Origin of the sequence: Mycobacterium sp. KBS0706 (genome assembly GCF_005938675.2) — a bacterium.
GTDB lineage: Bacteria > Pseudomonadota > Alphaproteobacteria > DSM-16000 > Inquilinaceae > Inquilinus.
In genome coordinates, this window is sequence record NZ_VCCH02000015.1 from 1 (window position 1) to 113251 (window position 113251).

The window sequence follows — 113251 nt, forward strand, 5'->3', positions numbered from 1 at the left end:
GCTGCGCTATGCCGTCGAGGGGCTGCGGCGGGGTGGCTATGACAGCTCGATGAAGTGGGTGTAAGGGGGGCGCCGGAGAGGGCGGCAGAGCACGGGTGTACGCGGCTTTAGCTGGACGGCGCGGCCGGTTTGTCCCCATTGCCGTCATTGGGAGTGTATCCAGAGCGCTCCGAACCGGTCATGCCGAATGCCGCGCGGGCTACCGAATCCGGACGCTAGGGGAGCGGCCGATTCGTCCTCGAAGCGGAATCTGGTGCCACTTGGAATTACCTCCGAACGTACCTGTTCCCCTGCCTGCTTGGCGTTTGCAACAAATGCACCTAATGCGAGATGGCCGCGAGAGCCGCTTCGGCCTTTGAGATATGCGGCCAAAGCTGTGGAACTGCACGACAAAGCGCCTTCAGGTGGTAACGAAGTCGCGTAGCTCCCTCCCGGCCGATCTCGCCATTGGCGATTTCGAAGAACCACTCGCCGACCGCTTTGCACCACTCCTCCAAATCCGATCTAGAAGCACAGGCGGTAAGGGCAATTCGCATCTGATTCTCCGCGGCAGAGTCGATGACGCCGCGGCGGCGGAGAACTCGCGACAAGATGCGCACTTCGTCGGCAAGCCCGCTATGCCGCGCCGAGGCGGCAATGATCGCGAGCCCCATTATGAGCGAAAAGCCGATGTCGGAATTCGGTTCCAACTCAAGTCGGTATTTTACCTTCCGAAGTAGGCCGGCGATGAGATCAACGGTCTCCGTGTCGAACCGAAACGCCAAGGAGAAGTTCACGACACTCGCGAAGACACGCGCCTCAAGGGGCTTCTCGTCTTTCGGCTTGCGAAGCTCTTCCAGAAGGTCTTCCGGGAAAGGCAGCGAAGCGTCAATGCCGCCCTCGACAGGGCTCGGCGCGCAAGCCAATGGATGAGAAGTCCGGCTCGGGAGATCGTTCTCGCCGTCTCCCAGCAAAAGAGTCTTGAGGGGGCCTTCCGGCAGAGTGTCTTTGTTTTCGTTGCCGGCAATTCGGGCTCGCATCAAGAGCTCGATCTGGAATTGCATCGCGCTTATCAGATCGGGAATACTGCGTGGCTCTTGCCTTAAATCGGCGAGCGCTTGAATGTAGAAGGGTTCGGCTCGCAAGCTTGCCCAACTGGAAGAGCCGCCGCCAGTTCCTCCGAGGGCAACGAGCTCTCGTTCGATCATAGACGCCTGCGCGCTCGCAGCGAGACGGCGCCAGAACGGGGGCTCGGAAGCGAAGAGGCGAGTGCGCGACAACTCTCCGTCCGCGAACACAAAGAGATTGGCGGTGAGGGCTAGTCGTCCGCTTTCGTCATCGGGATCCTCGTCTCGTATCCGCTCTAGCATCCGAACCAATATGGGCTCGAGGGCAGGAAAGCTTTTCAAGGACCGGATGCCGATCTCGATGCCGGCAATTTGCGAAAAGAGATCGCCTTGCTCCAATAGCCAGGCGAAGAAAGCTTCGACATCTGCAGCGGGGCGTTCCGAGATATCGATCAGCGCGCTGAGTCTCGGATTGGCGCAAAGCAAGAGGCACTGAGCGAGGCCTCGCGCGAAATCCCATTTTAACAGCCGGACGATCTGCCCTTTTGCATTGCCAGCCGCATAGGCGTCGACATTGGTCGCCTCACCGCGTTCTCCGATAAGGCCTCTGTAGTAGCTCGCCTTTCCGGGCACGATCACCGAAACTTGGCCGTCCGGCACGATGAGCTCGCCCCGCATTCGAGCCGCAACGGATTGCGGCGTTAGTTTGAGCTCGTCGGTTAGCGCATGCATCTCGTCTTCGCTGAGTGGGCCCTTTTCGATCTTCTCCCTCCAGTTCTCGATCGCGCTGGTGGGAAGATTGGCGGCCGCGACATCGCCTTCGAAGTAGGCCAATCGTACGCCGCGATCCTCGGCGAGCATCCAAAACGGAGGCAGGCGGTGACGCGCTTCGCCGAGCGTTAGGAAGAGCTCAGGTTTAGCGCCCGGTTCGATTGATACTTCGACAGGGTCTCCCTCGACAGGCTTCACAAGCACCGAGGATTCCGGCCCTTTGAAGAGGGTCCGGATTGCTGGGAACAACTGGGAGCCGCGGAATGCAATCCCAAGTCCATTGAGGGTGAGCACCGAATCGACCGTTAAACCGTACCTCGAGCGGAAACTCTCGGATTGAGAGATATCTCGCCGAATGGACTTCGGGAACAACCTAAGCAGCTTCAGGGCAACAGGACCGCGGAGGTCAGGCTTGCTCGTCATCGTCTCCTCCTTCGGAGGTGCGGGCGACCTGTTGCTCTACAATCTCGCTGATGGACGTGAGAAGCCCGGCGTACGATTCCGGCTGCTCTTCTTCGAAGCCCTCCAGCACGGCGCTCTCGAGCCAATCCCAGTACCGCGCTCGGACCCCATCGTCCGTCGTCGGGAGGATCAAAAGCATGAGGACTTGCCTGCGGTATCGCTCGATCGCGCCGAGCCCAGTCGTGACAGACCTATGTGCCCAGCCGCGCGCATCGAAAAATTCAAGAAGCCAACTAGATCTGGCGCGCGCCTTCTCGTCCGGAACGGATTCCTGCCACTGGCTGCGCAAAGCCGCCGTTGCCTCTTGCGTCAGAGTATCGAGCCAGACGCCTTCGCTAGGCAACTGAAGACCGTCGGTCATTCTCGCCAGAACGATGCTTTCACGGATGGCTCTGAGTTCGGCCGTCTCCTGAACTAGGCCGTCGACAACGGGGGCGGCATCCAAGAGCGCGGCGAGTTCGCCCGGACGTAGCGGAACGAAAAGCATGCCTGCCTGCCGAATGACTGTCAGGCCTTCTGTCAGTTCTTCGGAGGTGAGGTCCCCGCTTCCGGTCATCGTTGCGAGCAGATCGATTGACGTCGCGATGGGGTAGGTCTCGTGCGTCTCGAACCGATTCACAAATCGATCGTCGACGATCAGAGCGTCGATCTCAGAGCGCCCAGCAAGGAGTAGGCGGCTGGGATGCAGATCGAAATCCTCATCATCGTCCTCTGCCGGCAGCAATCGACCAAGGCCCACCTTTCCGGATGCGATCCCGTCGCGCAGGGCGACTTGCAATTCCTCGACCAAACGCCGGGCGTCATCTGCCGAGGCATCGTAGCTGACGAGCTCATTCGCACGATCGACTTCGGACGAGGTTACAAAGACCTTAAACCCAGCCATTGGCAGGCGCGACAGCAGGCTCAGATGCTGAAGGAAGGATAGCGCAACATCGTCCAGGTAGAGCGTGGCACCCGGTTGCACGACCGGATTGTGAGGCCAAGCCTGCTCGTGAAGGCGCAAGTATGTGTTGGCGTTCGCACTCTCGACGTCGGAGAGATGCCCGCTGAGTTTGAGCGCCGCGAGCACATCGCCCACGCCGGCAAAAAACGTCTCGTACCCTGAAATATCCGCAGTCTCTTCGAGAAGAGAACCGAGTTTGGGAAGAGGCGCGGGCCGGACCACGAGCTTCTGCGACTTGTCTTGTTCGTCGAGCATCTGGGCAGCAACGAGATATTCCGCGATGTCATCTCCAACTCGTAACTCCAGCTCTTGCGGTGGAATCGTGCGTTCGAATCGGTGCACTTGATTTGCATCGATGAGCTGCTTTACCTCTCGCGCTCTTCGCAGCTGGCTCGGCTGATGGAACGCCAGTTTATCGCGCTCTTCGAAGAGCCAGTTGAGCGTCGTATGAGCGATTGTGACACTGCCCGCCCAGGCCAGGAACTCTCGAAGCCTGCCCGTTAGGCTGAGCGTAAGGAGACTTGTTAGATCGATCGCAACGCGTTTGCCCACATTCGACCGCACAGGCTTCGTGCCGCCGAAAGCGAAGATCGGAGACCGCCTCCGAGGATCCGTTTGGCGTAAGTTGCTCAGAGCGGGGCGCAAGAACACATCGAGGAGCGTGCGGCGGGCGACCTTTGCAGCAGCAAAGAGAGGAGCCTCTCCGAGAACGACGAGGTCCCAAGTCCGATCCATCCGCTCATCCCAATCGGGCTGCAGGTCCAATAGCTCCCGAATATCCATCCGCCGAACCGGACCGTCTTCGCCCGACGCAGCGATAGCTCCCTCCAGCCAGCCGTGAATTTCTGCTACGTTTTCCCAGCCTGCCGAGCACGCCGTGGAATAGGACGCTGAAAGGATGTCGGCATTACCGTTCGCTTTGCTCGCAGCTTCGCGAACCAACTCTTGCGATCGAGCCGCGGCCCCGATCCGTTGGGCCAGCACACCGGCGCGCAGCAGTTCCGTGGCGTCTCGCCTCTCGCGATTCTGCCATTCGGTTTCGACAAAGGTGTTGAGCGAGCTCCAATCGCCGGATGCAACCGCGATGTTCATCGCAAGGTGACGGTCGTTTTGAATGTCCCGTCCGGCGCGAAGCTTATCTAAGCCGGACTTAGCTTCGCCAAGTCTGCCAAGGCGGTAGTTGGCCCACGCCACCGTCGCGCCAATTTTCAGAGATGCGGCGACGATCTCTGGATACGTATCCGCAAACGCAACGATCGTATCGTCGGCATTTGTCTCATAGAGAGCGAAGGTATAGGTTTCGGCGCTGGGAAGGTCTTTGATCTGCTCGAAGAGAATACCCGCAAATGCGGCAAGCTTCGTAAAGTCCCGAGTATGTTCTAGCTCGCGTACGAGGTTGAGAAGGGCGGGGACTGTTGGGTTCGCTCGATACTCCGTCTCCCGAAGTGCGGCGACGTCGGCGCCGGTTGCCCCCTCGACAAGATTGCGCAATGTCGTGAGAGCGCTTGGCTGAATATCTTTGCCTTCCAGCAGGGCGAGCTTCGATTGAGCCTCTTCCGTGCGTCCCGCTTTGACGAGGGATTCGATCTCAATCGAGGTCAAGAAGTCCGACCGATAATATTCTAAGAGCTGATCACGATGCCGATCGATATAGGTGGCAACGTCAGGCGCTTTTCGGCGCAGCGCCACCTCAAATCGAGCAACTGCCGCGTCGAGCGACTTTCCGCCCGTGAGAGCTGTTGCCCGCTCGATATCCTCTTCAACGGCTTGCAGGTTCAGGTCGAGACCGAAGGCAAAAGCGAGCGGTATTCGACGAAGTCTAACCTTCTCGTCGGCCATGCTCCCTTGTAGATCCTCAAGAGCCTTTTCGACGAACGATGGGTCGCGCAGTTGCAACCACAGCGCTCTATCGGCCGCAATCGATGCGGTCTGCTTGGCACCGAGAGGTCCGAACGCGGCCGCAGCCCTTTTGTAGTAGCCGATCGCTTTCGCACGATCCGCCATCGCCTGAGTATCTTCGGCCAATGGGAAATCGGCCGGATAGGGAGGCAGTGGCGGCTGGAGCGCATCTCGAAGATCAGGATGGACTGTCCGCTCGAGATACGCGGTCGCGGAAAGAACCAGGAGCGCGGGGGTCGTCGCGAAGTCCGCCTCTCCAAGCGCATCGACGACCATAATCGCGGACTCAACGTCGCCCGCAGTGAGATGCATACCGAGAATTCGGAACTTGCCGTCAGGATGAAATCTGTCGAGCGACAGACCGGCTCTTTCCAGCCATTGAAGGCCTTCTACCGGCGAAAGTTTGTGGGCGGCTACGATGAGCGAGGCCGCAAGAGACGCCGGCGTGTTGAGAGGCTCCAGAGCGGCGAGCGCCTTCGCCCTTTCGCCGTTCTGAGAGAAGGCTTCGACGAACGCGCCCGCAATCGCCGTCTCTTCGCTGGGGCCGAACGCTTGGGCTTTCGATAAAGCATGTCGCGCCTTTTCGTGATCGACTGTCGCGAGAATTCGCGCGCACCAGGCAAAGATCGATTGGCGGACGCTTGACGAGCCGGCAGTAAGCTCGCCGGTATCGACGGCCGTTAGAAGCGAATTGCACGCAGCCGTTGCATCGAACCCTGCCGCGAACCGTGCTTGCCGCAGTTCGCGAAGGCGGCTCTCCGCAAAATTGGTGACAACCGAGTTTTCTGCCGGAGTTCCGGAAATCGCGCGGACGATCTCGCGCTGGCCAGCCAAAATTGTTTGCGTGGTTGCACTTATGTCCGCCTGCGTTTCCAGAAGGCCTTTCGCAGGGGACTTCATAAGAAGCCCATCTGCGGCAAGGGACGCTCGAAGGCTTTCACCATCGAGGCGGCCTCTCACCTTCATCGCATTTTGGCAGTCGCGCTCGATCGCCTTGAACGCGGCAGGAGCCTCGTCTGGAAGCTCAAGCAGGCCCTTGAGTCCAACTTCTGCAAGCTCGCGCTGCGGACCACTGAAATCGTATTCGATCACATGAATGAATTTAAGGACTGCCTCGAGATCAAGATCGGCCGGTGCGCCGTGTGCATCGAAAGCCGAACGCATCAACGTCTTGAAGGATGCCAGGAGTTTCTGCTTTGCGTCCGTGAGCGTTGCGGTCGATTGCATCCTCACCGCATCGAGTGCTTTTACGAGGTCCACCTTTATTGGGCCGGACGTTTCGTATCCGACCGCAAGAAGCATCGCGTCCTTGCCGCCGACGAGAGGGCGATCCCACCCTCTGTCGCCTTCGCCGTCTTTGGTTAGCAGCCATAGACGTGCGAACTCATCGCAAGTTTTCCCCAATTCGCTCGTCAGAACGAATCGGCCCGTAAGTGAGTTTTTCGATTGGATGAACACCCATCCGCCTGCATCGGTTTCGATTACGACATCGTCGACTGGCACTTCGGTTTCGAAACGGATCGCGTTCGGTTTGGCAGCACCTAATCCGAGCCGCTTATCCAACGCGCCAGCGGTCAAAAGCCGGACCGCAATCGATGCGGCGACCGAGGCTTGCATAGTGATGCCGCCGGCGGGTGCATTCCCACCGCCCTTCGCCAGCAAACTCGCGCTGTTGGTTACCTTTTTGGCCATCGTCTACTCGTTTAGAGCCCGAGTTGCCGCGAAGGCTCGGGTCTAGCCCTGCAACATAGGACTGAATCGCCGAATGCGAGGAGACCCTGCGACCACAGCATAGAAAAAAGCCGCCCGCTGGAGGCGGGCGGCCGAGGCACATGAAAATTCCCACCGGCCGCGAGGGGAGCATGCGGCCGGTGGCAGAAGCGGCAGGATCGCGGCCTAGTTCGCCTGGCGGCGGAGGAAGGCCGGGATGTCGAGCGCGTCCTCGTCGCTGCGCGGCAGCGGGGCACGGCCGGCATCGATCGCCAGGCGCTGCTGCGCCACCGGACGCGGCGCCTCGGGCGCCCGCGGCGGCTCGGCGGCGGCGCGCGGCGCCGGCTCCTGACGCAGCGTCGGCGCCTGATGCGCTTCGGGCAGCGGCTGCTCCTCTTCCCGCAGCAGGCCGGTCACCCGCCGGAACAGGCCCAGCTTCTTGCGCCCCTCGGCCGGCGCGGCGGCAGCCGCCTCGACCGGGCGCTGGGCCGCCGGCTGCGGTGCGGCCATCGGGGCCGGACGCGCCGCCATGACGCCGGGACGCGCGCCCGCCGACATTCCCGGGGCCCGGGCCGCGGCCTGCTGCACCGCCGGCTCCTGAACTTCGTCCACCGCCGGCTCGGCCTGATCCTCGGCCGCGTAGTCCGGCTCGGGCTCCACCTCGGCCGGGGCCTGCGCCGCCGGGGCCTGCTCGACCGGGGCCGGAGCGACCGGCTTCGGCGCCGGCTGGGCCATGGCGAAGCGCTGCGGCGTCACCGCCGCCGGACGGGCCGGCATCATCGGCTGCGGCGCCGGGGTCGCTGCCGGCTGCTGCGGCTTGGCGCGGTCGGCGCCGCCCGGCAGCGTGGTGGTGCTGTAGGTCTGCGGCCGCTGCGCCTGGTTGATCGCCATGTCGATGCCGGTGGCGACGACCGACACCCGGACCTTGCCCTCCATGCTCTCGTCGAAGGTCGAGCCGAAGATGATGTTGGCGTCGGGGTCGACCTCGTCGCGGATGCGGTTGGTCGCCTCGTCGACCTCGTACAGGGTCATGTCGAGGCCGCCCGTGATGTTGATCAGGACGCCCTTGGCCCCCTTCATCGAGATGTCGTCGAGCAGCGGGTTCGAGATCGCGGCCTCGGCGGCGCTGATCGAGCGGCGCTCGCCCTCGGCCTCGCCGGTGCCCATCATCGCCTTGCCCATCTCCGCCATCACGGTGCGGATGTCGGCGAAGTCGAGATTGATCAGGCCCGGCTGGACCATCAGGTCGGTGACGCCGCGCACGCCCGAATGCAGCACCTCGTCCGCCATCCGGAAGGCGTCCGCGAAGGTCGTCTTCTCATTGGCGATGCGGAACAGGTTCTGGTTCGGGATGATGATCAGGGTGTCGACATACTGCTGCAGCTCCTGCAGCCCCTGCTCGGCCATGCGCATGCGGTGCGCGCCCTCGAAGTGGAAGGGCTTGGTCACCACGCCGACGGTCAGGATGCCCTGCTCGCGCGCCGCCCGGGCGATCACCGGTGCCGCGCCGGTGCCGGTGCCGCCGCCCATGCCGGCGGTGATGAACACCATGTGGGCGCCGTCGAGATGGGCGACGATGTGCTCCATCGCCTCCTCGGCCGAGGCCCGGCCGATATCGGGCCGCGACCCGGCGCCGAGGCCCTGGGTCAGCCCGGCGCCGAGCTGGATCCGCTTCTGCGCCGCCGAGCCGGCCAGCGCCTGCGCGTCGGTGTTGGCCACCACGAATTCGACCCCGGCCAGGTTGGCCCGGATCATGTTGTTGACGGCGTTGCCGCCGGCGCCGCCGACGCCAACCACGGTGATCCGCGGCTGGAGGCTGATGTCGCCCTGCGGAATGCTGAGATTGATCATGTCGATGCTCCCCTACTGTCCCCTATTCACCCTGCCGCTTTCCATCCGTCCGGTCCGTGCTCCCGGCATCGCCCCGGATGGTCGGGCGTGCCGGGTTGATTGGCCTTCGATCAGAGGTTGTCACGGAACCACCCTCCGATCCGGCTGAGGAAGCCGCCGCCCGCGGCGCCGCTCTCCTCCAGCCCCGGGCCCGAGCCGACCAGGTCGGCGGGCCCCGAAGTGGCGTAGGCCAGGAGGCCCGTCGCCGTCGAAAAGCTGGGGCCCGCCGTCGCCTCGGCCAGGCCGTCGAGGCCCAGCGGGCGGCCCATGCGGACCTGCTTGTCCAGCACCAGCTGCGCCAGCTCGCGCGCGCCCTGCAGCTGCGAGCCGCCGCCGGTCAGCACCACGCGGCGGCCGAAGGCCTTGTCGAAGCCGCTGGCCTCGAGCCGCGAGCGCACCATCTCGAAGATCTCCTCCATCCGGGGCTGGATGATCCCGGTCAGCAGGCTCTTCGGCACATGGGTCGGCTGGCTGTCCTCCTCCTCGCCGACCTGCGGCACGTCGATGACCTCGCGGTCGTCGGCCACCGAGGGCAGGGCCGAGCCGTACAGCGTCTTCATCCGCTCGGCATGCACGACCGGCGTGGTCAGGCCGCGGGCGATGTCGTTGGTGACATGGGCGCCGCCGACCGGCAGGCAGTCGGCGAAGACCAGCCGACCCTCGATGAACACCGCCAGAGAGGTGGTGCCGCCGCCCATGTCGATCACGGTGCAGCCCAGCTCGCGCTCGTCCGGCACCAGGCAGGCCAGGCCCGAGGCGTAGGGCGAGAGGATGACGGCCTCGACCTCGAGATGGGCCCGGTTGACGCAGGCGGTCAGGTTGCGCACCGCGCCGGTGTTGGCGGTGATCAGGTGCAGGTCGATGCTCAGGGATTCGCCGACCATGCCGCGCGGGTCGCGCACGCCGCGCACCTCGTCGAGGCCATAGCTGATCGGCACCGCGTGGATCACCTCGGCATCGGTGGCGATGCTGCCGTTGAAGGCGCGGGCGGCGCGGCGCAGGTCGTTGTCGGTGACCTCGCGGCCGCCGACCGGCACCTGCAACGACAGGCTCTGCGATGCCGGATGGCCGCCGGAGAGGTTGACGATCACCTCGTTGACGGTCTCGCCGGCCATCTGCTCGGCCGCCTGCACCGCGAGCGCGATGGTCTTCTCCGCAGCGTCGAGCTCGACGATGGCGCCGGCGCGGACGCCGCGGCTGGCCTGGTGGCCGATGCCGATCACCTGGGCCTTGCCCTCATCGGCGACGCGCGCGATGAAGCACACGACCTTGGTCGTGCCGAGATCGACCGCGGCGACGATCGAGCCCCTGGCACGGGTGCGGGGGCGGCGCATCGCGTTAAATCCCATGAGAGCCATCCGCGCCGCCCATCAGGTCTTGTCCTTGGTCGGGGCGCGCTGCGCCGCCGCCGCGGGAGTCAACTGGATCACCATCCGGTCGCCCATGCGCAGGTCGACCGACACGATGTCGCGGTCCAGCACCGAATCCTTGCGCTGCGCCTCGTCCAGCCGGGCCAGCGCCGGGGCGATGTCGCCGTCCGGCAGCTTCACGGTGACGTGGTTGTCGAGCACCAGGTCCCAGCGCCGGCCACCGACCCGCATGGCCGAGCGGATCCGGCGGGCGATGTCCGGCGTCTTCGACAGGGCGTCGACCAGCACCGCCGCGGTCGCGGCCGCATCGCCGCCGACCACCATCGGCAGGTCCGGATAGTCGGCCACCGACGGCACGGGCAGGACATGGCCCTCGCGGTCGATCAGGCTGAAGTTCTGGTTGTTCTGCCACAGCGCCAGCGGCACCCGCTCCTCGATCCGGACGAAGACGGTGTCGGGCAGCCGGCGCTCGACGCTGGCCGAGCGGATCCAGGGGATGTCCAGCAGCTTGGCCTGGGCCGCGTCGGGGTCGAGGTCGAAGATCGGGTCGCCGCGGCCGACGCCGAGCGCCGCCATGATGACGCCGCCATCGACCGACCGCCGGCCCTCGACCAGCACCTCCTGCACCGAGAAGCCGGCCGCCACGGTCAGGCCCATCACCGCGCCATGGATGCCGCGCCCGGCCGCGGTCAGCGTGCCGCTGGTCCACAGCGCGGCCAAGAGGCCGAACACGGCGATGCCGCCCAGCGCCATGCCGCCCAGGCGCAGCGCCGCCGCCTGGCGCCGGGCCATCGGCTTGCGGCGCACCGAGGTGCCGCCGCTGCCGCGCCGGCGCGCGGAGTCGGGCTCGGCGCTCAGCTGCCGCATGCGGCGTCCTCCAGCAGCCATTCGCACAGATCGGCGAAGTCGACGCCGATGTGCTTCGCCTGCTCCGGCACCAGCGAGATCGGGGTGAAGCCCGGCTGGGTGTTGATCTCGAGGAAGTAGAGCCCCTCGGTGCCCGGCCGGGTGTCGTCCCAGCGGAAATCGGTGCGGCTGATGCCGCGGCAGCCCAGCGTGCGGTGCGCCAGCAGCGCCAGGCGCATGGCCTCGGCGGCGACGTCGTCCGGCACCTGCGCCGGCAGGGTGTGGACGGCGTGGCCCTCGGTGTATTTCGCGTCGTAGTCGAAGAAGGCGTGGGTGTGCGCGATCTCGGTCACGGTCAGGGCGCGATCGCCCATCACGCCGACGGTCAGCTCGCGGCCCGGGACATATTCCTCGACCAGCGCGTCGCCATAGCCCCAGCCGGCCAGGTCGATCGGCGGCGCGTTGTCATTGGCGCGGACGATGCGGACGCCGACGCTGGAGCCTTCGGCCGCCGGCTTGACCACATAGGGCGGCTCCATCAGGTGGCGCTCGGCCACCTGCTGCGGCGGCGCCACCACGCCGCGGGCGGTGCGGATGCCGACCGCGCCGACGACCTGCTTGGTTGCCGGCTTGGACATGGCGATCGCCGAGGGCCGCACGCCGGAATGGGTGTAGGGCAGGCCCAGCATGTCGAGCACGCCCTGGATGGTGCCGTCCTCGCCGCCCTTGCCGTGCAGCGCGTTGAACACCACGTCCGGCGCCGGCCGCAGGGCGCGCAGCAGCGCCTCGAGGTCGCGGCCGACATCGATCAGCTCGACCCGGTGGCCGCGCCCGCGCAGCGCCACGGCGACAGCCCTGCCGGAGACGAGGCTGACCTCGCGCTCCGCCGACCAGCCGCCATAGAGGACTGCAACGGACTTCGTCATCGAGCGCCCCCCGCCGTGCGCTTGGCGCGCAGCGCGTCGAGCTCGGTGGGCAGGGCGTTGGCCCAGGCGGTGATGTTGCCGGCGCCGAGGCAGACCACGAAGTCGCCCGGCTGGGCCAGGTCGTAGGCGAGCTGGGGCAGCGCCTCGGGCCCCGGCAGCGGGATCACCCGGCGATGGCCGCTGTCGCGCAGCCCCTCGACCAGGGCCGAGCGGGTGGCGCCCTCGACCGGCGCCTCGCCGGCGGCATAGACATCCGCGACAACGACGATGTCGGCGTCGTTGAAGCAGGTGCAGAATTCCTGGAACAGGCTGGCCAGCCGGCTGTAGCGGTGCGGCTGCACCACGGCGATCACCTTGTGCTTCTGGGCCGCGGCCCGGGCCGCCTTGAGCACTGCCGCAATCTCCACCGGATGATGGCCGTAATCGTCGATCACCGTCACACCGCCCGACTCGCCGGTCTTGGTGAACCGGCGCTTCACACCGCTGAAGCGCGCAAGCGATTCGATGATCTGCCCGTCGTCCATTCCCATCTCATGGGCCACGGCGATAGCGGCCAATGCATTCTGGATATTGTGTTGGCCCAACATTGGCAACACAATATCGCGTATTAGACGGCTTTTTCCGGACTGCCGATCCTGGAGCACGGCGGTGAAGCGGGAGCCGCGCGTTTCGATCGAAAAATCGATCGCGCGGATGTCGGCCTGCGGGCTGAATCCGTAGGTCACGATGCGCCGGTCGGTCACCCGCGAGATCAGCGCCTGGACCTCCGGATGGTCGATGCAGAGGACGGCGAAGCCGTAGAACGGCGTGTTGGTGACGAACTGCTCGAACGCCGCCTTCACCGAGTCGAAATCGCCGTAGAAGTCGAGATGCTCGGGGTCGATGTTGGTGACCACGACGATGGTCGCCGGCAGCCGGGTGAAGGTGCCGTCGCTCTCATCGGCCTCGACCACCATCCAGTCGCCCTGGCCGAGCCGGGCATTGGTGCCGTAGGCGTTGATGATGCCGCCATTGATCACGGTCGGGTCCATGCCGGCGCCGTCGATCATCGCCGCCACCAGGCTGGTGGTGGTGGTCTTGCCGTGGGTGCCGCCGATCGCGATCGACCATTTCAGCCGCATCAGCTCGGCCAGCATCTCGGCCCGGCGCACCACCGGGATCAGGGCGGCGCGGGCGGCCTTGACCTCGGGGTTGTCGCTCTTCACCGCCGAGGAGATGACGACCACCGCGGCGTCGCCGAGATGGGCCGCGGCATGGCCGATCTTGACGTCGATGCCGGCCTTGCGCAGGCGCAGGACATTGGCACTCTCTGCCACGTCGGTGCCCTGCACCGAATAGCCGAGATTGTGCAGGATCTCGGCGATCCCGCTCATGCCGATGCCGCCGATCCCCACGAAGTGGATCATCCCAATGTCGAGCGGCATCTGCCTCATCGGCGGTACTCCTAACTTAGGCTCCAGTTGCGACCGACGCGCGAAGGCCCGCCTCCCGCCCGGCGAGGGCAAGGACGAGGTCGGCGAGTCGGTCGGCGGCATCCGGATGGGCTGCGGCGCGCGCGGCGCCGGCGGCCTCCACCAGAACGGAGGGGCGGGTGTACAGGTGTTCGAGACGCGATGCCAGCACTTCCGGGGTGAGGTCCGACTGCGGCATCAGCCACCCCCCGCCCGAGGCCGCGATGGCCCTGGCGTTGGCGGTCTGGTGGTCGTCCATGGCGAAGGGATAGGGCACTAAGATGGCGGGGCGACCGATGACGCCAAGCTCCGCCGCGGTCGAGGCGCCGGACCGGCAGATCACCAGCTGGGCCGCGGCCAGACGCTCCGGCACGTCGTCGAAGAAGGTCGCCAGCGTGGCGTCGGCGCCGATCGCGGCGTAGCGGCCGCGGCAGGACTCGATGTCCTCGGGCCGGCACTGCTGCACGATCGAGAGGCGAGCCCGCAACCCCTCCGGCAGCAGTGCCACCGCGGCCGGGATCAGCTCGCTGAACACCCGCGCGCCCTGGCTGCCGCCGAGCACCAGCAGGGTCAGCCTCCCCTCTTCCGTCGGTGCCGGATAGGGCGCGCCGGATTTGGCCGCGATCGCCGGGCGGACCGGGTTGCCGGTGACCTCGACTCGCCGGTTTTCCTGGCCTGCGGCCGCCTGCAGCGGGAAGCCGGCGGCGATGGCGGCGGCGCGGCCGGCCAGCCAGCGGTTGACCCGGCCCAGCAGCGCGTTCTGCTCGTGCAGCAGCACCGGGATGCCGGCGCGCGACGCGGCCAGCACGGTCGGCGCCGAGGGGTAACCGCCGAAGCCGACCACGGCCGCGGGCCGGTGCCGGCGCAGCACGCCGCTGGCGTCGAGATAGCCGAGGCCGAGCAGGGTCGCGGTCTTCAGCTTGCCGACCAACCCGGGCGCCACGGTGGCGGAGCGGACCGCGTCGACCGGCACCTCGGGCAGCCGGTCGCCGAAGGCGCGGCCGCGCGGGTCGGTCGCCAGCCGCACGGCATGGCCGCGGGCGATCAGCGTCCGCGCCAGCGCCTCCGCCGGAAAGACGTGGCCGCCGGTGCCGCCGGCGGCGAGCAGGATGGGGCGAGCATCACTCACCGCATCCCCCCGCCTCCGGCATGCCGCCGGGTCAGGGCCAGCACCATGCCCATGCCGTAGCCGAGCGCGATCAGGGACGAGCCGCCATAGCTGACGAAGGGCAGGGTCATGCCCTTGGTCGGGATCAGGTGCAGGGTCGAGGCCATGTTGACCGCCGCCTGCAGCCCGAACTGGGTGACCAGCCCGACCACCGCCAGCATGATGAACAGGTTGGTCTCGTTCATCACCCGCGACAGGCCGCGGACGACGATGAAGGCGAACAGCGCCACCAGCAGCAGACAGAAGAACAGGCCGAACTCCTCGCCGCCGACGGCAAAGATGAAGTCGGCATGGGCGTCCGGCAGGTACAGCTTGACCGAGCCCTCGCCCGGGCCGGTGCCGAACAGCCCGCCATTGGTGAAGGCCTCGATCGCCCGGTCGACCTGGTAGTTGTCGCCGGTCGACGGGTCGAGGAAGCGGTCGATGCGGCTGCGCACATGCTCGAACAGGAAGTAGGAGCCGACCAGGCCGCCGGTGCCCAGGCCGATCAGCCCGATCACCAGGAACATCGGCAGGCCGGCGATGAAGAACTGGATGAACCAGACCGCGGTGACCACCACGGTCATGCCAAGGTCCGGCTGCGACAGCAGCAGGAAGGCGATCAGGGCGTAGAGCACGGTCGAGGCGATGTAGCCGGGGAAGCCCGGCCGGGTCTTCTGCTGCGCGAACAGCCAGGCGGCGGCCACGGCGAAGGCCGGCTTGACGAATTCCGAGGGCTGCAGCGACAGGCCGGGCAGCTGGATCCAGCGGGTCGCGCCCTTGATCTCGACCCCGACGAACAGCGTGGCGAAGACCCCGAGCATCGACAGCAGCAGCACGATCGCCGAAGTGCGCCGGATCGCCCTCGGGCTCATCAGCGAGACCATGAAGGTCAGCACGATGGCCGGCAGCAGCATCATCAGGTGGCGTTCGATGAAGTAGAACTCGCCGAGATTGATGCGCTGGGCCACGGCCGGGCTGGCGGCCAGGATCAGGATCGAGCCGATGCCCATGATGATGCCGAGCAGCAGCAGCATCCAGCGGTCGACCGTCCACCACCAGCGGCCGATGACCGAGCTGTCGGCGCGATCCAGGGTCACCATCTACAGCTCCCCCCTCTCCACCCGGACCTGCAGGCCCTTGACCGACGCGGCGAACGCCTCGCCCCGCGCCTCGAAATTGGCGAACTGGTCGAAGGAGGCGCAGGCCGGCGACAGCAGCACCACGGCATCGGTGGCGCCGTCGGATTTGGCGGCGCGATAGGCGGCCTCGATCGCAGCATCGAGGTCGGTCGAGCGCTGATACGGCACCTTGCCCTCGAGATGGGCGGCGAATTTCGGCGTGCCCTCGCCGATCAGGAAGGCCTGGGCGACGCGCGGCAGATAGGGGTCGACCGCCTCCAGCCCGCCTTCCTTGGGACGGCCGCCGGCGATCCAGTAGATGGTGTCGTAGGAGCCGAGCGCCTTGGCCGCCGCGTCGGGGTTGGTGCCCTTGCTGTCGTTGACGAAGCGGATGCCGGCGATGGTGCCGACCAGCTGCTGGCGATGGGCCAGGCCGGGGAAGGTGCGGATCGCCGCGGCCAGCACGTCCTCAGCCACGCCGGCGGCGCGTGCGGCGGCCCAGACGCAGGCGGCGTTCTGGCCGTTATGGGCGCCCGGCAGCGCCGGCGCCTGGCGCAGGTCGAGCACGGCGCGGGCCTCGCCCTCGGTCGCGTCGTGCAGCACGAAGTCGCGGACGAAGACGCCGCCTTCGACCGCGCGCTCGGCCGAGATCGGGATCGCCCGGATCTCCGGCCGCGCTTTGGTCTTGTCGAACACAGCGCGGGAATAGTCGTCGTCGACGCCGATCACCGCGGTGCCGCCCGGGCGGATGCCGTCGAGCAGACGCTGCTTGGCGGCGACGTAGCCGGCCATGTCGGGATAGCGGTCGAGATGGTCGGGGGTGATGTTGATGAAGACGCCGATCGACCACGGCACCTCGGTGATGGTCTCGAGCTGGTAGGACGAGACCTCGAGCAGGTACCAGCCGCCGGGCCCGACCGGGCGGAGGCCGAGCGCGGCGGGGCCGAGATTGCCGCCGGCCTCGGAATCGAGACCCGCCGCCTCGAACACATGCTGCAGCAGCGCCGTGGTGGTCGACTTGCCGTTGGTGCCGGTGACGCCGAGGAAGCCGGCGTCGGGCAGCGCCTCGGCCAGCAGGTCGATGTCGCCGACCAGGCGGCTGCCGGCCTCCAGCGCCCGGGCCACCGCCGGATGCGGCCGCGGATGGGTGCGCGGAATGCCGGGGCTGAGCATCACCAGGTCGATTCCGGCCATGCCCTCGGCGCCGAAGTCGCGCACCGGCACGCCCTCGCGCTCGGCGAAGGAGCGGCCGGCGACCTTGTCGTCCCAGGCCACGACCTCGGCGCCCGCCGCCTTCAGCGCCCGGATCGCGGCGGTGCCCGACTTGCCGAGGCCGAGGACGGCGACGCTGCGGCCCTTGAGATGCGAGAGGTCGATCATCCGATCACCTCAGCTTCAGGCTGGAGAGGCCGATCAGGGCCAGGATCACGGCGATGATCCAGAAGCGGATCACGATGGTCGGCTCGGCCCAGCCCTTCTTCTCGTAATGGTGGTGCAGCGGCGCCATGCGGAACACCCGCTTGCCGGTCATCTTGAAGCTGGTGACCTGGACGATCACCGACACCGCCTCGAGCACGAACAGGCCGCCGATGATGGCCAGCACCAGCTCGTGCTTGGTGATCATGGCGATGGTGCCGAGCGCCCCGCCCATCGACAGCGACCCGGTGTCGCCCATGAACACCATGGCCGGGGGCGCGTTGAACCAGAGGAAGCCGAGCGCGCCGCCGATCAGGGCGCCGCAGAACACCGCCAGCTCGCCGGCGCCGGGGGCGTGGTGGATCTGCAGGTAGCCGGCGAAGACCGCGTTGCCGGCGAGATAGGCGATCAGGCCGAAGCAGGTGGCGGCGATGATCACCGGCATGGTGGCGAGGCCGTCGAGCCCGTCGGTCAGGTTGACCGCGTTGGAGGCGCCGACCATGACCAGCATGGCGAAGGGGAAGAACAGGACGCCGAGCTCGACCATGACATCCTTGAGGAACGGGATCGCGACCGCGGTCTCGCGCACCTCCGGCGTCACCTGCAGGTACCAGAACACGGCGACCAGGGCGATCGCCCCCTGCACCACCAGCTTCAGCTTGCCGGAGAGCCCCTTGGGGTTGCGCTTGGTCAGCTTCAGATAGTCGTCGCCGAAGCCGACCAGGCCGAAGCCGACCGTGACCAGCAGGACGATCCAGACGAAGGCGTTGCGCAGGTCGGCCCAGAGCAGGGTCGAGACCACGATCGCGATCAGGATCATCAGCCCGCCCATGGTCGGCGTGCCGCGCTTCTTGAAATGGCCCTCCGGCCCGTCCTCGCGGATCGGCTGCCCCGCCCCCTGCCGCGACTTCAACCACCGGATCATCGCCGGGCCGATCAGGAAGGCGATGACGAGCGCCGTCATCACCGCGGCCCCGGTCCGGAACGTCAGGTACCGGAACAGGTTGAAGACGAGCGCCTGGTCGGCGAGCGGGGCGAAGAGGGCCGGAAGCACCGGGACCGTTCCTTTCAGGGGCCGTTGGTCAGAGGCCGTTGGCGACGCGCTTGGGCGAGGCCTGGGGGGCCCGGTTCTCGCGCGCCACGTGCAGATTTTCCAGCGCCTCGACCAGCACCGCCATGCGGCTGCCGAGCGAGCCCTTGACCATGACGCAGTCGCCCGGGCGCACCGCCTCGGCCAGGATCGGCGCCAGGGCGGCGCTGTCGGCCGCATGGGCGCCGCGCCGGCCTTCCGGCAGCGCGTCGTGCAGTTGCTTCATGTCCGGGCCGCAGGTGAAGACGAGGTCGATGTCGTTGGCCAGCACATGCTGCTTCAGGCCCGCATGCAGGGCCGGCGCGTCGGGCCCGAGCTCGAGCATGTCACCGAGCACGGCGATGCGGCGCCCGTCCGGGCCGCTGTCGACCCCGCCCAGCACAGCCAGGCTGGCGGCGACCGAGACCGGGCTGGCGTTGTAGCTCTCGTCGATCAGAACCAGCTTGCCGGCCTGGCCGCCGCGCTGCAGCTCGATGGTGATGCGGGCGCCGCGGCCGCGCAGCGGCGTGATCCGGCCCATGGCGCGGGCCGCCCCGGCGATGTTGGCGCCCATCGCCTTGGCCGCCAGCAGCACCGACAGGCTGTTCAGCACCCAATGCTTGCCCGGGGCCGACAGGGTGTAGCGCAGCGGCTCGCCCAGGATCACGGCGTTGACCGCGCTGGCGGCGGTGTGCAGCGAGCAGTCGACCAGCCGGGCATCGGCCTCGGCATGCTCGCCGAAGCTCCAGATCCGGCCGACGCCCTGGGTCCGGGCGTGGGCGACCAGGCGCGGGAAGAACGGGTTGTCGCGGTTCAGGATCGCCGTGCTCTCAGGCCCCATGCCGCGGAAGATCTCGGCCTTGGCGTCGGCGATGCCTTCGACCGAGTCGAAATGGGCGGCGTGGACCGCCTCGACATTGGTGATGATGGCGACGTCCGGCTCGACCAGGCGGGACAGCGGCGCGATCTCGCCGGCATGGTTCATGCCGAGCTCGAACACGCCGTAGGACACCTGCTCCGGCATCCGCGACAGGCTGAGCGGCGCGCCCCACTGGTTGTTCAGGTTGCCCTGCGAGGCATAGGCCGGCGCCGTGGCCGACAGGGCCAGCTTCAGCGCCTCCTTGGTGCTGGTCTTGCCGACCGAGCCGGTGACCCCGACGACCCGCGCCTCGCTGCGCATGCGGGCGAAGCGCGCCAGGTCGGTCAGCCCGTCCAGGGTGTCCTCGACCACCAAGAGCGGCGCGTCATGCGGCACGCCCTGCGGCACCCGGTCGACCATGACCGCCGCGGCGCCCTTGGCCAGGGCGTCCTTGACGTAGTCGTGGCCGTCGAAGTTCGGCCCGCGCAGCGCCACGAACAGGTCGCCCGCCACGACCGAGCGGCTGTCGATCGAGACGCCGGACGCCGACCACTCGCCGACCTGCATCCCATTGGTTGCGGCGGCCGCCTCCGCAGCCGGCCAGAGCGCAGGGTTGGTCATGGCGTTCGTCTCCATCGCGGGTCGCTCTTCACTTCGGTCACGGCTGCGCGCGCCTGCTCCGCATCGTCGAACGGGCGTACGTCATCGCCGACAATCTGGCCGGTCTCATGGCCCTTTCCGGCCACGACCAGGACATCACCGGGGCCGAGCCCCTGAACCGCGGCGCGGATGGCCTCGGCCCGGTCGCCGATCTCGGCGGCGCCAGGGCAGCCGGCCAGCACCTGGCGGCGGATCTCGGCCGGGTTCTCGCTGCGCGGGTTGTCGTCGGTGACGATCACGCGGTCGGCCAGGCGCGCCGCGATCTCGCCCATCAGCGGGCGCTTGGCGCGGTCGCGGTCGCCGCCGCAGCCGAACACCACGACCAGCGCGCCGCTGGTGTGCGGGCGCAGGGCGTTCAGCACCGTCTCCAGCGCCCCCGGCTTGTGCGAATAGTCGACATAGACCGGCGCCCCGTTCGGGTGGCTGGCCACCAGCTCGACCCGGCCGGGGATGCCCTTCAGCTGCTCCAGCAGCCCGGCGGCGGTGTCGAGGTCGGCGCCGTCGGCCACCACCAACGCCAGCGCGGTCAGCACGTTGTAGGCCTGGAAGCCGCCGACCAGCGGCAGCTCGGCCCGGTAGGCCTTGCCGCCGGCGGTGAAGCGCAGGTCGATGCCGTGCGGCAGCGGCTCGGCCAGGTCCAGCCGGAACTCCTGGCCGGCGCGGCCGAGGGTCAGCACTTTGCGGCCGGCGGCGCGGGTGCGCGCGACCAGCCCTGCGGCCTCCGGCACGTCGGCGTTGATCACGGCGGTGCCGCCGGGCGGCAGCACCTGGTCGAACAGCCGCGTCTTGGCCGCCAGATACTCCGCCATGGTGGCGTGGTAGTCGAGATGGTCCTGGGTGAAGTTGGTGAAAGCGGCCAGCGTCACCCGCACCCCGTCCAGCCGGAACTGGTCGAGGCCATGCGACGAGGCCTCCAGCGCCAGCCTGGTCACCCCGGCCGCGGCCAGATCGGCCAGCTCGGCATGCAGCGCCACCGGGTCCGGCGTGGTCAGCGAGCCGTAGCGCTCGCGCCCCGGCGCCATCACCCCGAGCGTGCCCAGGCTGGCCGCCTGATGGCCCAGCAGGGTCCAGAGCTGGCGGGCGAAGTTGACGGTCGAGGTCTTGCCGCTGGTGCCGGTGACGGCAGCGATGGTGGCCGGCTGCCGACCGTAGAACTCGGCCGCCAGCAGCGCCAGGCGCCGACGCGGATTCGGATCGATGATCAGGGCGGCGGCGGCACCGGGCGGCAGCGTCGTACCTTCCGGCGCCAGGATCGCGGCGGCGCCGGCGGCCAGCGCATCGGCAATGAAGGCGCGGCCGTCGGCACGCGCGCCCGGCAGGGCCGCGAACAGGAAGCCGGGCCGGACCGCGCGCGAATCCGCGGTCAGCCCCTTCAGGCCGGCAGGCAGAGCGGAGGCGCCGGCGCTCATCCCTCTTCCTCCTCCACGGCCGACGCGACCTGCGGGGCGGCGCGGCCGGCGGGATCCACCGCCAGCTCCCGCAGGATCGCCGGGTCGTTCGGATCCTTCGGCTCGATCCCCATCATCGGTCCCATGCGGGCGATGATCCGGCCGCCCAGCGGCGCCGCGTTCCAGCCCGCGGTGTTGTAGCCGTAAGTGCCTTCGATCGCCTGGGCGTCCTCCAGCATGGTCATGACGATGTATTTCGGATCATAGGCCGGGAAGATGCCGACGAAATCGGTCACGCCGGCCTTGCGGTTGTAGCCGCCGCGCACCGCCTTGTTGGCCGAGCCGGTCTTGGCGCCGACGAAATAGCCGGGCACCTCCGCCTTGGTGGCGGTGCCGCTGACGACCACGACGCGCATCAGCGCCCGCATGATCCGCGACAGCTCGGGCGACATCACCCGGGTTTCCGGCACCGGCCGGGACGGGTCGTGCTTGAACAGCGTCGGCGGGTGGAGGGTGCCGCCATTGACCACGGCGGCGACGGCGCTGACGAGCTGGACCGGTGTGATCGCCATGCCATGGCCATAGGCGATGGTCATGCCGCTGACCTGGGTCCAAGGCTGCGGCACCATCGGCGACCCGACCTCCGGCAGCTCGAGCGGCGAGGGCTTGGTCAAGCCGAGCCGGGCCAGGAACTCCTTCTGCCGCTGCAGCCCCGCCGCCTCGAACATGTGCACCGAGCCGGTGTTCATCGACTGGCGGAAGATCTCATAGACGCTCCAGCGCCCGGATTGCGGCTCGGCCCGGAAGTTGCGGATGGTGAAACGCCCGACCCGGATCGGGCTCTGCTCATAGGTCGTCTGCAGGGTCGAGGTGCCGCTTTCCAGCGCCAGCGCGGTATTAAAGATCTTGAAGGTGGAGCCCATCTCGTACACGCCGAGCGTGTTCCGGTTGAACAGGGCATCCTCGGAGGCGGCGGTCGGCTCATAGGGGTTGAAGTCCGGCAGCGAGACCATGGACAGGATCTCGCCGGTCTTGACGTCCATGATGATGACGTTGCCGGCCGTCGCCTTGAACTTGGCGATCGTGGCCTGCAGCTCGTTCCGCACCATCTCCTGCAGCCGCAGATCGATCGACAGCGCCACCGACTCGCCGTTCTGCAGGCGCTGGTCGAGGCTCTTCTCCAGCCCGGCGATGCCCTGCGCGTCGATGTTGGTGAAGCCGACGACATGCGACGTCAGCCCGCCGGCCGGATAGTAGCGGCGCTCCTCGGCCTGGAAGGCCAGGCCGGGGATGCCGAGGCGGTTGATCTCGTATTGCTGCGCCGGGGTCAGGCCGCGCTTCAGCCAGACGAAGCGGCGGTCCGACGACAGGTCGGCCAGCACCTTGGCCTGATCCAGGTCGGGCAACGCCTTGCTGAGCCGCAGCGAGGCTTCGATCGGGTCGATCACCAGCTTCGGGTCGGCATAGAGCGACATCGAGGGCAGCGTGGTGGCCAGGATCAACCCGTTGCGGTCGCGCAGATCGGCCCGGTCGGTGGCGGGGCCGACCATGGCGACCGCCGCGCCCTCCCCGGTGTCGCCGAAGGCCATCAGCCGGACCAGGCCCGTGCCGATGCCGGCAAAGGCCAGGCCGAAGACCAGCGCGGTGACGACGACGCGCTGCCGGCCGGTCTCGATCGCCGCGGCCAGGGTGCGGCCCGGGTGGGCGGCATCGGCCCGGACGGACCGCGAGCCGGGATGTGCGAGGGGGAGGTCGGAGGCGATGGCCATCGCTCAGTCCTCGTTGCCGCCGGAGAGGTTGGCGACCACCGCATTGGCCGGCGGCGACAACATCTGCAGGATCGCCGGGTCCTTCGGGTCCGCCGGCTCGACCCCCAGCATCGGGCCCATCCGGGCGATGATCCGGCCGCCCAGCGGCGCCGAGTTCCAGCCGGCGCTGGCGAAGCCGTAGGTGCCCTTGATCGGCTGCGGGTCGTCCAGCATGGTCATGACGATGTATTTCGGATCGTAGATCGGAAACACGCCGACGAAATCGGTCACCCGGGCCCGCCGGTTGTAGCCGCCGCGCGCCGCCTTGTCGGCGGTGCCGGTCTTGCCGCCGACGAAATAGCCCGGCACCTCGGCCTTGGTCGCCGTGCCGCCGGTGACCACGGCGCGCATCAGCATCCGCATCGTCCGCGACAGCTCGGCCGAGATCACGCGCTTGCCCGGCACCGGCTGCGACGGGTCGCGCTTGAACAGCGTCGGCGGATGCAGGATGCCGCCATTGACGATGGCGCTGACCGCGGTGACCAGCGACAGCGGCGACACCGCCATGCCGTGGCCGTAGGCGATGGTCATGCCGCTGATCTTGCTCCAGGGATGCGGCACCATCGGGGCGCCGACCTCGGGCAGGTCGATCGGCGCCGGCTTGGTCAGGCCGAACCGGGTCAGGAACTCCTTCTGCCGGTCGACGCCTGCCGCCTCCTCCATATGCACCGAGCCGGTGTTGAGCGACAGGCGGAAGATCTCGTAGACGCTGAGCATCCCCGACTGGGGATCGCCGCGGAAATTGTGGATGGTGAAGCGCCCGACATGGACCGGGCTCTCGTCATAGAGACTGGTGAGGGTGGAGGTGCCGCTCTCCAGCGCCATTGCCGTGTTGAAGATCTTGAACGTCGAACCGGGCTCGTACACGCCGAGCGTGTTCCGGTTGAACATCGCCTCCTCGGCCGGGCCGCCCGGCTCGTAGGGGTTGAAGTCCGGCAGCGAGACCATCGCCAGGACCTCGCCGGTGTTCACGTTCATGATCAGGGCGTTGCCGCCCTGGGCGTGGAACTGCTCGACCGTCGCCTGCAGCTCGTCGCGCACCATCTCCTGCAGCCGCAGGTCGAGCGACAGCGCCATCGACTCGCCGCCCTGCAGCCGGTCGTCGAGGCTCTTCTCCAACCCGGCGATGCCCTGCGCGTCGATGTTGGTGAAGCCGACGACATGCGAGGCCAGGTTGCCGGCCGGGTAGTAACGGCGCTCCTCGTTCTGGAAGGCCAGGCCGGGGATGCCGAGGCGGTTGACCTCGTATTGCTGGGTCGGGGTCAGGCCGCGCTTCAGCCAGACGAAGCGGCGCTCGGACGACAGGTCGGCCAGCAGCTTGGCCTGGTCGAGATCGGGCAGCACCTTGGCCAGGCGCAGCGAGGCCTCGATCGGGTCGATCACCATCTTCGGGTCGGCGTAGAGCGACATCGAAGGCAGCGTGGTGGCCAGGATCAGCCCGTTGCGGTCGCGCAGGTCGGCCCGGTCGGCGGCCGGCGCGGCAGCGGGCAGGGCATGGGTGGCCATGGCGCTGTCGGCATCGCCGCCGAAGGCCATCAGGTCGATCAGCTTGAGGCCGATGGCGCCGAAGGTGACGCTGAACACGAGGGCGCTGATGACGATGCGCTGGCGGCCCGTCTCGATGGCCGCGGAAAGCCGTTGAGCCGGCCGAAGGGCCGGCTCCGTCTGCCGCGGTGAGGTCGGGGTTCCATCCAGCGCGTCAGCCGTCATCGAATTCCCCGTGGCGCCTCGAGGCCGGAGAGCAGGACGCCGATCGGATCATCCGATGCGGCGGCCCGGGTCGGGGCCAGGGCCTGGGCCACGGCCTCCAGCGGCGCCGTGGGCCGGCGCGGCGCCACCACCGGCCGGATCGGGACGTCGGCCGCGGCGACCCGGGTGGTGGCGGGTGCCGCGGCCGGGGCCACCACCGGCGCCGGCCGAACTTCGATGGCGGCGACCTGCACCGGGGCGGCGGGCGCGGCCGGCTGAGCCGGAGCGGCGGAAGGCTGAGCCGGGACGGCGGCAGGCTGCGGCGAAACGGCTTGGGTCTGGACGGGCATCGGCGCGGCCGCGGCAAGGAGGATACCGCCCTCGCCGGGTCGGTGGGCCGGCAGGGGCACGGGCCCGAAGCTGGGCAGCGCATCGACCTGGGCGACCAGCGGCGCGGTCGGCGCCATCGGCTCGCCGTCGAGCGACGGCAGCGGCATCGGGATATCCGCCGCGCTGGCGACCATCTGCGTCGGCGCGATCGGGCGCAGCTTCGTAAACTGGTCCGTCAGCGCCTGCAAGCGCGACGGCTGGTTCAGGAAGGCCCATTCGGCGTGCATCACCCGGATCGAATCCTGTTCCCGCAGGATCGACCGGTTGAGGCCGCGCAGATCGCCTTCCAGCGCCTGCACCTCGTAGCTGGTCTTGAACAGGAACGCGCTCGACGCCCCGATGAGGCCGAGCCAGATCATCGTGCCGACGCGGATCATGCTGCCACCCTCCCCCTCTCCCCGCCCCCATGACCAACCGGCGGCCAGGCCGGAGCCTCGCTCCGGATCGCCGCCCGCAGCCGCGCCGACCGGGCGCGCGGGTTGCTGCGGGTCTCCGTCTCGCTTGCCGTGACCGACCGCTTGGCCGCCAGGCGGAAGCTCGGCGCCCGGGTCTCGCCGCCGGGCGCCGCGACATGGCGCGACACGCCGCCGCCGGCGCCGCTGCGCTCCGCCAGGAAGCGCTTGACGCGGCGGTCCTCCAGGCTGTGGAAAGTGACCACGGCGAGCCGTCCCCCGGGCCGAAGCAGGCGTTCGGCCCCGCTCAAGCCGTGGTCGAGTTCCGTCAGTTCCTCATTCACCCACAGGCGCAGCGCCTGGAAGGTGCGCGTCGCCGGATCGATGCCGTCCTTCGACCGCGGCACCACCCGGCGCACGATCTCGGCGAGTTGCAGCGTGCGCTCGATCCGCGCCTCCTTGCGCGCCGCGACGATGGCGCGGGCGACGCGGCGCGACAGGCGCTCCTCGCCGAAATCGTAGATCACGTTGGCGAGGTCGTCCTCGGCCATGGCGTTGACGACGTCGGCGGCGCTCTGCCCATCCCGCCCCATGCGCATGTCGAGCGGGCCGTCGGCGCGGAAGGAGAAGCCGCGCGCCGGGTCGTCGAGCTGCGGCGAGGACACGCCGAGGTCCAGCACCACCCCGTCCGCCTGCTCGCCGACCAGCGCGTCCATGGCGCCGAAGCGGCCCTCGACGATGCGGAACCGGCCCGGCTGCTCGGCCTCGAGGCGGCGCCCCTCCGCCACCGCCTCGGGGTCGCGGTCGATGCCGACCACCCGGCAGTCGGCCGCCGCCAGCAGGCCGCGGGCATAGCCGCCGCGGCCGAAGGTGCCGTCGACGATCAGGTCGCCGTCGCGCGGCGCCACCGCCGCCACGATCTCATTCAGCAGGACCGGGATGTGGGCGCCGCTCATGCAGCACCTCCATTGGCCCCGGCGCGGGCCAGGGTCATCTCGCGCGACGCGGCCAGCCGGGCCTGCTGATGCGCCTTCAGCGCCTCCGGCTCCCAGATCTGGAAGCGGCTGCCCATGCCCATGAAGGCGACGCTCTCGGTGATGCCCGCCAGATCCAGCATGTGCCGCGGCAGGATGATCCGCCCCTCCGGATCCATCTGCAGCTGCTGCGTCTCGGAGAATTCGCGGATTTCCAGGGCCTCGCGCTCCGGCGAGTACAGGTCCATCGCATCGAGCCGGCGCTGCACCTCGTCCATGTAGGCCTCGGTGACCCCGTCCAGCGCCTGGCGGTCCGGGGAGGGCTTCAGGTTCACGATCGGAGCGCCCAGCGCCTCCAAGGTCGCGCGGAAGGGAGCGGGCACGCTGACCCGCCCCTTCTTGTCGACCTTGTTGACGTAGGTGCCCGTGAACCGAGCCATCCATCCCCCCAGCGGTGCGCCCGCTGCCTCATCACCCCCGTCGTCCACACCCCGGAAGTGGACGATCGACCCCATCCGATGGGAGTTCATGGGATATCATGGGCAACGGTGGAATGCAATGGGATGGACTGGCCAAATCATGGGAAAACAATGGATTTTCTACGATCCGTGGCTTTTTGGCCGCTTTGCTGGGACTCTTCGACTGTCGCCGGAACAAAATCCAAGTTGGGCCGCTTCTTTCGACTCTGAACTTGGTGCTGTTTTTCTTTTGTTCTCATCCCGAGACATGACAAGACGACCCGGGAACGCGGCCCGGCCGCTCGACGGCGATGCTGGGAAAAGGCGGCAGATGGCCTGTAAGCCGGGTTCTGTCCCCGGCCCCGTATCCTTGCGGACGGCGGGTCGGGGGATGGCCATTCCTCTGGGACGACGGTCGCCCGTCGCCTCGCGCGACCAACCCGGGCGGCAGGCGGAAACGCCTGTCGGCCCATGGTTTCCCATGAGCCGCCCCGCCCCTATTCGGTCTTGCTCCCGGTGGGGTTTACCGTGCCGCGACCGTTGCCGGCCGCGCGGTGCGCTCTTACCGCACCCTTTCACCCTTACCCGGCCGGAGCCGGGCGGTTTGCTTTCTGTGGCACTGTCCCTGGGGTCGCCCCCGCCGGGCGTTACCCGGCACCGTGTTTCCGTGGAGCCCGGACTTTCCTCCCCGCCGGGCCGAAGCCCGGCAGAGCGGCCATCCGGCCATCTGCCGGCGTTGGTATAGGCAGCCGGCGGCCGGACCGCAAGGCGGCCCATGCCGTCCCATGACAGATTGGTGACGCCGACCGGCCTTACGCGTTGCCTCTCCCGCCACGCGAGACCTTTTCAGAATCGATCACTCGAACCGACGCGTGGTTTCCACTCTCCCCCTCCCCTCGCGGGAGGGGGCTAGGGGGAGGGGGTGTCGATGACGAGAGCCACCGTGGAATCGGTCAAGTTTTCTGCGGAGTCGGTGGTGTCGCTCAACGTCAATTCCATCGGCGCCAAAAACCCCTCTCCCTACCCCCTCCCGCAAGGGGAGGGGGAGGATAAAAGGATAGATCGGCCCAGGCGGCGGCATTTTGAAAAGGTCTCGCCACGCGGGAGAGGCAATACGAACCGACCGGCGGAGCGTGTCTATTCCGCCGTCTTGGTCAGCGTCGACAGGCTCTCCCGCTGCCGGCCCTCGGCGTCGAAATTCGCAGGGGCCAGCCAACGCTCGAAGGCGGCGCGCAGCCGCGGCCATTCGCCGTCGATGATCGAGAACCAGGCGGTGTCGCGGTTGCGGCCCTTGTAGACCAGGGCCTGGCGGAACAGGCCCTCGTACTGGAAGCCGAGGCGGGCGGCCGCGGCACGCGACGGCGCGTTCCGGCTGTCGCATTTCCACTCGTAGCGGCGATAGCCGAGCTCGTCGAACACGCGGGCCATCATCAGGAACATCGCCTCGGTCGCCATCGGCGTGCGCTGCAGCAGCGGCGAGAAGTGGATGTGCCCGACCTCGATCACCCCGTTCGCCGGGTCGATGCGGAGATAGGAGGCGACGCCGACCGCCCGGCCGGTGGCGCGGTCGATCACCGTGTGGAACTGCGGGTCGCTGCCGGCCGCCATCTTCTCCAGCCAGGCGCTGAAGCCCGCGAAATCGGCGAAGGGGCCGATGCCGAGATAGGTCCAGTTGCGGCCGTCCGTGTCGCGGCCCATCGCCTCGAACAGATCCTCGGCGTGGCGGGCGGGGTCGAGCGGCTCGAGCCGGCAAATTCGGCCCTCCATCGGCGTGCGCGGCGGCAGCGGCCGCTTCTCCCAGCCGGGAACGGGGGCGCCGATCGGCTGGCCGAGGGCATTGGTCAGTTCGGTGGTCATGTCGCCTCACTCTTACTCGCCGGCCTCGGCCGGGGCCACGCCGCCACCGACATTGGTCCGCAGGATGTCGTCGAAGCGCCGGCCGGACGCATAAGGATCGGTGCCGGCGCCCGGGGCGATGCCTTCCGGCAGCAGCGGGCAGGGCTGCAGCGCGCCGATGGTCTCGGAAATCGGGATCACCCCGGCCCAGATGCCGGCGGCCAGGTCGTCCTCGTCGTCATGCGGCGGGCCGCTGCGGATCTTGACGCTAGCCTCCTCGATCTCCATCGCGATCAGCGTGGTGGCCCGCACCTCCTTCACCGTCGGCCGCCGCATCTCCGCCACCCGGCCGGGGAACAGCCGCTCGACATAGGCGTCGAGGGCGGTGAGCTTGTGCGCCTCGTCCTCGACCTTGGTGGCGGTGCCGAACACCATCACCGCGCGGTAGTTCATCGAGCAGTTGAAGCCGGAGCGGGCCAGCACCAGCCCGTCGATATGCGTGGCGGTCAGGCAGACCGGCAGGCCGGCCCCCTGCCCCTGCAGCATCCGGCTGACCGAGGAGCCGTGCCAGTACAGCCGGTCGCCGTCGCGCCAATAGGCGGTCGGGGTGCAATAGGGCTGGCCGTCGAGGACATAGGCGATGTGGCAGACCACGCTGGCGTCGAGCACGGCATGGACCGTGGCGCGGTCATAGGCGCCGCGCTTGGCCAAGCGCTTCAGCCGGGCGCGGGCGGAGGGGACGATCTGGTTCATGGCGGTCCTCGGAACGGCATTGGCCTTCTCGATGACGCTTTCACACGCGACTGGAAAGGTCCAATTCCGAATGACCGGCCCGACCAATCGCGGCGCGGAGGGTTGCCGATGCGGCGACGTCCCGCCAGCATGCGCCCCCAGCCCCGCGACCGCGAGCCACGCCCATGATCGACCACGTCACCCTCAATGTCAGCGATCTCCGCAAGAGCCGGCTGTTCTACGAGAGTAGCTTCGCGCCGCTGGGATACGGCCTGGCCTTCGGGAAAGACGACGTCTTCTGGGCCTTCGACATCGGCGACGGGCTGTTCGAGATCCAGCAATCGGACGCCCCGTCGCCGCTGACCCCGGCGCATGTGGCGTTGCGGGTGACGTCGCGTGAGGAGGTCGATGCGTTCCACCGCGCGGCCCTGGCGGCGGGCGGGCGCGACAACGGCGCCCCCGGTCCCCGGCCCGACTATTCCGAGACCTATTACGCCGCCTTCGTGCTGGACCCCGACGGCCACAACATCGAGGCCATGATCAATCCGAAGCCCTAGCGGAACCCGCGCAGCACCGCGCCGAGGGTGCGGGCGGCAGCGTCGAGGGCCTGGGGCGGGAAGCCGGTGAAGCCGAGGATCAGCGCCCGGCGCGGGGGTGCCGCGATGTGCATCGGCGACAGCGGGCGGACCACCAGGCCGCGCCGGCGTGCTGCCTCGGCCACCGCGACATCGTCCAGACCCGGGCGCAGGTCGGCGACGAGATACATGCCGCGGTCGATCGGGGCGACGGCCAGGTCGTCGCCCGCCTCCGCCGCCAGCGCCGCGGTCAGCCGCTCGCGCCGCTCGGCATATTCCTGGCGCATGCGGCGGATGTGGCGGGTGAAGTGGCCCTCATTGATGAAATCGACCAGCACGTCGTCGAGGATGGTCGACGGGAAGCGGTCGGCGGCGTTGCGGATCACGGCGAAGCGGTCGACCAGCTCCGGCGGCAGCACCACGTAGCCGACGCGCAGCCCCGGGAACAGCACCTTGCTGAGGGTGCCGATGTAGATCACCCGGCCGTGCCGGTCCAGGCCCTGCAGGGCCGAGAGCGGCCGGCCGGAGAAGCGGAACTCGCTGTCGTAATCGTCCTCGATCACCCAGCGCCCGTCGCGCGCCCAGTCGAGCAGCGCCAGCCGCCGCGGCAGGCTCATCGCCACGCCCAGCGGATAGTGATGCGTCGGGGTGCAGTAGAGCAGCCGCGCCTCGGGCTCCAGCGCCAGGCCGGCGGCGACGTCCAGCCCCTGCCCGTCGACCGGCACCGGGACGATCCTGAGTTGATGCTGGCGCAGGCCGGCCAGCGCCGCCGGGTAGCACGGATCCTCGATCCAGGCCGGGTCGCCGGCCTGCGCCACGGCGCGCAGCACCAGGTCCAGCCCCTGCTGGCTGCCGGAGACGATGGCGATGTGGTCGGCGTCGCAGGCGACGGAGCGCGACACGCGGAGATATTCGGCCAGGGCCTCGCGCAGCGGCCGGTGGCCCATCGGGTCGCCGTAGCCGCGCTGGCGCACGCCGATGCCGCGCAGATGGCGCTGCACCAGCCGGCCCCAGGCGCGCTCGGTGGCCGGGTGCATGCCGCAGAAGCCGGCGGCGAAGGGCACGGTCTCGCCGCGCCAGGCGGGGGCCGCGGCGGCCCGGCCGGGGCTCTCGGCCGGCGCGGTAAGCGCCGCCTCCTCGGCTTCGATCCCGGCGGCGACATAGGTGCCGGCGCCGACCCGCCCAGCGACCACGCCCTCGGCCTGCAGCTGGTCGTAGGCGGCGACCACGGTGGTGCGCGACACATTGAGCCGGTCGGCCAGGATCCGGGTCGCCGGCAGCCTTGTGCCGGCCGGCACCACCCGGCGGGCGATCAGGTCACGCAGCGCCAGGTGCAGCTGCTGGAACAGCGGCCGGCGGTCCTCCGGGTCGAGCCCGAGATCGATCAGGTCGATCCAGGAGACCGGGCGGTCGCGCACCGCCCGGCTGGAAGGGCGCGCGGTCATGACATGACGACAGTCATGCGGATCGGTTCGCGAGTCGCCTGTACTTGTCTTCCAACCGGTCGAACACGTCGGCAGCGGGCTTGACCCGACCCGCCTCGGCATCGGCCAGGCCCCGCGCCAATGACGCATCGAGGGCCGACAGGCGGGCCTCCCTCCCCTGAAGCGGCGGGACGCCGTCGCGCGGCAAATCGGCCCTGATCATCGGCAATCCCTCCGGGCGGCCTGTGATGCGGGTTCATCATAAAACATAGACTCGTCATGGCGAGCCCCGAAGGGGCGTGGCCATCCAGGGGCCGCTCGCACCGCCCCCTGGATGGCCACGTCGCTCCGCTCCTCGCCATGACGAGGAAGGGGTTGGAGAGCGGGCCAGGAGGCTCCCGATCTCAGCCCTGGCGCAGCCGCGCCACCAGGTCCGGCAGGGAGGCGATCTGGAAGCCCTTCTCCGCGGCATCGGCGACCAGCGCGCCGGCGTCGCCGCGGCCGGCCAGAACCTCGCCCGCGGCCCAGAGCAGGGTCGAGCGGGTGCCGCTGCGGCAATGCATCACCACCGGCTTCGGCGCCGAGGCCAGGGCCCGCTGCATCGCCTCGACATCGCCCGGCGCGATCGAGGAGGAGGTGACCGGGATGTGGATATAGGCCAAGCCCAGCCGCTCGGCCTCGGCCCGCGCCTGCTCGGCCGGCAGCTGGCCCGGCTCCTCGCCGTCCGGGCGGTTGTTGATCAGGGTCTTGGCGCCCGAGGCCGCGATCTCCGCGATCGCCGCGCGGTCAACCTGCGCCGCCGCATAGAGGCCGGGCGCGATCTGGGTCAGCTTGGCCATGGTTTCCCTCTCACGTGACCTGCGCCTGGGTTTCGACCGCCTTGGGCCGGCGCAGGATGATGATGCCGACGCCGATCAGCGTGGCGATGCCGCCGACCACCAGCGTCCAGCTGGCCGGCTCTCCCAGGAACAGCACGCCCGACAGCACGCCGAACACCGGCACCAGCAAGGTATAGGGCATGGTCTGGTTGACGGAATAGGTGCGCAGCAGCCGGTACCAGATGGCATAGGAGAAGATCACCACGATCACCGCCTGGAAGGCGACCGCGATCCAGGCCCAGGCGCTGGCCCGGGTGACCGCCTGCCACTGGCCGTCCTCGATCAGCAGCGAAGCGCAGAGCAGCATCGGCGCGGCGAACAGCGACATCCAGCCATTGATGGTGGACGGATCGAGATCGGTCATCCGCTTCATCTGGATGTTGGCGCCAGCCCAGACGATCGCCGCCAGCACGATCAGCCCGATCGCCCACAGGGCCGAGCTGTGCCGCGGCTCGCCGGCCAGGATGGCGACGCCGCCGATCGCCACCGCCATGCCGAGCGCCCGGCGCCAGCCGATCTTGTCGCCGAAGAACAGCATGGCCATGGCCGCCGAGGCCGGCACCTGGACCTGGATGACGATCGCCGCCACCGCGGCATCGACATGCGCCAGGCCGGTGAACATCAGCGAGAAATGGGTCAGCCCCAGCATCACCGCCAGGACCAGCACGTCGCGCCAGCGCCCGCGCGGCATGCGCACGAAGGGCACCAGCAGCAGCGCCACCAGGCCGAAGCGCAGCGCCATGAACAGGAGCGGCGGCAGCTCCGCGAGGCCGTATTTGGCGATCACGAAGTTGTAGCCCCAGATCAGCATCACGCCGAGGGTCAGCAGCAGGTCGACCGGCCGCATCATCAGGCGCCGAGCTCCTCCGCCAGGGACGCGAGCTCGAGCCAGCGCTCCTCCGCCGCCTCCCGCTCCGCCTCCGCCGCCGCCAGCCGGGCGGATTTCTTGGCGAAGCCGTCGGGGTCGCGGGCATAGAGGCCGGGGTCGTGCAGCGCGTCGCCGAGTTGGGCGATCTCGGCGGTCAGCGCCTCGATCCGGCCGGGCAGCAGGTCGAGCTCGCGCTGGTCCTTGAAGCTGAGCTTGGTGCGCGGCTTCGACGCCACGGGCCTGGCCGCCGTGGCGGAGCGTGCCACCGGGGCCGCGGCCTGGGCTGCCGGCCGCTGGCGCAGATAGTCGGTGTAGCCGCCGACATACTCCGTCACCCGGCCCTGGCCCTCGACCGCGATCACCGAGGTCACCAGCCGGTCGAGGAAGTCGCGGTCGTGGCTGACCAGGATCAGCGTGCCCTGGAAGTCGGCCAGCACCTCCTCCAGCAGGTCCAGCGTCTCCAGGTCGAGGTCGTTGGTCGGCTCGTCCAGGATCAAGAGGTTGCTGGGCCGGGCGAACAGCTTGGCCAGCAGCAGCCGGCCGCGCTCGCCGCCCGACAGGCTCTTCACCGGGCTGAACATCCGCGAGGAATCGAACAGGAAATCGGACAGGTAGGAGGCGATGTGCCGCTTCTGGTCGCCGACCTGGACATGGTCGCCGCCATGCGGCAGCAGCACGTCGCGCAGCGTGGTCTCGGGGTCGAGCACGGCTCGGGTCTGGTCGTAATAGGCGGGCTCCACCCCCGGCCCCAGCCGCACCGTGCCGGAATCGGGCGGCTCGGCCCCGGTCAGCACCTTGACCAGGCTCGACTTGCCGGCGCCGTTCGGGCCGATCACGCCGATCCGGTCGCCGCGCAGCACCCGGGTGGAGAAGTCGCGGACGATGACGGTGTCGCCGAAGGCCTTGGACACGCCCTCGGCCTCGATCGCCCGGACGGCGCCGCGCCCGGCCTCGGCGATGCCGAGCGCCGCCACGCCCTGGCGGGCGATCTGCGACCGCCGCTCGGCCCGCATGGCGTAGAGGTTGCGCAGGCGGCCCTGGTTGCGCTTGCGCCGGGCGCTGATGCCCTGGCGCGACCAGGTGGTCTCGGTGGCGATCCGCTTGTCCAGCCGCGCCCGCTCCGCCTCCTCCTGCGCCAGGATGGTCTCGGCCCATTCCTCGAACTGGGCGAAGGGCTTGTCCATCTGCCGCAGCACGCCGCGGTCGATCCACCAGGCGCGCTGCACCAGGGCGTTGAGGAAGGCGCGGTCGTGGCTGATCAGCAGCAGCGCGCCGCGCCAGGCCTTGAGCTCGCCCTCCAGCCATTCGATGGTGGGCAGGTCGAGATGGTTGGTCGGCTCGTCCAGCAGCAGCACGTCGGGCTCGCCGACCACGGCGCGGGCGATGGCGGCGCGCCGCCCCTCGCCGCCCGACAGCGTCCCGGTCGGCCGGTCGCCGTCCAGCTTCACCGCGGCCAGCACCGCGTCGACCCGCCAATGGTCATGGGCGCGGTCGGCCGGCAGGTCGGAGGCGACATAGTCGGCCACGGTGGCGTGGCCGGACAGGTCCGGCTCCTGCGCCAGATAGGCGATGCGGACGCCCGGCTGGACGAAGCGCTCGCCGCCGTCGAGGTCGATCGCCCCGGCCAGCGCCTTCAGGATGGTCGACTTGCCGCTGCCGTTGCGGCCGACCAGGCAGGCCTTGTCGCCGGCCGAGAGCGCCAGGTCGACGCCGGTCCAGAGGGGCGTGCCGCCGAAGGTGACGGCGGCATTGCGAAGGCCGAGCAGGAGGGTCATGTGCCAAGGATCCGAGAGAGGCCGCCCTTGTCGCAACTCCGGCCCGACTTGGCTACCCCCGGCTTGGTCATGCCTGCCCGACCGGGCTGACCACCCGGCGGCCCGTGGGCGTGCGCTCGACCGTCAACGCCACGCCGTAGAGCCGGGTCAGCCGGTCCGGCGTCAGCACCGCGTCGACCGGCCCGGTCTCGAACCCGCTGCCCAGCACCGCCACCCGGTCGGCAACGGCGAAGGCGTGCTCCGGCTCATGGGTCGAGACCAGCACCGCCAGCCCGTCGGCGGCCAAAGCGCGGATCCGGTCCAGCACCCGCAGGCGGTTGCCGAGGTCGAGGCTGGCCGTCGGCTCGTCCATCACCACCACGCCGGCCTGCTGGGCCAGGGCGCGGGCGATCAGCGCCAGCTGCCGCTGGCCGCCGGAGATCCGGGTCGAATCCCGTTCTGCCAATGCTGCGATGCCGAGCGTGTCGAGCGCCCGCAGGGCGATGTCGAGATCGGCCCGGCCGGGTGTGGCGAAGGCGCCGAGCGCCGCGGTCCGCCCCATCACCACGAGGTCGAGCACACTGTAGGCGAAATCGCCGGGATAGGCCTGCGGCACATAGGCGACGCGGCGGGCGACAGCCGTCGGCCGCAGCCGGGACAGGGCTTCGCCGCCGACCCGGACGGTGCCGGCCAGCGGCGGGATCAGCCCGAGCAGGGTCTTGAACAGCGTGGTCTTGCCGACGCCGTTGGGCCCGAGCAGGCAGGTGACGGTGCCGGCCTCGAGCGCCAGGTCGATGCCGGCGGCGACGGTCGTCGCGCCATAGCCGATGGTGAGGTCTTCGGCAGCCAGGGCGCTCATGGCCGAGGCGCCCGAGGGCCAAGCGTAGAGGATCCAGATTGCCTCTCCCGCTTGCGGGAGAGGTCGGGCTCGCGCAGCGAGACCGGGTGAGGGCCACTCGCCCCCGACACCAGAGCCAGCGTTGCAGGACCAGGCGGAACATACGCTCGCTCGCGGCGAAACTCTGCGCTCGGTGAGACCGAGCCCCCCTCACCCGGACATCCTCCGGATGTCCGACCTCTCCCGCAAGCGGGAGAGGCAATCTGTTCGCCTACCCGTTGTCGGTGTCGCCGATCGATCCATGCATGCCGTTGCGTAAACGGGAGAGGCCACGCGCGATGAGCCGGTCCTCTTCTCATGGCAGCCGCCTCCGCCGGCCATGGGCCAGGAGCCAGACGAAGATCGGGCCGCCGATCGCGGCGGTCAGGACGCCGAGCGGGATCTCGATCTCGGCGGCGGAGCGGGCCAGCGTGTCGATCGCCAGCATGAAGGCGGCGCCCAGCAGGATCGCCGCCGGCAGCAGCCGGTCGAAGCGCGGCCCGACCAGGAGACGCGCCATATGCGGCACCATCAGCCCGACCCAGCCGATGACGCCGGAGATGGCCACGACAGCGGCGGTGACCAGCGTGGCGGCCACGATCACCAGCAGGCGCAGCCGCGGCACGTCGACGCCCAGCGCCCGTGCCTCGTCGTCGCCCAGCGACAGCACGCCGATGCGCCAGCGCAGCAGCAACAGGGGCACGAGGCCGACCAGCACCGCCGGCAGCACCGCCGCCACGTCCTCGACCTTCGCCCCGGCCAGGCTGCCGAGCAGCCAGAAGGTGATCGCCGGCAGCTGGTCATAGGGGTCGGCCAGCACCTTGACCAGGGAGATGGCGGCCCCGGCCAGAGCGCCGACCACGATCCCGGCCAGGACCAGCACCAGCACGTCGCCGCCGCCCCTGAGCGTGCGGGCCAGGGCGCCGACGGCCGCCACGGTCAGGAGGCCGCCGCCGAAGCCGAGCAGCTGGATCGCCGCCACCGGCAGGCCGAGCAGGATGCCGAGCACGGCGCCGAAACCGGCGCCGGTGGAGACCCCGAGGATGTCCGGCGACACCAGCGGGTTGCGGAACAGGCTCTGATAGGCGGCGCCGGCGACGGAAAGCGCGGCGCCGACCAGCATCGCCGCCAGCACCCGCGGCAGGCGGATGCGGAACAGCACCGTCTCCACCGTCGGGTCGATCGCGCCGCCGAAGACGCGGCGCCAGAGCGCGGCCAGCACCTCTTGCGGCGGGATGCGGTAGGGACCGATGCCGGCGGCGACCAGCGCCGTCGCGATCAGAAGAAACGTCAGGACGAGGAGGACCGTGGCTGTCCGCACCGCGCCGGTCTCAGCCCCCGGCGCCGTCGAGCAGGCGGGCCAGGTCGGCGTCGGTCAGGTCGACCTGGTAGAACAGGTGGTAGAAGCCGCGCACCTGGTCACGCAGATCGCCCGGCGCCTGCTCCGGATACAGCGTGTGCAGCAGCCAGGTCAGGCCGATCAGCCGGTTGACCGAGGGTGGGAAGTCGACGAAGCCGAAGGGCAGGCCCGGCGACAGGAAGACACGGCCGGCCTTGACCGCCGGCACCGGCTGCCAGTCCGGGCTGGCGGCGGCGCCCTGGGCGAAGCGCCGGTCGAGTGCGATGATGGTGTCGGGCGCCCAGGCGATCACCTGCTCGCGCGAGGCGGTGACGAGGCCGCCCTTGTCGCGCAGGCCTTCGACCACGTTGACGGCGCCGACCCGTTCGAGGATCTCGGTGGTGATCGACCCGCGCGAACCGCTTTCCAGCCCTTCCGGCCCGCGAGCGAGATAGGCCTTCGGACGCTGGTCGGCCGGCACCTTGGCCAGCACGGCATCGACCTGGGCGAAGATCGCCTCCGCCGCCTGGGCCAGCGTCTCGCCCCGCTCCGGCACGCCGAGGATGCCGGCCAGCAGGCGCAGCGCCGCCGGGGTGTTGGGGAAGCTGCCGTCGATCAGCAGGTACGGGATGCCGGTCTGCTGCTGCACCCGGTCGGCCAGCGATCTGTAGGTGTCGCTGATGGTGCCGAAATCGACGATCAAATCGGGCTTGGCCGCCAGCAGCTGCTCCAGGTTGACGGTGTCGCCCTTGCCGGTCAGGCGTCCGGTCTCCGGCAGGTCGCGCACCGCCGGCAGCAGGAACGGCTTGTCCTCCGGCCGCGGCGCCCGCACCCAGCCGGTCATGGTCTGCGGCGCCAGTATGTAGACGAGGATCGAGGCCGGCGGGCCGGCAGCGAAGACCCGGCCGACATGGTCCGGGATGTCGACCTGGCGGCCGGCGGAATCGGTGACGGTACGGGCCCAGGCCGGTGCGACCACCAGGGCCAGGGCGGCGGTCAGGGCAGCCAGGACGAAGCGGCGGTGAAACAAGGTCACGGGTCCCCCACGTCGGAATCGCCGGGCGTCGGCGGAGCGACCGGCGTGAAGGCGCAACGGTCCGGCTTGATGTCGATCAGCGGCGTGCCGTCGAGGCAATCGAGCCCGCGCACCAGCAGGGCCGACCCCTCGATGCCCAGCAGCGCGACCATCGACGTGCCGATCGGGTTGGGCCGCACCGGCGAGCGCAGCGAGAAGGTGCCGCGGCTGGTGCCGTCGCTCTTCGGGCTCTGCAGCACCAGGTCGCGGCGCGACCGGTGCAGCCAGTACAGGATCTCAAGCCGCTCGAATTCGGCGACGCCGGCCAGCGCCTGGTCCCAGGGCGCGAACACCTCGATCCGGCAGGTCGGGCCGTCAAGGCGGCCCTGGCGCGGGCAGTCCAGGCGCGAGGTCCAGGGGGTATGGATGCGGCCGATGAAAACCAGGCCGGCATCGGCCGCCTCGGGCCATTCGACGGCGCGTTCGGCCGCCCGGATCTCGTCCTCGCGCACCATGCGGATCCCCTGCTCTCCGTGCCGCCTCGCTATATAGGACGATATATTCCGGTCGGCGAGAGGCTTGATGGCGTGAGCCCGGCGCTCGATGACGAGGATCTCGCCGCAACCCTGCATGCGGGCCGGCCCGCTATCCGGGGCCGCGCAGCACGTCGATGAAGGCACGCAGCGCCGGCGGCATCTGGCGGCGGCCGGGGTGGTACAGGTAGAAGCCCGGGAAGCGCGGCGACCAGTCGCCCAGCACCCGCCGCAGCCGCCCGGCCGCGATGTCGGCTTGCGCCTGCCGGTCGAGCAGATAGGCGATGCCGACGCCGCCCAGCGCCGCCTGCAGCATCAGCGCGGCGTCGTTGACCACCAGCGGCCCGTCGACCGCCAGTGCGACCTCCTGCCCGCCCTTCTCGAACTCCCAGCGGTAGAGGTCGCCGCCGCCGGGCCAGCGGAAGCGGAGGCAGCGGTGGCGGTGCAGGTCGGCTGGGGTCTGCGGCACGCCATGCTCGGCGAAGTACTCGGGCGTGGCCACCGCCGCCAGCTCCAGCACCCCGGTCAGCGGCACCGCCACCATGTCGCGCTCCAGCGTCTCGCCCAGGCGGATGCCGGCGTCGAAGCGGCCGGCGACGATGTCGGTGATGGTGTCGTCGACCACCACCTCCAGCTCGACACCGGGATGGGCGTTCTGGAACCGGCCCAGCATCGGGCCGACCAGATGTGTGGCGGCGAAGCGCGGCACGTTGATGCGCAGCCGGCCGGCCGGCGCGTCGCGGAAGCGGTTCACCTCCTGCACCGCCTGGTCGAACTCGGCGAAGAGCGGCCGCAACCGGTCCAGCAACCGCTCGCCCGCCTCGGTCGGGGTGACGCTGCGGGTGGTGCGGTTCAGCAGGCGCACGCCGAGCCGCTCCTCCAGCCCGCGCAGGGTCTGGCTGAGCGCCGAGGGCGAGACGCCGAGCCGCCTGGCGGCGCGGGAGAAGCTCGCCGCCTCGGCCACCGCGGCGAAGGCCCGCAGCTCGGCATAGTCGCTGCCGCGCATTCTGCACCGTTTCCTTCAAGACCATTGAAGATTATGGGCCATTCCCTTCAAGGAAGCGAGGCTGCACCCTCGGCCAGGACACTGAGAGGCCGCCATGAAGATCCTGATCGTCCATGCCCATCCCGAGCCGCGCAGCTTCAACGGTGCGCTGACCGATACCGCCCGGCGCTGCCTGGCCGAGGCGGGGCATGAGCTGGTGGTCTCGGACCTGTACACCATGGGCTGGGACCCGCGCTCCGGCCGCGGCAACTTCGCCGGCGCGCTGGACCAGGACATCTTCAGGCAGCAGCAGGAGGAGGCGCATGCCAGCGCCACCGGCGGCTTCGCCCCGGAGGTGCTGGCCGAGCTGGACAAGCTGTTCTGGTGCGACGCGCTGGTGTTCCAGTTCCCGCTGTGGTGGTTCGGGCTGCCGGCGATGCTGAAGGGCTGGGTCGACCGGGTCTTCGCCATGGGCGCGGTCTATGGCGGCGGGGTCTGGTACGACCGCGGCCGCTTCGCCGGACGCCGGGCGATGCTGTCGCTGACCGTCGGCGGCCCGCCCAGCATGTACGGGCCGGACGGGCTGAACGGCGACATCCACCAGCTGCTGTACCCGATCCAGCACGGCATGCTGCGCTTCACCGGCTTCGACGTGCTGCCGCCCTGCATCGCCTGGCAGCCGGCCCGGATCGGCGAGGAGGGCCGGCGGGCCACTCTGGAACAGTACCGGCAGAGGCTGCTGACGCTGGCGACCACCGAGCCGCTGCGCTTCCCGAGCCTCGACGACTATGACTCCGAGACCTTTGCCCTGAAGACGGGAGCGGCGACGTGAGGATCATCGTCATCGGCGCCACCGGCACGATCGGCACGGCGGTAGCGACGGCGCTGGAGAAGCGGCACGAGGTGGTGCGGGCATCGCGCAACGGGTCGCCTTCGGTCGATATCGAGGACACGGCCTCGATCGCGGCGCTGCTGGCGGCGACGGGGCCGGTCGACGCCGTCGTGTGCTGCGCCGCCAGCGCCCGGATGGCGCCGCTCGACGCCCCGGACGAGGCCTTCCTGCAGGGGCTGCAGGGCAAGCTGCTGGGCCAGGTGGCGCTGCTGCGGCTGGCCCTGCCGCATCTGCGCGACGACGGCTCGGTCACCCTGACCGCCGGGACCTTCGACCCGCCGATGGCCGGAGCCGCCTTCGGCGCCCTGGTCAATGCCGGCCTCGAGGCCTTCGTCCGTGCCGCGGCGCTGGAGCTGCCGCGCGGCCTGCGGGTCAACGCCGTCAGCCCCGGCTGGGTGCGCGAAACGCTGGCGGCGATGGGCCGGGACGGCGGCACGCCGGCGGCCGATGTCGCCCGCCCCTATGTCGCGGCGGTGGAGGGATCGGCACAGGGCCAGGTGATCAGGCCCTGACGTTGCTGCCAGGATCTGGCAGCATGGCCTCATGTCGCGATCCGAACGCCTGCTGACGCTGATCCAGGTGCTGCGCCGCCACCGCCGGCCGGTCAGCGGGCGGGTGCTGGCAGCCGAGACCGGGATCAGCATCCGCACGCTGTACCGCGACATCGCCACGCTGCAGGCGCAGGGCGCCGACATCGAGGGCGAGCCCGGGCTGGGCTATGTGCTGCGGCCCGGCTTCATGCTGCCGCCGCTGATGTTCTCGGAGGACGAGATCGAGGCGCTGGTGCTGGGCTCGCGCTGGGTCGCCCAGCGCGCCGACGACCGGCTGGGCGACGCCGCCCGCAACGCCTTGGCCAAGATCGCGGCGGTGCTGCCGGAGGATCTGCGCCAGGGCCTCGACGCCAACGCCTTGCTGGTCGGGCCCGGCCAGGCGATCGCCGGCGGCAGCATCGACCTCGCCACCGTGCGCCAGGCGATCCGGGGCGAGCGCAAGCTGGCCATCGCCTATCGCGGGCCGGAGGGGGCGGAGACCCGGCGGGTGATCTGGCCCTTCGCGCTGGGCTTCTTCGACCAGGTCCGCATGGTGGTGGCCTGGTGCGAACTGCGCCAGGGGTTCCGCCATTTCCGCACCGACCGGATCCTGGAGCTGGCGGCGATCGAGGCGCGCTATCCGAAGCGGCGCCAGGCCCTGCTGAAGGAATGGCGCGAGATGCAGGGCATCTCTTCCCGCGACTGATACTGCCGGAAACTGACAGCATGGGGGCGCATCCTGGGCCCGTCATCACCCAGGAGAACCCCGATGCCGATCCCGAGCTACACCCTGCTCTATGTCGACAACCCGCCGGCCAGCGCCGCCTTCTATGCCGGGCTGCTGGGCCGCGAGCCGGTCGAATCCGCGCCCACCTTCGCCCTGTTCGTGCTCGATGGCGGGGCCAAGCTCGGCCTGTGGTCGCGGCACACGGTCGAGCCGGCGGCGACGGCGGCAGGCGGCGGGGCCGAGATCGGCTTCAGCGTCGCCGACGCCGCGACGGTCGAGACCATCCATGCCGATTGGCGCGGCCGCGGCCTGCCGATCCTGCAGCCGCCGACCGCGATGGATTTCGGCCACAGCTTCGTCGCCCTCGACCCCGACGGCCACCGGCTGCGGGTGTTCGCGCTGACGGCGTAACGGAACGGGCCTGCGCAACGGCACGGTCCGCCCCCTCACCCTCCCGGCCCAAGCGGGCCGGGCCCTCCCTCTCCCCAAGGAGAGGGAATAGGAGCTGCGGCCCCTTCACCTCTCCTTGGGAGAGGTCGAAATCGCGCCAGCGATTTCGGGTGAGGGGGCGGCCCCGGCCCATCCACTCGATCACCCTATCGCTGGGCCTCGACAAATCGGCCCGCGGCTGGTCGAGTAGCGGATCGCACCCGGCCGGCGGCCCGCCGGGGCGACGGGACCCGGGGCCGTGGATTCATCGCCCGTGATCGACCTGTCCCAGACCTCCGCCGCCGCCCTCGGCCGCCTCTACCTCGCCGGCGCGACCGACCCGGTCACCGCGGCCGAGTTCTTCCTCGACCGCATCCGCGCCTGCCCGGACAAGGCAGTGTTCCTGCTGCTGACCGAGGAGCGGGCGCGGCGCGAGGCCGAGGCCAGCCGCAAGCGCTACCGCGCCGGCCGGCCGCTGGGGCCGCTGGACGGCGTGCCGGTCGCCTGGAAGGACCTGGTCGACCTGGAAGGCACCGTCACCACCGCCGGGGCCGAGGTGCTGCGCCACGCCCCGCCGGCCGCTGCCGACGCGCCGATCGCGCGCCGCCTCGCCGCTGCCGGCATGGTCAGCCTGGGCAAGGTCAATCTCAGCGAATTCGCCTATTCCGGCCTCGGGCTGAACCCGCATTACGGCACGCCGCTGAACCCCTACGATGCGGCGACTCCGCGGGCGCCCGGCGGGTCCTCCTCCGGCTCGGCCGTCGCGGTGGCGCGCGGCCTCGCCCCCTGCGCCATCGGCAGCGATACCGGCGGGTCGGTGCGCATCCCGGCCGCCTTCAACGGGCTGGTCGGCCTGAAGACCACCGAGGGCCGGATCGACAAGAGCGGCGTGTTCCCGCTGTCGCAGACCCTGGACACGATCGGCCCGCTGGCCCGGACGGTGGAGGACTGCATCCTGCTGGATGCCGCCCTGCGCGGCGCCGTCGCCACCGATATCATCCGGGCCGAGCTGTCCGGGCTGCGGCTGGTGGTGCCGGAGAACATCGTCTTCGACCATGCCGAGGACGGGGTGGTCGCCAATTTCGAGCGGGCGCTGGCCGCGCTGGTTGCCGGCGGGGCCAAGGTCGAGCGGCGGCGCATCGCCATCTTCGACGAGGCGCTGGCGGTGGGCGCCGCCCATGGCTCGCTGACGGCGGCGGAGGCCTATGCCTTCCACCGCGAGCTGATGGAGGGGCCGGACGCGGCGCGGGTCGACCCGCGCATCACCTCGCGCATCGGCGGCGGCAAGCGGATGACCGCCCTCGACCTGTTGGCGATCCAGGCCATGCGCCGGCGGTTGAGCCCGGCGCTGGCGGCCGAGCTGGACGGCGCCCTGCTGGCCTTCCCCACCGTGCCGCATGCGGCGCCGGAGATCGCGCCGCTGGAGGCCGATGTCGAGCTGTACCACCAGACCAATCTGCGCAGCCTGCGCAACACCATGATCGGCAACATCCTGACCACCTGCGGCCTGGCCCTGCCGACCGGGCTGGACGGGCGCGGCCTGCCGACCAGCCTGCTGCTCTCCGCCCCCGCCGGCGACGACTCCCGGCTGCTCGCGATCGGCCTGGCCGCCGAAGCGGCCGGCATCGACGGGCGCAGCTGATCGAAAGGCCTGGCCGATCTCCCGGCCGGGCCTTCCTCCCCTCCCCCGTCCCCCCGGACGGAGCCGTCAATCCAGCAGGTCGGGCTCGGCCGCGACGATCCAGTCCCACAGCGGCTTGAAGCTGAGCGCCCCGCCGGTCGGGCCGCCGACCCGGTCATAGGTGAACTTCGCCGTGCTGTGGTCGAGCACGATCGGTGTGCCCGCGGCCTCGGCCAGCAGCTGGGCGTGGGCGGCGTTGTCCATCGAGATGTACCACCAGGCCGCAGCCTCGACCGACGGGCCGGCGGTGAGGAAGCCGTGATTCTGCAGGATCACCGCCTTGCGGTCGCCGAGCGCCTGGACGATGCGCTGGCCCTCTTCCGCCTCCAGCACCACGCCGTGGAACTCGCCGTAGAGCCCGTGGTCGCCGTGGAAGCTGCAGGAATCCTGGGTGATCGGGTCGAGCAGCCGACCCAGCGTCGACCAGGCCTTGCCGTAGGTCGAATGGGTATGGGCGGCGGCGACCACGTCCGGCCGCGCCTTGTGGATCGCGGCATGGATGACGAAGGCGGCCTCGTTGATCGGCTGGCTGCCCTCCACGATCTCGCCATGCTCGTTGACCAGCTGCAGGTCGGAGACGCGGATCTGGCCGAAATGCCTGCCCAGCGGGTTGACCCAGAAATGGTCGGTCAGCTCCGGGTCCCGCGCGGTGATGTGGCCGGCCAGGCCCTGGTCGAAGCCGCGGCGGGCGAAGATGCGGAAGGCGGCGGCCAGGCGCTGCTTGCGGTGCAGACGCTCCGCCGCCAGCGAATTGTGCTGCGGCAGGGTGAAGAAGTCCCGGGCCCGGGTGGCGACGGTGGCTTGGCTCATGGGGTCCTCGCGAAGGGTCAGGCGCTCTTGGCCAGCAGCTCGCCGTAGCGGCGGTCGAACAGGGGGGCGACGTCGATCGGGCCGGGCACCAGGCCGAGCTCGATGAAGGTGTCGGCGACGGCCTGGACCGAGGCGACGGCGTCGTCGGTCACAGGCCGCAGGTCGTTGGGCTGGCTGGCGTTGCGCAGCTGGCCCAGCACGATGTCCCGCGGCACGCCGATGGCGTCGCTGAAGATCGTCGCCCAGTCCTCGAGATGCGCCTGCTGCCAGGCCCAGGCCCGCTTGATGCGCAGCAGGTAGTCGCCGATCGCGGCCGACAGCCTCGGGTCGTCCAGCGCCTCGGCCCGGGCGGCGTAGATGTAGTTGCCGGAGAGATAGCCGTTGGCGGTGACCAGCACCCGGGCGCCGGAGGCGGCGATGGTGATCGGCACGGAGTAGCCGTAGATCGCCCAGGCGTCGATCGCGCCCTGGTCGAAGGCGGCGCAGCCGTCGGCCGGGGTCAGCGGCACGCCGGTGATGTCGGCGAAGGACAGGCCGGCCGCCTTCAGGATCCGGGCCAGGTAGTACTGGGTGGTGGTGGCGCGGACATAGCCGACGCGCTTGCCGGCGAGGTCGGCCGGCGTCCGGATCGGGCTGTCCTTCGGCACCAGGACGACCTGGTTGTTGACGTCATCGGCGATGATCGCGACCGCCTTGATGCGGGCGCCGGAGGCGGCGGCGAAGACCGGCGGGATCTCGCTCATCGACCCGACATCGATGGCGCCAGCATTCATCGCCTCGACGATCACGTTGCCAGAGGCGAACTCGCCGAAGCTCAGCGCATAGGGCGTGTCGAGCTGCCCGGCCGCGCGCAGCAGGTTGTCCTCGCGGCCCTTGTACTTGGCAGCGCGCAGGGTGACGCCGGCGTCGGCGCGGGACAGGCCGGGCCCGAGCGCCAGGAGGCCGGCGCTGCCGGCCAGCAGCGAGCGGCGCGACAGGATGATGGGCACGGGCGCTCCTTCGGTGAGCGTGAATGCGGCAATGCCGGGATTCGATGTGAATTATGGAAATATACAAAATCACATTAGTCAAATTTAAATTTAGAACAAGATAATAACGTTGAATTTTATTCTGTCATGCCCGGGCTTGACCCGGGCATCCAGAGGATGTCGACAAAGACTGGATTGCCGGGTCAAGCCCGGCAATGACAGGAGGGCGACGGGCCGGCGCAGCGGCCGGCCCCTACACTACACGGCTCGGAAGGCGCCTTCCGAGACGATGCTGCTCAAGGGCTTGCGGCTGTTGGGCACCTCGCGCTCCTGCAGCTTCTCCGGCAGGGTCGACCTGTCGCCCAGCCGGCCGATGGCGATGGCGGCGTCGGCGGCATAGTCCGGCGGCAAGCCCAGCAGGGTGCGGGCCTTGTCGCGGTCGAAGCCGGACATGCCGTGGGTGTGCCAGCCGGAGAGCAACGCCTGCAGCGCGAAGTTCGACCAGGCGGCGCCGGCGTCGAAGGAGTGGGTGAGAAGCGGGGTCTCGCCCTTGCCGGGCTGGTCGAATTTCGACTTCGACGTGACGATCACCAGCGCCGCCGCATGCTGCGCCCAGCCGCGATTCCACTCGTTCAGGATCTCGAGGAAGACCGGCCAGCGCTCCGAGCCGCGGCGGGCATAGATGAAATGCCAGGGCTGCGAGTTGTAGGCCGAGGGCGCCCAGCGCGCCGCCTCGAAGCAGCGCAGCAGCTCCGCCTCCGGGATCGCTTCCTCGGTGAAGGCGCGCGGCGACCAGCGCCGCAGGAACAGGCCATCGATGTCGTGCTCGGCCACGCGGCCGTTGAGGCTGGTCATGTCGACTCCAGGGCCGATCTCTCGATCGGCGGGCTGCGGCTGATCGCGAAAGCCCATTGTCATACCGGCCAAAGCGCCGTCAAAACAAATTACGCATGTGCAATCATCCGGCATCGCTGCCATGCAGCAGCGGCAGGCGCGTCGATTCCGGCATCGCCGGATTGACATAAAATCAAGCCATCTCAGATAGTTACATATTATACATTTATTTGAAGATATTAATTTAAGAATCACATTGACTCAGAGATATCGTCAGTCATGATCTACATATCAGCGACGCCGCTGTCGCCTCCCCGCTTTCCCGGCAACAGGACATCGCCTTGGCCACCCTCTCACTGACCCAGCCTGCCGGAGGCTTCCGGATCGAGCGGCTCCGCCGCTTCGTCCCGCCGCTGGTGATCATCCTGCTGTGGCAGGCCGGTTCCTCCGCCGGGCTGATCCCGGCGCGGTCGATCGCCTCGCCGGCCACGATCATCGTCACCTTCTGGACGCTGCTGGCCTCGGGCGAGCTGCTGCAGCACCTGCTGGTCTCGCTCGGCCGGGTCACCGCCGGCCTCGCCATCGGCGTCACCACCGGCGCGGCGCTGGCGCTGGTCGCCGGGCTGTCGCGGCGCGGCGAGGACCTGGTCGATGCCACCATGCAGATGCTGCGCACCCTGCCCTTTCTGGCGCTGGTGCCGCTGTTCATCCTGTGGTTCGGCATCGGCGAGACGCCGAAGATCGCGCTGGTCGCGCTCGGCTCGGCCTTCCCGATCTACCTGACGCTGTTCGCCGGCATCCGCGGCGTCGACGCCAAGCTGGTCGAGGCCGCCAGCGTGTTCGGGCTGTCGCAGCGCGAGCTGGTGCGCCAGGTGATCCTGCCCGGCGCCCTGCCTTCGGCCCTGGTCGGGCTGCGCTATTCGCTCGGCTCGGCCTGGCTCAGCCTGGTGATCGGCGAGCAGATCAACGCCTCCAGCGGCATCGGCTATCTGGTGATGACCGCGCGCGACTTCCTGCGCACCGACATCATCTTCGTCGGCCTGATCGTCTACGCCCTGCTCGGCCTCGGCGCCGACCAGCTGGTCCGCGCCATCGAGCGCAGCGTGCTGCGCTGGCGCCCCAGCTTCGTGAAGGAGTGAGCCCTGTGCCCCTCTCCGCCGCCCTACATCGCGCCGACACCGAACCTGCCGCCCGTCCTGACGTCGTCCGCATCCGCGGCCTGACCCGGTCCTTCGGCGGACCCAACATCCTCGACGAGCTCGACCTCGACATCGCCGATGGCGCCTTCGTCGCCCTGCTGGGTCGCAGCGGCTCCGGCAAGTCGACGCTGCTGCGCACCCTGGCCGGCCTCGACGCCGCCCCGGCCGGTACCGTGACCGTGCCGTCGGAGCGCACCGTGGTGTTCCAGGAGCCGCGGCTGCTGCCGTGGAAGAGCGTCTGGCGCAACGTCGCGCTGGGCCTGCCCGGGTCGAACGCCCGCGACCGCGCCGTGGCGGCGCTGCAGGAGGTCGGGCTGTCGCATCGGATCGACGCCTGGCCGCTGACCCTGTCGGGCGGCGAGGCCTCGCGCACCGCCTTGGCCCGGGCCCTGGTGCGCGAGCCGCGGCTGCTGCTGCTGGACGAACCCTTCGCCGCGCTGGACGCGCTGACGCGGATGAAGATGCAGGGGCTGGTCGGGTCGCTGTGGCAGGCGCATCGCCCGGCGGTGCTGCTGGTCACCCATGACGTCGACGAGGCTCTGCTGCTGGCCGACCGCGTGCTGGTGCTGGCCGAGGGCCGCATCGCCACCGATATCCCGATCGCGCTGGACCGGCCGCGCCGCCATGGCGACCCCGGCTTCGTCCGGCTGCGCGCCAGGCTGCTGGCCGATCTCGGCGTCGACGAGTTCGAGGGCGAGGTCGCCCCGGCTACTCCTCGCCCCGCCGGACGGTCCGTGGTCGCCGGCCATCCCATCCCCGCCGGGGCCTGAGGCGATGGCGCGGCCGGAGCAACCGCTGCGCAGCGTTGACGCGCCGCCGACCCTGGCGGAGACCGTGGCCGCCCTGGCCGCGGAATTCGCCGGGACGGCCGCCGAGCACGACCGCAGCGGCGCCTTTCCCTTCGCCAATTTCGACCGGCTGGCCGAGGCGGGTCTCCTAGCCCTGGTGACGCCGCGGCGCTTCGGCGGGCTGGGCGGCGGGCTGCAGGATGCAGCGACGGTGATCGGCGGCATCGCCCGGGGCGAGCCGTCGACCGCGCTGGTGCTGTCGATGCAGTATCTGCAGCACGCCTCGATGGAGGAGCGCGGCTGGCCAGCGCCTCTGGCGGAGCGGCTGGGCCGCGAGGCCGCCGCCGGCGTGTCGCTGATCAATGCCCTCAGGGTCGAGCCGGAGCTGGGCACCCCGGCCCGCGGCGGGCTGCCGGCGACGGTGGCGCGGCGCACGCCGGAGGGCTGGCGCGTCTCCGGCCACAAGATCTTCGCCACCGGCATCCCGATCCTGTCCTGGCTCGCGGTCTGGGCCGTGACCGACGAGGCCGAGCCGCGTGTCGGCACCATTCTGGTGCCGGCGGCTTCGCCCGGCATCCGCGTGGTGGAGAGCTGGGACCAGCTCGGCATGCGCGCCACCAACAGCCACGACGTGATCCTGGAGGACGTGCTGGTGCCGCTGGACCATGCGGTCGACCTGCGCCCGCCCGAGGCCTGGCGGTCGCCGGAGCCGGTGAAATCGGCCTGGGGCGGGGTGCTGATCGGCGCGCTGTATGACGGCATCGCCCGGGCTGCGCGGGACTGGTTCGTGAGCTTCCTGCAGGCCCGCGCCCCGGCCAATCTCGGCGCGCCGCTGGCCACCCTGCCGCGGATGCAGGATGCGGTCGGCGAGATCGAGGCCCGCCTGGCGGTCAACGCCCGGCTGCTCGCCAGCGCCGCCCGCGACGTCGATGACGGCCGGCCGCCGACGCCGACCGAGAGCGGCATCGTCAAGCTGACCGTCACCGGCAACGCCATCGCCGCGGTCGAGACCGCGGTGCGGCTGACCGGCAATCCCGGCCTGGCCCGCGCCAACCCGCTGGAACGGCATTACCGCGACGTGCTGTGCGCCCGCATCCACACGCCGCAGGACGATTCCATCCGACTCGCCGCCGGCCGCCTGGCCCTCGGCCTCTGATTCGAGGAACTTGCCATGAGCGTCGAATTCATCGGTTTCATCGGCACCCGCGACTTCTCCGAGACCCGCCCCGCCAGCGGGCCGGTGATCGACGTGCCCTATATCGAGACCGTGGCCCGGGCGCATGAGGCCGCCGGCTTCGACCGCGCTTTGGTCGCCTTCCACTCGACCTCGCCGGAAAGCATCCTGATCGCCGGCCACGCCGCGGCGGTGACCGAGAAGCTGGGGCTGATGATCGCGCATCGGCCGGGCTTCACCGCCCCGACCCTGGCGGCGCGGCAGTTCGCGACGCTGGACCAGCTGACCGGCGGCCGCGTCGCCGTGCACATCATTACCGGCGGCGACGATGCCGAGCTGCGCCAGGACGGCGACTTCCTGACCAAGGATGAGCGCTACGCCCGCACCGACGAATATCTCGGCATCCTGCGCAAGATCTGGACCAGCGACGCGCCCTTCGACCATGACGGGCCGCATTACCGGTTCGAGCGCGGCTTCTCGACCGTCAGGTCGGTGCGGCCGCCGCATATCCCGGTCTATTTCGGCGGCGCCTCCGACGCCGCCATCGCGGTGGCCGGCAGGCATGCCGACATCTACGCCCTGTGGGGCGAGACCCACGCCCAGGTGCGCGAGCTGACCGGCCGGGTGCGGGCGTCGGCGGCGAAGCACGGGCGGCAGCTGCGCTTCAGCCTGTCGCTGCGGCCGATCCTGGCCGAGACCGAGACCCAGGCCTGGGCCCGTGCCGACGCGATCCTGGAACAGGCGCGCGCGGTGCAGGACAGGACCGGCTACAAGCGCACCGCCGAGCCCGCCAATTCCGGGTCGCTGCGCCTGCTGGAAGCGGCCGCGCAGGGCCCGCGGCTGGACAAGCGGCTGTGGACCGGCATTGCCGCCCTGACGGGGGCCAAGGGCAATTCGACCGCCCTGGTCGGCACGCCGGAGCAGGTGGCCGATGCGCTGCTCGACTATTACGACCTCGGCGTCACCACCTTCCTGATCCGCGGCTTCGATCCGCTGGACGACGCCATCGACTATGGCCGCGAGCTGATCCCGCTGACCCGCAAGCTGGTCGCCGATCGGGTGCGGGCGAACGCGACCGCGGCGGAGTGAGACAACGATGATGAAGCGCATCCTGGCCGGGCTCGCCCTGGCCCTGGCGATCACCGGCGCGGCCAACGCCGAGACCGTGCTGCGGATCGGCGACCAGAAGGGCAATGCCCGGTCGGTGATGGAGGCGGCGGGCGTGCTGTCCGACCTGCCTTATCGGGTCGAATGGAGCGAATTCCCGGCCGCCGCCCCGCTGCTGGAGGCGCTGAACGCCGACGCCATCGACGCCGGCAGCGTCGGCGACGCGCCCTTCACCTTCGCCGCCGCGGCGGGAGTGCCGGTGAAGGCGATCGCCGCGATCCGGTCGAAGCAGGACGGGCTGGCCATCGTCGTGCCCAAGGACTCGCCGGTGCAGGGGCTGCAGGACCTGGTCGGCAAGACCGTCGGCACCGGCCGCGGCTCGATCGGCCACCAGCTGATCCTGGCGGCGCTGGAGCAGGCCGGGCTGCAGCCGGACGCGGTCAGCATCGTCTTCCTGCTGCCGGCCGAGGCCAAGGCCGCTTTGTCCAGCGGCGCCATCGACGGCTGGTCGACCTGGGAGCCCTACACCTCGCAGCTGGAGTTGCAGGAGGGCGCGCGGCGCGTCGTCACCGGGATCGGCATCACGCCGGGCCTGAGCTTCCTGGTCGCCCGGCCGGATGCGATCGAGGCCAAGCGTGCGGCGCTGCAGGATTTCGTCGGCCGGCTGGCGAAGGCGCGGAGCTGGGGCACCGGCAACGTCCCCGCCTATGCCGAGATCTGGAGCAAGCTGGTCGGCCTGCCGCAGGAGGTGGCGCTGCAGTACCTCTCGCGCCAGGCCGTGCGGCCGGTGGCGATCGACGATGCCGTGGTCGCCGACGAGCAGAAGACCATCGATCTCTATCTCCGCGCCGGGCTGGTCCGGACGCAGCTGGACGCGAACACCGTGCTGGACCGCTCGTTCAACGACCCGGTGCTGGCGGAGCTGGCTAAGAAATGAGCCTCGACACCCTGCTTGCCCTGGCGGCTGCCGGGCTGGAGCCCTGGGAGGAACGCCACCCTCCGGTGACCGATGATGCCTTCCGCGGCGCCATGCGCCATTTGGCGGGGGCGGTCAGCATCGTCACCGCCGGGCTGGAGGCGGAGCGCAACGGCCTCACGGCCACCTCGGTGGTGTCGCTCTCGGCCGACCCGCCGACCGTGCTGGTCTGCGTCAACCGCTCGGCCTCGGCCTGGCCGCTGCTGGTCCGGCACGCGCATTTCGGCATCAACGTGCTGGCGGCGTCGCAGCACCCGATCGCCGACCGCTTCGCCGGCCGCAACGGCGAGAAGGGCGAGGCGCGCTTCGCCGGCGCCCGCTGGATCCAGCTAGCCAGCGGCGCGCCGATCCTGGCCGACGCGCTGGTCGCCTTCGACTGCACGCTGGAGGAGCGGATCGAACGCCACTCCCACGCCATCCTGATCGGCCGGGTGCAGGCACTGCACGGCGTGGGCGGTACCGGGGGTGCCCCCGGCACCGAGCCGCTGCTGTACTGGCGCGGCGCCTATGGCGCGATCCGGCGGCCGGGCTGACACCGGCCTTGCGGCTGGGGACGGTTCCGACGACATGATAGGACAGGGGCGCATCCGGCGCAGCCAACCCGGTCCCGAGGACAGCCATGAGCCGCGAGAACTACAAGACCGCCCTGATCGTCGGCACCGGCAGCGGGCTCAGCGCCTCGCTGGCCCGGCTGCTCAGCCGCCAGGGCATGCGCGTCGCCCTGGCGGCTCGCGACATCGACAAGCTGAAGCCGCTGGTGGAGGAGACCCGTGCCGCCGCCTTCGCCGCCGACGCTTCGGACGCCCAGGCGGTGGCCGGGCTGTTCGACGCGGTGCAGCAGCGCTTCGGCGGCGACCCCGACGTGGTCGTCTACAATGCCAGCGGCCGGCTGCGCGGCCCGCTGGCCGATCTGAACCCGGCCGAGGTCCAGCGGGTGCTGGCGGTGTCGGCCTTCGGCGGCTTCCTGGTCGGCCAGCAGGCGGCGCGGCGGATGCTGCCGAAGAAGCGCGGCGCCATCCTGTTCACCGGCGCCTCGGCCAGCGTCAAGGGCTATGCCCGCTCCGCCCCCTTCGCCATGGGCAAATTCGCGCTGCGCGGCCTGGCCCAGAGCATGGCGCGGGAGCTGTCGCCGCAGGGCATCCATGTCGCCCATGTCGTGATCGACGGCCAGATCCGAGAGGCCGGGCGCGAGGACCCCCCCGCCAAGCCGGACAGCACGCTCGACCCCGACGCCATCGCCCAGAGCTATCTCGACCTGCTGCGCCAGCCGCGCAGCGCCTGGAGCTGGGAGATCGAGCTGCGGCCCTGGGTGGAGACTTTCTGATCTTTCGAAATGGAGGGCCCATGGACACGATCGGTTGGCTGATCCACACGCTGGAGAGCCGGTTGCCCGAGGCCCCCGACGACCGGGCCGAACCGCCGCGCCGGGCAAGGCCGGACGGGCCGCGCCTGCTGGACCGGGTCCGCGCCGTCCTCCGCCACCCCAAGCCCCGCTGAAGACCGAGGTTTCGCCATGCCCGATGCCCTGATCCCGCCGGGCCTCGCCCCCGAATTCCTCGCCGCCCAGGCCCTGCTGCGCGAGAACGGCATCGTCCAGGCCGATGTGCTGGCGACGCCGGTGGTGGTGGCCCGCGGCCACGCCCTGACGCTGCAGGCCTTCCTCAACCAGGACGCGCCGCCTCTGGCCCGGGTCGAGGAGCATGTCCTCGCCGACCTGCCTGTGCCCGTGCGCGTGCGGCTGTACTATCCCGACGACGCGACGGGGCCGCTGCCGGCCTATCTGCACGCCCATGGCGGCGGCTTCGCCCTGGGTGGCATCGACTCGCTGGACCGTTGGAAGCGCGAGGTCGCGCGCGACACCCGGGTGGTGGTGGTCGGCCTGGACTACGCACTGGCGCCGGAGCACAAATTCCCGACCGCGCGCGATCAGACCATTGGCGTGATCCGCTGGCTGCGCGAGCACGCCGTCCCGCTGGGCATCGATGCCGGCCGGATCGGCATCGGCGGTGATTCCGCCGGCGGCAACCTGGCGCTGGCCACGCTGCTGCGGCTTCGCGACCTGGGCGAGCCGCTGCCGCGCTTCGGCGCCCTGGTCTACGGCATGCTGTCGGCCAACCACGACACCCCGTCGCATCGCGACTTCGGCGACGGCAGCTACGGCCTGTCGACCGCCAAGTTGGACTGGTTCTGGACCCAGTACCTACCCGATGCGGCCCTGCGCGACGATCCCCAGGCGGCACCGCTGACGGCCGATCTCGGCGGCCTGCCGCCGCTGGCGCTGCTCGCCGCCGGGCTCGACCCGCTGCTCGACGACACGCTCGCCCTCGACCAGCGGCTGACCCGGATCGGGGCGCCGCACAGCCTCAAGCTGTATCCCGACATGCCGCATGGCTTCCTGGCCCAGACCCGCCTGCTGTCCCGCGCCCGCGAGGCCCGCGACGACGTGGTCGCGGCGCTGCAGCGGCATCTTGTCTGACAACCTCACCCACCACCATGGACAAGCCACCGGCGGTTGACTATCGATAGCCTCATCGATTGGCCGTCTGGTCATCAGCGGACAGAGAAGAGGCATCAGATGAGCGACGCGGATATCGCAGTCGTCGGCTTGGCCGTCATGGGCCGGAACCTCGCCTTCAACATGGCGGAGAAGGGCTTCAAGGTCGCGCTCTACAACCGCAGCGTCGAGCGGACCGACGAGGCGATGGCCCTGGCCGGGCCGCTGGCCGAGCGGCTGGTGTCCTGCCACACGCCGGAGGAGCTGGTGGCGGCGGTGAAGAAGCCGCGCGCCATCCTGCTGATGGTGCAGGCCGGCGCCGCCGTTGACGAGACCGCCGCCCGGCTGCAGCCGCTGCTGGACAAGGGCGACGCCCTGATCGACGCCGGCAACGCCAATTTCCACGACACGGTGCGGCGCGAGAGCGCCATGGACAAGGCGGGCCTCGCCTATCTCGGCGTCGGCGTCTCCGGCGGCGAGGAAGGGGCGCGGCACGGCCCGTCGATCATGGTCGGCGGCAAGCCCGAGGTCTATGGCCGGGTTGACAAGATCTTCACGGCGATCGCCGCCAAGTTCGAAGGCACGCCGTGCTGCGCCCTCCTGGGCACCGACGGCGCCGGCCACTTCGTCAAGACCATCCACAACGGCATCGAATATGCCGACATGCAGATGATCGGCGAAGTCTACGGCCTGCTGCGCCGCGGTCTGGGGCTGACCCCGGCCGAGATCGGCGACGTGTTCGAGCGCTGGTCCAAGGGCCCGCTGTCCTCCTATCTCGTCGATATCACCGCGACGGTGCTGAAGACCGCCGACCCCAAGACCGGCAAGCCGCTGGTCGACGTCATCGTCGACAGCGCCGGCCAGAAGGGCACCGGCCGCTGGTCGGCGATCGAGGCGCTGGCGCTGGGCGCCCCGGCCTCCTCGATCACCGCGGCGGTGGAGGCGCGGGGCGTCTCGGCCGAGCGCGCCTTGCGCAAGACCCTGTCCGAGCGCTTCCCGGGCGCGGCGCAGAAGCTGACGCTGGCCGGCAACCGCGAGGCGGCGATCGAGCTGCTGGAAAAGGCCCTCTTGGCCGGCAAGATCCTGGCCTACACCGAGGGCTTCGCCATCATGTCGGCGGCCTCCCGCGAATATGGCTGGAAGCTGCCGCTGGCCGAGGTCGCCCGCATCTGGCGCGCCGGCTGCATCATCCGCTCGACCCTGCTGGACCGCATCGCCTCGGCCTATGACCAGACGCCGGACATCGAGTCCCTGGTGCTGGCCCCGGGGCTGACGCCGCTGTTCGAGGGCGCCGCCGGGGCGCTGCCGGAAGTGGTGGCCGAAGCGATCCGCCACGCCCATGCGGTGCCGGCGCTGTCGGCCGCGACCTCGCGCTGGCTGGCGCTGCGCCAGCCGCGCTCGACCGCCGACCTGACCCAGGGCCAGCGCGACTTCTTCGGCGCCCACGGCTTCGGCCGCATCGACGCCGAGGGCCAGCATCACGGCCCCTGGAGCCAGGCGCACGGCTGATCGGAGCGAGGGCCGCCGCCCCTTGTCCTTCCCGATCGCCTGGCTCGACCTGCGCGAGCCCGCGGACCACGCAGCCCGGGATCCCGGGCTGCGCAGCGCCGCTGCAGCTCTCGTCGAGGCCGGCGGGCTAATCGTCGACCTTGGGAGCGGCACCGGATCGACCGTCCGGGCGCTGCAGCCGCACCTCGCCCCCTCGGTCCGGTGGCGGCTGGTCGACCATGATGCGGCGGTGCTGCGCGAGGCCGGACGGAGGACGGCGGCCGAAACCGTCCTCTGCGACCTGTCCCGCGATCCACCGCCGATCGAGGGCGCCGCGCTGGTCACTGCGTCGGCGCTGCTGGATCTGGTGTCCGAGGAATGGATCGAACGCCTGGCGGATGCCCTGGAGGCCCGCCGAGCCCCGTTCTATGCCGCGCTCTCCTACGACGGATGCATGTCCTTCGATCCGGCGCATCCCGGCGACCGGGCGATGATCGCCGCCCTCAACGCGGACCAGCGGACCGACAAGGGGTTCGGTCCGGCGCTGGGTCCGGACGGGGCGAGCGTTCTGGCCGAAGCCTTACGGTCTCGGGGCTTCAGAGTCCGCGTCGAAGCGAGCCCGTGGCGCCTGGGCCCGGCCGACGGCGAGCTGGTCGCGGCGCTGCTGTCGGGGATCGCCGGGGTGGCTGCCGGGCCGGGCGGCATCGCGGAGGACGAGGTCGGAGACTGGCTGGCATTCCGGCAGGCCCGGGCGGCGGACGGGCGATGCCTGGTCGGGCATGTGGATCTGCTGGCGACCCCGGCCCCTTGACGCAGAGATCAGATCACCCTTCGCGCACCTCGCCGGCAGGCAGGCGCGCCTTCGACGACAGCATGCGCCGCAGGATGCCGTCGCGGCGAACCAGATGGTGGTACAGCGCGCCCGCGACATGCAGCACGACGACGGCGAGCAGGGCCCAGATCAGGCTCAGATGCACCGCCTTGGCCACCGCCGCGACCGGCTTGCTCACCGGCACGAAGTCCGCGAGGTTGACGAGATAGAACAGCGGCACCGGAAAGCCGCCCGTGGCCGTGTAGATGAAGCCGCTGACCGGCATGGCCAGGATCAGCAGGTACAGCAGCCCGTGCGTCAGGCGGGCCAGGCCGGCCTGCCAGGGCGGCAGGTCCGGCGGCAGCTCCGGCACCGGATTGGCCCAGCGCCAGGCCAGCCGGATGACCACCAGCGCGAACACCGTCAGCCCGGTCATCTTGTGGGTGTCGTAGAGAACGTTCTGCAGCAGGCCTGGCCCGACCCGGTTCATGGTGAGGCCGGCCGGAATCTGCACCAGCAGGATCAGGGCCGCGATCGTCCAATGCAGGGCGATGCTGACCCGCCCCCAACGCTCCGCCGTGTTGCGGTTCATAGCCGCCCTTTCGCCGCTTCGCCTGGGAAGATCTAGTACGGCGCGGGCGGTGTTCAAATGGCACGGGCGGTGCGGTGGATGGCCACGCCCCCCCGACCAAGTGCGAGGGGCGGAACTCGCCGCCTACAGGTCGTCCCGGATGCACGCTTTCGCATGGCCCGGCGCGACCTCGCGCAGCGGCGGCACCGCCGTGGCGCAGTCCGGGATCACGTGCGGGCAGCGGGTGCGGAAGACGCAGCCGCTGGGCGGGCTGATCGGGCTGGGGATGTCGCCCTGGAGCAGGATGCGGTCGCGCCGCACCGTCGGGTCCGGCACCGGCGCGGCCGACAGCAGCGCCCTTGTGTAGGGGTGGCGCGGCGCGGTGTAGAGCGACCGGGCCGGCGCCGATTCCATGATCCGGCCGAGATACATCACGATCACGCGGTCGCAGAGGTATTCGACCACCGACAGATCATGGGCGATGAACAGCATGGTCAGGCCCAGGTCGCGCTGCAGGTCCTGGATCAGGTTGACCACCTGGGCCTGGATCGACACGTCGAGGGCCGAGACCGGCTCGTCCGCCACGATGAAGCTGGGCTCGACCGCCAAAGCCCGGGCGATGCCGATGCGCTGGCGCTGGCCGCCGGAGAATTCGTGCGGGTAGCGGGTGATCGCGTCCGGCCGCAAGCCCACCCGGCGCAGCAGGTCGGCGATCCGCTCCGGCCGCTGGCGGCCGCGCGACAGGCCGTGGATGGTCAGGGCCTCGCCGACGATCTCGCCCACCGTCATCCGCGGGTTCAGGCTGGCATAGGGGTCCTGGAAGACGATCTGCATCTCGCGCCGATAGGCCTGGAAGGCCGGTTTCGGCAGCCCGAGGATGTCGGTGCCGGCGAAGCGCACGGCCCCGGCTGTCGGCTCGGTCAGGCGCAGCACCGACCGGCCGACCGTGGTCTTGCCGGAGCCGGATTCGCCGACCAGCCCGACCACTTCGCCGCGCCTCAATGAGAACGACACGTCCTCGACCGCCCGGACATGCTGGCCCTTCTTGCCGAACAGCCCGCCGCCGACCGGGAACCAGGTGCGCAGCCCGTCGACCTCGAGCAGCGTCTCGCCCGGCGCCGGCAGGGCGATGCTGCTGCGGCGGTCCTCCACAAGGGTGCTCATGCCAGCTCGCTCCAGCGGATGCAGCGCGACATGTGCCCGCCGCCGGTGTCGGCCAGCGGTGGCACCGCGGCGGCGCAGGCGTCGATGGCGTGGCGGCAGCGCGGCGCGAAGGTGCAGCCGGGCGGCAGCTTGCGCGGGCTCGGCACGTTGCCGGGGATCGCCTCCAGACGCCGGGACTCGCCGCGGTCCAAGGCCTCGTAGTCGGTGTGCGGCACGCTGTTGAGGAGGCCGATGGTGTAGGGGTGGCGCGGCGACTTGAAGATCTCGACCACGCCGGCCTCCTCCACCACCCGCCCGCCATACATCACGGCGACGCGGTCGGCCATCTCGGCCACCACGCCGAGATTGTGGGTGATGAACAGGATCGACATGCCGATCTCGGCCTGCAGCCGGCGCATCAGGTCCAGGATCTGGGCCTGGATGGTGACGTCCAGCGCCGTGGTCGGCTCGTCGGCGATCAGCAGCGCCGGGCGGCAGCACAGCGCCATGGCGATCATCACCCGCTGGCGCATGCCGCCGGACATCTGGTGCGGGTAGTCCTTGAGGCGCCGGCGGGCGGCGGGGATGCCGACCAGCTCCAGCATCTGCGCCGCGGTGTCCATCGCCGCGCGCCGGCCCAGGCCCTGGTGCAGCGCCACCGCCTCGGCGATCTGGTCGCCGACCGGATAGACCGGGTTCAGCGACGTCATCGGCTCCTGGAACACCATGGCGATGTCGTTGCCGCGGATGCGGCGCATCTCCGCCTCCGACAGCGTCGCCAGGTCGCGCTGGCGGCCCTGGCCATCGGTGAACAGCATCTCGCCGCCGGCGATGCGGCCGGGCGGGGTCTGGATCAGCCGCATCAGCGACAGGCTGGTGACGCTCTTGCCCGAGCCGGACTCGCCGACCAGCGCCAGGGTCTCGCCGCGGCGGATCTGGAAGGTCACCCCGTCGACCGAGCGGATCGGCCCGTCCTCGGTGTCGAACCAGGTCCGCAGCTCCCTGACCGACAGGATCGTGTCGGCGTCCGGCCCGGTCGCCGCCATCATGCGCGCGCGGCGCGGATGGTGGCGCGCACCCGCTCCGGATCGGTCACGGTGTTGGTGTATTCGCGCTCCAGCTCGGTGCCGCCCATGCCGATCTCCGGGTTGCGGTAGACCATGCCGCTCGGCTCGCTGCGCGGCGCCGCGAAATGCAGCTCCACCAGGCCGGTGGCGCGCCGCACCTCGGCGATGTTGGCCTCGTCCAGGTCGCCGCAGCCCATGATGACGATGCGGTCGCCGGCCTGCTCGACCGCCCGTTTCAGGATCGCGAGGCCGGCCATGGCGTCCGGCCGCTGGCCCGAGGTCAGCACCCGGTCGACGCCGCTGCGGATCAGCGCCTCCAGCGCCTCCTCCGGGTCGCGGGTCATGTCGAAGGCACGGTGGCAGGTGACCTTCATCGGCCGCGCTGCGCGCACCAGCTGCGCCGTGCGGTCCTCGTCGATCCGGCCGTCCGCGGTCAGGCAGCCGATGACGATGCCGGGCACGCCGAGCTCACGCAGCGCCTTCACATCGGCCAGCATGCTGGCGAATTCGGTGTCGCTGTACAGGAAGTCGCCGCCGCGCGGCCGGATGATGACGTGGAACGGGATGCGGGCGCGGGCCTTGACCTCGAGGATGGTGCCGATGCTGGGGGTCAACCCGCCCTCGATCAGGCTGGCGCAGAGCTCGACCCGGTCGGCCCCGCCCTCCTGGGCCGCCAGGAACCCGTCCAGGCCTTCGACGCAGATCTCGATCAGGGGGGTGGTCATGGACGGGTCTTTCGCTGCGCTGGGAGTTCCTGGCGGGACGATGATCTTGCGCTGCCTCTCCCGCTTGCGGGAGAGGTCGGGCTCGCGAAGCGAGACCGGGTGAGGGGGTTTTGTCGAGGCCGGTGCCAGCCCTCACCCGGACGTCCTGGCGGACGTCCGACCTCTCCCGCCAGGCGGGAGAGGCAATCGGAGCAAGCCGGGGTCGACGGTGCGGTCGGTGACAGCATCATCGCCCCAAGACCTTGAGCGACCGGGCGGACCAGGCGGGGCGGGGCCGCCAGTCGAAGCCGCGGTCGAAGGGGAAGGTCGGGCGGGTGGTGCGGTGGCGCGGCAGGTGCTCGACATCCTGGTCGACCACGCCGGGCGACAGCGCCATCAGGTTCGGGTTGGCGATCGGCGCCAGCTCCGGCGACAGGTAGCCGGACTTGACCACCAGGATCGCCACCTCGGCCGGATGCACGCCCAGCCGGGTGAAGTCCGAAATGTTGTGGAACGGCCGGCGCCGGGCGGTCACCACCACGCGGATGCCGCCGATGCGGACCAGCGCCTGACGGTCGGCGACATCGGCGCCGGGGTCGAGGACCAGCACCTCGGCCTCTGCCTCCACCGGCGCGCTGCCCTTCGTGTCGAGGCTCGCGCCGATGCAGAGGCGCAGCCGGGCGCCGGTGCCGGCGGCGAAGCAGGCCTCGGTGGCCGGGCGGTCGGCGATGCCGGCGATCAGCACGTCCTGCGCATCGCGGGCCAGCAGCGCCTGCAGCAGGTCGGCGCGGTCGCCGACGCCGCCGCCGGTCGGGTTGTCACCGGAATCGGCCAGGATCACCGGCTTGGTCGCCGAGCCGACGGCCCAGTCCACACATTCTTCGACGGTGCCGGTGCGGCTGCCGAAGACGAAATCGTCGCGCGCATCCCAATAGGCCCGGGCCAGCCGCGTGCCCTCGCGCTCCATCGCCGCCGGGTCGGTGCCGGTCATGATGATCGCGGCGGTCGACCGCGGCTCGTCGGCCCAGACATAGCCGACCATCATCGAGGCATCGAGGATGCCGTCGACGGCGTCGACCGCCGGCAGCTGCGCGTAGAGCGACTTCGCCGGCTCGTCCACCGTGCTGGTGCGCTCGCCCGGCCACAGCACAGGCACCGGCACCCACAGCAGCAGCGGCGTCACGCCCTCGGTCAGGCGGCGCATCAGCAGGCTGACGGCGCGGCGCTTGGTCTCCTCCACATCGATATGCGGCGCGGTGCGGTAGGTCGAGAACATGTCGAGCGCGTCGATGATGCGCTGGCTGACATTGCCGTGCAGGTCGTAGCTGGCGGTGATCGGGCAGTCCGATCCGACCGCGGCGCGGGCGGCGGTGATCCAGTCGCCCTCCGCATCCTCCATGCCCTCGACATTCATGGCGCCGTGCATGGCGAGGTACAGGCCGTCGATCGGGCTGAGAGCTTTCAGCCGATCGAGGAACTCTGCCTTGAACGCCTCATAGGTGGCGCGGGCGACCGGGCCGCCGGGGATGGCGCGGGCGTGCAGCGTCGGCAGGAACGCGGCGTCGTAGTCGCGCAGCATGGCGAAGGACGGGTCGGCGAGGAGGGCGTCGCCGCGCAGCACCCGGAAATCCGCCTCGGTCGCCAGGACCGGGCTGTAGGTGCTGCATTCGGTGTGGATGCCGCCGACGGCGATGCGGGGGGATGCCATGTCTTCAGCCTTCTTCGGCGCGGGTCAAGAAGCGGTGGGCGGCGATGCTGGCGGCGCCGCGGGCCCACAAAGCGCGGGTCGCGTGGTGGAAGCGGATGGTGGTCGACGCGGCGAGGCGCGGCAGGACATTGGCCTCGATCGCCTGCTGGGTGACGGTGCGGAACAGCGGCCCCATCGCGCCCTCGACATCGACGATCAGCACGAATTCCGGGTCGTTGACCTGGATCACATGGGCGATGGCCAGGCCCAGCGCGCCGCCGGCCCGGTGCAGGATGCCGATCGCCTCGGCATGCCCTTGGGCCGCCAGCGCCTCGACCTCCGCCGTAGTCGATGCCGTGAGCCCCAGGGCCCGCGCCTGGGCCAGGATCGCCTGGCGCGGGGCGACGGTGTCGAGGCAGCCGCGCTTGCCGCAGCGGCAGGGCAGCCCGCCCGGCTCGATCGTGCAATGCGCGATCTCGCCGGCGCCGCCGCCATGGCCGCGGTAGAGCGTGCCGTCGACATAATGGGCGCAGCCGATGCTGTCGCCGAAGGTGACGGTGGTGAAGGTGCGGTAGTCGCGCGCCAGCCCGTACAGCCGCTCGCCGGTGGCGACGGCGTTGGCGTCGTTCTCCAGGAAGGTCGGCACGCCGGTCGCCTGCTCCACCACCGCCGCCACCGGCAGGTCGATCCAGCCGAGATTGGCGGAGTGCAGGCAGCGGTCCTGGTCGTGGTTGACCAGGCCGGACAGGGCGACACCGATGCCGCGCAGCCGGTCGGCCGGGATGCCGGCCTCGCCCAGGAGATGCGGGATCGATTCGCGGATGGTGCCGGCGATCGCCTGGGGGTTGTTCGACCAGGGGGCCGTGCGCTGGCCCAGCACCGCGCCGTGGAAGTCGGTCAGCACCAGCGTCACCGGCTCCTCCACGATCGAGGCGCCGATGAAGTAGCCATGGGCCGGGTTCAGCCGCAGCAGGATCGACGGCCGGCCCTGGCGCGACGGCGCCGTCTCGCTCTCCTCCAGCGCGCCGTCCTGGATCAGCTCGCGGCTCAGCCCCGTGATCGCCGCCTTGCTGAGCCCGGTGCGGAGCGCGAGCTCGGACCGGCTGAGCGGCCCGTGGTCGGCCACGGCCTCGAGCAAGGAGCGTTTCGACGGGTTGGCCATCTGCCTCGGCGTCCGGTGGGTTCGACTTGACAGTTAGTTTAGAAATTGAATTTAATCAAGCCGAAGGCTTCATCAATCTAACAAAGTCGGCGGAACCCCGGACCGATTCAACCAACGGGAGACGGACATGACCTTTGTGATCGACCGGCGCGGCGCGCTGGCCCTGGGCGGGTCGCTGGGACTGGCGGCGCTGCTGCGCGGCCATGGCGCCTTCGCCGCCGATGCCTCGCAGATCGTGATCCTGCAGAGCGAGGCGCCGCGCAGCATGGACCCGGCGGACCAGACCGCGACCTACACCTCGGCGATCCTGGAGCCGATGTATGAGGGCCTGACCGGCTACAACGACAAGATGGAGCTGGTGCCCGTCCTGGCCACCAAATGGGAGGGCGACGCCACCGGCACCAACTGGACCTTCACGCTGCGCCAGGGCGTCAAGTTCCATGACGGCGAGCCCTGCAACGCCGACGCCGTGATCGCCAGCTTCGCCCGGCACATGGACGAGAAGCGCGGCCTAACCGCCAGCGGCCGCTTCCGCGCCATCCTGGCCGAGGTCAAGGCCACCGACGCCGATACCATCCGCTTCACCCTGAAGCGCCCCTACCCCGCCTTCCTGAAGCTGATGGCGGTGGCCTCCGCCTCGATCGTCAGCCCCAAGGCCGACAAGGCCGGCACGCTGGGCCGTGCCGCGGTCGGCACCGGCCCCTACAAGCTGGCCGAGTACAAGTCCGGCGAATACGTGCTGTCGGAGGCCAATGCCGACTATTGGGGCGACAAGGCCCCGACCAAGACCCTGAAGTGGATCTGGACCCAGGAGGCGGCGGTCATGAACATGGCCGTGCAGACGGGCGACGCCGACATCGTCGTGCCGCTGCCGCCGGTGTTCGCCGCGCCGATCAAGGCGAATTCCGAGCTGAGCCTGATCCAGGGCAACCCGACCTCGGTGTTCTGGGTGGCGCTGAACTGCAAGCTGGCGCCGCTGGACGATGTCCGCGTCCGCCAGGCGCTGAACCTGGCCACCGACCGGGCCGGGCTGGTCAGCAACCTGCTCTACGGCTTCGGCCTGCCGGCGACCTCGCCGCTGTCGCCCGCCGTGTTCGGCTACGACCCGACGGTCGAGGGCTATGGCCTGGACGTGGCCAAGGCCAAGGCCCTGCTGGCCGAGGCCGGGCATGCCGACGGCATCACCATCAATGTCGCGGTGCAGGAGCCGGAGGCGAACATCGCCGAGATCCTGCAGGGCATGTGGGCCCAGGCCGGGATCACGCTGAACATCCAGCGGATGGAGAGCGGCGTGTGGACCGCCGCCGCCTTCGGCACGCCGGAGGAGAAGGCCGCCCAAGGCGTGCACAGCGTCATCGCCTCCTGGTCGACCGGCACCTTCGACGCCGACCTGCAGCTGAAGCCGCTCTACTACACCGACAGCTGGTCGCCGAAGAGCGCCAATCTCGGCTTCTACAGCAACCCCGAGCTGGACGGCATCCTGGACAAGGCCGGGTCGTCGACCGACGATTCCGAGCGCAAGACGCTCTACGCCAAGGCGCAGCGCATCATCGTGCAGGATGCGGCGCATGTGCTGCTGTACTACCCGAACGACCTCGCCGCCGCCCGCGCCGAGGTCAAGGGCGCCTGGCTGCAGCCCGGCGGCGAGATCGTGCCGGAACGCGCGACGAAGGCGTAAGGACGGATGATTCTCCCCCTCTCCCTCGCTCCTTCCGAGTCCCCCCTCCCCTTGCGGGAGGGGGCTAGGGGGAGGGGGTTGCCGCCGCAAGAGCCGGCGCAGATCCGGTCGGACACAGCTTCTTTCGCTCGCCGTCAGGCAACGCCGGCGCCGATGTCGAAAACCCCCTCCCCCTACCCCCCTCCCGCGGGGGGAGGGGGGACTCGACGGTTCTGCGGGTCGATTGCATGAAGGCCTACCTCACCCGCAAGCTGGTGGCGCTGCCGCTGATCCTGCTCGGCGTCTCGTTCCTGATCTTCGGCGCGGTGCGGATGCTGCCGGGCGACCCGGCGCGGATCATGGCCGGGCCGCAGGCGACGGGCGACGCCGTCGACGGCATGCGCACCCGCCTCGGCCTCGACCAGCCCTTCCTGGTGCAGTACGGGCTGTTCCTGAGCCGCGCCGCCCAGGGCGATCTCGGCACGTCGATCAAATCCGCGAAGCCGGTGATCGAAGAGGTGGGCGAGCGTTTCCCCAACACCCTGTGGCTGGCCCTGGTCAGCTACACCATGGCCATCCTGGTCGGGGTCGCGGCCGGCATGCTGGCGGCCGTGTACCGCAATGCCTGGCCGGACCAGATGGTGATGATCGCCGCGATCGGCGGTGCCTCGGTCGCCAATTTCTGGCTGGCGCTGATGATGATGAACCTGTTCGCGGTGCAACTGAAATGGCTGCCGCTGCTGGGCACCGGCGGCTGGCTGAACTACGTCATGCCCGCCATCGCCCTCGGCCTGCTGCCGGCGGCGCTGATCGCCCGCATGACCCGGTCGAGCATGCTGGAGGTGATCGGCCAGGACTACATCCGCACCGCCCGCGCCAAGGGTCTCGGGCCCCGCGCGATCTACCGCAAGCACGCGCTGCGCAATGCGCTGATCCCGATCGTCACCATCGTCGGGCTGAACTTCGGCGGCCTCTTGGGCGGCGCCGTGGTCACCGAATCGGTGTTCAACTGGAACGGAATCGGCCGCCTGCTGGTCGACGCCGTGCGCTATCGCGACTATCCGATCATCCAGGGCGTCACCCTGCTGACCGTGACCTCGGTGGTGGTGGTGAACTTCCTGGCCGACCTGCTGATCGCCGCCATCAATCCCCGCATCCGGTTCGACTAGGACCATGACGACCCTCGCCGACAGCGACGACCTTCCGGCCGCTCCGTCCCGGGCCAAGCGACTGGGCCGCATCCTGCGCCGGCACCGCAGCCTGACGATCGGCGGCGCCATGGTGCTGCTGCTGGTGCTGGCCGGGCTGCTGGCGCCGCTCCTGGCCACCCACGACCCGACCCAGCAGTCGCTGGCCATGGCCCTGCGGCCGCCTTCGGCCGAGCATCTCTTCGGCACCGACCAGTATGGCCGCGACCTGTATTCCCGGATCGTCTACGGCGCCCGGCTGTCGCTCTTGGAGATCGTGCTGGGCGTCGGCATCGCGCTGGTCGTCGGCATCCCGCTCGGCCTGCTGGCCGGCTATTCCGGCGGCCGGGTCGACCAGGTCATCATCTGGTTCATGGACATCCTGTTCGCCTTTCCGGGCATCGTCCTGTCGATCCTGATCGTCAGCATCCTCGGCACCAGCCTGGTCAACCTGATGATCGGCATCGCCATCTTCTCGATTCCGGTCTATGGCCGGCTGTCGCGCAACCTGGCGCTGGCGCTGAAGCAGGTCGAGTACACCGAGGCGGCGCGGGCGCTGGGCGCCGGGCTGTGGCGCATCCTGCTGCAGCATATCCTGCGCAATGCGCTGGGACCGATCATCGTGCAGGCGACGCTGACGGCGGGCACCGTGGTGCTGACCGCCGCCAGCCTCAGCTTCCTCGGCCTCGGCGCCCAGCCGCCGACGCCGGAATGGGGCGCGATGATGAGCGACGGCCGCAACTTCCTGGGCGTCAACATCTGGCTGTCGCTGTTCCCGGGCCTGGCCATCACCTTTTCGGTGCTGGGCTTCAACCTGTTCGGCGACGGGCTGCGCGACCTGCTGGACCCGCGCCGTTAGAGAGACGGCTACCTCAAGGTTTGCGGGTCGTCGCGCAGATGGCCGCCGAGCGAGGCGCTGACCGCGGCGATGAAGGCGCCGATCAGCAGCGCCAGGAAGGCGGCGAAGGCGGTCCACAGCCCGGCCTTGCGGGCGGCGTCCGCCGCTTCGCGCGCCTTGACCGCTGCGGCGTCGACCTGGGCCACCACCTCGTCCACCCGCTTCTCGGCATCGGCCTGGCTGAGGCCGGTGCGCTGCGCCACGAGCTGCGCGAGGTAGGTCTTGTCCGCCGGCGGCAGGCCGCCCGCCGCGACGGCGTTGGCCAGGATTCGCGCCACCTCCTGCCGCGGATCGCCATTGGCGGCGGCCGGCGGCTGGGTGTCCGGCGCAGGCCGGAACAGCATGTCGATGGCATAGCCGGTCGGGTCGGCCGGCGCAGCCGCCGGGGCGGCCGCCGCCGCGCCCTGCGCCGCGCCGGACGCCACGGTGGCCGTGGCCTGGGCGCCGGTCGATGCGGCGCCATAGCTGATGAACCCCGCGACCATCGCGACGAACAGGGTGGCGACGCACCAGGTCAGGAAGCCGTGCGCCGTGTCGCGGAAGGCGACCTCGTCGGTGTGCACGTTCACCCAGCGCGTGCGCAGCCGCCCGGTGACGTAGCCGCCGAAGCCGGACGACACCCATTGGATGACGACCAGCCCGATCGCCGTGGTCACGGCATAGGTGCTGGCGCTGACGCCGGAGCCGGGCCAGGGCGAGACGATGGACAGGCCGAAGCCGGCCCCCAGGACCATCAGCGCCAGGGTGATCGCGGCGGCCACCGCGGCACCGGCGAAGACGGCACCCCAGGACACGCCGGACTTCGCCGCCTCCACCGCAGGGACGACGGTGCGCGGCTCGGGATATTCGGAATAGGTGCCGACCATCTCGCCCTCCCTCAGCGGAACAGCAGGAAGAGAAGGATGATCACCGGGATCGGAACCCCGAGCAGCCAGAGAAGAATGCCGCGGCCCATATCGGCCTCCTGAAACGGAAAACACTCATGCTGCGAATAGCGGCGCGGCCGCTTCCGTTCCGCTGAGATCCGTTTTCAGCCGATCAGCGCCGCGGCGGTGACGGCGACAAGGGCGGCGGCCATGGCCAGGTTGATCAGGCGCGCGCTGACCGGGTCGCGCAGCCGGCGGGACAGCGACACGCCCGCCAGCAGCCAGCACAGGTGGATCAGCACGATCATGCCGCTGAGCAGCGCCGTCTTCACCGCGGCGTCGAGGCCGGGATCCGCGGCGACGGTCGTGCCGGCGAAGACCGCGGCGATCGCGACATAGGCCTTGGGGTTGGCGATGGCGAGCCCGAACCCGCCGAGGAAGCCCGGCGCGGCCGCCGCCCCGCTTCGGACGTCGAGCGGCGGGGCCGTGGCGATCTTGTAGGCCAAATAGAGGATGTAGGCGCTGGAGAGGATGCCGAGCGCGAGCACCCCATGCGGGATCGACGCCACCACCGCCACCACTCCGGCCGCCACCGCCAGCAGCACCGCGACGGTGCCGGCGATCAGCCCGGCGGCATAGGGCAGCGACCGGCGGATGCCGAAGGAGGCGCCGACCGCGGTGAGGCTGATCGTCGACGGGCCGGGAGTGCCCATGACCACGGCGGAGGCCAGCAGCAGCGCCGCCAGCGGCTGCCACAGTCCCGGATCGGCAAGAGACGTGTCCATCCCGTCACGCTACCGGTTGGCGCGACGCCGATCTTGCACGCCGGTGCTCAACCGTCGAGCCGCACCGCCCGCAGACGAAGCGCATTGGCGATCACGGAGACGGAGCTGAGCGCCATGGCGGCGGCCGCGATCTCCGGGCTCAGGAGCAGGCCCAGGGCCGGGTACAGCACGCCGGCCGCGACCGGCACGCCGATCGCGTTGTAGGCGAAGGCGAAGACCAGGTTCTGGCGGATGTTGCGCATGGTCGCGGCGCTAAGCGACCGCGCCCGGGCGATGGCGGCAAGGTCGCCCTTCACCAGCGTGACATGCGCGCTCTGGATCGCCACATCGGTGCCGGTGCCCATGGCGATCCCGACATCCGCCTCGGCCAGGGCCGGGGCGTCGTTCACCCCGTCGCCGGCCATGGCCACCACCCGGCCCTCGCTTTTCAGCCGGCGGATGACCGCGCCCTTGTCCTCGGGCAGCACCTCGGCCTCCACCTCGCCGATGCCGAGCCGGCCGGCCACCGCCGCGGCCGTGGTGCGATTGTCGCCGGTCAGCATGACGATGCGCAGCCCGGCCGAGCGCAGCGCCGCGATGGCGGCGGGCGTCGTCCCCTTCACCGGATCGGCCACGGCGATCAGCCCGGCGACGGCACCATCCACGACCAGGTGCATGACGGTCGCGCCATCGCGCCGCAGAGCCTCGGCCTCCTGTGCCAGCGGGCCCGCAGCAACGCCCAGCTCGTCCAGCAGCGCGGCGTTTCCGAGCGCGACGGCCCGCCCCTCGATCCGCGCGGCGACGCCCTTGCCGGTCAGCGAGCGGAACTCTTCGGCCGCCGGCACCTCAAGCCCGCGCTCGGCGGCGCCGGCCAGGATGGCGGCGGCCAGCGGATGCTCGCTGCCGCGTTCCAGCCCGGCGGTCAGGCGCAGCAGCCCGGCCTCGTCGTGACCCGGCGCCGGGACGATCCGGACCAGCCGCGGCTTGCCCTCGGTCAGCGTGCCGGTCTTGTCGACCACGAGCGTGTCGACGGTCTCGAGCCGCTCCAGCGCCTCGGCGTCCTTGATCAGCACGCCGAGCCGGGCGCCGCGGCCGACCCCGACCATGATCGACATCGGCGTGGCCAGTCCGAGCGCGCAGGGGCAGGCGATGATCAGCACCGAGACCGCGGCGACCAGGCCATAGGCCAGCGCCGGCGACGGCCCCCAGGCCGCCCAGGCGGCGAAGGCGAGCACCGCGACCGCCACCACCAGCGGCACGAACCAGCCGGAAACCTTGTCCGCCAGGCGCTGGATCGGCGCCCGGCTGCGCTGGGCCTGGCCGACCATCTCGACGATGCGGGCCAGCACCGTCTCGCTGCCGACCCGCCCAGCGCGCAGCACGAAACCGCCGGTGCCGTTGATGGTGCCGCCGATCACGGTGTCGCCCGGCCCCTTCTCGACCGGGATCGGCTCGCCGGTGATCATGCTCTCGTCGACCGCGCTGCGGCCCTCCTCGACCGTGCCGTCGACCGGCACCTTGTCGCCCGGCCGGACGCGCAGCCGGTCGCCGACATGGGCCTGCTCGAGCGGGATCTCCTCGTCCGACCCGTCGTCGCGGACCCGGCGCGCCAGCTTCGGCGCGAGGTCGAGCAGCGCCCGGATGGCGCCGCCGGTGCGCTCGCGCGCCCGCAGCTCCAGCACCTGGCCCAGCAGCACCAGGACGGTGATCACCGCCGCCGGCTCGAAATAGACGGCGACGGTCCCGTCCATGCCGCGGAAGCCGTCCGGGAATACCCAGGGGGCGAGGGCCGCGACCAGGCTGTAGAGCCAGGCGGCGCCGGTGCCGAGCGCGATCAGCGTGAACATGTTGAGGCTGCGCCGCAGCACCGACTGCCAGCCGCGGACCAGGAACGGCCAGCCGGCCCAGAGCACCACCGGCGTGGCGAGGGCCAGCTGGATCCAGACCGCCGCGCGGGCGCCGATCGCATGGGCGATGTCGAGCCCGAGCAGATGGCCGCCCATCTCCAGCACGACGATCGGGATGGTGAGGACGAGGCCGATCCAGAACCGCCGCCGCATATCGGCCAGCTCCGGGTTCGGACCGGCTTCCGCAGTCGCCTGCTCCGGCTCCAACGCCATGCCGCAGATCGGGCAGCTGCCGGGCCCCTGCTGCCGGATCTCGGGGTGCATCGGGCAGGTGTAGATGGTGCCGGCCGGGGCCGGCGGCACCGCGGCGCGGCCATGATGGTGGTGCGCCGGATGGTCGTGATGGGCGTGCGCCATTCCCTGCTCCTCTGCTCCGTCCCAGCGAGATGGGGCTTCCAGCAGATGTAAGGTCAACCTCACGCCCTTGAAGCAGCTGCAGGGGCTGGTGTGGGAAGAGGGCTACAATGAAGGCGCCTTCAAGGGCCATATCTATGACGACGCCTATGCGGCGCTGGAGGGCTGGCGAAAGGCCGGCGTGCCGATGCACATCTTCTTCTCCGGCTCGGTCAAGGCGCAGGTCGAGTTCTTCCAGAACTCCAACCGCGGCGACCTGCGGCCCTGTTTCGGCCGGCACTACGACACCGATATCGGCGCCAAGGTGGTGCCGGAGTCGTACCTAAAGATCGCGGCGGATCTGGGGGCCGCGCCCGACCGCATCCTGTTCCTGACCGACAATCCGCGCGAGGTGGCGGCGGCACGGCAGGCCGGCGTGCATGTGGTCCAGGTGATCCGCGCCCCATCGGTGAAGCCGAACGATGCCGGCGCACCGATCGTGGCGGAGTTCGACCAGCTGCGCGAGCTGGTGGCGTTCGGCTGATCAGCGGCCAGACAGGCTGCGGAACGTCACCGACCAGCGCGACGCCTGCATCTCCGGGATGCTGTGCTCCCAGCCATGCCGCGCCTCGCCGGACAGGTGGTAGGCGGAGCACGGCGCCAGCGGCACCGACCGGCGGTCGAAGCCGCCCTCCGGCCGGCGGCGCCGGAAGCGCATGGTCGCGGCGGCGCCGAGCGAGACGCCGACGACATGCTCGAACACCGGCCGGTCCTTGTGCCAGCCGATGCCGGCGCCGGGGTCATAGCGGATCAGGAGCGCCTGGGCCAGCTCGGCCGGCCCCAGACCGGCGAATCGGGCGGCCTTCTCCCGCAGCGGCAGCAGCCAGTCCGGGATCGGCTCGGCCGGCCGGAAGCTGCCATCCTCGAAATCATAGCGCCAGCCGAAGGTGGCGGTCAGGCGCCGGCCTTCCCAGCCCTGGTAGCGGAACGGCGACAGCTCCGCCGCGTCGATCGCCGCGGTCAGCCGCCGCTCCTCCTCCGGCGTGACGATGTCCTCGACGGTGGCCAGGCCGGCGAGCGGCGGCGGGCCGAACAGGTCGGGCTGCACGGCGGCGGAACTCCATCGTTGCTCCCGACATCGATATGGCATCGGCCGGCAGGTCCGGCAAAGGAGGCGCGCATGGCTGTGGACCTGCGCACCCGCTCGGCGGGATACTGCGGAAACACGTTGGACCGGCATAAGGCCCGCCGCCCATGAAGCCGATGGAAGAGCAGCACTTCGCGATCCTGCGCCGGCACATGGTCGAGGTGATCGCGATCCATGCCGATCTGATGAGCGACGAACTCGGACACGTCCCGCTTGACAGTCGGGTGCTGGCGGCGATGGGGCGGGTGCCGCGGCACCACTTCGTCCCGCTGGAGCTCGCGGCCGTCGCCTATCATGACGGGCCGCTGCCGATCGGCTTCGACAAGACGATCTCGCAGCCCTTCATCTGTGCGCTGATGACCCATCTGCTCGCCCCCGAGCCGGACCAGGTGGTGCTGGAGGTCGGCACCGGCCTCGGCTACCAGGCGGCGGTGCTGGCCGAGCTGGCAGCCCGGGTCTGGAGCGTCGAGGTCGTCGAGGAGCTCGCCGGCGAGGCCCAGTCGCGCCTGCGCCGGCTGGGCACGTCCAGGGTCGGCATCCGCATCGGCGACGGTTCCCGCGGCTGGGCCGAGCACGCCCCCTATGACAGGATCATGGTGACGGCCGCGGCCGACCAGCCGCCGATGGCGCTCCTGGACCAGCTGCGGCCGGGCGGCCACCTGGTCATGCCGCTGGGCCCCGACCAGGCGCAGATCCTCACGGTCATCGACAAGGACGCGACTGGGAGGCTCCAGGCCCGGGAGATCCTCCCGGTCCGCTTCAGCCGGCTGGAGACGGTGCTGTGAGCGGGGCGGTGGCGGCCTGCCGCCCTACCCCTCCACCGTCCCGATCACCGCCAGGCAGTCGCCGGCCTTGACCAGCCCCGGGAAATGCCGCGCCGCCAGGATGCCGTCCAGCGCCGCGCGGTATTCCGCCGGGGCCTGGCCGGTGCGGTCGACCGGGTGGATGCGGGCGATGACCTCGCCCTTGCGCACCGGGTCGCCCAGGTCGACGCAGGTCTCGGCCATGCCGTCCTGCTCGGCAAAGCGGAAGCAGTCGGCCGACGGCATGTCGAGCCAGCGGCTGGGCGCGCGCTCGACCTCGCCCTGCAGGATGCCGGCATGGCGCAGCAGGTTGCGCACGCCGCGCTTGGCGATCCCCGCCGTGCGCGCGGTGGCGGTGCCGCCGCCGCCGAGCTCGGTGGTGACGAAGACTTTGCCTGCCGCCTCGGCCGCGGTGTCGTACATGCCGACCGCGTCGATCTCCAGCATCCGCATCGACCAGGGGGCGGAGAACGCCTCGACCGCCGCGAAGCAGCGCGCCTCCTGGTCCTTGTCGGGCAGGATGTGGGCGGCGGCGAAGGGCACGAAGTCGAGCGTCCGCCCGCCGGAGTGGAAGTCGAGCACGATATCGGCCAGCGGCAGCAGGTGGCGCTGGAAGTAGTCGGCGATCTTCTGCGTCGGCGTGCCGTCCGGCCGGCCGGGGAAGCTGCGGTTCAGGTTGCCCTTGTCGATCGGCGAGGTGCGGGTGCCGGCCCGGAAGGCCGGGGTGTTCATCGCCGGGACGATGATCACCCGGCCGCGGACCGACGCCGGGTCCAGGGTCCGCGCCAGCTCGAACAGGGCGATCGGCCCCTCGTACTCGTCGCCGTGATTGGCGCCGGTGAGGAGCGCGGTCGGCCCCTCCCCGTTCTTCACAACGGCGACCGGGATCATCACCGAGCCCCAGGCGGAATCGTCCCGGCTGTAGGGCAGGCGCAGCGTGCCGTGCTGCACCCCGTCCCGGTCGAAATCGACCGAAGGGACGATCGGCGAGGGCGGCAGCTCGGCAACCGTCATGGCTTGACGAAGAGCTGGCGCGGCACGTCGGCCAGGATCTCGACGCCGCTATCGGTGATGGCGATGCTCTCGGTGATCTCCAGCCCCATGTCTTCCAGCCACAGCCCGGTCATGAAGTGGAAGGTCATGCCGGGCTCCAGCACGGTGCGGTCGCCGGGACGCAGGCTCATGGTGCGCTCGCCCCAATCGGGCGGATAGCTGAGGCCGATCGGGTAGCCGGTGCGGTTGTCCTTGACGATGCCGTAGGTCTTGAGCACCGCGAAGAAGGCGTTGGCGATGTCCTCGCAGGTGTTGCCCGGCCGCGCCGCGCCGAGCCCGGCCTCCATCCCCTCCAGCACCGCCTTCTCGGCGTCGAGGAAGGCCTGGGTCGGCTTGCCCAGGAACACGGTGCGCGACAGCGGGCAGTGGTAGCGCTTGTAGCAGCCGGCGATCTCGAAGAAGGTGCCCTCCCCCGACCGCATCGGCTTGTCGTCCCAGGTCAGATGCGGCGCCGAGGCGTCGGCGCCGGAGGGCAGCAGCGGCACGATTGCCGGATAGTCGCCACCGATCCAACCCCCATTGCCATCGGACACGCCGCGGGTACCGGCGTCGTAGATTTCGGCCACCAGGTCGTTCTTGCGCAGACCGGGCTCGACCTTTTCGACGATCCGCTTGTGCATCGCCTCGACGATGCGCGCGGCCTTGCGCATGTAGTCCAGCTCCTGCGGGCTCTTCACCGCGCGCTGCCAGTTCACCAGCGCGGTGGCGTCGCTGAAGCGGGCATTGGGCAGATGGCGCTGCAGCGAGGCGAAGGCGGCGGCCGAGAACCAGTAATTGTCCATCTCGACGCCGATCGACAGCCGGCCCCAGCCGCGCGAGTCGATGATGTCGGCCAGCCGGTCCATCGGATGGCGCTCGGTCGACTGCACGTAGTGGTCGGGATAGCCGATGATGTTGTCATGGGCCAGATAGGCGGTGCGCTTGGCGCCGTTGGCGTCCTGGCCGCGGCCGTACCAGATCGGCTCTCCCTCCGGCGGCACCAGCACGCCCTGATGGACGTAGAAGGACCAGCCGTCATAGCCGGTCAGCCAGGCCATGTTCGACGGGTCGCTGACCCACAGCAGGTCGATGCCGCGACGGGCCATGGCGGCGCGGGTCTTGGCGAGCCGCGCGGCATATTCCTCGCGGCTGAAGTTGAGTTCTACGGACATGCTGTGCCTCTCAGCTTTCGAAGGATGTGCCGACCCCGGCGGCGGCGACGCGACCGCGGGCCAGGGTGGCGATGGCGGTGTCCTGGACGCCGGTGCCGGTCAGGTCCGCGACGGTGATGGCGGCGGCGGAGGGCCGGCCGGCCGCCTGGCCGGCGATGACGGCGCCGAGCTCGGGGAAGACGGCGTCGGCGGCGATGGTGCCGGCAGCAATGGCGTGGTGCAGTTCGCCCAGCCGCCGCACCTGCGGCAGGCTGTCGGCGACGTAGAGGTCGGCACGGGCCGGGATCGCCGGGTCCAGCTCGTTCTTGTGCTCGGCATCCGACCCCATGGCGGTGACGTGCTGGCCGGGGGACAGCCAGCCGGCGCGCAGGATCGGCTCCGCCGCCGGGGTGGTGGTGACGATGATGTCGGCGCCGTCGACCGCGGCCTGCGGCGCCGCCTCGGCATGGACGGCGAGGCCCAACTCGTCGGACAGCTTCGCCGCCAGCGCCTGCGCGCGGTCATGGTCGCGCGCCCAGATCCGAGCCTCGGCGATCGGCCGCACCAGGGTCAGGGCCTTGAGCTGCAGCCGCGCCTGCACCCCGGCGCCGAAGATCGCCGCCACCCGGGACTCCGGGCGCGAGAGATGCTTCGCCGCCACCGCGCCGGCGGCCGCGGTGCGGACATCGGTCAGATAGCCATTGTCCAGGAACACGGCGTCGACCAGCCCGGTGCGGGCGCTGAACAGCACCATCAGCCCGTTGGTGCTGGGCAGGCCCAGCTTCGGGTTGTCGAAGAAGCCGGGACTGATCTTGATGGCGAAGCCGTCCAGGCCCGGCACATAGGCGGTCTTGACGTCGACCTCGCCGCGATGCTCGGGGATGTCGAGGCGCAGGATCGGCGGCATCGCCACATCCCTGGTCGCCAGCGCCAGGAACGCGTCCTCGACGCAGGCGACGGCGTCCCGGTCGAGCGGGACGGCACGGCGCAGCTCCGCCTCCCTCACGATGGTCATGCGGGGCACGGTGTCTCCTCCCAGGCACCGCTGACGATCCTGCGGTGCAGCGCCATGTCGATGTTGCGGCCCGAGACCACGAGGACGGTCGGGCCGGTTACGGTGAGCTTGCCGGCCAAGAGCGCGCCGATGCCGACGGCGCCGCCGCCCTCGACGATCTCCTGCTCCGCCGCATAGGCGTGGTCGATCGCGGCGGCGATCTCGGCCTCGGTCAGCAGCACCGCCTCGTCCAGCAGGTCGCGGGCCAGGGCGAAGGTATGGCGGTTGTCGAGGCCGATGCCGCCACCCAGCGAATCCGCCAGGGTCGGCAGCTCCTCGACCGCGACCGGGCGGCCGGCGGCGAGGCTGTCGCGCATCGCCGGGCCGCGCGCCATCGACACGCCGACCATCCGGGCCTGCGGCCGCAGCCCCTTGACCGCGGCGGCGATGCCGCCGAACAGGCCGCCGCCGGACAGCGGCACCACCACCTGCGCCACCTCGGGCAGGTCGGCGACGATCTCGAGCCCGATGGTGCCCTGGCCGGAGATCACGTCGGCATGGTCGAAGGGCGGGATGGCGGTGAAGCCCTCCTCCGCCACCAGCCGGTCGACCTCACCTTGAGCGTCGTCCTGGGACCGGCCGATGATGCGGATCTCGGCGCCAAGCGCGCGGATCGCCGCGACCTTGTTCTCCGGCACCAAAGCGGACATGCAGACGACGCAGCGCAGGCCCTGGCGGGCGGCGGCAAGGGCCAGGCCGCGGCCGTGATTGCCGGTCGAGGCCGCGGCGATGCCGATCTTCCGAGCCTCCGGCGGCAGCGACAGCACGGCGTTGGTGGCGCCGCGCAGCTTGAAGCTGCCGGTGGTCTGCCGGGTCTCCAGCTTCAGGAACACCGGCGCCCCCGCGAGATCGGACAGCGCAGCCGAGCGGACCAGCGGCGTCCGCACCACCTCTCCGGCGATGCGGTCGGCGGCGGCGCGGATGGTGTCGAGGGTGACGGCGCGGGTCATCGACAGCCCTCCCCCTCACCCTCCCACGCGCTTCGCGCGCGGGCCCCTCCCTCTCCCCGAGGAGAGGGGAATGGAGCGCTGGCCGCCCCACACCTCTCCTTGGGGAGAGGTCGAAATCGCGCAGCGATTTCGGGTGAGGGGGCGGCTCGGTGCCAGCCTGATCTGCGCTGTCGTCCCGGCATGCTCATCGGCCCCTCACAGCGCCATCAGCCGGCCGAGCTCCGGCCGGGGGCGGTCGTCGCCGCACAGGCGCAGGCTCATCCAGGCGGTGGCGAGATTGCTGGTCACCACCGGCTTGCCGATCCGGCGCTCGACCGCCGCCGCCACCCCGGCGGCGCGCAGGGCGGTGCAGGAGATGAACAGCGCCTCGGCGTCCGGCGCCATCGCCGCCTCTGCCGCCTCCACGATCGACGACAGGCTGATCCGCGCCATCTCGCGGTCGTCGTCGAGGCCGAGGCAGATGAAGCGGGCGATGTCGTGGCCGTGGCCGGCGAAATAGTCGGCCATCGGCCGGCTGGTCTCGACCGTGTAGGGCGTCAGCACCGCGATCCGGCGGGCGCCCAGCGCATCGAGGGCGCGGCGCGCGGCCAGCGGCGGGGTCACCACGGTGACGCCCGGCTTGGCCTCGCGGATCGCCTCCTCGATCGCATCGTCGCCCATCACCACCGAGGCCGAGGTGCAGGAGTAGCAGACGAGGTCGAGATCCTCCTCCGGCAGGATCAGCCCGGCGCCCTCGCTGAGGCGCGGCTGCATCCGGCGAAGATTCTCCGGCGTGGTCGGGTTGGCATAGGCGATGCGGGCGACATAGATCCCGATCCGGTCGCTCGCGACCATGCGGCGGAAATCCGGCTCGGTGGTGTGGTCGGTCGCCAGGATGACGAGGCCGACCCGCTTCGGCAGCGGCCGGTCGTCGAAGCTGAGCGGCAAAGCAGACCGTTCGATCTCGATCATATCGGGCTCCGGCTCAGCGCAGCGGCCGGAAGCGGCGCTCCAGATAGCGGAGGCCGACCACGGCGATCAGGCTGATGACGAGGAAGAAGGCGCCGACCAGCGTCATCGGCTCCAGGTAGCGGTAGTTGAAGTTGGCGACGCTGCGGGCCTGGTTCATCAGCTCCAGCACCGTGATGGCGGAGAGCAGCGGCGTCTCCTTGAACATGGCGATGAAGTAGTTGGCCAGGGCCGGCAACATCGGCGGGATCGCCTGCGGCAGGATCACGTGGCGCCAACTCTGCCCCGCCGTCAGGTTGCAGGCCTTCGCCGCCTCCCACTGGCCGCGCGGGGTGTTGTCGATGCCGGCGCGGTACACTTCCGCCGTGTAGGTGGCGTAGTGCAGGCCGAGGCCGATCACCCCGGCCGTCAGCGGCGACAGGGTCAGGCCGAGATCCGGCATGATGTAGAACAGGAAGTACAGCTGCACGAGCAGCGGCGTGCCGCGGATGAACTCGATCAGGAAGTTGACGCTGTGCGCCAGCCAGCGGCGGCGGGTGCGGCGCAGCAAAGCGAGGCCGAGGCCCAGCACCACCGCCAGGGCATAGCCCAGGATGGTGGCCAGGATGGTGATCTTCACGCCCTCGATCAGGGTCGGGAGGATCTCGGCGACGAAGGCCCAGTCCCAATCCATGGCTCAGCTCCGCACGCCGTCAAGACCGCGGGCCAGGCGGCGCTCCAGCGCCCGCACGCCCGCCGAGATCAGCATCGCCAGCGCGAAATAGATCACCAGGATGGTGAGGAAGGGGAAGGCGGTGCTGCCGGTCTGGGCCCGCACGATCTGGGCCTGGAAGGTCAGGTCGGTCAGCGAGATCAGCGACACCACGGCGGTGGCCTTCAACAGTTCGATGGCGTTGTTGCCGAAGGTCGGCAGCATCAGCACGAAGGCCTGGGGCAGGATGACGTGCCACAGGCTCTGGCGCCGGGTGAGGTTCAGCGCCACGCAGGCCTCGCGCTGCTCGCGCCCGATCGACTGCACGGCGCCGCGCACCACCTCGGCCCCATAGGCCCCGACATTGAGGCCGAGGGCCAGCACGCCGGCCAGCAGCGGGCTGAGCTCGAACCCGGCCAGCGGCAGCACGAAATAGATCCAGAACAGCTGCACGAAGATCGAGGTGCCGCGGAAGAACTCGACATAGGTCGTGGCGATCGTGCGCAGCAGCCAGCTGGACGAGATCCGCCCCAGCCCGGCCAGGAAGGCCACGACCAGCGCCAGGGCGCAGCCCAGCACGGTCAGCTCGATCGTCACCCAGGCGCCGTCGAGGATCAGCCCGAGATAGCCTTCCCATTCGCTCATGCGGCGGCTCGTCGTGGCGTCGTGTCCCTATGGTGAGGCCGGCGCCGCCCCCCCCCCCCCCCCCCCCGCCGCAAGCGGCGGGCCCCTCCCTCTCCCCGAGGAGAGGGAGGAAACCCTTTTCGCGGCGAGGGCACAGATCACCTCTCCCCCGGGGAGAGGTCGAAATCGCGACTGCGATTTCGGGTGAGGGGGTGGGCACCGGCCTCTCCTTCCGTCTCAGTTCGGGCCGCCGCACATCGCGTCGCGATTGGTCTCGAGCGCGGCCTTGGCTGAGAAGCCGTAGGGCTCGACGATCTTGGCGAATTCGCCGGACTGCTTCAGCGCCGCCAGTTCCTTGTCGAAGGCGTCGCGCAGCGCCGTGTCCTGCTTGCGGAAGGCGGCGCCGTCGCAATAGACCGGGGCGTTCTTCACCGGCCCGACCATCTCGATGTTCGGGTCGCTGGCCTTCTTCAGCAGGTCCTGGATCGACAGGATCGGCAGCGAATAGACGTCGATGCGGCCGTCCTGCAGCATCTTGATGCCGCTCTGCCCGTCCGGCACCACGATCACCCGGTCGCGCGGCACCCCGGCCTCCAGCGCCAGCCGCTCCTCGGTGCCGCCGCCCGGCGCGCCGATCTTGGCGTCGGCATTGGCGGCGATGTCGGCATAGCTCTGGAAGTTCGACGGGTTGCCCTTCTTCACCGCGAAGGCTTCGCCGTCGCACAGGATCGGCTGGGAATAGGCCACGGCGCGGCAGCGCTCCGGCTTCATGAACAGGCCGGCGGTGACGGCGTCGAAGCGACGCGCCTGCAGCCCGGGGATCATGGCGCCGTATTCCGAGATCGAGGCGACCACGTCGGGCACGCCCATGCGCTTGAACACCTCGCGCGCCACATCCGGCCCGGCGCCGGAGACCTTGCCGTCCGCCGCCACCGCGGTGAAGGGCGGCTCATTGGCGATGGCGATGCGGGCGAAGCCCTGCTCCTTCAGATTGTCCAGCGTGTCGGCCGCGGCCGGCTGCGCCAAAGCCACGGCCGATACGGCGGCCAGGATCAGACTCGCGCAAAATCTTTTGTTCATTTCTGCCTCTCCTGTTGCTGCCGCGGTCAGACCCGGTGGCCGGCGGCGATGATCTTCTTGAGGAAGGTCTGGGTCCGCTCCTCGCGCGGATGCCGGAAGATCTCGTCCGGCGGCCCCTCCTCGACGATCCGGCCGCGGTCGAAGAACAGGACCCGGTCGGCGAAGTCGTGGGCGAAGCTCATCTCGTGGGTGACCAGCAGCATGGTCATGTCGGTCTCGGCGGCCAGGCGGCGCATGACGTTCAGCACCTCCTCGACCAGCTCGGGGTCGAGCGCCGAGGTGACCTCGTCGAACAGCATGATCTTCGGCTTCAGCGCCAAGGCGCGGGCGATCGCCACGCGCTGCTTCTGGCCGCCGGACAGCTGCGCCGGCATCGCCTTGGCCTTCTCCGCCATGCCGACCAGCTCGAGCAGCTCCATCGCCCGCGCTTCGGCGGTCTTGCGGTCGACGCCGTTGGTCAGGATCGGCGCCAGGGTCACGTTGTCCAGCACGCATTTGTGCGGGAACAGGTTGAACAGCTGGAACACCATGCCGATCTTGGCGCGCATCTTGTGCAGATGGCGGTCATCGGCGGCCACCAGCCCGCCGTTGCGCGGCATGTGGAACAGCTGCTCGCCTTCGATGCGGATATGGCCGCCGTTGATCTCCTCCAGCGTCATCAGGATGCGCAGGATGGTGGTCTTGCCGGAGCCGGACGGCCCGATCAGGGCCAGCTTCTCGCCCGGCTTCACGGTGAAATTCAGATCGTTCAGGACGGTCAGCGGCCCGAAGCGCTTGGTCACGCCCTCGACGCTGATGCACGGATCCGATGCGGAGTTCGCCAAGTCGCTCTCCCTGTTGGCGACGGGCCTGTGTTGCCGCCAACGATGGAAGGGAGACAAAATCATGTCAAATGGAAAAACAAATCAGTACAATATGAGCCGACGTGATGATTCCTTAGGCGGCGGCTTGCCGTTTCCTACATCGCCAGCAGCACCGGCTCCGGCTCGCCCTGCAGCAGGTTGACGACGATCTTCAGCCCGTCGCGCAGTTGTTCCGGCGTGGTCGAGCCGACCGAGATGCGCACCGCCGGCTGCCGGTCCATGCCGCCCTCCGCGGCACCTCCGATGGCAAACGAGGCGCCGGGCGCGATCGCCACGCCCTGCAGCCGGGCATGGGACACGAACTCCTCCTCCGACCGCCCCTCGCCCAGCGGCAGCCAGACATGCAGCCCCTCCGGATGGGCCTTGTGCGGGATGCCGGCCAAGAGCTCGGCGGCAATCGCCTGACGCCCGCGAATCGCCTCGTTCTGCCAGCGCACCAGCTCCGCCGCCGTGCCGTTCTCGACCCAGCGGGCGGCCAGCTCGGCGATCAGCCCGGTGGCCATCCAGCTGGTCACCAGGCTGCGGTTGGCCACGCCCGGGCCCAACCGATCCGGCACCACCAGATAGCCGGAGCGCAGCCCGGGCATCACGCATTTGGTGAAGGTGGTGACATACAGCGTGCGCTCCGGCGCCAGGGCGGCCAGCGGCGGCAGACGCTCGGTCAGCAGCGGCGCCAGCACGTCGTTCTCGATGATCTGCAGCCCGTGGCGGCGCGCCACCTCGACGATCTCCGCCCGCCTTGCCTCGCCCATCAGGCTGGCGGTGGCGTTGATCGGGTTCGGCATGACGAACAGGGCGCGGACATCGCCCTCGCTGCAGGCCTCGTCCAGCGCCTCGGGGATCACGCCCTCGGCGTCGATCGCCACGCCGCGCAGCCGCAGGCCGAGATAGGCCGCCAGCGGCACCAGCGTGTGGTGGCCGACCGCCTCGGTCACCACGGTCGACCCCGGCGGGGCCGCGGCCATCAGGGCGATGGTCATGCCGGAGGTGGCGCCGTTGGTCAGGTGGATGGTGCCGGGCGTGGCCTCGACCCCGCAATGCTCGCGCAGCCAGGCCTGCGCCACCCGGCGATGGCGGGCGAACAGCGTGTTCGGGCGGAAGGACAGCACGGCGGAATGCGGCAGGTCGTCCGCCAGCGCGTGCAGCGCCGCCCTCATCGCGTCGATGTGGCGGGTCTCGCACACCACCGGCTTCAGGATCGAGAGATCGATGACCTCGCTGAGCCGCTCGGGGATATAGGGCGGCACGGGCTCGCGCTGCGGCGGGCGGATGAAGGTGCCGCGCCCAGTCTCGCCGGAGATCAGGCCGCGGCGGATCAGCTCCTCATAGGCACGGCTGACGGTCTGCACCGACAGGTCCAGCGTCTCGGCCATGTGCCGGTGGGTCGCCAGCCGCTCCCCGGGCTGCAGCCGCCCGTCCGAGATCGCCCGCGCGATCTGGTCGGCCAAAGAGAGATAGGCGGGCCGCCGCAGGGCGGCGGGATCAGGCTGCCACATTGTCATGATTGGACTGTGGTCCACAATCAGTTCAATTGACAACCCGATTTGCACAACGGCATGGTTTGCAACCATGTCATCCGTCAAGCTCGACCCGATCGACCTGCGCATCCTGGCCGAGATCCAGCGCGACGGGCGCATCACCAAGCTGGCCCTGGCCGAGAAGGTCGGGCTGTCGCCGACGCCGTGCTGGACCCGGCTGCACCGGCTGCAGCGCGAGGGCGTGATCTCCGGCTACCACGCCCGGCTGGCGCTGCGCCGCATCGCGCCCTTCGCCATGGTGTTCGTCGAGATCACGCTGGGCGCCCACCGCCAGGCCGATTTCGACCGGTTCGAGCGGGCGGTGAAGGCGGTGCCGGAGGTGGTGGCCTGCTGGTCGCTGGGCGGCGGCATCGACTATCTGCTGAAGGTGGTGGCGCGCGACATCGACGGCTATCAGCGGCTGATCGACCGGCTGCTGGAGGAGGAGATCGGCATCGACCGCTACTTCACCTACATCGTCACCCGCACGGTGAAGGACGACGTGACGGTGCCGGTCGAGGTGCTGGCAGGTGCCGCGGACGGGGCTTAATTCCCCAGAAAGATCGTCATCCCCGCGAAAGCGGGGATCTCTTCCCGGCAGTGCTCTTTCCTGCGCGAGATTCCCGCTTTCGCGGGAATGACGAAACTATGAGGGGTTTCAAGCCAGAGACTTTCTCTCCTCCACCCTGCCCCGCAAGAGACTTGGTCTGCCGACCACTGCCCGAACAGCCTCCTTCTCCTCCGCCTTCCCCCTACCCTGGCGGCCTCGCCCTTGACGGAGGCTCAGCCGATGACCGCCCTCGCCACCCGCCCCAGCCAGCATGACGCGCTCGGCCGCCTGACCGACCGACGGCTGCTGCGCGAGCTGGCCTATATCGACGGACGCTGGACCGCTGCCGCCAACGGCGCAGTGTTCGAGGTCGCCGACCCCGCCACCGGCGTCACCGTCGCCCGCGTGGCCCGGCTGGGCGCGGCCGAGGCGGACCGCGCCATCGCCGCCGCCGAGGATGCCTTCCCGGCCTGGCGCGCGCTGCTGCCGCAGGAGCGGGCCGCCAGGCTGCGCAACTGGTTCGACCGGATCCTGGCGGCCAAGGAGGACCTCGCCCTGCTGATGACGCTGGAGCAGGGCAAGCCGCTGGCCGAATCGCGCGGCGAGATCGACTACGGCGCCGGCTTCGTCGAGTGGTTCGCCGAGGAGGCCAAGCGCCTGAACGTCGAATCCGTCACCAGCCACCTGCCCGGCGCCGAGATGATGGTGCGGCGCGAGCCGCTGGGCGTCGTCGGCGTCGCCACGCCATGGAACTTCCCCTGCGCCATGCTGACCCGCAAGGCCGCCGCCGCCCTGGCCGCCGGCTGCACCGTGGTGGCGCACCCGTCGTCGCAGACCCCGCTGTCGGCCCTGGCCCTGGCCGAACTGGCGGAGCGCGCCGGCATTCCGGCCGGGGTGCTGAACATCGTCACCGGCGACCCGGAGCCGATCGTCGGCCGGATCTGCGCCGACAGGCGGGTGCGGGCGGTCAGCTTCACCGGGTCGACCGAGATCGGACGGCTGATCGCCGAGCGCTGCGCGCCGACGATCAAGCGGCTGCAGCTGGAACTGGGCGGCCACGCCCCGCTGATCGTCTTCGCCGATGCCGATCTGGACCGTGCCGTGTCGATCGCGATCGACGCCAAATTCGCCACCTCGGGCCAGGACTGCCTGGCCGCCAACCGGATCTATGTCGAGCGGCCCGCCTATGCCGCCTTCTGCGACGCCTTCGCCCGGCGGGTTGCGGCGCTCAAAGTCGGCAACGGACTCGATGCCGGGACCGAGATCGGTCCGCTGATGCACGGCCGGGCCGTCGCCAAGGCGGCGGAGCATGTCCAGGACGCGGTGGCCCGCGGCGCCCGCTGCCTGGCCGGCGGCGATGTCCATGCCGCCGGGCCGCTGTTCTTCGCCCCGACCGTGCTGGCCGATGTGCCGGACGACGCCGCGATCATGCGCGAGGAGACCTTCGCTCCCGTCGCCGCCGTCACCGCTTTCGACAGCGAGGACGAGGTGGTCGCCCGCGCCAACGATACCGAATACGGGCTGGTGGCCTATGCCGTGACCCGCGATTCCGGCCGCGTGCTGCGGCTGGGCCGCTCCCTCGACTACGGCATGGTCGCGGTCAACCGGGTGAAGATCACCGGCGCCCCGATCCCGTTCGGCGGCACCAAGCAATCCGGCCTCGGCCGCGAGGGCTCGCGCCACGGCATCGAGGCCTTCACCGAGCTCAAATACCTGTGCCTGGACGCCGCCTGAGCGCCCGCCCCTCGTTCAAGGAGATTTCCGATGGCCCTTCGCGGCAACGAACTCGACGCCTGGGATCGCGACCATTTCTTCCACCCGTCGACCCATATGGCGGCCCATGCCCGCGGCGAGACGCCGAACCGGATCATCACCGGCGGCGAGGGCGTCTACATCACCGATCGCGACGGCAAGCGCAGCCTGGACGCCTTCGCCGGGCTGTACTGCGTCAATGTCGGCTATGGCCGGCGCGAGATCGCCGACGCGATCGCCGCCCAGGCGCATGAGCTGGCCTATTACCACGCCTATGTCGGCCACGGCAGCGAGCCGTCGATCCGCCTGGCCAAGATGATCATCGACCGGGCGCCGGCCGGCATGTCGCGGGTGTTCTTCGGCCTCGGCGGTTCCGACGCCAACGAGACCAACGTCAAGCTGGTCTGGTACATCAACAACATCCTCGGCCGGCCGGAGAAGAAGAAGATCATCTCGCGCTGGCGCGGCTATCACGGCTCCGGCCTGATGACCGGCAGCCTCACCGGGCTCGAGCTGTTCCACAAGGCCTTCGACCTGCCGCTGGCCCAGGTGCTGCACACCGACGCGCCCTACTACTATCGCCGCGAGGACCGGTCGCTGAGCGAGGAGCAGTTCTCGCAAGCCTGTGCCGACCGGCTTGAGGAGCTGATCCTGGCCGAGGGGCCGGAGACGGTGGCCGCGTTCATCGGCGAGCCGATCCTGGGCACTGGCGGGCTGGTGCCGCCGCCGGCCGGCTATTGGGAGAAGGTCCAGGCGGTCCTGGCGAAGTATGACGTGCTGCTGATCGCCGACGAGGTGATCACCGGCTTCGGCCGGCTGGGGTCGATGTTCGGATCGGAGCACTACGGCATCAAGCCGGATCTGATTACCATCGCCAAGGGCCTGACCTCGGCCTATGCGCCCCTGTCCGGCGTGATCGTGTCGGAGAAGGTCTGGAAGATCCTGGAGAAGGGGTCCGACGCGCTCGGCGCCATCGGCCATGGCTGGACCTATTCCTCGCACCCGCTGTGCACCGCCGCGGCGATCGCCAATCTCGAGCTGGTCGACAGCCTGGGGCTGGTCGAGAACGCGAAGGCGACCGGCGCCTATTTCAAGCAGGCGCTGACCGATGCGCTGGCCGGCCATCGCATCGTCGGCGAGGTGCGCGGCGAGGGGCTGGCGGCGGCGGTCGAGTTCGTGGCCGACAAGAACGACCGGGTGTTCTTCGACTCGGCGCTGAAGGTCGGCCCTCGGATCTATGCGGCGACCCTGGCCCGCGGCGTGATCTCCCGCGCCCTGCCGCAGGGCGACATCCTGGGCTTCGCCCCACCGCTGTGCCTGACCCGCGACGAGGCCGACATCGTGGTCAAGGCCGTGGCCGGGGCGGTCGAGTCGGTGGCCAAGGAGCTGTGAGCAGGACGATGATCGCCGAAACCATCCCCACCACCATGCGCGCCGTGGTCCTGACCGGCCATGGCGGGCCCGACAAGCTGGTCCATCGCGACGACGTGCCGGTGCCGAAGCCGGCCGCGGGCGAGGTGCTGATCGAGGTCGCCGCCTGCGGCATGAACAACACCGATGTCTGGGTCCGCGAGGGCGCCTATGGCACCGAGGCGGACCCGGAGGCGGTGTCGAGCTGGCGCGGCCGCGGCGACCGGTCGACCCTGACCTTCCCGCGCATCCAGGGCACCGACACGGTCGGCCGCATCGCCGCGGTCGGCCCCGGCGTGCCGGAAGCGCGGATCGGCGAGCGGGTGATGGTCGATTTCAGCATCTACAACCGCGACGACGACAGCCTGGCCGACATCGACTACATGGGCCATGGCCGCGATGGCGGCTATGCCGAGTACATGGCGCTGCCGGCCGACCACGCCCATCGCGTCGACACGCCGATGAGCGATGTCGAGCTGGCCACCTTCTGCTGCGCCTACCTGACCGGCGAGCACATGCTGGACCGCGCCCGGGTGGCGGCCGGCGAACGGGTGCTGGTCACCGGCGCCTCGGGCGGCGTCGGCTCGGGCATCGTCCAGCTGTGCCGCGCCCGCGGCGCCATCCCCTATGCCGTGGTCGGCCGCGGCAAGGAGGAGGCGGTGCTGGCGGCCGGCGCCGAGGCAGTGGTCACCCGCGACGCCGGCGACCTGGTCTCGGCGGTGGAGCGGGTCACCAAGGGCCGGCCGATCGATGTGGTCGCCGACCTGGTCGGCGGGGCGATGTTCAATGACCTGCTGCGCATCCTGCGGCCCGAGGGGCGCTACACCACCGCCGGCGCCATCGCCGGGCCGGTGGTGCAGCTGGACCTGCGAACGATGTACCTGAAACACCTGGAGCTGCACGGCTCGTCCCAGGGCACGCGCGGCGCCTTCCGCCGGCTGGTGCGCTACATCGAGGAGGGCAAGCTGAAGCCGCTGGTCGGCGGCGTCTACCGCCTGTCGGAGTTCCACCGCGCCCAGGCCGATTTCATGGCCAAGGGCTTCGTCGGCAAGCTGGTGGTGGTGCCGGATGCGCGGTGGGCCGGGGATCGCTGAAGCTCGCTCAGCCGGCTGAAAAATGAGTCCCCCCTCCCCCTAACCCCCTCCCGCGAGGGGAGGGGGGACAAGGGAAAAGCAGGCCCAGCGCGATTACACCCGCACCACGTGCAGGTCGCGCGGCAGGGAGGACAGGATTTCCGGCCCGTCCTCGCGCAGGATCACGATGTCCTCGAGCCGGATGCCGAAGCGGCCCGGGATGTAGATGCCCGGCTCGATCGAGAACACCATGCCCTCCTCCAGCACCGTCTCGGAGGTGGCGGTGATGTAGGGCGGCTCATGGCCGTCGATGCCCATGCCGTGGCCGGTGCGGTGGACGAAGTATTCGCCGTAGCCGGCATCGGCGATGACCTTGCGGGCGGCGGCGTCGACCTCCTTCGCCATCACGCCGGGCTTTGCCGCCTTCAGCGCCGCCTGCACCGCCTTCTCGACGATGGTGTGGATCTGGCCATAGCCCTCCGGCGGGCGGCCGATCGCGACCATGCGGGTGATGTCGCTGGGGAAGCCGGCCTTGCGGCCGCCGATATCGACCACCACCGCGTCGCCCTCCTCCAGCCGGCGCCCGCCGGTCTGGTGGTGCGGGAAGGCGCCGTTGCCGCCGCCGCCGACGATCCAGAAGGCCGGCGACGCCCCTTCCGAGGTGAAGTGCGCCTTGATCGCATCCGCCAGCTCCAGCTCGCTCATGCCCGGCCTGGCCGCGGCGAAGGCGGCCTGCATGGCGCAGTCGGCGATGCCGGCATTCATCTTCAGCGTGGCGAACTCGGCCGCATCCTTGCGCATGCGCAGCGCGCCGATGGTGCTGTCGGTGAAGCTGTGCCGCGCGCCCGGCAGCGCGCCGAGCAGCAGCAGCGCGAAATCCGCCCGCATCGTCTCGTCCAGCACCACATGGCCCGCCTGGGCGGCGCCGACATCGGCCAGCGCCGCCGCCAGGGCGGCGTCCGGCCCGACGGCATCGTCCCAGGTGTGGAAGGCGATCGCCGTCTCCTCGCGCGAACCCTCGGCGTTCAGCACCGGCATCAGGAACGCCTCGCACTCCGGCCCGATCAGCAGCAGGCAGGGCCGCTCATCGGCATGCGGGTGGAAGCCGGCCGCCCATTGCATGTGCGACCCCGGCCCGAGCGCGACAAGGTCGACGCCCGCCCCCCGCATCTTCGCACGCAGCGCCGCAAGCCTCTTGCCCAAATCGACCGCCATCCTGCCCTCCCGTTCACGGCGAATCGCCGTCCTCGACCGCCAGCCTAGACCGCCTCGGTGCGGAAATCCTCGCGATGGATCGCGGTGCGCAACACGCCGTCGGCGCCGATCACGCCGCGATACATGCCCTCGCAGTTGAACGGCAGCGCCACACGGCCCTGGGCATCGACCGCAATCAGCCCGCCGGAGCCGCCGGCCGGGGCCAGCAGCGCCTGCACCACATCCTCGGCCGCCTGCTCCAGCCCCTGGCCAGCCCAGCGTATGCGGGCGTCGATCTCGTGCCCGGCGGCGTAGCGGATGAAGATCTCGCCATGGCCGGTGCCGGAGACGGCGCAGGTGGCGTTGTCGGCCCAGGTGCCGGCGCCGATCACCGGGCAGTCGCCGACCCGGCCCGGGGTCTTGCCGGTCATACCGCCGGTCGAGGTGGCGGCGGCGAGGCTGCCGGCGGCGTCGCAGGCCACGGCGCCGACCGTGCCGTGCTTCCGCGCCGGGTCGCCATCATCCGGCAGGGCCTGGCGGCGGCGCGCCAGCTCGTCCTGCAACGCTTCCCAGCGCCGCTCGGTGCGGAACCAGGACGGGTCCATATGCTCCAGCCCGGCCTCGCGGCAGAAGCGGCGCGCGCCCTCCCCGGCCAGCATCACATGCTCGGTCCGCTCCATCACCGCGCGGGCAGCCAGGACCGGGTGGCGCGGGCCGCAGATGCCGGCGATGGCGCCGGCCCGGCGACAGCGGCCATCCATCACCGCCGCATCCATCTCGATCTCGCCAGCGCTGGTGAAGACGGCGCCGCGGCCGGCGTTGAACAGCGGGTCCTCCTCCAGCGCCATCACCGCGGCGGTGACGGCGTCGAGCGCCGAGCCGCCGGCCTCCAGGACCAGATGGCCATTGCGCAGCGCGGTGCGCAGGCCCTGGTGATAGGCGTCCTCCTGCTCCGGCGACAACGAGTCCCGGCGGATGGTGCCGGCGCCGCCATGGATCACCAGGACGGCGCGGGATGGGTCGGTCATGGAAGCCTCGTTCAACGCAGGAAAGCGGTCATCGCCGACACGGCGTTCATCCAGCGGATAGCGTCGGCGACGCTGCCCGCCGGCAGGGCGATGGTGACGCCGTCGCGCCGTTCGGCCGGCGGCAGGGTGGCGGCGAGATCGGCCAGGGCCGGGCCGCCCATCTCCAGCTCCAGCGTGTAGGGGCCGCCGATGCGGAAGGGCGGGATCGACCCGGCGCGGCGGACGGCACGGGCGGCGCCTTCGCGCAGGGCGGCGCGGGCGGCTGGCAGCGGCAGCGACCGGGCGGCGCGATTGCCCAGCGCCTGCTTGGTCTGGACGAACTCGGCCTCCGGGAAATGCTCGCGCAGCTCGGCGACGCAGCGGTCGTCGCCGGAGACCATGGCCACCGGCACGCCCAGGCTGCCGGCATAGGCGCCATAGATCCCGGCCTCGCCCAGCGGCTGTCCGTTCAGGCGCACGGCGCGGAAGGCGAAGCCGTTGGTGGTGTGGGCCAGCACGCCCTGCTCCGACGCCCTTGCGTGGTAGCCCAGGCAGAACACCGCTTCATGGCCGGCATCGAGCCCGCAGAACATGTTGAGCGGCTTCGGCTTGCCCTGGATCAGCTCCGCCGCCGGGTGCAGCAGTTCCGGCAGCAGGTTGGTCATCGGGCCGTGCGCGTCGTTGACCAGGATCTCGGTGGCGCCGCCTTCCAGCGCGCCCTCGATCGCGGCGTTGACCTCCTCGGTCATCAGCCGGCGGGCGCGTTCGTACTCGCCGTTGCCGGGCTGGCCCTGCTGCGGCGTGATCACCCCGGCCACGCCCTCGATATCCGACGAGATGTAGATCTTCATTTGCGTTCCTCCGCCTCCAGCCAATCCGCAAGCGATGGCCGGCTGTGCCCGTTGCGGCCGATGGCTGGCCCGGCGGCGCAGAGGGCGTTCAGCACGGCCTCCTGCGTCGCCTCGGCCGCGGCCTGGAACAGCCGGTCGATCCGCGCCTCGTTCAGCACCCGGATCTCGACCAGGTCGCGCTTCCGGTCGTGCTCCACCGGATCGGCGGTGGTGAAGCCGAGCGCGATGTCGCCGCTGCCATGGCCCCAGAAGGCACCGAGCCGCGCCAGCCCGGCGCCGCATCTCTTGGTGACCCGGTGCAGCTGGCGGTGCTCCAGCGGCACGTCGGTCGCCAGGATCACGATCACCGAGCCCTTTTCAGGCGCCGGCTCGGAGGGCGGGACCGGACGGCGGCCGTCGGGCAGCACCAGGTCGCCGGCCCGGCCGAAATTCGCCAGCACCAGCACGCCGAGATGGAAATGGTCGCGATCGAACTTGACCCGGCGCGAGGCGGTGCCGATGCCGCCCTTGAAGCCGAAGCTGCTCATCCCGGTGCCGGCGCCGACCGAGCCCTCGCCGACCTTGCCGTTGCTGGCCGCCCTGATCGCCTCCAGCGCGTCGGTCTCGGTCACCGCCAGGGCCTGGATGTCGGACAGGAAGCCGTCATTGCATTCCAGCACCACCGGGTTGACGGTGCCGGTCTCGCGGCCGATGTCGGGGTTGGCGGCGATGGCGGCACGGATCAGCGCCGTGGCGCAGGTGCCGACGGCGAAGGTGTTGGTCAGCAGGATCGGCGTCTCGACCGTCCCCAGCTCCGCCACCTGCATCAGGCCGGTGCTCTTGCCGAAGCCGTTGATCACCTCGACCGCGGCGCGCGCCTTGGTCCGGAACAGGTTTCCGGTATGCGGCAGGATGGCGGTGACGCCGGTCAGCACGTCGCCGGCATGCATGCTGAGATGGCCGACCAGCACGCCGGGGACATCGGTGATGGCGTTGAGCGGGCCGGTCGGCAGCGTGCCGCAGACCAAGCCGAAATCGCGGGCGAGACGGGCCGTCACCGATGCCTCCCTTACGTCTTCAGCTTCGGGTCGAGCGCGTCGCGCAGGCCGTCGCCGAGCAGGTTGAAGGCCAGCACCGTGACGAAGATGGCGATGCCGGGGAAGAGGGTGATGTGGTCGGCGACGCCGAGATAGCTGCGGCCATCGGCCAGCATCGCCCCCCATTCCGGGCTGGGCGGCTGGGCGCCGAGGCCGATGAAGCTGAGGCTGGCCGCGGTCAGGATCGAGGTGCCGATGCGCATCGAGAAGTAGACGATCACGCTGGGCAGCGTGCCGGGCAGGATGTGGCGCAGCATCAAGAGGCGGTGGCGCACGCCGATCGCCCGGGCCGCATCGACATAGACGGTCTGCCTGATCGCCAGCGTGCTGCCGCGCACCAGCCGGGCGAAGACCGGCACGCTGAACACGGCGACGGCGTAGATCACGTTGTCGATGCCGGGGCCGAGCACGGCGATGACGCCGATCGCCAGGATGATGCCGGGGAAGGCCAGCAGCACGTCGCACAGCCGCATCACGAAGCCGTCGACCCAGCCGCCGTAGAAGCCGCTGACCAGGCCGAGCAGGATGCCGGCCACGCCGCCCAGCGTCACCGACAGGAAGCCGACGGCGAGCGAGATGCGGGCGCCGAAGACGATGCGGCTGAGGATGTCGCGGCCATAGGCGTCGGTGCCGGCGAGATGGGCCCAGGAGGGCCCCTCCAGCACCCGCTCGTAATCCGGCGCGGCCAGGTCGTAGGGGGCGATCCAGGGCGCCAGGATGGCGACGACCACCAGCGCCACCAGGAACAGCCCGGCGATGACGCCGACCTTCTGCCGGCGGAAGCGGCGCCAGAATTCGCGCCACGGCGAGCGGACGCTGTCCGCGCCGGCCGAGGCGACGGGGGCGGTGACGGCGCTCATCGGTAGCGGATCTCCGGATTGGCGAAGGCGTACAGCATGTCGACGGCCAGGTTGATCAGGATGAACTCGATCGAGAACAGCAGGATCTCGGCCTGGATCACCGGGTAGTCGCGATAGGAGACGCTGTCGACCAGCAGGCGGCCGAGGCCGGGCCAGGTGAACACGGTCTCGACCACGATCGAGCCGCCGAGCAGGAAGCCGAATTGCAGCCCGACCATGGTGATGATCGGGATCATCGCGTTGCGCAGCGTATGCTTCCAGATCACCGCGCGCTCGAACACGCCCTTGGCCCGGGCGGTGCGGACATAATCCTCGCGCGAGATCTCGATGAAGGCGGATCGGGTGAAGCGCGCCATCACCGCGGCAACGCCGAGGCCGAGCGCGATCGACGGCATGACGAAATGCTGCCAGGTGCCGTAGCCGCCGGTCGGCAGCCAGCCGAGATCGACCGAGAACACGCCGATCATCAAGAGGCCGAGCCAGAAGGACGGGAAGGAGATGCCGGAGACGGCCAGGACCATGCCGCCGTAATCCTGCCAGCGGCCGCGCTTGACCGCGGACAGCACGCCGATCAGCAGGCCGGCAATCACCGCCCAGACCATGCTGACGACGCTGAGCCAGACCGTCGGCATCAGCCGCTCGCCGATCTCCTCGGCCACCGGCCGGCGGGTCTTCAGCGAGGTGCCGAGCTCGCCCTGCACGATATGGCCGACGAAGGTCAGGAACTGCTCGTGCAGCGGCTTGTCGAGGCCCAGATCGGCGCGCACCAGCGCCACGTCGGCGGCGGTCGCGTCCGGCCCGGCCACCAGCCGCGCCGGGTCGCCGGGCAGCATGTGCACGAAGCTGAAGACCAGGACGGCGATCACCGCCATGACCGGGACGATGCCGAGCAGGCGCCGGATCAGATAGTTCAGCATGGGGACTCCGGACGGCGCCCGCCCCTCGGCACGTGGCCGAAAGGCGGGCGTCTAAGGCTTACTGGAACGCCGGATCCTCGACCACGAAGCCGCGGTCGGGCAGGACGAAGACGCCGGACAGGTCCTTGGCCTGGGCGCTCAGCACATGCTCGACCGCCAGGTCGATCCAGGGCGCGTCCTGCCAGACCTGAGCCTGCACCTTGGCATAGGCCTCGCCGCGCTTGGCCTCATCGGCCGTGGCCACCGCCGCCTCCAGCGCCGAATCCACTTCGGGGTTGGAATAGTAGGCGACATTGAACAGCTTCGGCGGGAAGCCCTTGCCCCACAGCAGCGGCCGCAGCGCCCAGTCGGCGTCGCCGGTCGAGGACGACCAGCCGCCATAATACATCTGCACCGTCGCCTCATCCGGCGTCTGCACGCTCCAGATCTTCTGCGACAGCACGCCGGATTCGAGCGGCGTCACCTGCGCCTTGACCCCGACCTGGGCCAGCTGCTGCTGCAGGAACTGGGTGGCGCGGACCGAGGTGGTGCTGTTGCCGGACCACAGCACGGCCTCGAAGCCATCGGCATAACCGGCATCGGCCAGCAATTGCTTGGCCTTGGCCGGGTCATAGGGCCAGACGCCCTGCTTGGCGTAGAACTTCAGCAACGGCGGCATCGGCGAATCCGCCGGCTCGCAGAAGCCGCTGAGCACCACCTTGCAGAAGGCGGTGCGGTCGACCGCGTAATTCAGCGCCTGGCGGACGCGGAGGTCGTCGAACGGCTTCTTGTGGGTGTTCAGCGCGACGTACCAGTTGACGATCGACGGCCGCTCGACGACCTCCAACGTGGCGTTCGCCTTGATCACCTTCACCATCTCCGGCGGCACCGGGGTGATGAACTGGGCCTCGCCCGTCTGCAGCATGGCCATGCGGCTGCCATTCTCCGGCACGCTGCGGATGGTGACGCCGTCGACCTTCGGCGCGCCCTTCCAGTAGCTGTCGTTGCGCACCGCCTCGAGCGTGTCGGCCGACCAGGACTTGAAGCTGAACGGGCCGGTGCCGACCGGGTTGCGGCCGATGTCCTTGCCGTATTTCTCCAGCGCCGCCGGGCTGATGATCATGGTGCCCGGATGGGCCAGGGTGTTGACCAGGGCGCCGAACGGCTCCTTCAGCAGCACCTTGACGGTGTGGTCGTCGACCACCTCGACATGGTCCAGCATCGACAGCAGCGACTGCCGCTTCAACTTGTTCTCGGGGTTGGCCAAGCGCTCCAGGCTGACCTTGACCGCCTGGGCGTTGAAGTCGGTGCCGTCCTGGAACTTCACGCCCTGGCGCAGCGTGAAGGTGTACTGCTTGGCGTCGTCGCTGACCGTGTAGCTCTCGGCCAGCAGCGGCACCAGCTTCATGTCCTGATCGAAGCCGTAGAGCCCCTGGTAGAACAGCCGCGACGCCGACTGGGCCGAGGTCTCGTTGGCGTTCGACGGGTCCAGGCCGGTCAGGTTCTCCTGGATGCCGATGACCAGGGTCTTGGCCATGGCTGCGCCCGGCAGCGCCAGCAGCGCCGCCGCGGCACAGCCGATCAGGGTTCGTCTCCAGTTGCTCATTGCTCTCCCCTTTTTGGTTGGTTCGGGTTCAGCCGAAGTCGCCGACGCGGTGGCGGGCGACGAAATGGCCCGGCCCCACGGGCTCGAGCGGCCGCACCAGCGGCTCGTCGCCCAGGGACCGGATCGGGCTCGGGATCTCGCCTTCGATCAGGCTCATGTCGCGGTTGCGCCGGGCCGGGTCCGCCACCGGCACCGCCGCCATCAGCCGGCGGGTGTAGGGGTGCTGCGCGTTCTCGAACACGGCCTGGCGCGGCCCGATCTCGACGATCTGGCCGAGATACATCACCGCGACGCGGTGGCTGACCCGCTCCACCACCGCCATGTCGTGCGAGATGAACAGGTAGGACAGGCCGTGCCGCGCCTGCAGCTCCATCAGCAGGTTCACCACCTGCGCCTGGATCGAGACATCGAGCGCCGCCACCGCCTCGTCGGCGATGATCAGCTGCGGTTCCGACGCCAGGGCCCGGGCGATGCAGATGCGCTGGCGCTGGCCGCCGGAGAACTCGTGCGGATAGCGCCGCGCATGCTCCGGCCGCAGCCCGACCTGGGTCAGCAGATCGGCGACGCGCTGCTCCACCGCCCGGCCCTTGGCGAGGTTGTGGGTCAGCAGCGGCTCGGCGATCGAGAAGCCGACCGTCAGCCGCGGATTCAGCGAGGCGAAGGGGTCCTGGAAGACATACTGGATCTTCTGGCGCAGCCGCCGCCGCTCCTCCGCCTTCATCTGGGCCAGGGCCCGGCCTTCGAAGCGGATGGTGCCGGCCGAGGGCTCCAGCAGCTGCATGATGGTGCGGCCGGTGGTGGACTTGCCGCAGCCGCTCTCGCCGACCAGGGCCAGGGTCTCGCCCGGCTGCAGGCCGAAGCTGACCTGCTCCACCGCATGCACGCGCGCGGCCAGCCGGCCGAACACGCCGCGGCGCACGTCGAAGCGGGTCGAGAGCTTGTCGACCTCGAGCAGCGGGCTGCCCGCCCGCACCGTGTCCTGCGGCGCCGGCGGCGGCTCCTTCGACCCGTCGACCCGGACCAGCGGGAAGCGGGCCGGCAGCGCCTGGCCCTGCAGGCTGCCCAGCTTCGGCACCGCCGACAGCAGCGCCTTGGTGTAGGGGTGCTGGGGCGCCGCGAAGATCTGTTCGGTCGGCCCCTCCTCGACCTTGCGGCCCTGATACATCACCACGACCCGGTCGGCGACTTCGGCCACCACGCCCATGTCATGGGTGATGAACATCACCGCCATGCCCATCTCGCGCTGCAGCCGGCGGATCAGCCGCAGGATCTGGGCCTGGATGGTGACGTCCAGCGCCGTGGTCGGCTCGTCGGCGATCAGCAGGCTGGGGCGGCAGGACAGCGCCATGGCAATCATCACGCGCTGGCGCATGCCGCCCGACAGCTGGTGCGGGTGCCGGTCGAGCATCCGCTTCGCCTCCGGGATCCGCACCCGCTCCAGCATGCTCAGCGCCTCGGCCCGCGCCGCCTTGGCGTCCTTGCCCTGGTGCAGCATCACCGCCTCGGCGATCTGGTCGCCGATGGTGAAGACCGGGTTCAGCGACGTCATCGGCTCCTGGAAGATCATCGCGATCTCGTTGCCGCGCAGCGCCCGCAGCGCCTCGGCCGGGGCCTTGGCCAGGTCGCGCACCGTGCCGTCGCGGCCGCGGAAGCGCACGGACCCGCTGGCAAGCTTCCCGCCGCCATAGTCGACCAGCCGGATCAGGCTGAGCGAGGTCACCGATTTGCCGGAGCCGCTCTCGCCGACCACCGCCACCGTCTCGCCCGGGGCGATGGCGAAGCCGAGATCCTCGACCGCGGTCACCGGGCCGTCATCGGTCCGGAACTGGACTGTCAGCCCGTCGACCTCGATCAGCGGCGTCACGGTCATGCCGGCAGACCGACCAGGCGGTCGAAGGCGTCGCGCACCCGGCGCCACACCGGCCCGGGCCGGCCGGAGCCGATCGCGGCGCCGTCCAGCCGCACGATCGGCGCCAGCTCCTTGGTCGTGCTGGTGATCCAGATCTCGTCGGCGGCGCGCAGCTCGGCCTCCGTCACGTCGCGCTGCTCGACCGCGATGCCGAGCTCCTCGGCCAGGTGGATCGCCAGGCGGCGGTTGATGCCGTCGAGGATGCGATGGTCGGCAACCGGCGTCGCCACCCGGCCGTCCTTGACGACGAAGACATTGCTGGCGGCGCATTCGCTGACCAGGCCGTCGCGCAGCATCACCGTCTCCAGCACCCCGGCCTCGGCCGCGGTCTGGGCGGCGAGGACGGAGGGCAGGAGCGCGATCGACTTGATGTCGCAGCGCAGCCAGCGGATATCAGGCGCCGAGACCAGGGCGAAGCCGTCCTCCTGCTGCGCCCGGGTCAGGCGCTTCAGCGCGCCGGCGAAGGCCAGGATGCTGGCCTGGGCGGACGCCGGGAAGGCATGGCTGCGCTGAGCCGGGGCGCCGCGGCTGACCTGCATGTAGATGGTCGCAACAGGGCGCGGTGCGGTCTCGGCCAGCTGCCGGAACACCGTGGCAAGGCCGGCGCGGTCGAGGCCCGGATCGATCCGCACGGCCGCGAGGCTGCGGGCCAGCCGGTCGAGATGGGCGTCGAGCTCGAAGATCCGGCCGTCATAGACCGCCACCACCTCGTAGACGCCGTCGGCGAACAGGTAGCCGCGGTCGAGCGGCGAGACCTTGACCTGGTCGAGCGGCAGGTAGGTTCCGTTCCAATAGGCGAGGGTCATCGTCGGCGTTCCGCTTCAGAAGATCTGGGGGCTGGAGGGCGGGCGCGGCGCGCGGGGGCGTCGTCGACCAGGAGGAAGGGCATGATCTGCTCGGTCAGCTCGGCCGCATCGGCGATGGTGCCGCGGCGCTGGGCCACGGCCCCGGCCAGGCCTTCGGCCAAGGCCATCACGGCGACCGAGGAGCCGTGCAGCACACCATGCTCGGCCGGGCCGAACAGGGCAACATCGCTGTCCGGCACCAGGGGCGAGGCCGGCCCGTCGGTCAGGGCCAGCGCGCGCAAGCCCCGTGCCTTGGCCCGGCGCAGCAGGTCGATGGTGGTGCGGGAATAGCGTGGCACCGAGATCGGAACCAGAAGGTCGCCGGGGCCGAGGCGCAGCAGCTGGCGGACCATGCGCTCGGTGCCGCCGCTGCCGTCCAGCACCTCGACCGCTGGGCAGTAGGGATGCAGCAACTCGGCCAGGAAGCGGGCTGTGACGGCGCTGATGCCGAGGCCCAGCGGCACCACCCGGCGCGCCGCCAGGACCAGGTCGACCGCGCCGGCGCAGGCCTCGCCGGTCAGCAGCGCCGCGGCCTGGCCGAGATTGGCGGCGACGCCGTCGAGCGACCGGCGCAGCACGGCATGGGCCGATTCGCCGCCCCGCTGCGTCGCCCGCAGCTTCTCGACCGGGGCGAGGGCACGCTGGAACTGCTGCAGCAGCTCGGTCCGGAATTCGGGGAAGCCGCCGAAGCCGAGGCGGTGGGCGAAGCGGTTGGCGGTGGCGACCGACACGTCGGCGGCGGCGGCCAGGTCTTCGATCCCCATGGTGGCGGCGCGGAACGGGTGCTCCAGGACGAAATCCGCGACCCGGCGATGCGCCGGCGAGAGCGACTCCACGCCCTGCGCAAGCCGGTTCATCAGGGTCTGCGGCAGGTCCTGGGCCATGCGGAATCGGGCAAGGAATGGAAAGCCGCGGGGCGGCCGGATGAAAATTCTTCTGTCATCCGATGTGATGGATGTAAAGATTTTTTCAGAGCGGGATAGGACCGGCGGCCTCGGCCGTGCTGCCGGCCCGGCCCGTCAGAACTCGATCAGCACGCTCTTGTGGCGCAGATTGGCCTCGACTGCCTGGCGCCCGAGATCCTTGCCGATGCCGGAGCGCTTGTAGCCGCCGGTCGGCAGGATGAAATCCGCCGTGCGGCCGTAGCGGTTGACCCAGACCGTGCCGGCCTGCAGCCGCCGCACCGCCCGCATCGCCCGGCCGAGATCCGCGGTGTGGACGCCGGCGGCGAGGCCGTAATCCGGATGGTCGGCCAGGGCCAGCCCCTCCTCCTCGTCGTCGAAGGCCTGGACCGTCAGCACCGGGCCGAAGATCTCCTCGCGCACCGCCGGCATGTCGTCGGTCACGTCGGTCAGGATCGTCGGCTCGTAGAAGGCGCCGTCCTGGATCGCGGCCAGGCGCCGGCCGCCGGTCACCGCCCGGGCGCCGGCGGCGAGGGAGCGACGGACGATGCCGTCGATCCGGTCGGCCTGCGGCGTCGAGATGATCGGCGAGAAGCTGGTGTCCTGGCGCCAGGTCGGGCCCGGCCGCACCTCGGCGAACAGTGCCGTCAGCCGCTCCACCATCTCGTCGCGCAGCCGGCGCTGCACGATCAGGCGCGAGCCGGCGACGCAGACCTGGCCGGCATTGCCGAGGATCGCGGCGGCGACCTGGCGGGCGGTGCGGTCGACGCTGGGCGTGTCGGCGAAGACCAGCTGCGGGCTCTTGCCGCCGAGCTCCAGCGTCACCGGTTTCGCCCCGCTGGCGGCGCTGGCCGCCATGATCGCGGCGCCGGTGCGGGTCGAGCCGGTGAAGGAGATCTTGCCGACCAGCGGATGGCGGCAGAGCGCGTCGCCGGTGACGGCGCCGGTGCCCTGGACGACGTTGAAGATGCCGGGCGGCACCCCGGCCTCGACCGCCAGCTGCGCCAGCAGCACGGTCGAGAACGGCGTCAGCTCCGACGGCTTGAGCACAATGGCGTTGCCGGCAGCCAGCGCCGGCCCGGCCTTCCACGACGCCATGCTGAGCGGGAAGTTCCAGGGCGTGATCGCGGCGACCACGCCATAGGGTTCGGAGATCACCAGACCGAGGCTGTCGCTGCGGGTGGCCGCGACCTCGCCGCCCAGCTTGTCGGCATATTCGGCGAAGAACCGGAAGCCCTCGGCGGTCGAGGCCACGTCGACGGCCAGGGCCTGGGCGATCGGCCGGGTGGAGCCGAGCGCCTCGAGCCGACCCAGCTCTTCCGCCCTTGCCTCGATCAGGTCGGCGAAGCGACGCAGCACCCGGGCCCGCTCGCGCGGTGCGCGGCTGGCCCAGTCGGTGCGGCGCTGCGCCTCGGCCGCGTTGCTCACCGCCCCGTCGACGAGATCGGCGGAGGCAACGGGGAGATCGGCATAGAGCGCGCTGTCGGAGGGACGGCGGACGGCGATCGCCACGCCCTGCCCGGCCACGACACGCCCGTCGATGAAATGGCCGGCGGGGATGGCGACGGCAGTGGGATCGAAGTCGAGCATGGTCAGTATCCCGCGGCCCAGCGGGCGAGGTCGGACGCGCTCTCGGCGCCGTCGAACATGGCAATGATGCGCTCGCCCAGCAGCGGCCCGAATTTGAACATCTGGCCGTCGCAATGGGTCACCACGAGGCCGCGCCCGGCGGTGTCGAGCCGGAAGCGGCGCGAGGCGTCGAGCACGTAGTAGCCGACCTGGATCCGGGTCGGGCGGTACTCCGCGGCATCACGGAGATAGGGCCGGAACGGCGCCAGGATCGCCTCGCCCTCGGCGGCGAGGTCGGAGCCGAAGCCGTCGATCTCCGGCCGGGCACGACGGCGATGCGGGCCGTGGCCGAATTTGAGGCCGGCGCCGCGGCGGTCCGGCAGGGTGTAGCCGGCATGGTCGCCGAGGGTGACGATGGCCGGCGCGTCCCGCCAGGGCTGAGCGAAGTGCGCCGGCGGCTCGACATAGCACAGGCCCTGCCGCCAGGTGGACGCGTCGCCGTAGCGCTCCGGCATCAGCGCCGGCAGCCAGGCGCCGGCGGCGACCACCAGGATGTCGCCCTCGACCGTGCTGCCGTCGGCGCGGATGGCGACGCCGCGCTCCTGGTCCACCCGGGCGATGCGGCAACCGCCTTCGACCACCGCCCCGTGCTCCGCCACCCAGCGCGCCAGCTCGGTGACGATGCGGCCGGCGAAGAGCGGCCCGCCGGGGAAGGCGACCACGCCCCAGGCACCGTCGGGCAGTTGCAGATGCGGGCACAGCCGCTCCACGCCGGCGCGGTCCAGCACCTCGTGCGGCACGCCCAGCTCGCGGAAGGCCGCCAGCGTCTGGGCGGCATAGTCGCCGGCCTCCAGCGAGATCGCGATCGCGCCGGTGTCCTCGAACTGCTCGCTGCCGATGTCGTCCCAGACCCGCGACCAGGCCTCGAAGGCGGGCGTCACCATCCGGGTGTAGCCGACCGCCGCGCCGTAATGGTAGCGGATCATGCGGTGCTGGTCGTAGGAGGCGCTGTGCGGGTTCGGCACCTCGCTTTGCTCGAGCAGATGCACCTGGTGCCCGCGCTGCAGCGCCGCCCGCGCCACGGACAGACCGACGATACCGGCACCGATGATGACGACACGAGCCATGGGATACGTCCTGCTTTCCCTGAGACTGGTTGGGAGGGCGATCGGGTGAGAACCAAACCCTTTTTCTGTCATTGCCGGGCTTGACCCGGCAATCCAGGAGGTGTCGAGACCCTCTGGATGCCCGGGTCAAGCCCGGGCATGACAGCTATGGGATTGTTCTTTCACTCGAGCGTCCCTATTGCCTGCGATAGAGGCTAACCCCGGCATCGAAGCAGATGCTGCCATGGATGCGCGCCGCTTTGGTGCATCCGCATGGTGCGCCGCCGGCTTTTCGGCCGATCGTGCCAGGATGGGCGGAGCAAGCTGAGGGCAAGTGGCCCGACCAGAGATAGCGGTGATGATCCAGGACACCCCTCCCCCGAGTTTGCGCCCGATGACGGAGCATGACCTGCCGGCGCTGCACGCGCTGACCGTGGAGGTCGGCTGGGCGCACCGGCCGGAGGATTGGCGCTTCGTCTACGAGGTCGGCCATGGCGTGGTGGCCTGTGACGGCGCCGGCCGGGTGATCGGCTCAGCCCTGTGGTGGCCGTTCGGCGCCGATTTCGGCACAGTCGGCATGATCATCGTCTCGCCGCGGCTGCAGGCGAAGGGCACCGGGCGGCGGCTGATGCAGTGGCTGTTCGACCGGGCCGGCGACCGCGTGCTGCAGCTCAACGCCACCTCGGCGGGGCTGCGGCTGTACCGGTCCGAGGGGTTCCGGGAGATCGGCCGGATCCACCAGCACCAGGGCGTGGTGCAGCCGATGCCGGCCGTCGCCGCGCCCGGGCGGGTGCGGCCGATCGCTGCCGAAGACTGGCAGAAGATCCGCGAGCTCGACCGGGAGGCCTATGGCGTCGACCGGTCGGCGGCGCTGGACGGGCTCGCCACACGATCGGTCGGCACCGGCTACGAGTTGAACGGGGAACTGGTGGGCTTCAGCCTGTGCCGCCCCTTCGGCCGCGGCCATGTCGTCGGCCCGATCGTGGCGCCGGACGAGGCGGCCGCGATCGCCCTGCTGCAGCCGCATCTGGAGGAGCATGCCGGCCGCTTCCTGCGGGTGGACACGCCGGATGACGGCGCCTTCGCCGACCGTCTCGCGGCCGCCGGCCTGGCGCGGGTCGACACGGTCGCGACCATGCGACGCGGCGACCGGCCGGCGCGCCCCGCTACGGTCCGGACCTTCGGGCTGATCAACCAGGCCTTGGGCTGACCATGAGCCGGGCGACGCTGCTGTACAAATCCGATCCGGTCCGCGGCGCGGTCTGGGAGAAGGTGTTCCGGGAAGAGGCGCCGGACATCGCGCTGGAGGTCTGGTCGCCCGACGCGCCGCCGTCGGACGCCGCCTATCTGGTGGCCTGGATCCCGCCCGAGGACCTGCAGCGGTCGGTGCCGAATCTGCAGGTGCTGTTCGGCCTCGGCGCCGGGGTGGACCATCTGGCCCTCGACCGCCTGCCGCCGGGTGTCCGGATCGTGCGCATGGTCGATCCGGACCTCACCCGGTCGATGGTCGAATATGTGCTCTACGCCGTGCTGGCGCTGCACCGGGACATCCCGGCCTATCTCGCCGACCAGCGCGAGGGCCGCTGGGCCCCGCGCCCGGTGCGGCGCAGTGCCGACCGCACGGTCGGGGTGATGGGCCTGGGCGTGCTCGGCCGGGCCGCAGCCAAGGCGCTGCACGGCCTCGGCTTTTCCGTGCGCGGCTGGAGCGCGTCGGAAAAGTCGATCCCCGGCGTCAGCTGCTTCGCCGGGCCGGAGGCGCTGCCGGAGTTCCTCGGGGCGTGCGAGATTCTGGTCTGCCTGCTGCCACTGACCGATGCGACCCGCGGTCTCCTGGATGCCGAGGTCTTCGGGGCCCTGCCGGCCGGGGCCGGGCTGGTCAATGTCGGCCGCGGCGGGCATGTGGTCGAGGCCGACCTGCTGGCCGCGCTGGAGAGCGGGCAGATCTCGGCCGCAATGCTCGACGTGCTGGCGGCCGAGCCGCCGCCGCCCGACCACCCGCTGTTGCGCCATCCCCGCGTGATGCTGACCCCGCATGTGGCCAGCGCCACCCATCCGGACTCCGCCGCCCGCCAGGTGATCCGCGCGATCCGCCGGCACCAGGACGGGCTGCCGATGGAGAACGTGGTCGACCGCCGGCAGGCGTACTGACTTCAGGCGAACAGGCTCAGCAGCGGCTGCTCGGTCTTCCGGACCGGGGTCTTGATCACGATGTAGCTGAAGTATTTCGAGATCCCGACCGGGCGCTCCAGCAGCCCCTCCATCACCTCCTGATAATGCGACAGGCTGCGGGTGACGAACTTCACCAGATAATCGTAGCCGCCGCTGACCAGGTGGCATTCCATCACCTCGTCCAGGCCGCGCATCGCCGCCTCGAAACGGGTGAAATAGGGCAGGGTCTGGTCGGCCAGCGTGATTTCGGTGAAGACGGTGACGGTCTCGCCCAGCTTGGCCAGGTTGAGATGGGCGCCGTAGCCGCTGATGTAGCCCGCCTGCTCCAGCCGCTTGACCCGCAGCAGGCAGGGGCTGGTCGACAGCCCGACCGCATCCGCCAGGTTGACATTGGTCATCCGGCCCTGGCGCTGCAGCTGCACCAGGATCCGCATGTCGATCTGATCGAGCCTGTTGCCTGATGGATGCACGACCTGCTCCTATTCGGCGGCGACGTCGGTCTTGCCCTGCCGCAGGGCGTTGGCCTTGTGCAGCGTCCGCACCGGGTCGCCGAAATGGCGGTCGAGCTCCTTCAGCGCCGCCTCGGCGTCGTCGCCGCCGACCAGTTCGGCCAGCAGCTTGTGCTCGTCGATCAGCGCCTTGTTGCCGCGATAGCCGCCCATCAGCTTGTGCAGGCACAGCATGGTCTCGGCCTGCAGCGTGGCGTAGCCGCGGGACAGCCGGTGGCTGCCGGCCGTGTCGACCAGCTCGCGATGGAACTCCAGGTCCAGCTCGGCGGTGCGCGACCAGTCCTCGCGCCGGACGGAGACCTCCATCTGCTTGACGACGGCCTTCAGCTTCTTCGCCAGCGCGACCCGGCCGGGCAGGCCCATGACCCGCCGCAGGGCGACCAGCTCGAGCGACCGGCGCACGAAGTAGATGTCCTGCAGATCCTCGTCGCTCAGCTCCGGCACGAACACGCCGCGATGCGGCTCGCTGCGCAGCAGCCCTTCCTGGATCAGCCGCTGCAGCGCCTCGCGCACCGGCCCGCGGCTGACGCCGAAGCTGGCCGCCAGCTCCATCTCGTTGAGCTGGGCGCCGAGCGGGAAGGTGCCGTCGAGGATCGAGGCGCGGATCTGCTCGCTGACCTGACCCGACAGGGTCGTGCGCTTCAGCTGCTTGACCTTCCCACCATTCGCCTGTGCCATGCGCTGCCCCACCCCCCGTGATGTCCCGCCCGGCCCGCTCAATGCAGGACGTCCTGCAGCCGATAGTAAGCGCCGACCAGGGGCAGGAACCAGGGGGGCCCGAAATGGCCGGGCACCGCCGGCCAGTCGAGGTCGCGAAAGACGTTGCATTCCGGCCGGCCGCTCATTACCTCGGCCATCACCGCGCCCATATGGGTGGCCATCTGGGTGCCGTGGCCGCTGTAACCCATCGAGTAGTAGAGGCCGTCATGCACGCCGGCCCGGGGCAGCCGGTCGGCGGTCATGTCGACAATCCCGCCCCAGCAATAATCGATGCGCACGTCGCCGAGCTGCGGGAAGACGGCACGCAGCGTCCGCTGCAGCACGCGGCCGCTCTTGGCGTCGGACAGCGGGCTGGAGACGGCGAAGCGCGCCCGCCCGCCGAACAGCAGGCGGTTGTCACCGAGGATGCGGAAATAGGTGCCGACATTCTTCGAATCCGTCGCCATCCGGCGTGTCGGCATCAGCTCGTCCACCACCGCCTGCGGCAGCTTTTCGGTGACGATCACGAAGCTGCCGATCGGGATGACGCGGCGCCGGAACCAGGCGAAGGGGCCCGCGCGCGACGGGCCGGTCGCCAGCAGCACCTGCGACGCCGTCAGCCGGCCGCGGGCGGTCACCACCTCATGGGCGTGGCCGTTCCGCCGCTCCAGCGCCGAGACCGGTGCATCCTCGAAGATCGCGGCGCCGCGTGCCACCGCCGCCTCGGCCAGCCCCTTGGAGAACCGGCCCATATGCATGCCGGCGCTCTTCCGGTAGACCAGCCCGCCGTGGAACCGGTCGGACCCGATCTCGGCCCGCAGGTCGCCGGCCGCGACCAAAGCGGTGTCGGCGTCGACCTCGCGGGCCAGCACCTCCTGCGCCCGCTGCAGCTTGTCGAAATGCTCCGGCTTGGCGGCAAGCTTGATCTTGCCGGTGCGCTGGAAGTCGCAGTCGATCCCCTCCTCCCGGACCAGCCGCTCGACCGTGTCCACGGCGGCGTCATAGGCGCGGTACAGCAGCCGGGCGCGGTCGAGGCCGTGGCGGGCCGCGACGCCTTGGAAATCGACCGCGAGGCCGTTGTTGCACTGGCCGCCGTTGCGGCCGGAGGCGCCGGCGCCGACCCGCCCGGCTTCCAGCACTGCCACCCGGGCGCCACGCCTTGCCAGCGCCAGCGCTGCCGACAGGCCGGTGAAGCCGGCGCCGATCACGGCGACATCCACCTTGCCCCCGACCGGGCCGGCGGCGGCGCCCTGGAACGGCGTCACGGAATCCATCCAGTAGGAAGCCAGCTTCATGATCGATCCTGGATCGCGCTGGGGATCAGCGCCCGTCGCGGCGGCGACCCATTAGCTTGATCACGCCACTCGTAGGATTGTCAACAATCATAACGAGAGATGAGACACCAGTCGCCCCAGCATGGCGACGCCGGAGGCCAGCTCGGCCCGGGTGATGAACTCGTCCGGCTTGTGCGCCCGGTCGATGGCGCCCGGCCCGCAGACGATCGACGGCACGCCGGCCTGCTGGTACAGGCCGGCCTCGGTGCCGAAGCTGACGGCGGCCTGCCGCGGCTGCTGCGCGATCGCCTCGGCCAGCGCCGCCAGCGGATGGTCGTCGGCAAGGTCGAGCGCCGGGTAGAGGGCGAGGGTCTCGCTGTCGACGGCGACCGACCGCCCCTCGGCCCGCAGCGCCGCGACCCGGTCCTCGGCGAAGCCCGCGATCGGCCGCCACAGCCCGGCCGGGTCGGTGCCCGGGATGGCGCGGGCCTCGAGGTCGAAGACGCAGTCCGCCGGCACGATGTTGACCCCGGTGCCGCCGGACACGACACCGACCTGCAGGGTCGAGACCGGCGGCGCGAAGCGGTCATCGAAAGGGCCCTCGGCCTCGATCCGCCGAGCCTCGTCCCGCACCGCCAGCATCAGCTCCGCCGCCAGGTGGATGGCGTTGTCCGCCAGGTCGGGGCGGGAGGAATGGCCGGCGCGGCCGCGCACGCGGACCCGCTGGGCGATCTTGCCCTTGTGCCGCAGCACCGGGCGCAGCCCGGTCGGCTCGCCGACGATGCAGCCGGAGGGCGGGGCGCAGAGAAGCGGTAACCGGTCGATCAGGTGGCGCACGCCGACGCAGCCGACCTCCTCGTCATAGGACAGGGCGATGTGCACCGGCCGCGTCAGCCGGGCCTCGACCAGGGTGGGCACGGAGGCCAGAACGCAGGCGACGAAGCCCTTCATGTCGACCGCGCCGCGACCGAACAGCCGGTCGCCGTCCCGGCGCAGGGCGAAGGGGTGGCCGGTCCAGCCCTCCGGCGCCGCCGGCACCACGTCGAGATGCGCCGACAGGATGGTGCCCGGCACATCCGCCGGACCGATGGTGGCGAACAGGTTGGCGCGGTCACCCTCCGGCCCCGGCAGCACCTCGGCCGCCACGCCGTGCTCGGCAAGGTACGACAGGGCATAGTCGACGATGGCCCCGTTCGGGGTGCGGCAGACGGACGGGATCGCCACCAGATCCGCCAGAATCTCCTCGACCGACTTCATCGCGCGCCTCCTGCCGTTGCATCGCCATCCTGCCCTGCCGCGCCGCCGCGGTCGCGCCGAAGGAGGACGGCGGATCGGCATGTCGTGCCATCCGGCCGGCCGCAAACGGCATGATCGCCCGGCGATGCGGCGCGTTGGGGGCTGGCCGTGCGGCCCGCCCCTTCTAGGATGGCCCGATCGTGGATCCCATGAGAGCGACGACCATGGCCCTGAGACCGAAATACGTCACCTTCGACTGCTACGGCACCCTGATCTATTTCGAGATGGCGCCCGTAGCCCGCCGGATCTATGCCGACCGGGTCGTCGCGTCGCGGCTGGACGCCTTCTGCGCCGATTTCTCGGCCTATCGCCTGGACGAGGTGCTGGGCGCCTGGAAGCCCTATTTCGAGGTCGTGCGCAATGCGCTGGAGCGCAGTTGCAAGCTGTGGCAGGTGCCGTTCCGCGAGGCAGACGCGCAGGCGATCTACGACGCCATCCCGGGCTGGGGGCCGCATCCGGACGTGCCGGAGGCGCTGGCCAAGGTCGCCACCCGCATCCCGCTGGTCATCCTGTCGAACTCGATGACCGACCTGATCCCGCACAGCGTGGCGAAGCTCGGCGCCCCGTTCCACGCCGCCTATACGGCGCAGGAGGCGCAGGCCTACAAGCCGCGGATGCGCGCCTTCGAATACATGTTCGACCAGCTCGGCTGCGGGCCGGAGGACGTGCTGCACTGCTCCTCCAGCTTCCGCTACGACCTGATGACCGCGCATGACCTGCGGATCACCAACAAGGTGTTCGTGAACCGCGGGCACGAACCGGCCAACCCCTATTACGGTTATCACGAGATCAAGGACATCAGCGGCCTGCCCGGCCTGCTCGGGCTGTAGCCGGATCGGGTGGCGGCATCGTCTTCATTAAGATTGTTGACAATCCTACGACTGTCGCCATCATACCGGACGGGAACCGAGGCATCGCGCCACCAGCGGCTGCGAGGGGCGACGCGGAACACCGCGCGTCCGGGATGCCCGGCATCAGAACAATCAGGGAGCTCGGGATCGGTGATCCCGCACAACAGAGGGACGGCGGCATGACGAAGATCAGCGATTTCGAAGCGATGCGCCCGGCCGAGCGCCGGCGGGTGCTGGAGGCGCTGCGCCGCGGCGCCACCCGGCGCGAGGTGCTGGGCATGCTGGGGATGGCCGGCATGGGCCTGGCCGCCGGCGGGTCGGTGTTCACGCATGCCAGCCGGGCGCTGGCCGACACGCCGAAGCGCGGCGGCAGCATCCGCGTCGCCGGCTACACCAGCTCGACCGCCGACACGCTCGACCCCGCCCAGCAGACGGCGTCGACCGACTATGTCCGCTGCAACCTGTTCTACAACAAGCTGACCCGGATCGACGAAGCCGGCGAGCCGCAGCCGGAGCTGGCCGAGGCGATCGAGAACGACAAGGCGACGGTCTGGACCATCAAGCTGCGGAAGGGCGTCACCTTCCACGACGGCAAGGCCCTCATGGCTGAGGACGTAGTCTACTCGCTGAAGCGCCATCTCGACCCCGAGGTCGGCAGCAAGGCCAAGGCCCTGGCAGCGGCGATGGAGGAGATCAGCGCGACCGGCCCGAACGAGGTCCGCATCAAGCTGTCGGGCCCGAACGCCGATTTCCCGGTGATCCTGGGCACCGCCCATTTCCACATCGTCAAGGACGGCACCAAGGATTTCGCCACCGCGGTCGGCACCGGCCCGTTCAAGTGCCAGGAGTTCACGCCCGGCGTGCGCTCGGTCGCCGTGCGCAACGAAAGCTACTGGCGCGACGGCCCCTGGCTCGACCAGATCGAGTTCTTCGGCCTGGCCGATGAGAGTGCCCGGGTCAATGCGCTCTTGTCCGGCGACGTGCACCTGGCCTCGACCATCAATCCGCGCTCGGTCAAGCAGCTGCAGGACACCGGCGCCTTCGGCGTGCTGGACACCCGGGCCGGCAACTACACCAACCTGATCATGCGGCTGGATGCGGCGCCGGGCAGCAGCCCGGACTTCGTCCTGGGCATGAAGAGCCTGATCAACCGCGAGCAGATCAAGTCCGCGATCTATCGCGGCTATGCCGAGATCGCCAACGACCATCCGATCCCGTCGTCGAACCGGTTCTACGCCAAGGACATCCCGCAGCGGCCCTTCGACCCGGACCAGGCCAAGTTCCACTTCCAGAAGGCGGGGGTGCTGGGCACGACCGTCCCGGTCGTCGCCTCCCCCGCCGCCGACAATTCGGTGGAGATGGCGGTGCTGCTGCAGCAGGAGGCGCAGAAGATCGGGCTGACGCTCGACGTGCAGCGGGTGCCGTCGGACGGCTTCTGGTCGAATTACTGGATGAAGTCGCCGGTCGGTTTCGGCAACATCAACCCGCGGCCGACCGCCGACCTGCTGCTGACGCTGTTCTACAAGTCGGACGCGGCCTGGAACGAATCCGGCTGGAAGGACGAGAAGTTCGACCAGCTGCTGGTCGCCGCCCGGGCCGAGACCGAGGAGGACAAGCGCCGGCAGATGTATCACGACCTGCAGGTGATGGTGCGCGACGGCTCCGGCGTGGCCATCCCGACCTTCATCAGCAACCTCGACGCCTACACCAGCAGCCTGAAGGGGCTGAAGCCGATGCCGACCGGCGCCCTGATGGGCTATGGCTTCGGCGAGTATGTCTGGCTGGACAGCTAGCATCGGATTTGGGGATGCCGGCTTCACAGATCCCAGGGCGCACTCCGGTTGCCTCTCCCGCTTGCGGGAGAGGTCGGAGACGCGAAGCGGCTCCGGGTGAGGGGATTTTGTCGAGGCCTGGACCAGCCCTCACCCGGTCATCCTTCGGATGCCCGACCTCTCCCGCCAGGCGGGAGAGGCAAAACAAAGCTATGGTGTCAGCCCGCTCTGATCGGGAGACCGGGCGATGAACGCCCAGATCACGAAGCTGATCGGGGGGCGGCTGGTCGTTGCGGCGCTGACCCTGGTCTTCGTCGCCGTGGTGGTGTTCGTCGCCACCCAGCTGCTGCCGGGCGATGTGGCCCAGGCGATCCTGGGCCAGAGCGCGACGCCGGAGGCGGTGTCCGGGCTGCGCACCGCGCTGGGGCTGGACCAGCCGGCGGCGCAGCGCTTCCTCCACTGGCTCGGCGGGATGCTGACCGGCGACCCGGGCGTGTCGCTGGTCAGCCGCCAGCCGATCGGCCCACTGATCGGCACCCGCCTCGCCAGCTCGCTGCTGCTGGCCGCCATCGTCGCCGCCGTGGCGGTGCCGCTGGCGCTGGCGATCGGCATCACCTCCGCGGTCTGGCGCGGCTCGCTCTACGACCGGGCGGTGGCCACCGCCACCATCTCGGTCGTGGCGGTGCCGGAGTTCCTGGTCGCCACCGTCGCAGTGCTGATCTTCGCGGTCCATCTGCACTGGCTGCCGGCGCTGTCCTTCGTCCCGGCCCATGCCTCGCCGCTGCAGTTCCTGCGCGCCGTCGCCATGCCGGTGCTGAGCCTGACCTTCGTGGTGACGGCGCAGATGGCGCGGATGACCCGGGCCGCGGTGATCGAGACGCTGCGGTCGCCCTATGTCGAGATGGCGGCGCTGAAGGGGGCCAGCCCGGCGCGCATCGTGCTGCGCCACGCTTTGCCCAACGCGATCGGCGCCATCGCCAACGCCGTGGCGCTCAGCCTGTCCTACCTGCTGGGCGGCGTGATCATCGTCGAGACCATCTTCAACTATCCGGGCATCGCCAAGCTGATGGTCGACAGCGTCGCCATGCGCGACATGCCGGTGGTGCAGTCCTGCGCCATGGTGTTCTGCGCCGTCTACCTGCTGCTGGTCACCGCGGCCGACATCGCCGCGATCCTGTCCAACCCGAAGCTGCGCCACCGATGACCCAGCCCGCCCTCGATCCGGTGGAATTGCTGCCCCGGCGCCGATCGCGCCGGCTGCGCCTGCCCGTGTCCGGCGTGATCGGCGCCGCGATCGTCCTGCTCTGCGTCGCGGTCGCGGCCTTCGGTTGGGCTCTCGCTCCCTACGACGCCGGCGCGGTGATCGACTACGAAGTGTTCAAGCCGGTCAGCGCCGCCTTCCCGCTGGGCACCGACTATCTCGGCCGCGACATGCTGAGCCGCGTGCTGCTCGGCGCCCGCTACACCGTCGGCATCGCCGGCCTCGCCACCCTCCTGGCCTGCGGCGCCGGCGTGTGCCTGGGCCTGTTCGCCGCCGCGGTCGGCGGCTGGCCCGACGCGCTCTTGAGCCGGACGCTCGACGCCCTGACCTCGATCCCGAGCAAGATGCTGGCGCTGGTGCTGGTGGCAGGCCTCGGCTCCTCCACCCCGATCCTGGTGCTGACACTGGCCTTCATCTACCTGCCGGGCTGCTTCCGCATCACCCGGGCGCTCGGCGTCAACATCGCGGCGGAGGATTTCGTCCTGGCCGCCCGCGCCCGCGGCGAGCGCACCGGATACATCATGCTGCAGGAGGTGCTGCCGAACATGGTCGGGCCGATCCTGGCGGATTTCGGACTGCGCTTCGTCTTCGTCGTGCTGCTGCTGAGCAGCCTGAGCTTCCTCGGCCTCGGCGTGCAGCCGCCGAACGCCGATTGGGGGTCGCTGGTGCGCGAGAACATCTCGGGCCTGAGCGAGGGGGCGCCGGCCGTGATCATGCCGGCCATCGCCATCGCGGTGCTGACCATCGGCGTCAACCTGCTGATCGACAGCCTGCCCGGCCGCCGCCGTGAGGGGCATTGAGATGACCGCGACCGTCCAGGTCTCGGGGCTGCGCGTCACCGCCCGCACCGAGGAGGGCGGCGAGGCCGTGATCGTCGACGATGTCGGCTTCACCATCCGCCAGGGTGAGGTGCTGGCGCTGATCGGCGAATCCGGCTCGGGCAAGACCACCATGGCCCTGGCGACGATGGGCTATTGCCGCGGCGGCTGCCGTATCACCGGCGGCTCGGTCAATGTCTTCGGGCGCGAGATCCTGGCGCTCGACCGCAAGACCCTGCGGGGCCTGCGCGGCCGCCAGATCGCCTATATCGCCCAGAGTGCCGCGGCCGCCTTCAACCCGTCGCGCAGCATCATGGCGCAGGTGATCGAGAGCGCGCTGATCCACGGCACCATGCCCGCGGAGGCGGCCCGAACCAAGGCGCGCCAGCTGTTCCGCGAGCTGGCCCTGCCCGACCCCGACCGGATCGGCGACCGCTATCCGCACCAGGTCTCGGGCGGCCAGCTGCAACGCTTGATGGCCGCCATGGCGCTGATCAACGACCCCGAGCTGGTGATCTTCGACGAGCCGACCACGGCGCTGGACGTGACCACCCAGATCGAGGTACTGCGTGCCTTCAAGGCCGTGGTGCGGACCCGGAAGACGACCGGCATCTACGTCTCGCACGACCTCGCCGTGGTCGCCCAGATCGCCGACCGGATCGCGGTGCTGCGCCATGGCCGGCTGCAGGAGACAGGGCCAACCGAGCGCCTGGTGACCACGCCGGAGGACGGCTACACCCGTCAGCTGATCGCCGCCGCCACCCCGGCGCGGCGGACCGCCGGCGAGGATCCGGCGCCGGCCGAGGCGGCCCCGCTGCTGCGGGTCGAAGGGCTGCTCGCCGGCTTCGGCGCGGCCCGGCCCGGCGCGCGGCCGCCGGTCACGGCACTGCAGGATATCGACCTGTCGATCCGGTGCGGCCGCACCCTCGGCGTGATCGGCGAATCCGGCAGCGGCAAGAGCACGCTGGCCCGGGTGATCGCCGGGCTGCTGCCGGCGGCGCGCGGCCGTATCCTGCTGGACGGCGAGGCGCTGCCGGCCACGCTCCAGGGCCGCAGCCGCGACCAGCTGCGCCGCATCCAGATCGTGTTCCAGAACGCCGACACGGCGCTGAATCCGGCCCGCACCGTCGAGCAGATCATCGCCCGGCCGCTGGCCTTCTATCACGGCCAGGGCGACCGCCAGCGCCGGCAACGGCTGCACCGCCTGCTCGACCTCGTGCGCCTGCCCGCGGCGGTGGCCGACCGGCTGCCGGGCGAGCTGTCGGGCGGGCAGAAGCAGCGCGTCAACCTGGCCCGGGCGCTGGCGGCCGACCCCGAGCTGATCCTGTGCGACGAGGTCACCTCCGCCCTCGACACCGTGGTCGGCGAGGCGGTGCTGGACCTGCTGACCGAGCTGCAGCGCGAACTCGGCGTCGCCCTGATGTTCATCAGCCACGATCTCGGCGTGGTCCGATCGATCAGCCATGAGGTGCTGGTGCTGCGCCAGGGCCGGACCGTCGAGGCCGGGCCGACCGAGCAGGTGCTGCGCGCGCCGCAGGCCGCCTATACCAAGCTGCTGCTGGCCTCGGTGCCTGAGCTGCGCCCCGGCTGGCTGGACGAGCGCGCGCGGGTGGTCTCCGCCGCCTGACACGGCGACGAGAGTGAATGCTGCACTGCCAGAGCAGGTGCTCTCTCAGGATCGCGGCCGTGTTCGGCCATTCCATCCGACATAAACGGCCACTCCATACCGCATATGCGAAACAATCATTCGTTGACAGAACTTATCTGATAACTAACATCCG

102 protein-coding genes and 1 other RNA gene are annotated in these 113251 nt (G+C 70.3%); 33 read left to right on the top strand and 70 right to left on the bottom strand.

Features of this window, described 5'->3' with window-relative positions; translation table 11 throughout:
- Positions 1-320 precede the first annotated feature (320 nt).
- The 21 genes from FFK22_RS10430 to FFK22_RS10530 form a co-directional block, all read right to left on the bottom strand.
- On the bottom strand, positions 321-2240 hold the full coding sequence (locus FFK22_RS10430) for a hypothetical protein (RefSeq protein ID WP_138891202.1): 1920 nt from the start codon (positions 2238-2240) through the stop codon (positions 321-323).
- On the bottom strand, positions 2224-6813 hold the full coding sequence (locus FFK22_RS10435) for a hypothetical protein (RefSeq protein WP_138891203.1): 4590 nt from the start codon (positions 6811-6813) through the stop codon (positions 2224-2226). The genes FFK22_RS10430 and FFK22_RS10435 overlap by 17 nt, the downstream gene beginning before the upstream one ends.
- 204 nt (positions 6814-7017) lie before the next feature.
- Positions 7018-8682 (bottom strand): cell division protein FtsZ, encoded by a 1665-nt coding sequence (ftsZ, locus tag FFK22_RS10440; protein ID WP_138891204.1) that lies wholly within the window; start codon positions 8680-8682, stop codon positions 7018-7020.
- A 110-nt stretch (positions 8683-8792) separates the two neighbouring features.
- The gene (ftsA, locus tag FFK22_RS10445; protein WP_221938510.1) at positions 8793-10070 is read right to left on the bottom strand and encodes a cell division protein FtsA; all 1278 of its coding nucleotides are present in this window, start codon (positions 10068-10070) and stop codon (positions 8793-8795) included.
- A gap of 21 nt (positions 10071-10091) precedes the next feature.
- Positions 10092-10958, bottom strand: coding sequence for a cell division protein FtsQ/DivIB (locus tag FFK22_RS10450; protein WP_186002403.1), 867 nt, complete (start codon positions 10956-10958; stop codon positions 10092-10094).
- Entirely contained in the window at positions 10946-11863 is a 918-nt protein-coding gene (locus FFK22_RS10455) for a D-alanine--D-alanine ligase (RefSeq protein ID WP_138891207.1), read from the bottom strand. The genes FFK22_RS10450 and FFK22_RS10455 overlap by 13 nt, the downstream gene beginning before the upstream one ends.
- Entirely contained in the window at positions 11860-13296 is a 1437-nt protein-coding gene (gene murC / locus FFK22_RS10460; protein WP_138891208.1) for a UDP-N-acetylmuramate--L-alanine ligase, read from the bottom strand. The genes FFK22_RS10455 and murC overlap by 4 nt, the downstream gene beginning before the upstream one ends.
- A 16-nt stretch (positions 13297-13312) precedes the next feature.
- A complete protein-coding gene (murG, locus tag FFK22_RS10465; protein WP_138891209.1) occupies positions 13313-14443 on the bottom strand; it encodes an undecaprenyldiphospho-muramoylpentapeptide beta-N-acetylglucosaminyltransferase in 1131 nt (376 codons plus the stop codon).
- Entirely contained in the window at positions 14440-15564 is a 1125-nt protein-coding gene (locus FFK22_RS10470; protein ID WP_138891210.1) for an FtsW/RodA/SpoVE family cell cycle protein, read from the bottom strand. Before FFK22_RS10470 ends, murG begins: the two co-directional genes overlap by 4 nt.
- On the bottom strand, positions 15565-16962 hold the full coding sequence (murD, locus tag FFK22_RS10475; protein ID WP_138891211.1) for a UDP-N-acetylmuramoyl-L-alanine--D-glutamate ligase: 1398 nt from the start codon (positions 16960-16962) through the stop codon (positions 15565-15567).
- Positions 16963-16966: 4 nt separating this feature from the next.
- Entirely contained in the window at positions 16967-18052 is a 1086-nt protein-coding gene (mraY, locus tag FFK22_RS10480; RefSeq protein WP_138891212.1) for a phospho-N-acetylmuramoyl-pentapeptide-transferase, read from the bottom strand.
- Between the two features lie 28 nt (positions 18053-18080).
- On the bottom strand, positions 18081-19547 hold the full coding sequence (locus tag FFK22_RS10485; RefSeq protein WP_221938511.1) for a UDP-N-acetylmuramoylalanyl-D-glutamyl-2,6-diaminopimelate--D-alanyl-D-alanine ligase: 1467 nt from the start codon (positions 19545-19547) through the stop codon (positions 18081-18083).
- Positions 19544-20995 carry a UDP-N-acetylmuramoyl-L-alanyl-D-glutamate--2,6-diaminopimelate ligase gene (locus tag FFK22_RS10490; protein WP_138891214.1) on the bottom strand — a complete coding sequence of 484 codons (1452 nt, stop codon included), beginning with the start codon at positions 20993-20995 and terminating at the stop codon, positions 19544-19546. The genes FFK22_RS10485 and FFK22_RS10490 overlap by 4 nt, the downstream gene beginning before the upstream one ends.
- Positions 20992-22743 (bottom strand): penicillin-binding protein 2, encoded by a 1752-nt coding sequence (locus FFK22_RS10495; protein WP_138891215.1) that lies wholly within the window; start codon positions 22741-22743, stop codon positions 20992-20994. The genes FFK22_RS10490 and FFK22_RS10495 overlap by 4 nt, the downstream gene beginning before the upstream one ends.
- Positions 22744-22746: 3 nt before the next feature.
- Positions 22747-24492, bottom strand: a complete 1746-nt coding sequence (locus tag FFK22_RS10500) for a penicillin-binding protein 2 (protein WP_138891216.1) — start codon at positions 24490-24492, stop codon at positions 22747-22749.
- Positions 24489-25238, bottom strand: coding sequence for a hypothetical protein (locus FFK22_RS10505; protein WP_138891217.1), 750 nt, complete (start codon positions 25236-25238; stop codon positions 24489-24491). The genes FFK22_RS10500 and FFK22_RS10505 overlap by 4 nt, the downstream gene beginning before the upstream one ends.
- Entirely contained in the window at positions 25235-26209 is a 975-nt protein-coding gene (gene rsmH / locus FFK22_RS10510) for a 16S rRNA (cytosine(1402)-N(4))-methyltransferase RsmH (protein ID WP_138891218.1), read from the bottom strand. The genes FFK22_RS10505 and rsmH overlap by 4 nt, the downstream gene beginning before the upstream one ends.
- Positions 26206-26667: a division/cell wall cluster transcriptional repressor MraZ gene (locus tag FFK22_RS10515; protein WP_186002404.1), complete on the bottom strand. Its 462-nt coding sequence runs from the start codon at positions 26665-26667 to the stop codon at positions 26206-26208. Before FFK22_RS10515 ends, rsmH begins: the two co-directional genes overlap by 4 nt.
- Before the next feature lie 341 nt (positions 26668-27008).
- An RNA gene (rnpB, locus tag FFK22_RS10520) (RNase P RNA component class A) lies at positions 27009-27416 on the bottom strand.
- 406 nt (positions 27417-27822) lie between these two features.
- Entirely contained in the window at positions 27823-28542 is a 720-nt protein-coding gene (locus FFK22_RS10525; RefSeq protein ID WP_138891220.1) for a GNAT family N-acetyltransferase, read from the bottom strand.
- Positions 28543-28554: 12 nt separating this feature from the next.
- On the bottom strand, positions 28555-29274 hold the full coding sequence (locus FFK22_RS10530) for a pyridoxamine 5'-phosphate oxidase family protein (protein WP_138891221.1): 720 nt from the start codon (positions 29272-29274) through the stop codon (positions 28555-28557).
- Between the two features lie 164 nt (positions 29275-29438).
- Between FFK22_RS10530 and FFK22_RS10535 the strand changes: the two genes are divergently transcribed.
- Positions 29439-29810, top strand: a complete 372-nt coding sequence (locus FFK22_RS10535; protein ID WP_138891222.1) for a VOC family protein — start codon at positions 29439-29441, stop codon at positions 29808-29810.
- Here the strand turns inward: FFK22_RS10535 and FFK22_RS10540 are convergent.
- From FFK22_RS10540 to FFK22_RS10585, 10 genes are all read right to left on the bottom strand, one after another.
- Positions 29807-31273 carry a PLP-dependent aminotransferase family protein gene (locus FFK22_RS10540; protein ID WP_138891223.1) on the bottom strand — a complete coding sequence of 489 codons (1467 nt, stop codon included), beginning with the start codon at positions 31271-31273 and terminating at the stop codon, positions 29807-29809. The genes FFK22_RS10535 and FFK22_RS10540 overlap by 4 nt on opposite strands.
- 13 nt (positions 31274-31286) lie before the next feature.
- A complete protein-coding gene (locus tag FFK22_RS10545) occupies positions 31287-31475 on the bottom strand; it encodes a type II toxin-antitoxin system ParD family antitoxin (RefSeq protein WP_138891224.1) in 189 nt (62 codons plus the stop codon).
- Between the two features lie 181 nt (positions 31476-31656).
- Positions 31657-32091 (bottom strand): TIGR01244 family sulfur transferase, encoded by a 435-nt coding sequence (locus FFK22_RS10550; protein ID WP_138891225.1) that lies wholly within the window; start codon positions 32089-32091, stop codon positions 31657-31659.
- Between the two features lie 10 nt (positions 32092-32101).
- Complete coding sequence (locus FFK22_RS10555; RefSeq protein WP_221938512.1) at positions 32102-32980, bottom strand: DMT family transporter; 879 nt, start codon at positions 32978-32980, stop codon at positions 32102-32104.
- Positions 32980-34773 carry an ABC-F family ATP-binding cassette domain-containing protein gene (locus tag FFK22_RS10560; protein ID WP_138891226.1) on the bottom strand — a complete coding sequence of 598 codons (1794 nt, stop codon included), beginning with the start codon at positions 34771-34773 and terminating at the stop codon, positions 32980-32982. The genes FFK22_RS10555 and FFK22_RS10560 overlap by 1 nt, the downstream gene beginning before the upstream one ends.
- 67 nt (positions 34774-34840) lie before the next feature.
- Complete coding sequence (locus FFK22_RS10565; protein ID WP_138891227.1) at positions 34841-35611, bottom strand: ABC transporter ATP-binding protein; 771 nt, start codon at positions 35609-35611, stop codon at positions 34841-34843.
- Between the two features lie 334 nt (positions 35612-35945).
- Positions 35946-36950 carry an iron ABC transporter permease gene (locus tag FFK22_RS10570; protein WP_138889238.1) on the bottom strand — a complete coding sequence of 335 codons (1005 nt, stop codon included), beginning with the start codon at positions 36948-36950 and terminating at the stop codon, positions 35946-35948.
- A 10-nt stretch (positions 36951-36960) separates the two neighbouring features.
- Entirely contained in the window at positions 36961-38004 is a 1044-nt protein-coding gene (locus FFK22_RS10575) for an iron ABC transporter substrate-binding protein (RefSeq protein ID WP_138889239.1), read from the bottom strand.
- Positions 38001-38498: a tRNA (N6-threonylcarbamoyladenosine(37)-N6)-methyltransferase TrmO gene (tsaA, locus tag FFK22_RS10580; RefSeq protein ID WP_138889240.1), complete on the bottom strand. Its 498-nt coding sequence runs from the start codon at positions 38496-38498 to the stop codon at positions 38001-38003. Before tsaA ends, FFK22_RS10575 begins: the two co-directional genes overlap by 4 nt.
- 130 nt (positions 38499-38628) lie before the next feature.
- Complete coding sequence (locus tag FFK22_RS10585; protein WP_138889241.1) at positions 38629-39522, bottom strand: LysR family transcriptional regulator; 894 nt, start codon at positions 39520-39522, stop codon at positions 38629-38631.
- 94 nt (positions 39523-39616) lie between these two features.
- Between FFK22_RS10585 and FFK22_RS10590 the strand changes: the two genes are divergently transcribed.
- The 5 genes from FFK22_RS10590 (at position 39617) to FFK22_RS10610 (ending at position 43721) form a co-directional block, all read left to right on the top strand.
- Positions 39617-40333, top strand: a complete 717-nt coding sequence (locus FFK22_RS10590; RefSeq protein WP_138889242.1) for an NAD(P)H-dependent oxidoreductase — start codon at positions 39617-39619, stop codon at positions 40331-40333.
- Positions 40330-40905: a short chain dehydrogenase gene (locus FFK22_RS10595; RefSeq protein WP_138889243.1), complete on the top strand. Its 576-nt coding sequence runs from the start codon at positions 40330-40332 to the stop codon at positions 40903-40905. The genes FFK22_RS10590 and FFK22_RS10595 overlap by 4 nt, the downstream gene beginning before the upstream one ends.
- Positions 40906-40936: 31 nt before the next feature.
- Entirely contained in the window at positions 40937-41629 is a 693-nt protein-coding gene (locus tag FFK22_RS10600) for a YafY family protein (RefSeq protein ID WP_138889244.1), read from the top strand.
- A gap of 63 nt (positions 41630-41692) precedes the next feature.
- On the top strand, positions 41693-42061 hold the full coding sequence (locus FFK22_RS10605) for a VOC family protein (RefSeq protein ID WP_138889245.1): 369 nt from the start codon (positions 41693-41695) through the stop codon (positions 42059-42061).
- Positions 42062-42338: 277 nt separating this feature from the next.
- Positions 42339-43721, top strand: coding sequence for an amidase (locus tag FFK22_RS10610; protein ID WP_221938513.1), 1383 nt, complete (start codon positions 42339-42341; stop codon positions 43719-43721).
- Between the two features lie 66 nt (positions 43722-43787).
- On the opposite strand, the gene FFK22_RS10615 is transcribed toward FFK22_RS10610, so the two are convergent.
- From FFK22_RS10615 to FFK22_RS10625, 3 genes are all read right to left on the bottom strand, one after another.
- Positions 43788-44570, bottom strand: coding sequence for a class II aldolase/adducin family protein (locus tag FFK22_RS10615; RefSeq protein ID WP_138889246.1), 783 nt, complete (start codon positions 44568-44570; stop codon positions 43788-43790).
- A 17-nt stretch (positions 44571-44587) separates the two neighbouring features.
- The gene (locus FFK22_RS10620; protein ID WP_221938514.1) at positions 44588-45559 is read right to left on the bottom strand and encodes an ABC transporter substrate-binding protein; all 972 of its coding nucleotides are present in this window, start codon (positions 45557-45559) and stop codon (positions 44588-44590) included.
- A 237-nt stretch (positions 45560-45796) separates the two neighbouring features.
- On the bottom strand, positions 45797-46393 hold the full coding sequence (locus tag FFK22_RS10625; RefSeq protein WP_138889247.1) for a nitroreductase family protein: 597 nt from the start codon (positions 46391-46393) through the stop codon (positions 45797-45799).
- 320 nt (positions 46394-46713) lie between these two features.
- On the opposite strand from FFK22_RS10625, the gene FFK22_RS10630 reads away from it, so the two are divergent.
- From FFK22_RS10630 to FFK22_RS10675, 11 genes are all read left to right on the top strand, one after another.
- Entirely contained in the window at positions 46714-47511 is a 798-nt protein-coding gene (locus FFK22_RS10630; RefSeq protein ID WP_306770096.1) for an ABC transporter permease subunit, read from the top strand.
- A gap of 5 nt (positions 47512-47516) precedes the next feature.
- A complete protein-coding gene (locus tag FFK22_RS10635) occupies positions 47517-48341 on the top strand; it encodes an ABC transporter ATP-binding protein (protein ID WP_138889249.1) in 825 nt (274 codons plus the stop codon).
- A 4-nt stretch (positions 48342-48345) separates the two neighbouring features.
- Positions 48346-49515: an acyl-CoA dehydrogenase family protein gene (locus FFK22_RS10640; RefSeq protein WP_138889250.1), complete on the top strand. Its 1170-nt coding sequence runs from the start codon at positions 48346-48348 to the stop codon at positions 49513-49515.
- 15 nt (positions 49516-49530) lie between these two features.
- Positions 49531-50622 carry an LLM class flavin-dependent oxidoreductase gene (locus FFK22_RS10645; RefSeq protein WP_138889251.1) on the top strand — a complete coding sequence of 364 codons (1092 nt, stop codon included), beginning with the start codon at positions 49531-49533 and terminating at the stop codon, positions 50620-50622.
- A 7-nt stretch (positions 50623-50629) separates the two neighbouring features.
- Entirely contained in the window at positions 50630-51577 is a 948-nt protein-coding gene (locus tag FFK22_RS10650; protein ID WP_221938515.1) for an ABC transporter substrate-binding protein, read from the top strand.
- Positions 51574-52149: a flavin reductase family protein gene (locus tag FFK22_RS10655; protein ID WP_138889252.1), complete on the top strand. Its 576-nt coding sequence runs from the start codon at positions 51574-51576 to the stop codon at positions 52147-52149. The genes FFK22_RS10650 and FFK22_RS10655 overlap by 4 nt, the downstream gene beginning before the upstream one ends.
- Positions 52150-52235: 86 nt before the next feature.
- On the top strand, positions 52236-52940 hold the full coding sequence (locus FFK22_RS10660; RefSeq protein ID WP_138889253.1) for an SDR family NAD(P)-dependent oxidoreductase: 705 nt from the start codon (positions 52236-52238) through the stop codon (positions 52938-52940).
- 20 nt (positions 52941-52960) lie between these two features.
- Positions 52961-53113 (top strand): hypothetical protein, encoded by a 153-nt coding sequence (locus tag FFK22_RS42835; RefSeq protein WP_186002405.1) that lies wholly within the window; start codon positions 52961-52963, stop codon positions 53111-53113.
- 16 nt (positions 53114-53129) lie between these two features.
- Positions 53130-54092, top strand: coding sequence for an alpha/beta hydrolase (locus FFK22_RS10665; RefSeq protein WP_138889254.1), 963 nt, complete (start codon positions 53130-53132; stop codon positions 54090-54092).
- A gap of 99 nt (positions 54093-54191) precedes the next feature.
- The gene (gndA, locus tag FFK22_RS10670; RefSeq protein WP_138889255.1) at positions 54192-55619 is read left to right on the top strand and encodes an NADP-dependent phosphogluconate dehydrogenase; all 1428 of its coding nucleotides are present in this window, start codon (positions 54192-54194) and stop codon (positions 55617-55619) included.
- 22 nt (positions 55620-55641) lie between these two features.
- Entirely contained in the window at positions 55642-56409 is a 768-nt protein-coding gene (locus FFK22_RS10675) for a class I SAM-dependent methyltransferase (protein ID WP_138889256.1), read from the top strand.
- Positions 56410-56422: 13 nt separating this feature from the next.
- On the opposite strand, the gene FFK22_RS10680 is transcribed toward FFK22_RS10675, so the two are convergent.
- The 6 genes from FFK22_RS10680 to FFK22_RS10705 all read right to left on the bottom strand — a co-directional run bounded on the left by FFK22_RS10680 (position 56423) and on the right by FFK22_RS10705 (position 62743).
- Positions 56423-57001 carry a cytochrome b gene (locus FFK22_RS10680; RefSeq protein WP_138889257.1) on the bottom strand — a complete coding sequence of 193 codons (579 nt, stop codon included), beginning with the start codon at positions 56999-57001 and terminating at the stop codon, positions 56423-56425.
- A gap of 123 nt (positions 57002-57124) precedes the next feature.
- Entirely contained in the window at positions 57125-58144 is a 1020-nt protein-coding gene (locus tag FFK22_RS10685) for an ABC transporter ATP-binding protein (RefSeq protein WP_138889258.1), read from the bottom strand.
- Entirely contained in the window at positions 58141-59172 is a 1032-nt protein-coding gene (locus tag FFK22_RS10690; protein ID WP_186002406.1) for an ABC transporter ATP-binding protein, read from the bottom strand. The genes FFK22_RS10685 and FFK22_RS10690 overlap by 4 nt, the downstream gene beginning before the upstream one ends.
- Positions 59169-59915, bottom strand: coding sequence for a copper homeostasis protein CutC (locus tag FFK22_RS10695; protein WP_138889259.1), 747 nt, complete (start codon positions 59913-59915; stop codon positions 59169-59171). Before FFK22_RS10695 ends, FFK22_RS10690 begins: the two co-directional genes overlap by 4 nt.
- Positions 59916-60141: 226 nt before the next feature.
- Positions 60142-61602 (bottom strand): M81 family metallopeptidase, encoded by a 1461-nt coding sequence (locus FFK22_RS10700; RefSeq protein ID WP_138889260.1) that lies wholly within the window; start codon positions 61600-61602, stop codon positions 60142-60144.
- A 4-nt stretch (positions 61603-61606) separates the two neighbouring features.
- Complete coding sequence (locus tag FFK22_RS10705) at positions 61607-62743, bottom strand: ROK family transcriptional regulator (RefSeq protein ID WP_138889261.1); 1137 nt, start codon at positions 62741-62743, stop codon at positions 61607-61609.
- A gap of 127 nt (positions 62744-62870) precedes the next feature.
- Here FFK22_RS10705 and FFK22_RS10710 point away from each other — a divergent pair, with 127 nt between their 5' ends.
- The 3 genes from FFK22_RS10710 (at position 62871) to FFK22_RS10720 (ending at position 66446) form a co-directional block, all read left to right on the top strand.
- Positions 62871-64421 carry an ABC transporter substrate-binding protein gene (locus FFK22_RS10710; protein WP_138889262.1) on the top strand — a complete coding sequence of 517 codons (1551 nt, stop codon included), beginning with the start codon at positions 62871-62873 and terminating at the stop codon, positions 64419-64421.
- Between the two features lie 227 nt (positions 64422-64648).
- The gene (locus FFK22_RS10715; RefSeq protein ID WP_138889263.1) at positions 64649-65569 is read left to right on the top strand and encodes an ABC transporter permease; all 921 of its coding nucleotides are present in this window, start codon (positions 64649-64651) and stop codon (positions 65567-65569) included.
- Positions 65570-65573: 4 nt separating this feature from the next.
- Positions 65574-66446 carry an ABC transporter permease gene (locus FFK22_RS10720; RefSeq protein ID WP_138889264.1) on the top strand — a complete coding sequence of 291 codons (873 nt, stop codon included), beginning with the start codon at positions 65574-65576 and terminating at the stop codon, positions 66444-66446.
- A gap of 8 nt (positions 66447-66454) precedes the next feature.
- Here the strand turns inward: FFK22_RS10720 and FFK22_RS10725 are convergent, their stop codons facing one another.
- From FFK22_RS10725 to FFK22_RS10735, 3 genes are all read right to left on the bottom strand, one after another.
- Positions 66455-67351 carry a hypothetical protein gene (locus FFK22_RS10725; RefSeq protein WP_138889265.1) on the bottom strand — a complete coding sequence of 299 codons (897 nt, stop codon included), beginning with the start codon at positions 67349-67351 and terminating at the stop codon, positions 66455-66457.
- A 164-nt stretch (positions 67352-67515) separates the two neighbouring features.
- Positions 67516-68136: a LysE family translocator gene (locus tag FFK22_RS10730; protein ID WP_138889266.1), complete on the bottom strand. Its 621-nt coding sequence runs from the start codon at positions 68134-68136 to the stop codon at positions 67516-67518.
- A 47-nt stretch (positions 68137-68183) separates the two neighbouring features.
- Positions 68184-70286, bottom strand: coding sequence for a copper-translocating P-type ATPase (locus FFK22_RS10735; RefSeq protein ID WP_373683744.1), 2103 nt, complete (start codon positions 70284-70286; stop codon positions 68184-68186).
- A gap of 91 nt (positions 70287-70377) precedes the next feature.
- On the opposite strand from FFK22_RS10735, the gene mtnC reads away from it, so the two are divergent.
- Positions 70378-70899, top strand: a complete 522-nt coding sequence (gene mtnC / locus FFK22_RS10740; protein ID WP_138889268.1) for an acireductone synthase — start codon at positions 70378-70380, stop codon at positions 70897-70899.
- Here the strand turns inward: mtnC and FFK22_RS10745 are convergent, their stop codons facing one another.
- A complete protein-coding gene (locus FFK22_RS10745) occupies positions 70900-71463 on the bottom strand; it encodes an alpha-ketoglutarate-dependent dioxygenase AlkB (RefSeq protein ID WP_221938516.1) in 564 nt (187 codons plus the stop codon).
- Positions 71464-71609: 146 nt separating this feature from the next.
- Here FFK22_RS10745 and FFK22_RS10750 point away from each other — a divergent pair, with 146 nt between their 5' ends.
- Positions 71610-72287 (top strand): protein-L-isoaspartate(D-aspartate) O-methyltransferase, encoded by a 678-nt coding sequence (locus FFK22_RS10750; protein WP_138889270.1) that lies wholly within the window; start codon positions 71610-71612, stop codon positions 72285-72287.
- Between the two features lie 24 nt (positions 72288-72311).
- Here FFK22_RS10750 and doeB read toward each other — a convergent pair whose 3' ends face one another.
- The 10 genes from doeB to FFK22_RS10800 form a co-directional block, all read right to left on the bottom strand.
- Positions 72312-73319, bottom strand: coding sequence for a N(2)-acetyl-L-2,4-diaminobutanoate deacetylase DoeB (gene doeB / locus FFK22_RS10755; RefSeq protein WP_138889271.1), 1008 nt, complete (start codon positions 73317-73319; stop codon positions 72312-72314).
- The gene (gene doeA, locus FFK22_RS10760; RefSeq protein WP_138889272.1) at positions 73316-74509 is read right to left on the bottom strand and encodes an ectoine hydrolase DoeA; all 1194 of its coding nucleotides are present in this window, start codon (positions 74507-74509) and stop codon (positions 73316-73318) included. Before doeA ends, doeB begins: the two co-directional genes overlap by 4 nt.
- 10 nt (positions 74510-74519) lie before the next feature.
- A complete protein-coding gene (eutC, locus tag FFK22_RS10765) occupies positions 74520-75503 on the bottom strand; it encodes an ectoine utilization protein EutC (protein WP_221938517.1) in 984 nt (327 codons plus the stop codon).
- A complete protein-coding gene (eutB, locus tag FFK22_RS10770) occupies positions 75500-76492 on the bottom strand; it encodes a hydroxyectoine utilization dehydratase EutB (protein ID WP_138889274.1) in 993 nt (330 codons plus the stop codon). Before eutB ends, eutC begins: the two co-directional genes overlap by 4 nt.
- Before the next feature lie 195 nt (positions 76493-76687).
- Positions 76688-77443 (bottom strand): ectoine utilization protein EutA, encoded by a 756-nt coding sequence (gene eutA, locus FFK22_RS10775; protein ID WP_138889275.1) that lies wholly within the window; start codon positions 77441-77443, stop codon positions 76688-76690.
- Positions 77444-77456: 13 nt separating this feature from the next.
- A complete protein-coding gene (ehuD, locus tag FFK22_RS10780; protein ID WP_138889276.1) occupies positions 77457-78113 on the bottom strand; it encodes an ectoine/hydroxyectoine ABC transporter permease subunit EhuD in 657 nt (218 codons plus the stop codon).
- A gap of 3 nt (positions 78114-78116) precedes the next feature.
- A complete protein-coding gene (ehuC, locus tag FFK22_RS10785) occupies positions 78117-78776 on the bottom strand; it encodes an ectoine/hydroxyectoine ABC transporter permease subunit EhuC (RefSeq protein WP_138889277.1) in 660 nt (219 codons plus the stop codon).
- 216 nt (positions 78777-78992) lie between these two features.
- Entirely contained in the window at positions 78993-79835 is an 843-nt protein-coding gene (gene ehuB, locus FFK22_RS10790; RefSeq protein ID WP_138889278.1) for an ectoine/hydroxyectoine ABC transporter substrate-binding protein EhuB, read from the bottom strand.
- A gap of 26 nt (positions 79836-79861) precedes the next feature.
- Complete coding sequence (ehuA, locus tag FFK22_RS10795; RefSeq protein WP_306770097.1) at positions 79862-80659, bottom strand: ectoine/hydroxyectoine ABC transporter ATP-binding protein EhuA; 798 nt, start codon at positions 80657-80659, stop codon at positions 79862-79864.
- A 134-nt stretch (positions 80660-80793) separates the two neighbouring features.
- Positions 80794-82200, bottom strand: coding sequence for a PLP-dependent aminotransferase family protein (locus FFK22_RS10800; RefSeq protein WP_138889280.1), 1407 nt, complete (start codon positions 82198-82200; stop codon positions 80794-80796).
- A gap of 67 nt (positions 82201-82267) precedes the next feature.
- Here FFK22_RS10800 and FFK22_RS10805 point away from each other — a divergent pair, with 67 nt between their 5' ends.
- The 4 genes from FFK22_RS10805 (at position 82268) to FFK22_RS10820 (ending at position 87021) form a co-directional block, all read left to right on the top strand.
- The gene (locus FFK22_RS10805) at positions 82268-82765 is read left to right on the top strand and encodes an Lrp/AsnC family transcriptional regulator (RefSeq protein WP_138889281.1); all 498 of its coding nucleotides are present in this window, start codon (positions 82268-82270) and stop codon (positions 82763-82765) included.
- Between the two features lie 240 nt (positions 82766-83005).
- A complete protein-coding gene (locus FFK22_RS10810) occupies positions 83006-84499 on the top strand; it encodes an NAD-dependent succinate-semialdehyde dehydrogenase (protein WP_138889282.1) in 1494 nt (497 codons plus the stop codon).
- Between the two features lie 30 nt (positions 84500-84529).
- Positions 84530-85909: an aspartate aminotransferase family protein gene (locus tag FFK22_RS10815; protein ID WP_138889283.1), complete on the top strand. Its 1380-nt coding sequence runs from the start codon at positions 84530-84532 to the stop codon at positions 85907-85909.
- 8 nt (positions 85910-85917) lie between these two features.
- On the top strand, positions 85918-87021 hold the full coding sequence (locus FFK22_RS10820; RefSeq protein ID WP_138889284.1) for an alcohol dehydrogenase family protein: 1104 nt from the start codon (positions 85918-85920) through the stop codon (positions 87019-87021).
- Positions 87022-87114: 93 nt separating this feature from the next.
- On the opposite strand, the gene FFK22_RS10825 is transcribed toward FFK22_RS10820, so the two are convergent.
- The 12 genes from FFK22_RS10825 to FFK22_RS10880 form a co-directional block, all read right to left on the bottom strand.
- Positions 87115-88215, bottom strand: coding sequence for a Xaa-Pro peptidase family protein (locus tag FFK22_RS10825; RefSeq protein WP_138889285.1), 1101 nt, complete (start codon positions 88213-88215; stop codon positions 87115-87117).
- 44 nt (positions 88216-88259) lie between these two features.
- The gene (locus FFK22_RS10830) at positions 88260-89222 is read right to left on the bottom strand and encodes an isoaspartyl peptidase/L-asparaginase family protein (protein ID WP_138889286.1); all 963 of its coding nucleotides are present in this window, start codon (positions 89220-89222) and stop codon (positions 88260-88262) included.
- Between the two features lie 11 nt (positions 89223-89233).
- Positions 89234-90052, bottom strand: coding sequence for a M55 family metallopeptidase (locus FFK22_RS10835; RefSeq protein WP_138889287.1), 819 nt, complete (start codon positions 90050-90052; stop codon positions 89234-89236).
- The gene (locus FFK22_RS10840; RefSeq protein WP_138889288.1) at positions 90049-91089 is read right to left on the bottom strand and encodes a P1 family peptidase; all 1041 of its coding nucleotides are present in this window, start codon (positions 91087-91089) and stop codon (positions 90049-90051) included. The genes FFK22_RS10835 and FFK22_RS10840 overlap by 4 nt, the downstream gene beginning before the upstream one ends.
- Before the next feature lie 11 nt (positions 91090-91100).
- The gene (locus FFK22_RS10845) at positions 91101-91988 is read right to left on the bottom strand and encodes an ABC transporter permease subunit (protein ID WP_138889289.1); all 888 of its coding nucleotides are present in this window, start codon (positions 91986-91988) and stop codon (positions 91101-91103) included.
- On the bottom strand, positions 91985-92905 hold the full coding sequence (gene gsiC, locus FFK22_RS10850) for a glutathione ABC transporter permease GsiC (RefSeq protein WP_138889290.1): 921 nt from the start codon (positions 92903-92905) through the stop codon (positions 91985-91987). Before gsiC ends, FFK22_RS10845 begins: the two co-directional genes overlap by 4 nt.
- A gap of 58 nt (positions 92906-92963) precedes the next feature.
- Positions 92964-94490, bottom strand: a complete 1527-nt coding sequence (locus FFK22_RS10855; RefSeq protein ID WP_138889291.1) for a glutathione ABC transporter substrate-binding protein — start codon at positions 94488-94490, stop codon at positions 92964-92966.
- Positions 94491-94518: 28 nt separating this feature from the next.
- A complete protein-coding gene (locus FFK22_RS10860; RefSeq protein ID WP_138889292.1) occupies positions 94519-96360 on the bottom strand; it encodes an ABC transporter ATP-binding protein in 1842 nt (613 codons plus the stop codon).
- The gene (locus FFK22_RS10865; protein WP_138889293.1) at positions 96357-97205 is read right to left on the bottom strand and encodes a D-amino acid aminotransferase; all 849 of its coding nucleotides are present in this window, start codon (positions 97203-97205) and stop codon (positions 96357-96359) included. The genes FFK22_RS10860 and FFK22_RS10865 overlap by 4 nt, the downstream gene beginning before the upstream one ends.
- Positions 97202-98128, bottom strand: a complete 927-nt coding sequence (locus tag FFK22_RS10870; protein ID WP_138889294.1) for a MurR/RpiR family transcriptional regulator — start codon at positions 98126-98128, stop codon at positions 97202-97204. Before FFK22_RS10870 ends, FFK22_RS10865 begins: the two co-directional genes overlap by 4 nt.
- Before the next feature lie 135 nt (positions 98129-98263).
- Positions 98264-99736 carry an aldehyde dehydrogenase gene (locus FFK22_RS10875; protein ID WP_138889295.1) on the bottom strand — a complete coding sequence of 491 codons (1473 nt, stop codon included), beginning with the start codon at positions 99734-99736 and terminating at the stop codon, positions 98264-98266.
- A gap of 2 nt (positions 99737-99738) precedes the next feature.
- Complete coding sequence (locus tag FFK22_RS10880) at positions 99739-100842, bottom strand: FAD-binding oxidoreductase (protein WP_186002408.1); 1104 nt, start codon at positions 100840-100842, stop codon at positions 99739-99741.
- 373 nt (positions 100843-101215) lie between these two features.
- Between FFK22_RS10880 and FFK22_RS10885 the strand changes: the two genes are divergently transcribed.
- Together FFK22_RS10885 and FFK22_RS10890 are read left to right on the top strand one after the other, a co-directional pair.
- Positions 101216-102031, top strand: a complete 816-nt coding sequence (locus FFK22_RS10885; protein WP_186002409.1) for a GNAT family N-acetyltransferase — start codon at positions 101216-101218, stop codon at positions 102029-102031.
- 2 nt (positions 102032-102033) lie between these two features.
- Positions 102034-102969, top strand: a complete 936-nt coding sequence (locus FFK22_RS10890; RefSeq protein ID WP_138889298.1) for a glyoxylate/hydroxypyruvate reductase A — start codon at positions 102034-102036, stop codon at positions 102967-102969.
- A 2-nt stretch (positions 102970-102971) separates the two neighbouring features.
- Here the strand turns inward: FFK22_RS10890 and FFK22_RS10895 are convergent, their stop codons facing one another.
- The 4 genes from FFK22_RS10895 to argE form a co-directional block, all read right to left on the bottom strand.
- A complete protein-coding gene (locus FFK22_RS10895) occupies positions 102972-103460 on the bottom strand; it encodes an Lrp/AsnC family transcriptional regulator (protein WP_221938518.1) in 489 nt (162 codons plus the stop codon).
- 9 nt (positions 103461-103469) lie between these two features.
- Positions 103470-104177 (bottom strand): GntR family transcriptional regulator, encoded by a 708-nt coding sequence (locus tag FFK22_RS10900; protein ID WP_138889299.1) that lies wholly within the window; start codon positions 104175-104177, stop codon positions 103470-103472.
- A gap of 38 nt (positions 104178-104215) precedes the next feature.
- Complete coding sequence (locus tag FFK22_RS10905) at positions 104216-105493, bottom strand: FAD-binding oxidoreductase (protein WP_138889300.1); 1278 nt, start codon at positions 105491-105493, stop codon at positions 104216-104218.
- An 87-nt stretch (positions 105494-105580) separates the two neighbouring features.
- The gene (argE, locus tag FFK22_RS10910) at positions 105581-106729 is read right to left on the bottom strand and encodes an acetylornithine deacetylase (protein ID WP_138889301.1); all 1149 of its coding nucleotides are present in this window, start codon (positions 106727-106729) and stop codon (positions 105581-105583) included.
- Positions 106730-106932: 203 nt separating this feature from the next.
- Between argE and FFK22_RS10915 the strand changes: the two genes are divergently transcribed.
- From FFK22_RS10915 to FFK22_RS10935, 5 genes are all read left to right on the top strand, one after another.
- Entirely contained in the window at positions 106933-107598 is a 666-nt protein-coding gene (locus tag FFK22_RS10915) for a haloacid dehalogenase type II (protein WP_138889302.1), read from the top strand.
- Between the two features lie 200 nt (positions 107599-107798).
- A complete protein-coding gene (locus FFK22_RS10920; RefSeq protein WP_138889303.1) occupies positions 107799-109412 on the top strand; it encodes an ABC transporter substrate-binding protein in 1614 nt (537 codons plus the stop codon).
- 226 nt (positions 109413-109638) lie between these two features.
- On the top strand, positions 109639-110595 hold the full coding sequence (locus FFK22_RS10925; protein ID WP_138889304.1) for an ABC transporter permease: 957 nt from the start codon (positions 109639-109641) through the stop codon (positions 110593-110595).
- Positions 110592-111452 carry an ABC transporter permease gene (locus FFK22_RS10930; RefSeq protein ID WP_138889305.1) on the top strand — a complete coding sequence of 287 codons (861 nt, stop codon included), beginning with the start codon at positions 110592-110594 and terminating at the stop codon, positions 111450-111452. The genes FFK22_RS10925 and FFK22_RS10930 overlap by 4 nt, the downstream gene beginning before the upstream one ends.
- A 1-nt stretch (position 111453) precedes the next feature.
- The gene (locus FFK22_RS10935) at positions 111454-113097 is read left to right on the top strand and encodes an ABC transporter ATP-binding protein (protein ID WP_138889306.1); all 1644 of its coding nucleotides are present in this window, start codon (positions 111454-111456) and stop codon (positions 113095-113097) included.
- Positions 113098-113251 lie beyond the last annotated feature (154 nt).

Excerpts from the sequence above, each read along its gene's own strand:
- FFK22_RS10430 (WP_138891202.1), bottom strand. The coding sequence starts at position 2,240 with ATGACGAGCAAGCCTGACCTCCGCGGTCCTGTTGCCCTGAAGCTGCTT.
- FFK22_RS10435 (WP_138891203.1), bottom strand. The coding sequence starts at position 6,813 with ATGGCCAAAAAGGTAACCAACAGCGCGAGTTTGCTGGCGAAGGGCGGT.
- ftsZ (WP_138891204.1), bottom strand. The coding sequence starts at position 8,682 with ATGATCAATCTCAGCATTCCGCAGGGCGACATCAGCCTCCAGCCGCGG.
- ftsA (WP_221938510.1), bottom strand. The coding sequence starts at position 10,070 with ATGGGATTTAACGCGATGCGCCGCCCCCGCACCCGTGCCAGGGGCTCG.
- FFK22_RS10450 (WP_186002403.1), bottom strand. The coding sequence starts at position 10,958 with ATGCGGCAGCTGAGCGCCGAGCCCGACTCCGCGCGCCGGCGCGGCAGC.
- FFK22_RS10455 (WP_138891207.1), bottom strand. The coding sequence starts at position 11,863 with ATGACGAAGTCCGTTGCAGTCCTCTATGGCGGCTGGTCGGCGGAGCGC.
- murC (WP_138891208.1), bottom strand. The coding sequence starts at position 13,296 with ATGAGGCAGATGCCGCTCGACATTGGGATGATCCACTTCGTGGGGATC.
- FFK22_RS10470 (WP_138891210.1), bottom strand. The coding sequence starts at position 15,564 with ATGGTGACCCTGGATCGCGCCGACAGCTCGGTCATCGGCCGCTGGTGG.
- murD (WP_138891211.1), bottom strand. The coding sequence starts at position 16,962 with ATGATCGACCTCTCGCATCTCAAGGGCCGCAGCGTCGCCGTCCTCGGC.
- FFK22_RS10485 (WP_221938511.1), bottom strand. The coding sequence starts at position 19,547 with ATGACCAACCCTGCGCTCTGGCCGGCTGCGGAGGCGGCCGCCGCAACC.
- FFK22_RS10490 (WP_138891214.1), bottom strand. The coding sequence starts at position 20,995 with ATGAGCGCCGGCGCCTCCGCTCTGCCTGCCGGCCTGAAGGGGCTGACC.
- FFK22_RS10495 (WP_138891215.1), bottom strand. The coding sequence starts at position 22,743 with ATGGCCATCGCCTCCGACCTCCCCCTCGCACATCCCGGCTCGCGGTCC.
- FFK22_RS10500 (WP_138891216.1), bottom strand. The coding sequence starts at position 24,492 with ATGACGGCTGACGCGCTGGATGGAACCCCGACCTCACCGCGGCAGACG.
- FFK22_RS10505 (WP_138891217.1), bottom strand. The coding sequence starts at position 25,238 with ATGATCCGCGTCGGCACGATGATCTGGCTCGGCCTCATCGGGGCGTCG.
- rsmH (WP_138891218.1), bottom strand. The coding sequence starts at position 26,209 with ATGAGCGGCGCCCACATCCCGGTCCTGCTGAATGAGATCGTGGCGGCG.
- FFK22_RS10515 (WP_186002404.1), bottom strand. The coding sequence starts at position 26,667 with ATGGCTCGGTTCACGGGCACCTACGTCAACAAGGTCGACAAGAAGGGG.
- FFK22_RS10525 (WP_138891220.1), bottom strand. The coding sequence starts at position 28,542 with ATGACCACCGAACTGACCAATGCCCTCGGCCAGCCGATCGGCGCCCCC.
- FFK22_RS10530 (WP_138891221.1), bottom strand. The coding sequence starts at position 29,274 with ATGAACCAGATCGTCCCCTCCGCCCGCGCCCGGCTGAAGCGCTTGGCC.
- FFK22_RS10535 (WP_138891222.1), top strand. The coding sequence starts at position 29,439 with ATGATCGACCACGTCACCCTCAATGTCAGCGATCTCCGCAAGAGCCGG.
- FFK22_RS10540 (WP_138891223.1), bottom strand. The coding sequence starts at position 31,273 with ATGACCGCGCGCCCTTCCAGCCGGGCGGTGCGCGACCGCCCGGTCTCC.
- FFK22_RS10545 (WP_138891224.1), bottom strand. The coding sequence starts at position 31,475 with ATGATCAGGGCCGATTTGCCGCGCGACGGCGTCCCGCCGCTTCAGGGG.
- FFK22_RS10550 (WP_138891225.1), bottom strand. The coding sequence starts at position 32,091 with ATGGCCAAGCTGACCCAGATCGCGCCCGGCCTCTATGCGGCGGCGCAG.
- FFK22_RS10555 (WP_221938512.1), bottom strand. The coding sequence starts at position 32,980 with ATGATGCGGCCGGTCGACCTGCTGCTGACCCTCGGCGTGATGCTGATC.
- FFK22_RS10560 (WP_138891226.1), bottom strand. The coding sequence starts at position 34,773 with ATGACCCTCCTGCTCGGCCTTCGCAATGCCGCCGTCACCTTCGGCGGC.
- FFK22_RS10565 (WP_138891227.1), bottom strand. The coding sequence starts at position 35,611 with ATGAGCGCCCTGGCTGCCGAAGACCTCACCATCGGCTATGGCGCGACG.
- tsaA (WP_138889240.1), bottom strand. The coding sequence starts at position 38,498 with ATGGTGCGCGAGGACGAGATCCGGGCGGCCGAACGCGCCGTCGAATGG.
- FFK22_RS10585 (WP_138889241.1), bottom strand. The coding sequence starts at position 39,522 with ATGCGCGGCAGCGACTATGCCGAGCTGCGGGCCTTCGCCGCGGTGGCC.
- FFK22_RS10590 (WP_138889242.1), top strand. The coding sequence starts at position 39,617 with ATGAAGATCCTGATCGTCCATGCCCATCCCGAGCCGCGCAGCTTCAAC.
- FFK22_RS10600 (WP_138889244.1), top strand. The coding sequence starts at position 40,937 with ATGTCGCGATCCGAACGCCTGCTGACGCTGATCCAGGTGCTGCGCCGC.
- FFK22_RS10605 (WP_138889245.1), top strand. The coding sequence starts at position 41,693 with ATGCCGATCCCGAGCTACACCCTGCTCTATGTCGACAACCCGCCGGCC.
- FFK22_RS10615 (WP_138889246.1), bottom strand. The coding sequence starts at position 44,570 with ATGAGCCAAGCCACCGTCGCCACCCGGGCCCGGGACTTCTTCACCCTG.
- FFK22_RS10625 (WP_138889247.1), bottom strand. The coding sequence starts at position 46,393 with ATGACCAGCCTCAACGGCCGCGTGGCCGAGCACGACATCGATGGCCTG.
- FFK22_RS10640 (WP_138889250.1), top strand. The coding sequence starts at position 48,346 with ATGGCGCGGCCGGAGCAACCGCTGCGCAGCGTTGACGCGCCGCCGACC.
- FFK22_RS10645 (WP_138889251.1), top strand. The coding sequence starts at position 49,531 with ATGAGCGTCGAATTCATCGGTTTCATCGGCACCCGCGACTTCTCCGAG.
- FFK22_RS10650 (WP_221938515.1), top strand. The coding sequence starts at position 50,630 with ATGATGAAGCGCATCCTGGCCGGGCTCGCCCTGGCCCTGGCGATCACC.
- FFK22_RS10655 (WP_138889252.1), top strand. The coding sequence starts at position 51,574 with ATGAGCCTCGACACCCTGCTTGCCCTGGCGGCTGCCGGGCTGGAGCCC.
- FFK22_RS10660 (WP_138889253.1), top strand. The coding sequence starts at position 52,236 with ATGAGCCGCGAGAACTACAAGACCGCCCTGATCGTCGGCACCGGCAGC.
- FFK22_RS42835 (WP_186002405.1), top strand. The coding sequence starts at position 52,961 with ATGGACACGATCGGTTGGCTGATCCACACGCTGGAGAGCCGGTTGCCC.
- FFK22_RS10665 (WP_138889254.1), top strand. The coding sequence starts at position 53,130 with ATGCCCGATGCCCTGATCCCGCCGGGCCTCGCCCCCGAATTCCTCGCC.
- gndA (WP_138889255.1), top strand. The coding sequence starts at position 54,192 with ATGAGCGACGCGGATATCGCAGTCGTCGGCTTGGCCGTCATGGGCCGG.
- FFK22_RS10680 (WP_138889257.1), bottom strand. The coding sequence starts at position 57,001 with ATGAACCGCAACACGGCGGAGCGTTGGGGGCGGGTCAGCATCGCCCTG.
- FFK22_RS10685 (WP_138889258.1), bottom strand. The coding sequence starts at position 58,144 with ATGAGCACCCTTGTGGAGGACCGCCGCAGCAGCATCGCCCTGCCGGCG.
- FFK22_RS10690 (WP_186002406.1), bottom strand. The coding sequence starts at position 59,172 with ATGATGGCGGCGACCGGGCCGGACGCCGACACGATCCTGTCGGTCAGG.
- FFK22_RS10695 (WP_138889259.1), bottom strand. The coding sequence starts at position 59,915 with ATGACCACCCCCCTGATCGAGATCTGCGTCGAAGGCCTGGACGGGTTC.
- FFK22_RS10700 (WP_138889260.1), bottom strand. The coding sequence starts at position 61,602 with ATGGCATCCCCCCGCATCGCCGTCGGCGGCATCCACACCGAATGCAGC.
- FFK22_RS10705 (WP_138889261.1), bottom strand. The coding sequence starts at position 62,743 with ATGGCCAACCCGTCGAAACGCTCCTTGCTCGAGGCCGTGGCCGACCAC.
- FFK22_RS10710 (WP_138889262.1), top strand. The coding sequence starts at position 62,871 with ATGACCTTTGTGATCGACCGGCGCGGCGCGCTGGCCCTGGGCGGGTCG.
- FFK22_RS10715 (WP_138889263.1), top strand. The coding sequence starts at position 64,649 with ATGAAGGCCTACCTCACCCGCAAGCTGGTGGCGCTGCCGCTGATCCTG.
- FFK22_RS10720 (WP_138889264.1), top strand. The coding sequence starts at position 65,574 with ATGACGACCCTCGCCGACAGCGACGACCTTCCGGCCGCTCCGTCCCGG.
- FFK22_RS10725 (WP_138889265.1), bottom strand. The coding sequence starts at position 67,351 with ATGGTCGGCACCTATTCCGAATATCCCGAGCCGCGCACCGTCGTCCCT.
- FFK22_RS10730 (WP_138889266.1), bottom strand. The coding sequence starts at position 68,136 with ATGGACACGTCTCTTGCCGATCCGGGACTGTGGCAGCCGCTGGCGGCG.
- FFK22_RS10735 (WP_373683744.1), bottom strand. The coding sequence starts at position 70,286 with ATGCACCCCGAGATCCGGCAGCAGGGGCCCGGCAGCTGCCCGATCTGC.
- FFK22_RS10750 (WP_138889270.1), top strand. The coding sequence starts at position 71,610 with ATGAAGCCGATGGAAGAGCAGCACTTCGCGATCCTGCGCCGGCACATG.
- doeB (WP_138889271.1), bottom strand. The coding sequence starts at position 73,319 with ATGACGGTTGCCGAGCTGCCGCCCTCGCCGATCGTCCCTTCGGTCGAT.
- doeA (WP_138889272.1), bottom strand. The coding sequence starts at position 74,509 with ATGTCCGTAGAACTCAACTTCAGCCGCGAGGAATATGCCGCGCGGCTC.
- eutC (WP_221938517.1), bottom strand. The coding sequence starts at position 75,503 with ATGACCATCGTGAGGGAGGCGGAGCTGCGCCGTGCCGTCCCGCTCGAC.
- eutB (WP_138889274.1), bottom strand. The coding sequence starts at position 76,492 with ATGACCCGCGCCGTCACCCTCGACACCATCCGCGCCGCCGCCGACCGC.
- eutA (WP_138889275.1), bottom strand. The coding sequence starts at position 77,443 with ATGATCGAGATCGAACGGTCTGCTTTGCCGCTCAGCTTCGACGACCGG.
- ehuD (WP_138889276.1), bottom strand. The coding sequence starts at position 78,113 with ATGGATTGGGACTGGGCCTTCGTCGCCGAGATCCTCCCGACCCTGATC.
- ehuC (WP_138889277.1), bottom strand. The coding sequence starts at position 78,776 with ATGAGCGAATGGGAAGGCTATCTCGGGCTGATCCTCGACGGCGCCTGG.
- ehuB (WP_138889278.1), bottom strand. The coding sequence starts at position 79,835 with ATGAACAAAAGATTTTGCGCGAGTCTGATCCTGGCCGCCGTATCGGCC.
- FFK22_RS10800 (WP_138889280.1), bottom strand. The coding sequence starts at position 82,200 with ATGACAATGTGGCAGCCTGATCCCGCCGCCCTGCGGCGGCCCGCCTAT.
- FFK22_RS10805 (WP_138889281.1), top strand. The coding sequence starts at position 82,268 with ATGTCATCCGTCAAGCTCGACCCGATCGACCTGCGCATCCTGGCCGAG.
- FFK22_RS10810 (WP_138889282.1), top strand. The coding sequence starts at position 83,006 with ATGACCGCCCTCGCCACCCGCCCCAGCCAGCATGACGCGCTCGGCCGC.
- FFK22_RS10815 (WP_138889283.1), top strand. The coding sequence starts at position 84,530 with ATGGCCCTTCGCGGCAACGAACTCGACGCCTGGGATCGCGACCATTTC.
- FFK22_RS10820 (WP_138889284.1), top strand. The coding sequence starts at position 85,918 with ATGATCGCCGAAACCATCCCCACCACCATGCGCGCCGTGGTCCTGACC.
- FFK22_RS10825 (WP_138889285.1), bottom strand. The coding sequence starts at position 88,215 with ATGGCGGTCGATTTGGGCAAGAGGCTTGCGGCGCTGCGTGCGAAGATG.
- FFK22_RS10830 (WP_138889286.1), bottom strand. The coding sequence starts at position 89,222 with ATGACCGACCCATCCCGCGCCGTCCTGGTGATCCATGGCGGCGCCGGC.
- FFK22_RS10835 (WP_138889287.1), bottom strand. The coding sequence starts at position 90,052 with ATGAAGATCTACATCTCGTCGGATATCGAGGGCGTGGCCGGGGTGATC.
- FFK22_RS10845 (WP_138889289.1), bottom strand. The coding sequence starts at position 91,988 with ATGAGCGCCGTCACCGCCCCCGTCGCCTCGGCCGGCGCGGACAGCGTC.
- gsiC (WP_138889290.1), bottom strand. The coding sequence starts at position 92,905 with ATGCTGAACTATCTGATCCGGCGCCTGCTCGGCATCGTCCCGGTCATG.
- FFK22_RS10855 (WP_138889291.1), bottom strand. The coding sequence starts at position 94,490 with ATGAGCAACTGGAGACGAACCCTGATCGGCTGTGCCGCGGCGGCGCTG.
- FFK22_RS10860 (WP_138889292.1), bottom strand. The coding sequence starts at position 96,360 with ATGACCGTGACGCCGCTGATCGAGGTCGACGGGCTGACAGTCCAGTTC.
- FFK22_RS10865 (WP_138889293.1), bottom strand. The coding sequence starts at position 97,205 with ATGACCCTCGCCTATTGGAACGGAACCTACCTGCCGCTCGACCAGGTC.
- FFK22_RS10870 (WP_138889294.1), bottom strand. The coding sequence starts at position 98,128 with ATGGCCCAGGACCTGCCGCAGACCCTGATGAACCGGCTTGCGCAGGGC.
- FFK22_RS10875 (WP_138889295.1), bottom strand. The coding sequence starts at position 99,736 with ATGCTCGACTTCGATCCCACTGCCGTCGCCATCCCCGCCGGCCATTTC.
- FFK22_RS10880 (WP_186002408.1), bottom strand. The coding sequence starts at position 100,842 with ATGGCTCGTGTCGTCATCATCGGTGCCGGTATCGTCGGTCTGTCCGTG.
- FFK22_RS10885 (WP_186002409.1), top strand. The coding sequence starts at position 101,216 with ATGACGGAGCATGACCTGCCGGCGCTGCACGCGCTGACCGTGGAGGTC.
- FFK22_RS10890 (WP_138889298.1), top strand. The coding sequence starts at position 102,034 with ATGAGCCGGGCGACGCTGCTGTACAAATCCGATCCGGTCCGCGGCGCG.
- FFK22_RS10900 (WP_138889299.1), bottom strand. The coding sequence starts at position 104,177 with ATGGCACAGGCGAATGGTGGGAAGGTCAAGCAGCTGAAGCGCACGACC.
- FFK22_RS10905 (WP_138889300.1), bottom strand. The coding sequence starts at position 105,493 with ATGAAGCTGGCTTCCTACTGGATGGATTCCGTGACGCCGTTCCAGGGC.
- argE (WP_138889301.1), bottom strand. The coding sequence starts at position 106,729 with ATGAAGTCGGTCGAGGAGATTCTGGCGGATCTGGTGGCGATCCCGTCC.
- FFK22_RS10915 (WP_138889302.1), top strand. The coding sequence starts at position 106,933 with ATGGCCCTGAGACCGAAATACGTCACCTTCGACTGCTACGGCACCCTG.
- FFK22_RS10920 (WP_138889303.1), top strand. The coding sequence starts at position 107,799 with ATGACGAAGATCAGCGATTTCGAAGCGATGCGCCCGGCCGAGCGCCGG.
- FFK22_RS10925 (WP_138889304.1), top strand. The coding sequence starts at position 109,639 with ATGAACGCCCAGATCACGAAGCTGATCGGGGGGCGGCTGGTCGTTGCG.
- FFK22_RS10930 (WP_138889305.1), top strand. The coding sequence starts at position 110,592 with ATGACCCAGCCCGCCCTCGATCCGGTGGAATTGCTGCCCCGGCGCCGA.
- FFK22_RS10935 (WP_138889306.1), top strand. The coding sequence starts at position 111,454 with ATGACCGCGACCGTCCAGGTCTCGGGGCTGCGCGTCACCGCCCGCACC.